An 81,102-nucleotide genomic window follows, 5' to 3' on the forward strand; every position below is an offset into this window, starting at 1 on the left:
TAAACCCCGAGGAAGCTAAAGCTGTGGGTGGCTTGTGGAAAATGATGGGATTAACACATCTTTATAGCGCAGTTTGGTTTCGCTTGTTGCTGGGTCTATTGTGTATCAATCTCATTGTGTGCAGTTTGCAGCGGCTTAAGGGTATTTATCATCGGACGTTTAAGCTAAAACCGCCGACTACTCTTGCGCAGGTACCACAAAAAATCAAACTTGCGGTTAAGGGAGAGTCTGCGCAACTTAAAGAATCCGTCCAAGAGGTTTTGAAGCGAAATGGGTATTATTCTACAGTTAGCGACCAGTCAGATTATTGGAGTTTTATTGCCATAAAACGCCGCTTGGGTAGCTGGGGATCCTTGATCACCCATCTTTCCTTTGTAGTTTTAGTCATTGGTGCTTTAATAGGATCTCTTTTAGGATTTAAAGGATTCTTTATGGAGGGGTCTGGAAATACCATTCCGATTCAACGAATTGAGATCTCCAAAGGTAAGGTTTCCGAAACCTTTAGTGTGCGTATAAATTCTGCAGAGGATCGATTTTTGCCCAGTGGTGAACGGGATAATTGGTATACAGACATGAGTATTTTAGAAAACGGAAAAGAAGTAGCGAGAAAGACATTGTCAGTGAATGACCCGTTTAAGTATAAGGGAGTTACCTTTTATCAAGCCAGTTTTGCCAACGGCGCTAGTTTTACAGTGGAAATGAAAGGGCAAAAGATTCCGGTTGTCTTACGTGATCAGGGACAAAGTTACTTTCAGGCTCCAGGGACTGAGCTTTATCTCGTAACAGCGATTAAGTCGGTTTCTTCAAAGAAAGTCGACGTTCTTTACCAAATATACAAAGGTAACGAGGAGAAACCGGTCCAGACCGGACAACTCACGAAAGGGCAATCGATCGATGTTCAGGGAACCTATCATTTAACCTTTAATGACTTAGCTGGATTTACTGGGTTACAAGTCAAGAAGGATCCCGGTGTTGCTCTTATATGGTTGGGATGCGGATTGTTACTTGCTGGATTATTACTCGCTTTTTACTGGCAGCCCATTGTGATTTCTGGAATACTACAATCAGTAAACGAGAAACAAGGAACCCTAACCGTGGGTGTGTTATCAGGAAAAATGGTAGCTAGTAACCACGAAATTTTAGAACAATTTGCAAGTTCTATCTCGAAACCGCTAAAAACAAATGAAAATGACAAGGAGGATAAATAATGTTAGAAAGCCTTGAAATCGCCATGTTTTATATTTTGCTTATGTCTATCATCTTATGTACGCTGTCATACTTCATTTGGTTAGGCGGCGTCAAAAAAGAACTCATAGGACAACTTGCAACCTACCTTGTTATTGTTGCCATAATCGCCTCCAGCATTGCCATTATCCTCAGAATGGTCATTTCGGGGAATCCGCCACTTACCAATGGCTATGAATTTCTTTTGACCTTCGTTTGGGGGATATTAGTTGTCTATCTGTATGCTGAGTATCGCTATAAAATAAGGGCCCTTGGCGCATTTGTCATGCCCATTGCTTTCTTACTATTGATGTTTATTATTATGACGATGGGGCCAGAGGAACGAGTTGCACAAACGATTCCTCCGGCACTTAAGAGCCAGTGGCTTACCTTTCACGTAGTAACGGCAATCTTTTCCTACGGCGCTTTTGCCCTATCCTTCGGGTTAGGCATTATGTATCTAATGAAACTGAGTAATGAAGGCACCCATAAAATGTCTAATTCTCGGGGAATTGTCTCGCGTTTTCCAGCCTTAGATAAACTAGATGAGCTTGAGTATAAAGTCATCGCATTTGCCTTTCCGCTTTTGACCCTCTGCATTATTACGGGCGCAATCTGGGCAAATTATGCTTGGGGCACTTATTGGTCATGGGACCCTAAAGAGACCTGGTCTTTGATTACCTGGATCATTTATGCAGCATACTTGCATGCTCGGTTGATGTACGGATGGAAAGGAAAAAGGGCAGCCTGGTTGGCGATCTTTGGCTTTGCTGCTGTGTTGTTTACTTTCTTTGGGGTCAACTACTTCTTATCAGGACTTCATTCATATGCTTCGTAGAGATTATTTACCTGCTTACGGAACATTAATTTCCATCTTTTAAAATGTTTTAGGTATTCGGCAGGGAAAATGTCATAATAGAACGAATTGAAATAGGGAGAAAAGTAGAGAAGGTGACTTAGTTTATGTCGCAATATTATCCAATATTTATTAATTTAAAGGCCCTGTCTGTTTTAGTCGTCGGAGGAGGGAATATAGCTTTACGCAAAGTTCAAACCCTTTTGCATCATGGGGCCTTGGTGAGAATTGTCTCCCCACGTCTTGTTCCGGAGCTTAGGGAACTGATCGATGAGAAAACATGTTTTTGGGTAGAAAAGGAATATTCCACTGAAGATATTCAAGACGCAATGCTTGTCTTTTCATGCACTGAAATAGAGGAAGTTAATGCTCAAGTGTCCTATGATGCTAAAGCTCATTTTCGGCCAGTCAATGTCGTGGATGAACCTGAAAAATGCAGCTTCATTGTTCCTTCTATTATGGAACGGGGAGATCTGAAAATTGCAGTTTCGACAGGGGGAAGCAGCCCTATCGTTGCACGGCAAGTTCGTAGTGAGTTGGAAGCGTTGTATGGCAATGAGATGGCAGACTATCTCACCTTGCTTAAAAGTTGGCGAACTAAAGCCAAGAAGGACTTGCCACCAGAAAAGAGAAGTATATTTTGGGATCGCGCTACGGACGGAGAAGTGAGGAAACTCATTAAAGCTCAGCGATTAACCGAGGCGGAAGGAGTGATTGAAACGTGTTTCCTGTCGCTATTGGGTTAAATCATCGCAGCGCACCAGTAGAAATTAGAGAAAGAATGAGTTTTCATCCTTCTCAAATGAAAGAGGCCCTCAAGAAACTTAAAAGTTATCCTGGATTAGAAGGGGTTCTAATACTCAGCACCTGTAATCGTACAGAAATTTATGCAGCAACGACGGAGGTCGAATTAGGAATTGTTTCTATTAAAAAGTTCTTGGCCAGTCAACATGGGATCGAGGAGAAGGACTTTATCGAGTACTCATATGTCCACACCTTATATGATGCTGTACGACACTTATTTCGAGTTACTTCCGGATTAGATTCAATGGTCCGGGGAGAGACTCAAATCATAGGACAGGTTGCCAGTGCTTATGAACAGGCTAATGAAGCGGCTGTCACGAATAAAGCAATTAATGTATTCTTCCAGACTGCCTTAGCTGTTGGAAAACGGATACGAACGGAAACGTTGATAGACCAGCACCCGGTCTCGATCAGTTACACAGCGGTAGAGCTTGCCAAGCAACATTTTGGAGAACTCGAAGGTAAGGGGATTTTAATCATGGGGGCTGGAGAGATGAGCACTTTGACTGCAAAAAACCTTGTTGCAGCGGGAGCCTCTACTGTTTTAGTCTCTAATAGGTCCTATGAAAAAGCTGTCAACCTGGCTCAAGAGATTTCTGGGCGTGCCGTACGTTTTGACGATATGGATCAGTATTTGGAAGAAGTCGATATCGTGATTTCTGCCACAGCCGCTAAACATTTTGTCTTGTTACCTCAACGTATACAAGAAGTCATGACTAAACGAAAGGAACGTCCCCTGCTGCTGATTGACATTGCGGTACCCCGTGATATCCATCCGGAAGTCGGAGACATTCCCTTAGTGACACTATTTGATATAGATGACCTACGAGGAGTTATTGATCGCCATCATCAGGAGCGTGAAATAGCGGCTCTTAATGCAGAGAAAATTATAGATGAAGAAATGGGACACTTCCTCAAATGGCATAATTCATTGTTTGTCGTTCCGACGATCGTGGCACTGCAGCAAAAAGGACAGAAAATCAAAGAATTACAACTTGAGCGTGCGTTTGAACGCCTAAGTGGTTTAACACCAAAACAGGAAAAGATCATCCGATCTATGGCTAATTCTATCGTCAACCATCTCTTGCACGTGCCTATCACAAATCTAAAAGAGTATGCTTCGACGAGCCAAGGTCATCTCTATACAGAAATCTTACAAAACCTTTTTGATTTGGATGTTGAGGAAGAAGAAAAACGACCCGCTAAAACACCACATCATCATCAACATCTGGGACAGGCGCACCATGGGAGGGCAGAAGCAGAATGAAGACCATCAGGATTGGAACTCGTGACAGTCAATTAGCGGTGTGGCAAGCCAACTGGGTTAAAAGCGAATTAGAAAAGTTTTACCCTGAGCTTCAATTTGAGCTCGTTCCTATGAAAACCAAAGGGGATAAGATATTGGATGTTCCCCTTTCTAAAATTGGGGACAAAGGATTATTTACTAAGGAATTGGAACAGGGACTGTTGAATGATGAACTTGACATGGCAGTTCATAGCCTCAAGGATATGCCAACCAAGTTGCCAGACGGGTTAACCATTAGCGCGTTTTGTGTTCGTGAGGAACCGAGAGACGTATTTTTAAGTAAGAATGGAATCCCTCTTGAGGAATTGCCCCTTGGGGCAATGATTGGGACAAGTAGTTTACGGCGCAAGGCTCAGCTCAAATACTTTCGTCCAGATCTTCAGTTTATGGATCTGCGTGGAAATCTCCAAACCCGTTGGGAGAAATTACAGGAATCTGAGATGGATGGGATTGTCCTAGCAGCGGCTGGTGTGAAACGGTTAGGCTGGGAAGACCGAATCACCCAAATTCTTCCGGAAGAAATGATGCTTTCAGCGGTCGGTCAAGGGTCAGTTGCGATTGAGATTGTGGAGAGGCGCTCTGAGATTCAGGAGTTACTGTCTCCACTTAATCATAATGCCACGGAACAAGCAGTTCGTGCAGAAAGGGCTTTAATGCGCAAACTTGAAGGCGGTTGTCAAGTCCCTATTGGAGCCTTAGCTCAAGTTGTAGAGGGACAAATCGTTCTTAGAGGAATGGTAGCGAGCTTAGATGGAGTTCGCTTAATTAAAGCAGAAGCCAAAGGCATTGACCCCGAAACGGTGGGCATAGAGGTCGCCAATCGATTGGTTGACCAAGGGGCTTTAACTATACTTGCGGAAATTCGATAGTTGGACTTGTGTGACACAGCGCTCGGTGCTTACGACGCAGAGCAAACTAACCGTACAAGCTCCTACTATGAAGGAGCGGGGTTCATCCTTCGGCGATAGTATTATATAAAAGAACCCGCCTACGGCGATAATAATCCTACGCCGGTAGGTATCGTTTGGAGATAGCGGCTTCGGCGATACTCTCCACCGGAGACTATCGTACTGGAGACTATCGTGCCAAACTCGCCATCCGACGACCATGGATGGTCTAGTGTCACCGGAGCCAAGACTCGAACAGGACGTTCGAGATTAGAGCATCGCCATGGATGGCAAGATGCCGTGATGGCGGGAGGGGACCTTGGCTCGGTTGGCGGCAGTGCACATCCCTATGCACTGCCCCGTGTCTGGGGTCGGTCGCTTGAACGGAAGTTTGCTATTCTGCTTACGTAAAGACGTCGCGCTTGTGTGACACTGCGTCCCGGGCTTGGAATGGGAGAACGATTGGTGCAAGTTTACGGTGTGAGTTTGGGCTGTTCTTGAATTCCTTTGTAGCAGGAATATCGCTATTTAAAGATATTGTAATTAACTATATAATGAACTAAGTTATGTAACATGCTGGGATAGGAGTGTTCGGTTTGAGTAAGGGATATGTATTTTTAGTCGGAGCAGGTCCGGGAGATCCGAAGTTGATAACCCTTAAAGGGTCAGAATGTATTGCTAAGGCAGATGTCTTAGTCTATGATCGCTTAGCTTCGCGGCGCCTTTTAACGTTAGCCCGCCCGGATTGTGAACTTATTTATGTAGGGAAATCTCCAGATCGCCACACCCTTAGACAAGAAGAAATTAATCAAGTCCTTGTCGATAAAGGCCTTGAAGGAAAAATAGTGACTCGCCTAAAAGGTGGAGATCCTTTTGTTTTTGGTCGAGGAGGCGAGGAAGCAGAAGCGTTACTCAAGGTAGGCATTGAATTTGAAGTGGTACCGGGGATCACTTCCGCGATTGCTGTTCCGGCCTACGCTGGTATCCCAGTAACGCATCGAGATTTAACAACCTCATTTGCGGTCATCACAGGACATGAAGATCCAACCAAAAATGAAACAACCATTCACTGGGACCACCTCGCACAATCGCACGGAACCCTCGTTTTTCTGATGGGCATGCAGAATCTCCCCATGATTTCTCAAAAACTAATGGAAAACGGCAAAAAGCCAACGACTCCAGTGGGAATTATCCAATGGGGCACTCGCCCAGAGCAACGTACGTTGGTGGGGCAACTTGATACCATTGCAACAGAAGTTATAGAACAGGGCTTTACGAACCCTTCGATCATTATTGTCGGCGAAGTCGTAACATTGCGGGAAAAACTCCAGTGGTTTGAAAAGAAACCACTGTTTGGACAACGGATCATTGTGACTCGGGCACGCCACCAGGCGAGCGAGCTATCTCGGGCGATTGAAGATTTGGGGGGAGAAGCTTGGGAATTTCCTATGATTGAAATTGCCCCTCCCTCGGACAATTCGTTTTTGCTAAAAGCCTTAGACAATCTTAAAGAGTTTCAATGGCTCATCTTTACCAGTGTAAACGGGGTTGAAGCCTTTTTTGCCGAGCTTAAGCGGCAAGAACGAGATGTTCGGGATCTGGTGGGCCTTGAAATCGTTGTCATCGGTCCTGCTACGAAAGTGGCTATTGAACAAAGAGGACTACGTGCTGCTTATGTACCGGAAGAGTTCCGCGCCGAGAAAATTGTTGAAGGTTTGTCGGGCCGTATATCCTCCGGTCAAAGAGTATTACTGGCAAGGGCTGAAGAGGCAAGAGAAATTTTGCCAGAATCCCTCAAGGCCATGGGTGCTGATGTCTGGGATGTGCCGGTTTATAAGACGGTCATTGGCGGAGCAAACCGTGATGAGTTAAAAAGCTTGCTAGGAGATAAAGCGATTCATTCAGTCACCTTTACAAGTTCTTCGACAGTGCGTAACTTTTTAACCCTAATCGATGGAGATGTCTCCTTACTGGACAATGTTTCGCTCTATTCTATCGGACCGATCACAAGTGCAACTGCTCAAGAACTAGGTCTCACTATTTTCAAGGAAGCAGCTCATTATACTATCAGTGGATTGGTAGAAACATTACTGGAGGGAACTAAAACATGATCAGCGTAACAAAGCTTTTATTTGATACAGAGTATTTCGGAGACTCTCTGCGTTATAACAAAGACTCTCACGGTGCTCGTAACGGTACAACCAATCTTTCTGGGCCAGTTGTCGTTTGGAATTCGACCAAGACTTGTAACTTAAAATGTGCTCATTGTTATATGGAATCTGATGCTCAAAAATACGAGGGAGAAATGACCACTGAAGAAGCTAAGCGCTTTATTGATGACCTGGCTGAATTCAAATCTCCCGTTCTACTTTTCTCTGGAGGAGAGCCTTTAATCCGTCCCGACTTTTTCGAACTTGCCGAGTATACAATTTCCAAAGGACTTAGGGCAACACTCTCTACCAACGGTACGCTGATAACACCGGAAGTAGCACGGCGCATTAAAGACATTGGAATCTCCTATGTTGGGATCTCATTGGATGGGCTGGCAGATGTTAATGACAAGTTCCGAGGAAAAGAAGGTGCCTTTAAGGCGGCAATGCAAGGAATTCAAAACTGTGTCGCCGTGGACCAACGGGTAGGTCTTCGTTTTACAATTAATCATCACAATATTAAAGAACTAGACAAGATCTTTGACTTCATTGAAGAGGAGAATATTGATCGCGTTTGCTTTTACCATCTGGTCTATTCGGGCCGTGGGAACCAAATGATTGCAGAAGATGTGACGCCGGAAGAATCCCGTCAGGCGATGGATACGATTATTCGCCGAACTCGAGACTTCGAAGCCCGCGGCCTGAAAAAAGAAATTCTTACCGTCGATAACCATTGCGATGGAGTATATATGTACATCCAAGCATTAAAAGAAGATCCAGCTAGGGCTGAAAGAATCAAGAATCTAATTGGTTATAACGGTGGAAATCGTTCAGGGATTGCCTTCGGCGAAGTTGACCCACTGGGGTACGTTCATCCTGACCAGTTCACCCAGCATATCTCATTTGGTAATGTCCGCGAACGCAAAATTGCAGAGATCTGGACAGATGTGACCCATCCTATCTTATCAGGACTGAAGGACCGTAAAGCCCTACTCAAAGGACGCTGCGCGGCTTGTCAATACCTCGACATGTGTAACGGTAATTTCCGGACCCGTGCCGAAGCCACCACCGGAGACTTCTGGGAATCCGACCCAGCATGCTACTTGACGGACGAAGAAATCGGCTTGAAATAAGATGAAAATTACCTCAGGAGAGGACTTGAAAGTAAGTGGTGCAAGTTAAGAACCGTTCCCAGCTTGCACACTGAATCCCGCGTCGTTCCAATTCCCCGTCGACCCGAGCCAGAGGAAGTTTCTTGGCTTAGAGAGCACGATTAGTGGAATTGCGTCAGTGAGCGCAGTCGATCAGGCGTTAAGAACCGCAACTGTTCACATGCAGAAAGCCCAGAAGTTTTGCGGTTTAGCCTGAGCGACAAGCGAATAGCAATGGAACACGATAGTCTCCAGTGGAGAGTATCGCCGAAGCCGAGATCCATAAAGGAATACCTATCGGCGTAGGATGTGCGAACGTGCCAAGAAACTTCCTCCTCCCCACAGTATTTAAACTACAGGAGGTTCAAACCATGGAACTTAAAAGGCGCCCCCGCCGTTTACGGGCCAATGAAACCATTCGAAACATGGTACGGGAAAACCATGTCAGAGTTGAGGACTTAATATACCCTATGTTTGTTATGCCGGGTGAGAAAAAAAAGGTGGAGATTTCCTCCATGCCAGGTGTTTATAACTTTTCACTCGATGAATTCGTGATAGCACTTCAAGAGGTTGTGGACCTAGGAATCCCAGCTGTCTTGCTCTTCGGAATTCCAGAGAGCAAGGATGATGTGGGGTCAGGCGCTTACCATGAACACGGGATTGTTCAAGAGGCTGTACGTTTAGCCAAAAAGCATTACCCCGAACTCTACGTGATTACAGATGTCTGCCTGTGCGAATATACGGATCACGGGCATTGCGGCTTAATTGAAAATGGGCAGGTCCTGAACGATCCAACCCTTAACCTGCTTGCTCAGGCCGCTCTTTCCCATGCCCAGGCTGGTGCAGACATGGTTGCCCCGTCGGATATGATGGATGGGCGAGTTGCTGCAATCAGGGAAGGGTTAGATAAAGAAGGATTCTCTCATATTCCTATTATGGCTTATTCCGCGAAGTTTGCCTCCGGTTTTTACGGACCTTTTCGGGAAGCGGCAGGATCAACCCCTCAGTTTGGAGATCGTCGAACCTATCAGATGGATCCTGCCAATGGCAATGAGGCCATGCGGGAGACGGAGTTAGATATTGAAGAGGGTGCCGACCTGATTATTGTAAAGCCCGCCATGGCTTATGGAGATATTATCTATCGTACCAAAGAGAAATGCGGAGTGCCTGTTGCTGCGTATAATGTCAGCGGTGAATACGCCATGGTAAAAGCAGCCTCAGCGAAGGGCTGGATTGACGAGAAACGTATTGTCATGGAGGCTCTGATCAGTATGAAGCGTGCAGGAGCAGATTTGTTGATTACCTATCATGCCTTAGACGTTGCAAATTGGCTTAGGGAGGGGGGAAATGTATGATCGTTTCTTGGAATACCACGAATGCCTGTAATATGTATTGTGACCATTGTTACCGTGATGCTGGATGCCAAGCAGAAGACGAACTCAATACCGCCCAAGCAAAGACCTTGCTTGAGCAAATTGCCAAAGCTGGTTTTAAGATTATGATTTTTAGCGGCGGAGAGCCTCTGATGAGGACGGATATCGTAGAATTAGTGGCTTACGCAACGTCACTGGGGTTACGCCCTGTCTTTGGCACGAACGGCACTCTAATAACCCTAGAATTGGCTCAGCAACTAAAAGAGGCTGGTGCTATGGGTATGGGTATTTCCTTAGACTCTCTAGACAAGCAAAAACATGATGAATTCCGCAAATTTCCCGGGGCGTGGGATGGTGCGGTTCGAGGAATGAAAATTTGTAAAGAAGTTGGCCTCCCGTTCCAAATTCACACGACGATCATGGATTGGAATGCCCATGAAGTGGAAGCAATTACGGATTTTGCGGTCGAATTGGGTGCCGTAGCCCACCATTTCTTTTTCCTAGTTCCCACAGGTCGAGCGGTTTCGATTGAGGAAGAGACCTTAAAGGCGGAGGCCTATGAGGAAATTCTAACCCGAATTATGAAAAAGCAGCAAACCGTCGATATCGAACTAAAGCCAACCTGTGCCCCACAGTTTATGCGGATCGCTAAACAAATGGGTGTGGATATGCGCTTTAGTCGTGGTTGTTTAGCTGGAACACACTATTGCATCATCGGACCCAAAGGTCAAGTCCAACCTTGTGCTTATTTAAATATCCCGTTAGGGGATGTTCGAGAGACAACCTTTGATGAAATTTGGCGTAACCATGAAGTTTTTAATACTCTGCGTACACTTGATTATAAAGGCGGTTGCGGTTCCTGCGGGTTTAAGCGCGCCTGTGGTGGTTGCCGGGCAAGAGCTGCGTACTATAACGAAGGGGATTACATGGCGGAGGAACCGTGGTGCTTATACCACGGGAGGAAGGGGATTTAGTATGGATTCAATGGATCGTGCCTTGTTGAATGCCATCCAAGACCGTTTCCCGATCGCCGTTCATCCCTACCAGATCCTTGGCGAATTGGTAGGGACGACTGAGGAGGATGCTTTTAAACGAATTCAACGTCTGCGGCAGGAAGGAATCATTCGTCGTTTAGGTGGGGTATTCGATTCTCGCAGTTTAGGGTACTATAGTACCTTATGTGCAGCGAAGGTTCCAGTAGAGAAGATTCCCATCTTGGCAAAATTCCTAGAGGGGCTTCCAGGAGTGACGCACAACTATATTCGTAACCACGAGTATAATGTCTGGTTTACACTCATCGCCCGTTCTCAGGCTATCGCCGAAAGTATACTTCAAACTATTCGCGAAGTCTCTGGAGTACCTGACGTGTTTAGCCTTCCAGCCATTCGATTGTTCAAAATCAATGTTAATTTTGATTTTGACTTATCTGACGAGGAATCGTCGCCTGAAGAAGGTATAGATGTTTTCGGAGATGCTGATATACGCAGTGCACAAAAAGAAAATGTATCTCCTTATGACTTAACCAACGAAGACATCGCCCTGATTCGAGTGCTCCAAGGGAATCTGCCAGATTCCCCGACTCCCTTCACTGTCCTGGCTGAAAACCTCCAGTGGCCTGTAGAAAAGGTCATTGCTTGTGCCAATCGTCTATTAAATGCCGAAGTTACTCGCCGTTTCGGTGCTGTGCTGCGACATCAGAAAGCAGGTTTCGTGGCCAATGCCATGGGGGTTTGGCAGGTTAATCCTGAACAGGCGGATGAGGTTGGTGAAATTATGGCACGCTTCAAGGAAGTTAGCCATTGCTACCAAAGACCAACCTTGCCCGATTGGCCATACAACCTCTTTACTATGATCCATGGACGAACTGTTGAGGATTGCGGAGAAGTTATGAGGAAGATTTCTCTGGCAACCGGGGTCAAGACGTATTCTATGCTTTTTAGTACAGCGGAATTAAAAAAGAGCAGTATGCAATATTTTCTAGAAGAAGAGATGAACTAGAAAGGGGACATTCACATGAGTTTTGTGGATGAAAAAAGCCACCAAGCATTTCTACGGGCCCAGAAGGTTATTCCAGGGGGCGTGAATTCACCAGTAAGGGCCTTTAAATCCGTAGGGCGTGATCCGGTATTCATAGACCGGGGTGCAGGCGCACATATTTGGGATATCGATGGCAATCGTTATCTTGACTTCGTCGGGTCTTGGGGTCCGCTGATCGTCGGGCATGCCCACCCGAAGGTGGTAGAGGCCATCAAACGTGTGGCAGAGCGAGGAACGAGCTATGGTGCTCCTACCGAGGTCGAAAGCGAATTATCTGAAGAAGTTCTGAGGGCTTTTCCATCTATGGAGATGGTACGCATGGTTAACTCTGGAACGGAAGCCACGATGAGTGCTTTGCGTTTAGCACGTGGCGTTACAGGCAGAACTAAAATCGTCAAATTTGAAGGATGTTATCATGGGCACTCCGACCAGCTCTTGATTAAGGCGGGAAGCGGAGCTCTGACCTTTGGGGTTCCAACCTCACCAGGAGTACCAGCTCAAATCGCGGCCACCACAATTTCCGCTCGTTTTAATGACCTTCAAGGGTTAAAAGAGATTTTCCAGAGTGAAGGGGAAGAGATCGCAGCTGTGATTCTCGAACCTGTCACAGGAAATATGGGTGTGGTCTTACCCGAAGAAGGATTCTTACAAGGCCTTCGCCAATTAACGAAAGAGTACGGAGCGTTACTGATCTTTGACGAAGTGATGACTGGTTTTAGGGTTAGTTATGGTGGAGCACAGGCCTATTTTGGGATTGATCCGGATTTAACTTGCCTAGGTAAAGTGATCGGCGGCGGACTCCCAGTTGGAGCTTACGGCGGGAAACGCCGTTTTATGGAACAAATTTCTCCTAGTGGCCCAATCTATCAAGCAGGAACCCTTTCGGGTAATCCGTTAGCGATGAACGCCGGATTAGCGACCTTAAGGCTGTTACAACAACCGGGAACCTACGAAGCCTTAACAAGTAAAACAACCCGACTGGCTGAAGGTTTGAAACAGCTCGCCCAAGAGGCCGGACTTCCCCTTTGGGTGAATACCATCGGGGCCATGTTTTCCCCTTTCTTTACAGACGTTCCAGTCAAGGATTTTGCTAGCGCCTGCACATCAGATGTCGAGGGTTTTGCCAAGTACTTCCGCGGAATGTTGGAACATGGCATTTACTTAGCCCCCAGTCAATTTGAAGCCGTCTTTTTATCCACGGCACATACAGAATCGGACATTGACCAAACACTAGAACAAGCCCGAACAGTGCTTAAAACACTCTAGCGAATTCGAGGTTCGAAGCTCGATGTTCGATGTTCGATGTTCGAATTTGTATGTTTTCTTATAAAAACAAGTTAGTAATGTTTTAGAATTGTGTAGGATTGCTCAAAGAAGTGAAAGACTCTGTGGATTAAAAAGGGGTGCTTACCCAGATGGAACGCAAACGCATCATAAGAACACTTATCTCGTTCAGCTTATTGGCAGCTTTGGTAGCGATACTTTATATTTCGCAGACTAGGGATTCTTCAAATCCGCATGCCTCAATTCCACAAGATACCTGGATCCATGGACCCAAAGGGCATGGCTACGCTGTCTTAAACAACCAACAGCCTTGGAAACAATGTTATACCTGTCATGAAAAGAAAGGGCTTGGTGGCGAGTCATATTGTCAGAGCTGTCATGATCAAGCAGGACTAACTCAAGACGTGATACCTAAAAAGCCTGAGTAAAACCGGGCCAAATCATTAAAGTCAAGTAGGCCTCCTTGTTAATACTAAGTTAACAAGGAGGTTAGTTTTATGTAGGATCAATTTTAGAGGTTATTTTCCCAGGGGTAATTGCAAAGATCTATACAGAAACTGTTCACCGGATAAAACATTAAATATGTTCTCTCAGTACTCACCATGTAAGAATTATTGGAATAATATGGTGTGTGAGGATGGGGCTGGGAGGTAATCGGTTTGGAAGCTGAGGAACGGCTTGCTTATATTAAGCGATTAGAAGAATTGCGGGATTCCAAAGTCTTAGTCTATTTTTCTTATACACCACTTGATGACACAATTTTAGTCCCTCTCTATAAACAACTAGAGGAAATCGGTCATACTCAAAGAATTGACCTAATTCTGCATAGTTATGGAGGGTCCGTGGATACTCCTTATAAGGTTGTCATGCTAATCCGTGAGTTTTGCGAAGAGTTCGCTGTGATAGTTCCGTTTGTTGCAAAATCAGCGGCTTCAATGCTTGTCCTTGGAGCAGATGAAGTCGTTATGGGACCTATCTCCGAACTTGGACCGATTGATCCTCTTGTCAAACATCCAGTTTATAAGGATGTGTTGATACCGGTTCAGGCGGTTTGGCATTGTCTGGATTATTTAAAACGGTCTATCAGCAACTGTGCTGATTTGGAAGTGGCAGCTTTACTTGTGACGCCACTGTTAAACATGCTTGATCCTTTGCTCATTGGAGACTATGAAAAAACCATCAAGGCATCCCGGCAATATGCGGAAACTTTATTATCACGCTATATGTTGAAAGATCTTCCAGAACAAGTTCAGAAAGTAACTCAAGCATTAACTGAGGGATACTTTTCGCATGGATATCCAATCGGTCGTCGGGAGGCCAAAGACCTGGGATTAAACGTAACTGAAGCACAAGGCGAACTTTGGGAAATCATCTGGAAATTGTATCTTGGATATGAACAACTTTTCCAGGAAAAAGAAAGTAAGCACCTTTACTAAACAAAGGTTAATAGATGATCATAAGCCTATTCAGAGACATGTGTATCATTTGTCAGATCTAGAAAGTTTCCATTAAAAAGATGTTGCGTGTTGTCCTGCAATACGATAGGATAAACATAGACAGATTTGCTAATTCTATAAAGTATACATTATTTTATGGAATTGGTTGTTAATGATGGAGGTGGACAATTTTGCTAACAACGTTTGGATTAATTACACCTATGACGGCAGGTATTGTTCTTGTCCTTGCTTTAGTAATTTTCGGACCAGGAAAGTTGCCGGAATTAGGAAAAGCACTGGGTAAAGGGATCAAAGAATTCAAATCTTCCAGTGAGGGAGATAAAACCGAAGACATAAAAGAAGTTAAATCAGAAAAGTGAGAGATATACAAAGACGGAGCTATTTAGCTCCGTCTTTGTATTAAGACTATATTAGAGGATATACTTTTTAATCAATTCCGAGACACCCACTTCTATAAGTGGGAGTTCCTTATTCTGCTTCGGTGGGGGTAGAGTCCCCCACCGAAGTCTCGATGTTTAGCTTTAGCTGAACGAGTTCACTATCAAACCTGTAACGAATTAAACTTGTCCTTAACTTTTTGAACGTCTTGAGCTTGAGCATCACTGGTAGGATACCAACCTTTTTGATTCATCAAATTATAAATATTTTCATGAATACTATGTTCTTCATTGAGGATATCTTTAAGGTTTTGCCTTAAATTAGAGCAGGTTGATTCAGTGATAAAAGTATTTATCGTGGAAGTATGGTGTTTCTCGGACGTAAGCAGGTCAGTTACAATTTCTTGTTCCGTTAAGATAGATTGCATTGTCATATATAATCCCTTCCTTTCAAAATTATTGGTGTGAATTTAGATAATTAAGCAAGGTATCATAATGCTTTCGATGTTGCCCAGAAATGTTTGATAGTTGTGAACTTATTGCTTGGTCTTGAACCGATTGTGCGGCTTGGGCAAACTTATGCACAAGTAGTGCCTCCGCCCCGATTTGGTCGTTTAAGATGGCTAAATTCTTCGCAGTTAACTCAGATTTTGAATTATTCATGCTAATTCTCCTTTCAGTCTATTTAACATATATAGAATTGCCGGAATGAGGATATAGTATGTATGGATGTTTTTTGAAAGGGATTGAAGGATGCCTAATTTAAACCATAGAACCATTAGTCCAGTAACGTTGATTTATCAGTATGTCTCGAAGGTTTTTCCCTTGGTCAAACATGAACTTGAAGGTTGGCAACGTTTAGCCGCTCAGTTACCTGATGCCCGCTTGAGTAGGCAAGCAACGGAGAGTATCCGCACCAAAGCATTTCATTGCCAAGGAGGAAGTATTTATGCACTTTACCCTGGCGTGGATTTGGAAGCCACTATTCAATTCATTGTTGCTTATCAAACCATGAGTGATTATCTTGATAATTTAGTCGACAGCCTTGAGATTCAAGATGAAAAAGCATTTGCTCAACTGCACTTAGCCATGCATGAAGCCTTAAACCCACAAGCAGCTCCATCAGATTACTACGAGTATTATCCTTATCGAGAAGATGGAGGGTATCTAGTACGGTTGGTTACAACCTGTCAGAATAGCCTAAAAGGCCTTCCCTCCTATGACATAGTTCAAGAGGAAGGGATAGGCCTCGCTAAGCTTTACTCGTGCTTACAGACCTATAAACACTTAGCGATTGAAGAACGAGAATCGAAAATGTTAGCCTGGATCAGGCCAAACTTATTGAGCGATTCGAAGATAACAGCCTGGGAATTTGCTGCGGCATCAGGGTCGACCCTAGGGATTTTCTGTCTATATGCTGCCGCTTTCGATCCGCAATTATCAGTAACCCAAGGAAAGGAAATAAAGCAAGCCTACTTTCCATGGATTTGCGGTCTTCACATATTAATGGACTATTTTATCGATCTGCGCGAAGATAAAGAGACGAATCAATTGAATTTTGTAGCTTATTATGAACATAACGAAATGCTCCAGGAGCGGCTGCAACTCTTTGTTAATAATTCCTTTACTCAAGCGGAAAAGCTTGAGTATCCAAAGTTTCACCGCATCGTTGTTCAAGGCCTCTTAGCCATGTATCTGTCTGATGAAAAAGGCAGCGACAGAGAAATACGGTCCATAAGTAAACAACTAATCAAGGATAGTGGATGGGAAGTAAATCTGCTCTTCGGGTTATGCCGTCTTTTAAGAAAAGGGAAGGCATTATAGTATAAGGCAAGGAACCCTTTGGCTTGAAGCAGTGAACGGAGACCTGCAGCTTGGGCATAACAAGAGAGAGCCCTCCAATGGTTAGAATAACTCATCCAACCATTGGAGGGCATTTCTGTAAGCATAAGCGAGCAAAAATTATGTTTGACGGCCTAAAATGGAATCGGCCAATTCAGTTAAGGTTGATTTATAGGGACTTAAGGGGATTGTAGTAAGGCAAGCTTTAGCATGATCGATACATTGGGTAGCAGTCGCCTGAGCCTGTTCTAGACATCCAGTACGAATAAGAGCTTCCTTAATACTTTGAGTGCCTTGTGCAGATACTTTACGAGTACTCAGAATTTCTTTGAGCCAATTCCCATAGATAGGATTATCTAAAAGATAAAGCAAGGGAAGCGTTACGTTTCCATTCATGATATCCGCTCCAACCGGTTTGCCTAGGGAACTTGAATCTCCACTAATATCCAGGATGTCATCAGTTATCTGATAGGCATAGCCAAGGTTTAGTCCGTAGTCTCTCATTAAGACAATTTCTGCTGAATCAGCACCAGCCAGGTAGGCGCCGGACTGACAACAAGCTGCCAAAAGAATGCCCGTTTTATTGGCGATGCGATTAAAATAGTGTTGTATTCCTGCTAGACTTGAGAATTGATCATTCGCTTGATTAACTTCTCCGTGACACATGGCTTGAATTGCTTCGACAAGGTAAGTCATACTGTTTAGTAGTCGGTGAGTCGTTAGAATATTAAAGGCTTCAGCAAAGAGGTAATCTCCGGTAAGTATTGCTGCATGGTTTCCATATAAAGAATTTACGGTTGGCTTCCCACGTCGAGTAGCAGATTCATCAATTACATCGTCATGAATCAAAGAAGCCATGTGAATGAGTTCTGCCGCAACAGCTGCTTGGATCATCGCTGGATTTAAGGGAGCAAAACACAGACCACTATAAAGGGTAAGGAGCGGGCGGATCCGTTTGCCTCCAGAATGCAATAAGCTAACGCAGGTTTCTTTAATTAAGCCATCGGCTTTTTCGAGCACGATCTGTAGCTGATCCTCCACGAAGAGCAATTCCGTATACGGTTGCATGGGGATTAATGGGTCCGGGTTGGTATAAAGTTGTTGAATACTCATAACATCGCCTCTGTCCTCTATCAAAAATTAGTTTAGCTTTAATATTATGTCGTAAAGAACATGATTGGATACCTATGGTTAGAAAAGTTTTCCAACCCAATCTACAATATATGCGAGTAATAATAGTTCTATAGGGAAATCTATAATGTTGGAAGGAATCTCAAATGAGACTTAAAACTAACATAGAGGAGGCAATAAGTAATGAGTAATGAAAATAACAAGGAGCATGCTTCCCAACTAAACCGCCAGCCTTGGGAGCCTGCAGGGGTAGTGAGCGTTGTGAATGATGATAGTACACCTAAGTATGGCAAAGATGGGCGCAAAAACGCTAAGGGAGGAATGCTTTCATTAGAGGTGGATGAAGTATTTCATAATAAGCAGATTATGGAAGGGAGCCAAGATCAATTCCACACTAAATGATTAAACGAAAACCCAGCTCGTGACCAACAACAGGGCACGAGCCGGGTTTTCCATAGGATTCTTTATCAGGACCTAGATAATCTATGAGGTGATCGTGAATGACTAAATATAGCGTATGGAAGGACCTAATCAAACCAACTATCTATGCCTACCTGCTGGCGTGTGCTATCCCAGGTGGGATTGCAGGAGTTTATTGGCTATATAGTAAGTACTTTTAATTTATGAAGAGAAGAGCTTAGAGTTACAGACTGGCTTTTGATACTGGCAGTTCCTGCTTTCTTAACTTAAATATCAACGTCAATATTCCAATCGAAGACATTGTTAAGATTCCACTGATTAAAAAGGCATTTTCCGCGCCAAGCCTACCAGCTACAAAGCCAGCAAACATATTTCCTATGGGGGTTGAACCAGCAAATACTAAAGAATAGACGCTCATTACTCGACCACGATACTCGTCTTTGGAGGTGATTTGCAGAGTTGAGTTGGCATTTGTAGTAAACCATATAGTAGCTACGCCTGCTAAAAGCAAAAGAATTGCAGTGTAATAATATGTTTTGGTGAAGCTAATTAAAATAAACATGATCGAGACCATCAGAGTACTAAAAATAAGAATCTTAGAATGGGGACCAATTTTACTCTTCATGGACACCATTATAGCCCCTAATAATGATCCGACCCCAAGAGTTGACATCAATAAACCATAGACCTGTTCCCTTTGATGAAGCACATCCTTTGTGAATACCGGAAGAAGGATATTAAAGTTAAAGACGAATAAACCGATGACTAGAACCATGAGGATTGTCCGAAGCAAAGAGGGTTCTTGCGAGATATAGCTTAATCCGTCCTTGATTTCCTTTAACATGGTGTTAGAGGCTTTTTTTCTAACATAAGGACTCACCTTGATCTTAAGTAAGCTAATTAGGACTGCTATATAGCTTACTCCGTTTAGGAAAAAGCACCAACCCGCGCCAAAAGACGCCATAATTAAAGCGCCGATTGCCGGACCAATGATTCTTGCCAGATTAAACGTTGCAGAATTCAAGGCGATCGCACTCAGCAAATCGTGTTTGCCAGCCATTTCAAATGTAAAGGCTTGTCGAGTAGGTAGATCGATCGTATTACAACAACCTAAAATAAAGGCTAGCAGTAGAATATATTCATACTTCACAGTGTGTGTGAAAACCAGTAACGAGAGAGTAAAGGCTAAAATCATCGAAATAAGCTGTGTCAATAGGAGTATAGTTCGCTTCGGATAGTTGTCAATAATTACACCAGCAAATAAAGAAAAGAACGTGATTGGTAAAAATTGGGTAGCTCCCAATAGCCCTAAAAGTAAGGGTGAGCCGGTAAGAGAATAGACAAGCCAGGTCTGCCCGATGTTTTGCATCCAGGTACCAATCAAGGAGACGCATTGACCAAGCCAATATATTCGAAAGTTATCATGAGTTAAGGCGGGAAAACGGAGCCTAACCACGTCGTTAAGATAGGTAATAATATTCATTAGATAACACCTTTTTTCATTGAGGTTAAGTGATTATGTCTCAGTGTTATTATACCTATTAAGTATATCACAATCTTAAGACCCCCTTACAGAAGAGGATTTAAGAAACTATCTCGAACTTGATTATAGGATTTGGTTAAAAGATATCTAATTGAGAAAAATTTAATTAAGTGTATTGCAATATCTAATGATGAAAAGCAGCTTTTTTTATTATATATATATTTGAATTTTCAGACATTATCTGGAGTGATATCATAAACGTCGCTTATATTGCACCTTCTTGAGAATGTTGTATTTATTAAATCACATATAAATACAATGCAACCTTATTGTACCATACTAAAATTTAATAGATGCCATATTGACGTTCTATGCTCATGATGATAACCTTCAATTATAGATAATAAGAAAGCTCTCATTTTCTGTAGTTGCTATGTAGGGTGTAGAAAATTAAACCTATGTAATTATAATATAGAGCGCCGCCCATGTGTTTCGATTCATTAATTGATGATGAATAGGAGGTTTACTAAATGGAGAGTATCTTAGCAGGACTCATTAAATTTCGAACTCAAGATTACGAAGAACATAAAAATTTGTTTTGTAGACTGAAGAATCGCCAGGAACCCCATACCTTATTTATTGCATGTTCAGATTCAAGGGTAGTTCCTGAATTAATTACCAAATCCCTACCTGGAGAATTATTCGTAGTCAGAAATATCGCGAATATTATTCCTAAATATCATCAAGTACCCGAGGATTTAATGGTTTCAGCAACAACTGCCGCCATAGAATATGCGGTCCAGGTGCTAAAAGTAAAAAGTATCATTGTCTGTGGTCACTCAAATTGTGGCGGATGCGCATCTATTTATCTACCAGATACAGTGCTTGATAATATTCCTAATGTTAAGAAGTGGTTAGAGCTAGCTGAAAATGTTAAGACAAGGGTATTAGACGAGCTGGATAGTAAAGATGATCAAATGAAGAGGGAATGGCTTACAGAGCAGATGAACATTGTTGAACAGATAAAGCATTTGTTAACATATCCCTTTATTGTCGAAAAATTTAACAAGAAAGAGCTTGATATTGTAGGTATGTACTATACGATTGAAACAGGAGAAGTCTTTATTTACAATGCTGTAAAAGGATTATTTGAACTAGTAAACTAGAATTTAGCCTTAAATTTAAGTTCATAAAATTTATAGTTAAAATATTAAGAAGCCATTACCTTTCAGTAATGGCTTCTTAATATTTTTGCCTAACAGTATAGGGTTAGTTTAAGGACTTAACATACTCAGCAACAGCTGTTGATTGCATCTCTTCCCAAGTTTGAAATTGAGTAGTTTGCTTTACAAATGCATCAAACTTCTCATCGAGAAGAGCCATAAATTCTTCTAAGCTGTTCACATTGAATTCTCCGCAGACGAGCAGCTCGCTAAAATTAGCAAATTGAGTGTGCTTTGCCATAAAAGAAGGTGTAAACAGATCTTTAAAGCTTACCATAGTAACAGGCTTTTCATTCTCATTGGCACGTTTTTCAAGGTTTTCGGCTAAGCTTTCTAAGTCGGATTTCGTCAGGTCAGACATATATTCACCACCTTTCCGTGACGTTCTGGCACAGCGCAAGTTTGCAGTTGTCAATTATGAGGGGCATAATAAGTTTGCTTGAGCACCAAAACTATTATATTACAAAGTCAGATATAGTAAAGAAAAAAATCAACAAAGTCGAAAACAAAGAAGCGGTGGCTAGTGCCGCCGCTTCTTGAAATAGATAATGCAAATAGCCTCGATCAAGGTAGGCTATCGTAGTGCTTATTCAGAGTCCTTCTTGAACGATTGTTCTTCATTCCAAAACGTACCACCAGGACTAAATGCCTCAGTGCTAAGTATTTCCAATTCTCCTTCACGAAGCGCAGTGTTAAAGAATTGCTCAATGGTAATACCCAATTTTAAACATACATGATTAAACCGTTTACGTTCTTCATCCGTGACTGGAATCACAAGATATTGAGTCTTCAAAATTAAATCACCTCAGATAGATAATTCGCTAAATCTAACGAAAAACCTTCAACAGGGCATGAGTATTTTTAATGGAAACACACCTCTAAAATAGAGACCAATTTTTCAGACACGTCAGTAAGTCTCCCTTTTCCTCGTGTTCATGACAGTTGCAAATTGTGAATTTAATAAATTTTTACATGGTTACCCTTGAATATTTACAACTTGTTGCCGTAAAGCTCCTAGTTTCAACTATGGGGATATAAGGCAATTCTAACATTTTGTTGTATTATATACATACGTTTAGTATAATATTGAGTATGGAAGTAAAATACAAATCTAACAACAACATTGTCTACTCATGCAAGTACCATGTGGTTTGGTGTCCAAAATACCGCAGGAAAGTTTTGGTCGGTCAAATTGAAGTTCGCTTAAAGGAGTTGATAAGGGAGATATGCGAAGAACTTCAGTCTGAGCTAATAGAACTGGAGATTATGCCTGACCACGTGCATCTTCTAATTGAAGTAGATCCTCAATTCGGGGTTCATAAGGTGATCAAAGCGATCAAAGGAAAAACGTCGAGAATACTTAGAAAGGAATTCAAAGAACTCACCACTAAATTGCCAACCTTATGGACTAATTCCTATTTTATTTCTACCGTTGGTGGTGCGCCGTTAGCTATTGTGAAGCAGTATATCGAAAGTCAGAAGGTTTCTGAAAGGAGGTAGCAATCGTTGCATAAAGCCTTTAAATTTAGACTGTATCCCAATAAGGAACAGGAAGTTCTGATTGCTAAATCCATAGGTTGTAATCGCTTTGTGTTTAATCACTTCTTGGCTGAACGAAAGTGGTTTTGGGAAGAGGAAAAGCGAACTCTTGGATTTAATCAGTGTTGCTTAAACCTAACACAACTCAAGAAAGAACTTCCTTGGCTGAAAGAAATTGATTCGACATCACTTCAAGCGACACTAAAGGACTTAGACTTTGCCTATCAGAGATTTTTTAAAGAGAAACTAGGCTTTCCTAGATTCAAGTCTAAAAAGAATCCGGTTCAATCCTACACCAGTAAAAATAATGGTACAGCGATCAAGGTAATTGGCAACACAATACAGCTGCCTAAACTTGGTCTCGTCAAATTTGCTAAGTCGAGAGAGGTTGCAGGGCAGATCATTAATGCTACAATTCGTCGTAATCCAGCGAGAAAATACTTTGTATCGATCCTAGTGGATACTCCAATAGTTCACCTTCCTGAAGTTAAGCAGATGGTCGGAATTGACTTAGGTGTTAAAGACTTTGCCATATTATCCACTGGAGAAAAAGTAGCGAATCCTAAACACTATCGGCAGGAAGAACTACGTTTATCACGACTTCAGAAGTCCCTTTCCCGAAAGAAGAAAGGGGGTAGTAATCGTCATAAAGTGAGAAACAAAGTAGCTATACTCCATGAGAAAATAGCTAATCGGCGGAATGACTTCCTACAGAAACTATCCACTAAGGTAATTAGTGAGAATCAAATTATTTCCTTAGAGGATTTAAGCGTAGGGAATATGATTAAAAATCACAAATTAGCGAAATCTATAGCCGACGTTTCGTGGGCTAAGTTTAGATCAATGCTAGAATACAAGGCAACTTGGTATGGCAGAACGATTGTTGTCATAGGCATGTCATTTCCATCAAGTCAACTTTGTTCTTGCTGTGGATATCGAAATAGAGACGTTAAGGATCTAAATTTGAGAGTATGGTTGTGTCCTAATTGCCAGACGGAGCACGATAGAGATATTAATGCTTCGCACAACATACTAGCAGAAGGACTTAGATTGTTAGCTGTATGAGATGCAACTAACTAATTGCAGGACATGCAAGGATAGCTTGGTTAATAAACTGTCAATAGACGGTCTTTCCCAAGAATCCCCTAGATTTATCGATGGGGAGTGTCAATGTTTATTGTTTACTGATGTTTATCTCATCATGCGAAACACCGTTTTTAGTACTTCGTCCACTACCTCCGTGTCTCCAGTTTCTAACCGTTCTCTGACGCAGAGATTTCATGTGTTTTATTTCTTTGACCAGCCCGTTCATTCACTCACCACCATTTTGAGTATAGTATAGGGGGCTACCCTATATTCTTAAGTTTAAAAAAAGCAACCACAATGGGTAAACTCATAAAATTGGTTCCCTGTACTTAGTATGACTCTAGAAATTCATCATCGCACTCCCAGAACTTGTAACACCACTTCCGTTGGTCATCATGTTTCCTCCAGATTGAGTCATAAATTGGTTCATTCTATCAAGATTATCTTGTCCCATGTGGGCTTTAACATTCGGGTCTGAATTCATTAGATCTTGCTATTTATAAAAGAATCAGGATGGATGAACCGGTTGCAAATGGCAACTCCAACAGTTTGCCTTTACAGCAGCATAATTATGGCATGAAACACAGAATTGATCAGACGTACTTGATACAGGGTCATGATGACAGTTCAAGCACGTTTGAAGACTAATATCGAATGACTTTCCTTGACTATTAATATATTCCGTTTTGCCTTCGCGCACGGCTTCATCTCTCCATTGTTTTAGCAGTTTCATATGATTTGCCCTCATATATTCTGTTGACTCGATACACTGATAGAATGGTAGAAAAAGCCTACAAGGATAACCAATGGCAGGATATTGGAGTCCTTGGCAAAAGCAAAAAAGCCTGCAACTATAGCGTACAACCGTTTAAAGAAGAATTTGAGAAGACGGATTTACGAGTCATCGTGGTAAAGAGTTCAGCTGGGGATTCCCGATATGACAACAAAATAGAGCGACAGCGCCACATCCTGGAGACAGCCATTGAAGAGGTGTCGAAAAAGACCTTTGCCTGTGAAGCGGATGCCGTCGCGGAATGGGAACGATTTACCAAAAAACACAGTAAGCTAGCCTATGTATGTCAGGGCGTATTTGAAGAGACAAAAATACTAAAACGCAGACCGGGCAGACCTTCGTTGAAAGTGCAAGTTCCAAATGAATATAAATCCACATGGAAAATCAATATCAGCATCGCAGGACTTGATGAGGAAAAGGCTAAAACACTCAAACAATCGGAAGAATGTTTCGTGCTGGTCTCCAATGTCCCTGTTGAGGAAGCCACCGATAAGGATATTGTGGCCTATTACAAGGATCAGATGGTGGTTGAGATTGATTTCAGATACTACAAGGAACCCTGCCTTGCCTCAGTTATCTTTTTAAAGCATCCTCATCGAGTGAGAGCATTGATGATGCTACTGAATGTATCCTTGTTAATACGGGCGCTCATTCAATATAAATTGAGAAAAGGACGCAAAGAATGGACGGGTGAACTCCCCAAAATTGGCTATAACGGGGCAAAGCTTCAGGATTCTCCTACCTTTGCTTTCTTACAGTATGCTTTAGAGGGAATGTACTTTATTAAAATGGGACATGAAGAATATACTTGTTATCTTGATGATAGCTCAAGTACACTCAGGGGCATGACGCTATTGAAGATAATGGGTATGGAACCTAAGGATTTAATGGAATAAATTAACTATTTATTTTCCTCGGAATGTCAGCGGAATGTGGGTCGCTATGCATTTTTTCGTTTTAATCTATATTAAAAGCATCTACCTTCATCCAGCAGATGCCCTTTAGTATAAGTGTTATGATAAATATTTTTATCTTGGTAGATTATTATCTAACCTTCTTACTGATTCTAAGAACTCATACCTAGGCAAAGCCCTTTTCTTTTTTTTCATTTCTATCCATATGCTTGTACCTTCTTGCTCAGTAATAATGCCTTGCTTCAAAGAAGTATAAAGAATGTTATCCGTACAAATATATGGAGGCTCTTCAGTTTTGACATAAGGTAAAATGTCTTTCAAATTGTTGCTTGCTAGTGTTCCGCTAAGTTCCTTAGCTAATACAATGGCAGCAGCTTCTCCTGGATCAATTTGCATTTGATTTTCAGGAGAAATCAATCTTAAGTATTCATTAAAAGATTCACTATCTATCCTTAAATCAACAATTTCAATTTCTTTTTTATTAACTTCGTCATACAAAATCCTATATATATAGTTGACTTTTCTAATTTCATTGCAAACAACAGTTGGAACAATAATCTACCTTGGAAAAATAGTCTTTATATCCACTCTATTGACCCATAGAAAAGATGATATACAATCATTATCAAAAACAATCGGAGATTTCACAGCATATTTTCCTCCTCATTATCTTCATCCGATCCAAATAATGAGGATTCATAACCTCCGTCAAGTAAGATTTGTTCATATTTACCAAATGATATTTTTTTCTCTTCAAGCAGCTCGTTCGCAAGCTCTGCATAATTAGAAAAAATTTCTCGCCCTTTGCCTGAAGTAGTTTTGTAAATATCTGTAGAGTATCCAAGCCTTTTAGCTTGTCCAATTATTCCTGCTTCCATTTCGATTAATGAATCTTCATCTGTGATATTTAGTTTTTTATTTATCTCCCTTATCCTATTCAAAGTGAACTTATGACTTATCATAAAATGATTTTCAAGAAAAACCAAGTCGCTTATATTCAATTCTCTTCTTACAACTCTTTTTCCCAAGTAATATTCCAATGCAGCATCAGGCATCAAAAAGTGTGATGCAAATATATTAGCTTCTTTTTCCACTTCATATTCGTCATCATATTTTAATATAGGGCATATTTTATAAGTCATGCCTCTATTAAATTTATAATGATAGTATTCATGTGCTGCTGCAAATCTTTGATGTCCTAAAGTATTTTTATTATTAATTACTATAACGCATATATCCTCTTTCCTTAAAAAAAAGCCTGAGATATCTCCTTTCATCTCTGTTAGTATTATCGAAACATTTTCTTTATCTCTCAAAATTTTGAAAATATCGACCTGTTCATACGAACTTAAGCTTAAGCTGTTCCTTGCATCTAGCGCCTTATTAATGACGGTGGCATAATCATAATTATTACGCTTAGCCACTATCAAATCCCCCCCGCTCTAATTTTCATATCATGCAAGTTATTAATAAATTGCCTTGCCCATAAAACAACTTTCATATCTTCATCGTTAATTTCTCCAGCTTTAAAAGCCAAAGAAATATCATTTTCATCTCTGGTGAAATCTTCCTTTACGAAATATTCTACGGAATATCCATATAATTGTGCAAGACCGTTCAAGTCAGCCAATCCAATTTTACGCTTGCCATTTTCGTAGTAACTCAACTGCGTGGGATTTATGCCAATATATTCGCTAACTTGTTTTTGCGTAAGACCAAGTTTATCTCTAACATCTTGAAGCTTTTGACCTATATCAATATTGTTTACCATCTTAACCCCTCCATTAACATATACGTTAAGTTCTTACTTCTATCATACTAATATTATAACACATACGTTAATAATATAAGCAACATCTTTGATTTTATTTTCTGTCAAAACTTCTTACTCATCCTAACCTCAACCGTAACCTTACTCGATGATAGACTGGCATACCTTCGGCAACTGCAGACACAACCTCAAGTTTTCCGGCATGGATCATTTCTTCTATGCGGAATGCGACCCAGTAATCACCAATTCCAAGTTGATATTTACCAAGCACCCGCCCGATAACCATTACTTCCTGAAATTCCTCACCTTCTGCTGCGATTTCACGAAGGATAAAGCCATCATAGAGGGTTTCCTGTGCACTGATCAACTGTCCATTCAGCGTGGCCCGCAAAGGTGCGTTCTCCCTTTGAAGCTCCTGCCAATGAGATGCACAGCTTTGTTCAAATACCTGTAGTACAGGCTTTTGCAAGGCAAGATACCGATGCCATTCTCCGGGAGCAACTTCACCCCAGCCGCTTTTCTGCACGATATTTCCCTTTTCGTCAGCTTCCCATTCTGGGAGCTTGACAATAGAAACCTGTCTGCTATGCACTTTCCACTGATTCAACTGCCCCATGAACCAATAGAGTCCACACATTTCATCAGGCTGATTGCTGTACCATACTCGAAGGGATTCTCCCAATGTTACGCGTTTCCGAACCTTTTTCAGATCTTCATTTACCCGTTTAAGTATTTCCTGAGCCGCCTGACACCCCTCGTCATTCGGATAAACGCTGTATATGTGTTCCAATGTCTGTTTCCGCTTGATACCGGGCTGATTCTCCGAAATATCTCCAACGCTCAGCACCAAATTGAATCCATAGATGTCTGATGTATTTCCACTCAAAGGGGTAGCGCTCTCCCACGCCAAGCGTGCCTTTTCTTCTGCTTCTTGTTGAGCAACTTCAACTTCCTCTTTGGTTGGCTTGCTTCCATCCGTGTGACTAACGATAACACCAATACACCCACCTTGATATTTCCCCTCGCCATAGTGCTGTGCCACTTTAAGACTTCCACAAGCACTATCGCTGAATACTATTTCAATCATATTATCCTCCTCTCAAATCCAGGTTTGCTTATATGTCGGATTATATAAATACCCATCACTTGAATAAATTCTGGGTAACTTCGCATTTTTTGCCTAATCTGCAGTATTCACCTTTCACTGGTAATAGGATAGCACTACCGCTAACGCGGTGGTTCCGTAGTGACCTGATGTTGAACTTACTCTGTTAATAATAAGTCGAATAATTCGCTAGACAAAATGATTATGAATTCATTCTCAAACAACGTTCGCATCGACACGCGGCTGTTTACGTATGTTAAATAATTGGCATAAATTGCTTTCACCTAGAATTCAACATTTTTCCTGAATATTCCTGCAACAGTGTTGATCAAATTCGCCACCGGTGACGAATTTGGATTCCGTCACTGTCGGGGGAGGCAAGCAGTTTCGTCCTATACTCTTGGAAGAGCTGCATCAACCTGTCGGCCCTTCGCTAACCGATTCCTTCAACCACTTGCCCATTCCCCATGGGCACTGTAACCTCCAGACAAGCAGCTCATAAAATAAACTGACAACCTGAGTTGTTTTTAAAAGCAATTTTCTGCAAAGTTTTATAAAATTCCGGGTAAGATAATCTCCAAGGATACCCACCGGCGTAGGCTGAGTATTTCGAGCCCCTCCCGAAAGAAAACACTTGACGGTCGAAGGAGACATGAGTAATGACCCAAAAGAACACTGCGGCCCGTCGGATATCTATTCACCTTGTTTTCAAAGCCCCTTCCATTATTGCAGTGAGGGTCTTGAAGCTTGGATAAACTTGAAGTTTTAATGAAGGGAGACCAACTATGAGCGAACTAATCGACAATCAAAGACAGCGCAGAGAGACCTTAAAGCAGATTATTCTTGATATCCACCAGAACAAAAATCCTCAAGAACTTAAAGAAAGGTTCCGAGAGCTTTTATCCGATGTAGGTGCCACGGAAATAGCTGCTCTGGAACAAGAGTTAATCCAAGAAGGGTTACCCGCTGAGGAAATAAAGAGTCTCTGTGATATCCACGTCTCCGTATTTCAAGACAGTCTTGACAAACAACCCAAGTCCCAAGAACTTGGGGGGCACCCTGTTCATACCTTTCGCAAAGAAAACCAGGCCATTACACAGGTGGTTCAAGGGATTCGCCCTATCCTTGAGGAGATTCTACAAAATAATACAGACCTTAACTTGGCTGCAAAACTCAAGGACTGGCAATCTTTACATAACCAATTACTAGAGATTGAGAAGCACTTTAGCCGCAAGGAGAACATCCTCTTTGCCTATTTAGAAAAGCATGGGGTAAGTGGTCCTCCCAAAGTGATGTGGGCTATTCAAGATGACATACGGGCCCAGCTTAAACAAATCTCTCCAGGACTATCCAACCCACAGGTCGATATAAATTCCCTCACTAAACTCATCCAAGCCACAGCGCTCCCTGTCCTCCAAGCGATTGAGGATCTAATTTACAAAGAGGAAAACATCATGTTTCCTATGAGTATGGATACTTTAACTGAGGGGGAATGGGCCGCTGTTGCCGAGCAGAGTAGTGAAATCGGCTATACTTTAGTGGAGCCTGATCATGCTTGGATTCCTAGCGCACCACCCGAGCCACCCGTTGATCCAGGGGCCTTTTCAACAAATCAGCACGCTGGAAAAAACGGATTCCAAGCGCTCCTTCCCTTTGAGACCGGTGCCTTAACACTTGAGCAGATCAGCCTGATCTTCAACCATCTCCCCGTTGATATTACGTTTGTTGACGATAGAGATCTAGTTCGTTACTTCTCTTACGGCAGAGAACGCATATTCCAACGCAGTAAGGCCATTATCGGACGCAACGTAAAAGACTGTCATCCACCGGATAGTGTTCATATTGTCACTAAAATAGTTGGTGATTTTAAAAGTGGCAAACGAGATTCAGCCGAGTTCTGGATCCACATGAACGAACAATATGTCTATATTCAATATTTCGCCTTGCGTGATGCTGACGGAACCTATCGTGGCACCATCGAAGTGACCCAAGATGTACAAAAAATACAAGCCCTCCAAGGGGAAAAACGTATTTATTCTGAGGGATAGAGTATAAGCTATCTAATAGATGCATTTAGTCAATGAGCCCCCTTTACTGTTTTGTAAAGGGAGCTTATGAGTTGGATAAAGATTTCTATCAAACAATTTCTGAAGGGGCAAGTCCTGAAGTAGCCTGAGCCTGCTCAGTTTTACTGACATAGTGATGACCCAACACGGATTTTTGTGGCAGAAAATCATACGTTCTCAACGCCCCAGTCACAACAAAGAGCACCAGCCCGAAGGGTAAGAGTGCCACGGCATACTCCACCAAGGTCGGCGAATAGTCCCAAGTACTGACAAAAATAGGCAGGCCTTCTTGAAACTGCCCTAAGGCTATGGGGTAGGCCCAACTTTCTATGCCCGCCCCTGGAATGGCTAAGGTCAGTGGAATAGCATTAAAGGCAGGGAACATCAACATCATACGGTGAGCGAAGACCCCTATGAAGAGGAGAAGGCTTCCGATCATCAGTGATCTGAAACTGCCTTTTCCCCTTTTAGTGAAGAAGAAAATCATGGTAAAGGCAGGCAGCAGTATCTCTGTCGCGTAAAGAAGCCCATAGTGACCAAAAACAAGGGAGAGAATTTCTCTGGCTTCTGGGTTCCCCGACCACCCATGGACGAGTAGGTCAATCCCGACGAAGAAGAAGTGCACAATCAATGCCCCCGCTATGATGTGGGCCATGGTTTGGAAGGCCTCTTCATGCTGATAAAACTTTTCTTTTCCCACGGCGAGCAGAGAAATTACCAGGACTAGAGCGGTTCCGGAGGCGACTGCCACAGAAACAAAGTCCGGCGGCAACACTGCTGTATTCCACCACCCTCGTGAGCTCTGTGTGGCAAAGATCAAAGCCGTCACAGTGTGAATCAAGATGGCCACCGGTAATCCGACGAGAGCGACACCTTTGGACCATTTTTTAGAGAGCGCTTCAACCTCTTCTTGGGAGAGACTTTTTGTCCAGCCGTTAAAAAATCCTCGCCCTTCTTTTCGCCAATCCGGTAAAAGTTGAACATAGACACTTAAGAAGGTAATGACAAGGTAGGCGGCGATGACAACGACGTCCCAAACCAGTGGGGAGCTAAAATTGGGATGAATAAAGATCTTCCAAACCCGCTCCACCCGACCCATATCAGGCAAAATCATGGCCCCAGCGCCTAAAATACTGGCAAAGGCTGAGAGAGAGGCTATGCGGGTGAAGGGCTCAAGTTTCTCAAGATTGAAGAGATAGACTGAGGAGGAAACAATCAAGCCGCCTGCAGCAACCCCTACAAAAAACGCAAAGGTCGCAATATAAAGTCCCCAGCTAAAGGAATTGCGCATATTAGTCACGCTTAAACCATTCTGCATTTGATATCCCCAGGCAGCTAAACTAATCAAGACTAAAGTGATTGCTAAGCCCAACAGGGCATTACTTTTTTTCACATTACCCACCTCCTAGCGTATCTGCGACCTTGGCGCCAGATAGAAGACTTTGGGCGAAGTGCCCAGTTCTTCTTTCAGGCGATAGGTCGGCCGTTTTCCAATAAGTTTACTGACTTCAGATTTTGGATCATCGAGGTCTCCAAAGATGCGCACTTTGCCCGGACAACCTCGAGTACAGGCTGGTTCTTCTCCACTAGAGGTGTATTGCACACAGAAGGTACATTTTTCAGCGACACCAACTGGCCGATCAGGAGTGAAAACTAACCTTCCATCCTTATCCCGGAAATCAACAGGGTAGCCATACTCATACCCTTCCTGATACCCAACTCGGTCCTTAACCTGCTTAGGGTCTTCCCAGTTGAATTGGCGAACCCCATAGGGACAGGCTGCTATGCAATATCGACAACCAATACAGCGTTCAAAGTCAATCAATACCACGCCCCGTTCATCGGTATAGGTGGCTCCGGTAGGACAAACCTTTTGGCAAGCAGGATTGTCGCACATTTGACAGGATACCGGCAGAAAATCCATTTGCAAAGCTCCAGCTTTGCCAACGGCAGCTTGATGAAAGGTACTTCCTGGGGTAAATACTCTATTCCACCACGTCCCAGGCGGCTGGGCGTTATGAGATTTGCAGACTACCGCACAAGAACGGCAACCAATGCAACGATCAAGGTCAATCACCATCCCTAGTCTCATTGAACATCAACCACCTTTCTTACATCACAGAGGCATTCGTTCCAGGCTGTGTTTGGGGACCACATCCCAGGAACAAAGTAAATTTCATGGGTTGGTTTAATAAAGGGATAGGTTAAGGAGTTATATGACTCTCCTTTCAAATAGCGACTCCACCAACCTTGCTCAAAGACCGCCTGCTTGAGACCAACCCCCGGATCAATGATTGCGTAAGCCGAGACTTTACCACGATCATTGAAGATTTCCACGAGATCCCCTTCCTTGATGCCCTTTGCTTGGCCATCCTCGGGACTGAGCCACACTCTCGGCTTTCCTTCCTGAAGTTCGTTCATCCAGATATTATTGGAATGCGTGGAATGCACTCGGTAGATGGCATTTCGGGTAACATAGCTAAATTGGTACTTTTCTTTGGCGAGGGGATTTAAGGCATACTCGCTTTCCTCAAAGGGTGGCTTATGTACCGGAAGCGCCTCGCCCACCTGAAGCATGATATCTTCATCTTTGTATAGTTCGATCCGTCCACTCTTCACAAACTGAGCCGTTTGTTCAAGTTTGGCTGGTAGGCTAAGGGGGGGAAAAGGCTTTTTATGTTGGACTTGCTCATAGAAAGGAATTTGCCGACTTCCTGGGACCTCAGACTTTAAGCGTACCGGACCTTTTTTTAATTGTTCGAGGGTAATACCCTCTACCTCAGGTCCTCCGGTTTTGAGCAAAAGCTCGATGACTTTCTCTGCTGCCCCTTGCGGATCAAGCTCGGGATAAAAGTACTTTTCAAAATTTGGGTTCAGTCTCTTCGCCAGTTCCCGAATAATCCAAAACTCCGGTTTGCCCTCATAAAGTGGTTTTACAGCTTGTTGCTGCAGTTGTAAGTAAGGATGCACTGGCGTGGCCACCAGATCAGTTTTTTCATACCAAGATACTGCAGGTAGGACGGCATGACTATATTGACAGGATGTGGTCATTTGGAAATCCGTGGTCACGACAAATTCCAAATCTTCACTTTCCACCATTTCACGGAGTTTATTAGCCATGTTATGCTGGTCAAAGGGATTACCCCAACCCACGACCAGTGCTTTAATCCCATTTTTGGGCCAAGGGGCTTTCATAGTCTTGGTCGGGCCATTGAGGACGTAAAGAAAGGGGAGCCAGTTTTGCTTCTTACCTTCCGGAACCCACCACTCTGCAACTCTAAAACGAATCCGGTACTGACCGGCATAGGTGGAAATCCCTGCTCCGGGTTTACCGATATTCCCCGTCAAAATTGGCAGCATGGCTAACGCTCGACCCTTCAGGTCACCGTGATACCACTGATAATTACCAGCACCATAGATCACATGGAGTGGTTTGTTCTCCACCATTTCTCGAGCAATGCGGACAAGATCTTCTTTAGGTATGCCCGCCAGTTTCTCGACGGCCTCGGTCGTGTATTGGCTAAGGCTTTCTTTAAGGAGCTGGAAGGCAGGTTTGGCTTTGACGATCTCACCCGTTTTAAGGGTCACCTCCACAATCCCTTCGATCATGATATCTGTGGGCAGATCGAGTTTTTCCGGATGAACCGCTATTAACTGACCATTATAAGCAACATAGGATTCCCTGTAGGCTGGTATATCAGCAGGCTTGACGAGATCTTGAACCTCCTGTGCTTTAAGTCGTTTGCCATTATCCACGCGCACGAGAAGCGGCAGGTCTGTAAAGGTTTTGATAAAATCTGCATCGTAAATCTTCTCTTCAATTAAGACCCTGGCTAAACCTAAGGCAACTGCTGCATCACTGCTCGTATTAATGGGAAACCATTCATCCGCTTTTGCTGCGGTGGGGCTAAAGTTAGGATCAAAAACCAGGATCTTAGCACCTCGATTTCTAGCTTCCAGCAAAAAATGGGCATCCGGAATTCGAGTTGCCAAGATATTAGAACCAAAGATCATGACATAGCGGGAATTCGTCCATTCCCGTGGTTCGAGTTCTTCACTTTGGACCCCGAAGGTCATGGGCCAAAACATCGGCAAATCCCCATTTTGGTCATAAGCATGATGCATAGTCCAGCCTGCTAAGGTCGCTAACCTGCTGACCGCTCCTTTTTGGACATATCCGGTTCCACCCACCTGAAAGAGCACCCCGATAGACTCCGGGCCATACTTATCAGCAATTTCTTTTAAACGCCCTGCTGTATAATCTAAAGTCTCAGTCCAGGAAGCTTCTTTAAAATCTCCAGAACCTGGCTTACCTTTTAAAATGAGGGGGGTTTTCAAGCGGTCCGGACCATAGATAAGGTTTGTCATGGACAGCCCTTTAAGGCAACCGCGAGGATTGTACTCTTGTTCTGGATAGTCAGCGGCTTGAATAATTGACTTAATCTGGTCGTCCTCTACAAGGGCCTTCATCCCGCACGCCCCTGTACAGTTCGGCGAACAGGTCGTGCGAACATAATTTAGCTGCGCATCAACTTGCTCAGGTGTGGCTATCGCTTGATGAATAAATGAGGCCGTACCTGCGGTCCCTACGAAAACACCAGTAGCCGCAGATACTTTAAGAAATTGTCGACGCGAAAGCTTCAGGTTCTTTCTTTGCACTTACGAGCACCTCCACTTGATTGTTCAATTTATAACTAATATGCTATGTAGTCGGTTCTTACCCTCAATTAGATCACAATTTGGTTGGTAATTCCGTGAACGCTGTCACACTTAAGATGTGATTCGATTAAGGAATGCTTACTGTTCAAGTGGAGCCGAGGAAATATAATGCATTCAATTACCCTAAAGAATTAACATATAGAAAAAGAGACTCAAACCCTAACAAGCGAGGTTTAAGTCTCTTCTCTTCCTATACTACTTATACAACGTTAGTAAAAACCGCAGTAGCTCTGCCAGAACCAAGATCCGTCCTTTTGAAAACAGATTGGAGCCCTAAAACATATCCTTTTTCATTAAAAAAATGACCCCTCCAAAACAAAGAACAACCGACATACCGACAACAATCCCAAAACCATAGTCTGATGTCTGAAAAGGAATTTTAACGTTCATACCGAAAAAGCTGGCTAGCATCGTCGGAAGGGCTAAAATAATCGTTATAGATGCCAAAAACTTCATAACCATGTTTAAATTATTGGAAATAATGGAAGCAAAAGCATCCATCATACTACTCGAAATGTTACTATAGGTTTCTGCCATCTCGACTGCCTGTTTATTTTCTATGATGACATCTTCGAGCAAATCCTGGTCTTCTTCATATACCTTCAGGACCTTCGTTCTCAACATCTTGTCCATGACTTTTTCATTAGATTTCAAGGAAGTCGTAAAATAGACAAGACTTTTTTGAAGGTTCAGCAACCTGATTAATTCCTTATTTTTCATTGATTTGTGAAGTGCCAACTCAATTTCGTTCGTCTTCTTTTCAATTTCTCTAAGTAAGGTTAAATATAAGGAGGCACTTTTATAGAGGATTTGAAATAAAAACCTTGTCTTTTTATGGGTTTCCATTCCACGAACTTTTCCATTTGCAAAATCCTTAAGGACATCGACTTCTTGTAAGCACACGGTTACAAGATGATTTTCGGTCAATATGATTCCGAGAGGGATTGTTTCGTAGATAACCGTCGCGTCTTGGATTATTGGTACATTAATAATAACTAAAATTTGATTATTCTCAGTTTCAATTCGGGGTCGCTCTTCATCGTCTAAAACATCTTTTATAAAATAATCTTCGATTCCTATGGCTTTAGTAATAAGAGTTATTTCTTCTTCAGTAGGGTTTATCAAATTTATCCAGGAGCCCTTTTCTTCGGGTTTTTCAGTTCTAACGATAGTATTGTTGATAGTATTATACACTGCTAACATTTGCTGCCCTCCACTTCGGAACTTCGGAACTTCGGAACTATGGAACTATGGAACTTGAAACCAGTCTTGTTGTATAAATGACCTTTTGATTTTCGCCTTGAAAGCTAGCATACCCTTTTGGCATTACCTTAATATCTAAATCAGCAAACTACTTATCTAGTGTTACCCTTAACAATGGTTCCTTTACAGTATCATATATTTTTACAAAAATAATGGAACTTAATAATTATTATGCTAAGGTTCGTGAACCGCAGGAATATCTCCTGATTAGGCGAATTAAAGTAAGAGTAGTTGAAGAGAGTAAGAGGACAGAGAGATGTGGGGTTTAGAAAAAAGAGATTTTATTTTGTTCTTATTAGCTAGTGCTGTGATCGGGGTTACACAAAGCATTGATATTTCATTTTTTAATAACTTTCTGAGTGATAATTATCATTTGACAATTTCACAACGGACATTCCTAGAAATTCCTCGGGAATTCCCAGGCTTTGCAGTTGTTTTTATGACAGGACTTTTGTTTGCTTTTGGAGACGTTCGGACCGCTGCTATAGCAAACCTACTCGGTGGATTAGGGTCCCTCGGTCTGGCATTCTGGTCACCCGAATATCTCCCTATGATTGGCTGGCTAACAGTATATAGTATGGGGCAACATTTGTTTATGCCAATGGCCAATAGTATCGGGATGAATTTAGCATCCGAAGGCCAAATGGGGAAAAGATTGGGTCAGATCAATTCTGTGAACACGGCTGTCTTTCTAGCCACAAGCTTGGCCACAGCCCTTTTATTTAGATATATTAAAATTGACTATCACTTGGCCTTCTCTATTTCGGCAGGAGCCTTCTTCCTGTCAGCCGTACTGATCTTAATGATGAAACCACACTCGGGTAAGAGAATAGGTAAACGCTTTGTGCTCCGCAAAGAATATAAGGTTTTCTATGGATTAAGTATCCTTTTTGGCGCCAGGAAACAGATCTTCATCACCTTTGGGCCGTGGGTCCTTATTAAAGTCTTTAGCCAGGACGTTGCCACGTTTGCCATTTTAAGCTTCATCATCGCCGGCCTGGGAATTTTTTTTAAACCGTTTATCGGATACCTGATTGATAGTGTAGGAGAACGATTCGTCTTGGCGGGAGAATCAGTATCTTTAATCTTTGTCTGTCTCGGTTATGCTTTTACTGAAGGCTTACTAGAAACTATGGGTCTAGGAAAAATTACTCTCTACGTCGTCTGTGGACTGTTTGTTCTCGATCAAATGCTAGTGTCCGTGAGCATGGCCAGAGCCACCTATGTTAAGAGAATAGCCTTAAATTCTGAAGATGTTTCTCCAACCTTATCCATGGGCATAACTCTTGATCACATAGTCTCAATGTTTGTGCCTTTTCTAGGTGGGTTTATCTGGACTGTTCTAGGCTATGAATATGTATTTGTGATCGGAGCTGCTATTGCTGCACTCAATCTACTCTTGACGACTAGGATGAAGCCGTTTAGCCAATTACCAAATAAGGATTCTGCCGTATAAAATTAACGTTACAACTCAAAAATAAATGCTACTATCCGTTACCTTTACAAAAAATCAACGACAGGCGATGCCTGTCGTTGATTTTTTTAACTAGTTCCAAACAATCTTCCGGGATTTTCAATCAAGAGTATATCAATCTGTTCCTCTGTAATACCGGCCTTTCGTAGTACTGGAAGGACATTTTCAAAAATATTCGTAGGGTGCCAATGGGCTAACATTTGCTGTACAATTTCGGGCAAAATCAGGGGTCTGCCTAACCAATAGTTCACAGTGTCCTGAGACAATAATAGTTGCCCTCCATACCCCGTTCCCAACAGACCAATCAGCATTGTCTCGCGAACCGAATCTAAGGGTGCTCCGACGATTCCCTCGATACCGAAGCGATCAAAGCCCAAGAAAACACCTGTTTTCAAGACGCTGACGTGGTCGGCTACATTGGTATTTCCACACATATGACCGATTACGATTCGACGGGGATCAGCGCCTGCGGAAATCAGCAACTCTGCTTGTTCAGCTCCCATGGTCCCTTCCTGAGTGTGCGTGATGATGGTAACTCCAGTTTCCCTCTGCACCTTGGCTGCCGCCCGAAAAAAAACTTTCTCATAATCGGTAATGACATCTTTACTGGATGCTAATTTAATGACCCCAGCTTTTACACCCGTTTTCCCGATCCCTTCCGTAATTTCTCGTAAGTACATCTCATGAACTTCGGCTTCCATATCACCTAACCCTGCTCGAAATTTAAAGTAGGCTGGTGCAGATTCTCCCTCGTAGTAGTAGCCGCTCGAACAGATGATTTGTAGCCCTGTCTTTTCTGAAATTTCTCTTAACAGCTCCGGGTTTCGGCCACATTCATTGGTCGTGGCGTCGACTACAGTTTTTACCCCGTGAGTCATAAGTTTTTCCGCCACATTAATACCAACCCGCAGGGCTGCTCCCCGGTCAAATTCACCCATTGTGGTATCCCCTTGGAAACCGGGATAGCCGAAGACAAAATGCTCATGGAACAAGGTTTTTCCAAGTCTGTCGGCGCTTACCGGCCCTAACACCGTATTTACTGTCACTGTCCCTCCACCCTCCAAAATAATTTTCAAATGCCTCAAAATGTGATCAGTCCGCCAAGGTTACACCCCTTGATACTTCCCTTTCTTCTTCCTGTAACTTGCGCCAGAGAAGTTTACCGCTGGCCGACATTGGAAGACTCTCCACAAATTGTACGATGCGCGGATATTTATAGGCAGACATCATACCCTTAGCCCACTCGATAATATCTTGTTCAGTAACGTTTCCTCGTTGCGCTTCATGCAAGATAACATAAGCTTTTACGGTTTCTCCTCGTTTTGCGTCGGGCACGCCAATCACACAGGCTTGTCGAATCGCTGGGTGTTTGAACATAGTTGACTCCACTTCAGAAGGCCAGACTTTAAACCCGGCAGCGTTGATCATTCGTTTTACTCGATCAACAATAAAGAAATATCCGTCCTCATCATATTTTGCAATATCACCAGTACGGAAAAATCGTTTCTCACCGATGGTAATAAAGCCTTCCTCAGTCTCTTCTGGGCGGTTCCAATACCCTTTCATCACCTGAGGCCCGTTCACGACCACTTCGCCTTGTTCCCCAAGTCCTAACTCCTGCAGGGTCTCGAGGTCAATAATCCTTGCATCCACATCAAAGGATGGAATCCCCAGACATTGCAACTTCGGGCGGTCCGGCGGATTGAAGTGGGTTTGAGAAATTGTCTCACTTAAACCATACCCTTCTGCATATCTCACGCCCAGTAGTTGGAACAACTTTTCCCCAACTGCTTCTGGCAAGGGGGCGCCACCACCACCCACGAACGCCAGAGATTTCACATTATAGTTCATCAGGTTAGGATTGGCCAGAAAATCTACCACCATGGTGGCTATGTTTACCCAGTGAGTACATCCGTACCCTTCGACCAAAGCAGCGGCAACTTCCCTGTTCCAACGGGTCAACAACACCATCGTTCCACCTGCAAAAATTGGTGCATTCATACTATGTTGCATTCCAGTCACATGAAATAATGGTAAAGTCGTCAAAGTAATCGTATTGGCCGTCATTGAGGTCCATGCAGATGCGCCAACAGTGTTAGCATTAACTGACCTATGGGAGTGAACACACCCTTTTGGTCTGCCAGTGGTCCCTGATGTGTAAGGCAAAACCGCCATATCCTGCTCAGATACAGTCAACGGGCCTGGTTTCAAACCAGAGTTGATAGCCTCCTGCCAATAAATTGTCTGGGGATTCTCGAAGTCATGGCGTGGGGCACCAACTTCATCAGGAATTGCCAAGTCGAACTCGGGCGACGCATAATCACTGTAGGCAGCAACAATAACGTGCTGTAAGAGAGTGCTCATTTGCAATGGAGCAAGGCGCTCATAGAGTTCCTGTCCGGTAATGGCCACGGTTGCCTCACAATCGTTGATATAAAATGACAGTTTCATCCGTAACATTCATAGGGCTCATGGGTACCACTACGGCGTTTGCCCGCAAAATGGCATAATAGGCAATCACATATTGGGGTGAATTTTGCATAAAGAGCAGAACGCGATCGTTTTGGACAACCCCTAGCTTGCTTTGTAAAAAGCCTGCTAAGGAATCCACTTCAGCTTGAAATTGCCGATAAGCAACAGTGCCGCCATAATAGTGGATAGCGGCTTTATCAGGATACCTCCGAGCTGAGACTGCAAGATTATCATATAAACTGGTCTTCGGCACAGGTAAACTATGTGCTAGACGTTTAGGCCAAAATTCTAAATGTCTTGTTCTTGACATAATGCTTCCACTACCTTTTGAATTATATTCTTAAAAGCTACTAAGTCTTATAACAGCCGGCGCAGCACTTTGCCCGCGCCGGTAGCTGGCAGGGACTCCCGAAACTCAACATAACGCGGAGACTTGTAGGTCGTCATTTTTTGTTTGGCCCAGTCCATTATGTCCTGAGCGGAAATTTGGGTACCCTGCTCAGGTTTCAGCACAACGTAGGCCTTGACTACTTCGCCTTTCTGAGCATCGGGTACTCCAGTCACCGCTACTTGGGCAATTGCTTCATGCCGGATCAGCATGGCTTCCACTTCCTCCGGAAAAACACTGTAACCTGATACCTTGATCATTTCTTTGAACCGTCCACTGAAGATCAAATAGCCATCTTCGTCCAACCACCCCATATCTCCAGTGTATACCCAACCATCACGAAGAGTCTGGGTTGTGGCCTCTGGTCTATTCCAATAACCCCGGAAAACACCTGGATTGGTGATAACTATTTCGCCCATCTCGCTGACCGGCATTTCCTTACCCGTATCTGGGTCAATAATACGAATCACCGTCTCGTAGTTCGGGATCCCTTGAGTTCCCCACTTTACGGCAGTCGAGGGCATAAAGGTATCCGCTGTGTGAGTTTCACTGAGTCCATAAGCCGCTTCGTAGATCTCACACCCGACCGTAAACTTAGCCCACGCCTCCGAAATCTCTTGAGTTAGGATAATTCCAAAGCTGGTAGCTCTACTAGTTCTTAAGGAGGAAATATCATATTGTCCGGCATTGGGTACCTGCATGACTGCGAGATTCATAGGCACCACACTATACCACCACGTACATTTGTAGCGTTCAATGGCCTGCAGAACTGCGAGCGGATCAAACCGATACAAAAGCACCATGCTGGCGTTGGCATAAATTGGGCAATTGAGCCCCAACAACATCCCCGCGATATGGTAAAGGGGCATCACGGTAAGTAAGACATCCTCCGCCCCAATTTTGCTGCTTTGGGCTACTGCAGCTGTCTTAAAGAGAGCGTTCTCATAACTAAGCAGGGCTCCCTTCGGTTGACCGGTCGTACCGGAAGTATAGACCATGAGACCAATGTCCTTCATATTGAAGTCCACGGAAGAAACAGAACTTTCCAGATCCCTGATCACCGAGATCATGTCGTGAACACCCGGAATGAAGGGTTTCGGTTTGCCTATCTCTGCTGGAACATTGAGTGTAGGCTCAGTCGGCAGAAAATCCCCGTAATTCGTGAGAATAACCTGCTCAATTTGTGTCTTTGACTGAACCTTCATTACGATATCGTAGAGGCCGTCCGCTGCCACGATCACTTTCGCTTCCATATCGTTGAGTTGGCTCTCCAATTCCCACTCCTTAAACAAAGGACTGCACGGCCCCACGACCGCTCCGATTTTTTGGATTCCATAATGCGCAATAAAATATTGGGGACTATTGGTGAGAAAAAGCGCTACGTGATCTCCTTTCTTAACCCCGGAGACCGACAAGAAAGTTGCAAACCGCTCGCTGAGATCGTTTAGTTCACGATAGGTGATCTCTCGTCCATACCAGATGATCGCGATCTTCTCTGGATTCAAGTTGGCATTGTCCCGCAAGTACTCGTGCAAGGGCTTTTGCCCTTGCTGATAAGAGAGCTCCGGGAGTAAATCTTGAGGCCAACTTTTACGCTTTCGATCGTTCATCTAACTACCTCCTCGAAATTTTGCCTCCCTAACCATGACCCTAATGTGAGAGGCCCCGTAGGGAAACACCTACGGGGTATTTTTACTTACTTACTTACTTACTTACTTACTTACTTATAAATTATCCAACTTATAAGAGCATAGTTATTTGCACCTTGAACATTTACCTGACTCAGGATTCCGTAGTGGCAGCCGTTTGGAGTTTTGCTTTTTCCTCTTCAACTAGCTGACGGCGCAAAACTTTTCCAACGATCGTTCTAGGCAATTCATTCCTGAACTCCACAAGGCGTGGTACCTTAAATGCAGCCAACTTGGTCCGGCAAAAAGCAATTAATTCTTGGTCTGAAGCCTCTGTATTGGGTTGCAGGACAATGAATGCCTTAACCGTCTCGCCGCGGTAAGCGTCGGGCACCCCTGCTACAACAACTTCCTTAACTTTTGGATGTTCATACAATACTTCCTCAATATCACGAGGATAAACATTGAAACCGCCTGCGATAATTATGTCTTTCTTGCGATCAATTATATAGAAGTAACCTTCTTCGTCCATTCTGCCTATATCGCCGGTATGCAACCAGCCGTTCCGTAAGGTTTCAGCCGTCGCTTCTGGCTTTTCCCAGTACCCAAGCATCACTTGAGGACCTCGGACGCATAATTCTCCTATTTCGCCCACGGGGAGCTCTCTGTCACCAGTCTCCAAATCCATAATTGCGCAATCAGTGTCAGGGAAGGGGAAACCTATGGAACCGGCGCGTGTAGGGCGATCGAGCGGGTTGCAATGCGTTATCGGGGAAGCCTCAGACAAACCATACCCTTCAACTAAATTTCCTTTGCCTTGCGTCACTTCGCTGAATTTCTGAGCAACCTCTAAGGGCAGTGGGGCTGAGCCACTAGTGCAAACTTTGATTGCAGCTAAGCTTTCACTGTATTCTGCGATGCGGGGATGGCTGTTAAGAGCCATAAACATGGTTGGTGCACCAGGGAAGAGAGTCGGCTTATAGGCACGAATTGTTTCCAACACTTGATCAACGTCAAAGCGGGGCAAAATAATCTGAGTTGCAGCGATGCACAAAGCATTATTGAGGCAGTCAGTCATGCCATAGACATGGAATACCGGCAATATGGTGAGAATGCGTTCCTTTCCATATTCCATGTTAACCGACCATTCAAGAACTTGGAGGGTATTACATATTAGATTACGGTGAGTGAGCATAACCCCTTTGGAGACACCCGTCGTGCCACCAGTATACTGCAAGACTGCCAGATCTTCGGCGGAATTAATGGGTACTTCAGGTAGAGCAGCCTCACACTTGATTAGATCGTCGTATGAATAAATTCCAGGTGCTGACTTGACCGGTGCAAGAAAGTTAAAAACGATGACCCTTTGTAAAGACGTATCCTGCAGCACATTCTTTACCCGAGGATACATCATTTCAAAGACAATGATCGTGGTTGCCCCAGAATCATTCATTTGGTGTGCAATTTCTGGTTCAACGTACATGGGGTTTGTTTGGACGACAATTGCGCCTAATTTGAGCAAAGCAATGAAAGCTATTTCCCATTGGGGGCAATTCGGGCCCATTAGCCCCACCCGTTCCCCCTTGATGATACCTAAACCAGCTAAAGCAGTCGCAAAACGGTTGACCTGATCCCCGAACTGTCTATAAGTAACCGTATGCCCTCCAAAAATCATGGCAGGGCTATCTGGCATTTTGGCGACTGTCTCATCAAACATTTGACCTAGCGACTTATCGGGGTAATCAATGTGGTACCTAACATTGCTTGGATAGCTTTTCAACCATAGTTTCTCATTTTCCGTCATCCGATTGCCTCCTCTTTTTACTACTTAATTATTTGGTTTAAGTAAAGTCAAACTGTTCTCTAATTTCATTAACTCGCTAGTGCTTAGATTTATATTTTATTTTCTATTATAAATTTTCTGAATATTATATGCCTAAAAAGTTCCCCTCCTCTTGGTTATGTGGTTACACTCAAGTCTACCTATATTATCTTGTCTTTTTCACTGGAAAGTAAATTTGCACCTCGTTTCTTTTTAACTATTCTAATAACTCTCCTTTAGATCTAAATGCAATATTTATGCCACTAAAATGTATAACAAAAACCCTCTTAAATAACAAATCAGCGATTAGAGAGAGTACTAAACGTGTACGGAATTGATACAAATATTTACAATTCTGTGTTAGAAAGCATACACTTCAAAAATTCAGTACCCGTTCTATCATAAAAGCCCGCTTGATTACCTTCGCTTTTTCATCCACTTCAGAGGCTCCCACTTCAATAAGTGGGAGTCTCCATCCCTCAAACACCCTAATACCTGTCCATAAGTAGTGCCGAAAACGCACATATTCACTATAATCGCACTCGGCCCCTTTTTGCGCTAACACCTTTACAATTTATCCATATTAAGGAGGACATCCATATATGGGTATAGACTTTCTAATTGTCGTTCTTCGGTTGACTGGCATAGTCAAAAAAGCCCTTGCCCGTTTTTCTGCCTAAGTGGCCCGCGCTGACCAATTGACGCAATAAACCAGGAGTTCGGTATTTAGTATCACCCGTATCTCGAAACAAAGTTTCTCCTACCATTAAAACCACGTCTAGACCGCAAACATCTGCTAAAGCAAGAGGACCGATCGGGTGATGACCAGCCAGTTTCATGACTTTATCAATATCTTCAGCAGTTGCCAATCCTTCTTGCAGCACAAAGATAGCCTCGTTGATCATGGGATTCATAATTCTATTGAACACAAACAAGGGACTATCCTTGACTTTAATCACCGTTTTCCCCAAGCTAATCAAGAGTTTTTCCGTCTCAAGCAAAGTAGCTTCAGAAGTGTGATAACCTTGTACTACCTCTACCGGTTCCATGCGAGGGGGTGGAATAAAAAAGTGTGTACCAATTACCCTATCCTGCCTGTTAGTAGCTGAAGCTAATTCAGTAATACTAAGCCCCGATGTGTTAGTCGCCAAAATCGTTTCTGGTGGACAAAAACCGTCCAGTTCTTTGAACAAACCCTTTTTAACCTCCAATTTTTCAATGACAGATTCAATAATGTAGTCCGAGGATCCGAGCATAGCTAAACTAGTGGTTGTTTTAATACGCTGTAGACACTGGTTAGCAGTCTCTGAAGTAATCTTACCTTTTTGCACTTGCTGGATTATATTTTTCTGGATGCTGGCAAGACCGCGCTGTACTAACTCTTCATTCAAATCCCACAAAGCAACTTGGTAACCTGCTTGGGCTGCCACCTGGGCAATACCCGCTCCCATGGTGCCGGATCCCACTATCCCAATCTGGCTAATTTTTTTGGACTCAAAATCTGTTTCATAAGACAACTCATCCCACTCCTCAAATTCAATTACGACTTGTAGTAAAAAGAAAGAACCGGAAGAGAGTATACCTTTCACCTATGCTTCATTTCTTTTTTAGGGTCGCATGGCATGTTGGTAGGGGCCTAACTGTTGTGGCAAAAGGGCATAAGCATCCCTTACCCATTCGCAAAGAAGTGGACGAGTTTCGCGTGGGTCAATAATCTCCTCGATACCAAAAGCTTCTGCAGTACGTAAAGGTGACCGGATGGGTTCCATACTATCCATAATTTCCTTAAGAAGAGCCTCGGGATTCGAACTAGCTTCTAACTCCCGACGATAGGCTGCTTGCACTCCTCCTTCTAAAGGTAGGGAACCCCAGTCACCCGACGGCCAAGCGTAACGTAAATGAAGAGCATGCCCATTGATCATACCTGCTCCGCCAACACCGAAAACTCGTCTTAAAATAATTTCGATCACAGGTACTGTAGCTTGGTAGATGGCTGCTATTGCCCGAGCACCCCGACGAATAGTACCCCTCTTTTCCGCGTTTAGACCTATATCCATTCCCGGTTGATCCACTAAATTGACAATGGGTAAATGAAACGTTTGGCATAGATCTACGAAACGTTCTAATTTATCCGCTCCTTTGTCGGTAAGCCCTCCACCCCGGATAAAGGGGTCTGGGGCGATAACGCCCACCGGATGACCCTCTAATCGTGCCAGCATAGTAACTGTGCCAGCACCGAAAAAACGTCCCATTTCGAATAAGGATTCTCGGTCGAAAATCATCGGTAGCAGTTCTCGGATTTTATAAGGACGTCTTCTATTTCGCGGGATTACTGAAAGTAATTTTTCCTCTCTACGCTGAGAATCGTCGTTTGACACCGCAACGGGTGGAGAATGCCATACATTGGACGGCAAATAGGAAAGAAACGTTTTAATTTGCTGGAAAGCCTCCTGTTCTGATTCAACCACATTATCGACAACCCCACTGGCTCTGTGAACCTGCACTCCTCCCAGTTCCTCTTTAGATAAAATTTCCCCAGTCCCGTATCTGACAACAGGCGGACCAGCCACCATAATTTGAGAATTATTCTCAGCCATTACCGAAAAATGGGCGGTTACGACTCTCGCTGCACCCAACCCCGCTACTGATCCGAGACAAGCAGCTACCACAGGAATACAACCTAGATTAGCGACCACCAAGTCCCAGGCTGGGTTGACTGGTACATAAGTGTAGCCTTCATTGGACAGGAACTTGACGCTCCCTCCACCTCCAGTGCCATCTACCAAACGAATGATGGGTATCTTAAGGTCATGGGCCATTCGCTCAGCATACTCCTGCTTTCCTCGCACTGAACCATCTGCAGCGCCACCGCGTACGGTAAAATCATCTCCTCCAACAACAACTTTACGCCCATCAATACGTCCCGTTCCAAGGACAAAATTGGCTGGAACGAAATCGATCATCTTGCCTTCCTCGTAAGTAGCTTTTCCTGCTAAAGCCCCTGTTTCGTGAAACGTACCTAGATCGAGGAGTAGCTCAATTCTCTCTCGGACCGTTAACTTACCTTGCGCCCGGTGCTTAGCGACCCGCTCTTCTCCTCCCATTAGTTTGGCTAAATCTTCCCGTCTGTGCAATTCATCAACCTCAGGTTGCCAATTCATTTCATAACCCCCTTCGAACTCTTTTCTAATACGTCAGGAAATGTCTATCATACCCGACTCAAGCCGGTGTGCTCTTATGGAATGCTTAGACCATACAATCCCATCTCCGCAGCCTTATCGAGCAAAATATAATCCTAATAATCGTGGATGTATACTAAAAGGCCTCGTCGAACGAGGCCTCTTAGTATTTTTCAACTTCTTTAATGTTTATTGCTTTTTTGCCATATGTTTAACTTTTGTGCTTCGCGGATTAACTCCTCACAACTCTACAACAATTCGTACACGCCGGCAGCTCCCATGCCGCCACCGATGCACATGGTAACCATGCCGTATTTCTTCTTTTGTTTTGTCAATTCATGTAATAAAGTTGCTGTGAGCTTAGCTCCGGTACAACCGAGTGGATGTCCAAAAGCAATGGCCCCGCCGTTAGGATTCACTTTTGCCGGGTCTATGTCCAGCGTCTTAATGATCGCCAGCGACTGTGAGGCAAAAGCTTCATTTAGCTCGAATAAGTCGATTTGATCTAGGGTCAACCCAACTTGCTTTAAAACTTTGGGGATGGCCTTAATCGGACCAATGCCCATCAGTTCGGGTTCGACACCAGCGACAGCAAATCCACGCCAAACGGCTATTGGTTTCAAACCTAGAGCCTTGACTTTTTGTTCAGACATAAGAAGGGTGATTGCTGCACCGTCACTGGTCTGGGACGAGTTCCCTGCCGTGACCGAGCCCCCATTCAAGAAGGCTGGCCTGAGTTTAGCCAACGATTCCATCGTGGTTTCTGGACGAATCCCCTCATCTTTATTGAACCATTTTTCACCCGGTTTTCCCCAAGTGGGTAAAGGAATTGAAACAATCTCGTCATCAAAGCGTCCTCTGCTTTGGGCAGCAAAAGCTTTCTGATGGCTTTGTACCGCGAAAGCATCTTGCTGTTCACGCGTGACCTCATATTTTTTTGCTACGTTTTCAGCAGTTATGCCCATCGATATATAGACTTCTGGAGCATTCGCCAACATAAAGGGATTCGGAGCCGGTTTATTCCCAACCATCGGGACCATGGACATGCTCTCTGCTCCGCCACCGATCATCACATCTGCTTCACCTAAGCGAATCCGATCTGCAGCCATGGAAATCGCCTGAAGCCCTGACGAACAAAAGCGATTAATAGTTACACCTGTAACGTCAAGCGGGAGACCAGCGCGCATGGCCATAATTCTGGCCATATTCATCCCTTGCTCTGCCTCTGGAAACGAACAACCAATAACGCAGTCATCAATCTCTTCCGTTTTAAGAGCAGGAACATTTTTGAGAATATCCTGTATAACATAAGCCCCTAAATCATCTGGACGAACCTGTGCCAAGCTCCCTTTAACCGCTTTACCAATGGCCGTCCGCTTGGCCTGTACAATGTACGCTTCTTGCATGCTTTTCCCCCCTAATTCCGTAATGGCTTGCCTTTGGCGAGCATATGGCGGATGCGATCCTGTGTTTTCGCTTCCCCGAGTAAGCTAATAAAGACTTCTCGTTCAAGATCTAAGAGATATTGCTCGTCCACGAGCATTCCAGCCGGACGATCCCCACCGGTAATGGCATAAGCCAGTTTATTGCCAAGCTGCTGATCATACTCTGAGATATAATGTCCTTTGCGCATGCCATACATTGCCAGTTCCAAGGTGCCGCGAACACCGGAACCCGCTATTTTGACCTTCGTTGGCAAGTTAGGTCTGAAGTTACGAGCCAAGTCGATGACCCGTGCCTTAGCATCCATAATGATATGCTCCGGATTCATGCTATAGCGATCATGGTCACGCAAGAAGCCAAGCTGACGAGCTTTTTCCGCACTCGTCGAGACTTGGGCCATGGCAATCACTTCAAAACGTTTAGCAAAGAAGTAATCTGGAGCAACTTGTACGCCCGGCAGGATTCCTTCCATCGCCCGAACAGCCAATTCCTTAGTCCCACCACCAGCAGGAATTAAGCCAACACCGAGTTCAACGAGCCCCATGTAGGTTTCCGAAGAGGCCTGAATAGCATGAGTGTGTAGACAAATTTCCGCTCCACCGCCGAGGGTCATTCCGAAAGGAGCCGCTACGACAGGTTTCTTAGCGAATTTCAGGGCCATCGTTGCATTCTGTAATTCACGCACCCCAAGATCAAGATCAGTCCAGTTTCCTTTTTCGGCTGCCTGGAGAATAAGTATGAGGTTAGCACCCACGCAGAAATTCTTTCCTTGATTGCCGATCACAAGTCCTAGGTAATTTTTCTCCACTTCTTCCAACGACTTATTGATCATCTCCACAACATCTGCGTTGATGGAATTGTTCGGAGAGTGAAATTCTAAACAGGCCACATTGTCGCCAAGATCCACCAGGCTTGCACCAGCATTGCCCAAGATCACCTTGCCACCCTTATGGGCTTGTTTCAACGAGAATGAGTATGGGCTGACTGTTTTTTGATGATAGGTTCCAGCATTATAAAAAGCGGTCTGTCCAGCCTCAGTCTTCTGATAGAAACTTTCGTACCCTTTTGCGAGTAATTCTTCCACGAGCGGGGGCAGTGTGCCGCCTTCCGCGACAATACGATCTGCTGTAGCTTTGACTCCAAGTGCATCCCATAGTTCAAACGGACCCATCTCCCAATTGTAACCCCACCGCATGCCTTCGTCGATTCCGGTGATATCGTCTGCTATATCTTTGACTATAGTAGCAGCATAAAGCAGAGTCGGTTTTAAAACATTCCAAGCAAACTCTGCCCCAATATCATCTCCGTCAACTAAGGTGCGAAGTTTCTCGGGCAGACTTCTTGCAGCTTTTGCTTTTTCTAGAGAAGCAAAGTTCACACTTTTTTGTGGACCATAGGTCATGGTTTGAATATCTAATACTTCAATGACTTTACCTTTAGGACCTTTGGATTTCTTGTAAAACCCTTGGTTGGTTTTATCTCCCAACCAGCCATTATTCAGCATAGTAAATATAAACTCTGGTAAAACAAAGTTATCTTTTTCCGCAGGCACCCCATTGGCTACGTTATTGTTTGAATGGATAAAGGTATCCAATCCGACGAGATCTATCGTACGAAACGATGCACTCTTCGGACGTCCCATGACAGGTCCCGTCAAGGCATCCACTTCATCAACGGTTAACCCTGTTCGGAGCATTTCCTTAAGTAACACAGGAGAGCCGATGGCGCCAATCCGGTTCGCAATAAAATTGGGCGTATCTTTGGCCATGACAACCCCTTTGCCCAAGACTCGCTCTCCGAATTCGCATAGGAATGTAATGACATCCTGGTCGGTATTGGGACCGGGGATAATTTCTAAGAGTTTCATGTAGCGTGGGGGATTAAAAAAGTGCGTCCCCAGGAAATACCGAGTAAAACTCTCCGGGAGCCCCTCTACCATAGATTTCAAAGAGATTCCCGAAGTATTAGAAGTGACAATCGTACCTGGGCGGACCTGAGCAGCAACTTTTTTGAAGAGATCCATCTTGATATCGAGACGTTCTACTACAACCTCAATCACCCAATCCACTTCGCTTAAGCGACCTAAATCATCACTTAGGTTTCCCACCTCAATTCGCTCAGCAAACTCTGGGACTAAAAATGGGGCAGGATTCATTTTTAACATGTTGGTCTTATTCTGTTCCGCAAGGCTATTTCGAACCTTACGGTCCTCGAGGGTTAATCCGGCTGCTTCTTCTTTAGCCGTTAGTTTTGAAGGGACAATATCCAACAACAGGCTTGGAATTCCGGCATTGGCCAAATGTGCAGCAATGGTACTCCCCATCACGCCAGACCCTATTACCGCTACTTTATGAATCTGCATTTATATCCTCCTCTCGTTTCTGTTGGGCGGCACATCATTTTATCTCTTTCGGTTTTTCCTTTAACAGAAATGCGCCTTCAAACAAACTAAACATTAGCTCTACTCAACGGACCAGTCAGCGAGCTTGAAACCCTCATTCTCTTTATACCGATCAAACAAATAGTGACGGAAGCGCACATACTCGTTATAATCGCACTCGATCCCCTCTTTAGCCAAGACTTCAACGAATTTTTTCAGATCAGGCGGACATCCCCAAAGCGGAATAGCCTTTTTTACATTGACATTATTCTTATTTAAGTGACAGGCGCACTTGCCAAAGAGTACGGAATTGTCAAAACCAGTGGCAGCGATCTGCTGCTTTCCGCTTACTACCTCGACATTCGGGAAAGGCTTCCCTTTAAAAGCAGATGAGAGAAGGATCAACATGGGGTTATATTGTACCGAACAACCCGTGCACAGACTACTATCATACTTACGAATCGCCAGCCCGGTGATGCCACGCTTCTCAAACCCAGCCGGACCGGTGTCTTCTTCCGACCACTCCCAATCATAGGTTACAAATTCCTGATGATCCGCAACACTCTCCCCTCTAAGTTCGTAATCTGCCAGTTCCATACTGTACCCGTGGCGCTTGGCATAATTGGTCAGATAAGCCACCTCTTTCGCCGGATAACCGAGGATTTCCGCCCCCACAAGGTCGCAGGCAAAAGGATCACGAGAAGCTATCAGCAGGTCTTTTCTAAATGCTTTTCCAGTAGGCCCAGGGCCTTTTTCCAGGGTATAAAGACCATCGATAATCGTCAAAGCCACTGGCAGCTTTTCAATGATGCGGGGAAAAGTAAGGCTAAGCTCCTCGTCACCCACACCATGGCAAGACTGTTTAGATTTCTTATTGAGACATCCTTTAAGGTTTTTGATGCCTAAAGAGACTTTAGCCTGGTTATGGGTTTTTAACACTGGGACATTGATGATCTTGTCCGCTTCCAAGGCCTGCTTTGCAATTTCCAGCCTAAACCCGTCGCCATAATCCGTGGGAATAAACTCTCCTTGGTTAAAATCCACTAGTTTGACCCCGTAGCGCTCCTGCAGTTTCATATATCCCAACGCTTCGTAAACAGCATCCCATTGAGGGTTTAACATAGGAAGGGCGCCTTCACCAATCGTTAAATCTCTGAAACCATGTTCGGCTAGGATGCGAACCAGGGCCTTTATAACGACACTGGTGGTCACTACGCCATAGGGAGGAAATGGCAAGTCAAAATCCCAACTGACAATGTTCGGCTTAATCAGGATTCGGTCATTAATATTCAGCCCTGCTAGCCCATCGCTCAATTTTAGACTCTCCTGAAGAGACTCGTAGATATCTGTCACTTTTACGATTGATACGGATGCTCTTGCCATTTGAAACTCCCCTCCATTCTTTGTATCGTTCATCACTCGTAGGAATAAAAACCTTTTTTCGTCTTCTTACCCCATTCTCCTTTGGCAAACTTCTCAACGATTAACGGTGAGGGTTTGTCTTTAGGGTCGCGAGTTTCTTGGTAGCGTTCCATGACGATATAGTAGGAAAGATCAATACCAGTGAAATCCATCAAACGGAACGGTCCCATGGGATGGCCCAAAGCATTGGTAACCGCCATGTCAATCTCTTCAGGGGTAGCAATCCCCATGTCCGCTAGAAATAGTGCCTCACCATGCAGCGCTGCCAAGATTCGATTGATTAGGAAACCATAGATTTCTTTCTTAAGCCAGGCACCACTCTTACCCAGTTTTCCGCACAAATCCATGGTTACTTGTGCGGTTTCCGTGGAAGTATGCGGTCCCTGCACAACTTCAACCAGTTTCATGACTAAGGCAGGATTGAAGAAATGCATGTTGCATACTTTATCTGGCCGTTTCGTAGCATCGGCGATCTTCGAACTGACAATAAAGGAACTATTAGTAGCCAAAATGGCATGGGGAGGAGCAATTCTGTCCAAGTCTGCAAAGAGCTTTCGTTTTATGTCAATTTTTTCAACTGCCGCCTCAATCACAAAATCAGCGTCTCCAGCCGCCTCTTCAAGGTTTGGGGTAAAAGAAATATTAGTTATGGCCAGATCTGCCTGTTCCTGTGTCAATTTCCCTTTGGCGACCCGCTCCGGCAAATAAGTGCGTGCAAAGCCTTCAGCTTTGCTCAGCATCTCTCCGCTAATGTCGGTACAACTGACCTGATAACCGGCTAGGGCAGCACACAAAGCAATTTGATGACCCATGTTGCCTGCCCCAATTACACAAATCTTTTTGATGTCATCAATTTTCAATTAAGACACCCCCTTGTCATTAATTAATTATTCTGCGTCATTTCATCCCCCTAGACCCAACACCCAACCGGCATCTATATAGTGATCACCAAGTTTTCCGGTATCTCCAAGATCTGGTCAATCTGCTTGCCTCTCATCAATTGCACCCAGTCCTCTTAGAAAGCCGCTTCTGGTATATCGATGGCCGAAGTATCAGCTTCTTTAATAATCCGCACTGTCGCGACTACATCAGGCACTATATTGAACACATAAAATTTAGCGCTCTGTATTTTGCCGTTATAGAAGTCTTGGTCATCATTTCCTTGACCCAGTTTTTCTAGGGCAACTAAAGCTTGTTGCATCAGTAAGCAGCCGCCATAGAGTTCGGCTGTGATCCGCAAAATTCTTGTACTATACAGCGGTACCAGTCTGATATCTTCCTTAAAGTAGCCTAAGACTGTACCCAAGAGTTCTTGGTATGCTAATAATGCTTTACCCAGCACCTCGAACTCACGGGCAAAGTTGGCATGATTCTGGTTAGCCTGTACGAATGCAGCCATCTCCATCAGCCATTCTTTGAAGACAGTGCCTTTATCGAGACTCCACTTACGACCCACAAGGTCCATCGACTGTATAAAATTGGTGCCTTCCCAGATGGAGTAAATCTTGACATCCCTTGCTTGACGCGCTACTGGATATTCCTCGGTAAACCCGTAGCCTCCTAAGACTTGAATGGCCTCCGTAATCATCAGCCATCCTTGATCCGAACAATAAGCCTTGACCAAAGGAGTGATGACTTCAATCGAGCGTTTGGCTGCGTTGATATCAGCGGGGTCATCCCCGAACTGAATTAAGTCTAAATAGTAGTAGCCCTTAAAAATCATGGCACGCATAGCTTCCAAGGTGGCCTTCTGCGTTAGCAGCATACGACGGACATCTTCATGTTGGATGATGGGTACCCGACTCCCTTTAGGATTATTAATAGGTCGACCCTGAATGCGCTCCTTGGCGTAATGAACTGCATTGTTATACGCCACCGTCGCTACGGCCAGAGCACTGTGTCCGGTATCCATCCGCGATCCATTAATCATCATAAACATTTGAGACATGCCCTGTCCGATCCCTTTTTCATCCGGTGCGCTGCCTAACAGGATGCCGCGACACTGGCCCTCTTCTCCAAAGCTAAGCACTGCAGTGGACGAACCCTTGAGGCCCAGTTTGTGTTCAATCCCAACAGTTGAGACATCGTTTGGTTCTCCTAAGCTACCATCCTCATTAACCCAGATCTTTGGCACAATGAATAACGACAAGCCTTTAGTACCAGGAGCCGCCCCATCAACACGGGCTAGAACCAAGTGAATGATGTTTTCAGTGAGATCGTGATCTCCTCCAGTAATAAAGCATTTTGTCCCTTTAACCTTATAAATTAGTGGGTTATCTGTGGGGTAGGCCTTGGAAGTCATATCCCCCACATCGGAACCACCACCGGGTTCGGTTAGGCACATAGTACCTTCCCAAATGCCCTCGAACATTTTCGGGGTATAGAGGGCAATTTGCTCAGGAGATCCGAAGGCCTTGATCACGGAGGCTATACCACCGCACAACCCAATATAGGGGGACATGGCCGGGTTGGCTCCGATAATATATTCTCGGACAGCTTCATTTAGAATCTCAGGTAACGCACCCTCTCCGTCCACGTCACTGTTGCTTGCACCCCACCCGTTTTCTTGAATAAATTTAAAGGCCTTGTGGAAAGATGGTGGAACTGTAACTTTTCCATCCTTAAAGATCGCTCCAATCGTGTCACCATCATCATTGGTGGGAGCGACGATGTCTCTGCATACTTTTAAGGACTGATCAAGAATTCCATCGACATCCTCAATAGAGAGATAATCCTGAAAACGCTTTAAGCCTAGAATTTTCTTTCCATCCAGCCACTCTTTGATAATAAATTTGTGATCCCTGTTGTTATAAATAAAGTTACTAGCCAAGTACACTCATCCTTTCACTTCAACAATTCACATATCACCATCTTCGAGACAACACATATTCGTTCCAATTTGATTCCAGCTACGAATGCCGCCAGATCCTTTTTTGCTTTCAGCCATACTGACCTATAACTGCAATTGTTCCATAATTTTGCTTATTTTTTCTTTGGATTGCGTGCCATTCCAGCGATAGCACGAACGATATCCTTCTTGGAATCCATGTCATACTGGGAGGTGATAGCAATCTGTTCCATAATTGGTGATCCACCGCCATGGTACGCCCCATATTGTGTAGGACCTGAAAAGCTGGAGAGACCGAAATCTGTAAAGTTCAACCAGAACTTAATTTGATCTTCGATGGGAATCTTCGGATTTCGTTTAATGTACTTTTCTAGCAAATCTTTGGTGTCAGGGTTTATAAGGTCATTTTCATAAGGGAAGGTGGCGGGCATGCCCCCAGCGATATTGCATAGGATCTCTTGCTCGTGGAACACAGCCTCTCCGGTCAAGCACCTCCCGACATTGGCATAGATTGAGTTCGGGATATAGCTGCCAGGGCCATACTTCATAACGCCCATACCAGGCATGTAAACTTCGGGCTTGCCGAGGGCGGATGCTGTGTAGCCCGCTGCGTATCCTAGTTCACCGGTCATGATCAGCTTGGACTGCATCTCACGCACGTGTGGGGTATTCTCAATGCCATTAATTTCCGCAGCCAGAGCACTCAGACCGATTACATAGTCGAGCATGGCAGGCTTGCAGCCAGAGTAGGAATGACGGTGGAACAGAGCAAACAATAAAGCGGCAATACCACCATGCTGAATTTCTCCACAAAGGAACACTCGTTCCCAGGGAACGAAGCAGTCCTCAAATATGATATAAGAGTCGGTATAACCGTATTCAATTCCCCTTTGATAGTGCTCACGCTTGCGGACATTGTGTATATGAACTACCTGCTTTACACCTTCATAGTCTGAAGGAATTGCGAAGCATAATGCATACGCTTCTTCGCCTTTTTTAAGGGCTCGGTTAGGCACCACCAAGATCTCGTCAGAGATCGAGGCTTCAGAAATATGGACCTTGGAGCCACGGACGATGATACCATCGCTCCGCTCTTCCACTACGTGCACATACATGTCAGGGTCTTCCTGCTCGGCTGGCCGCTTCAAGCGCTCGCCCTTAACGTCGGTCTGCGCACAGCTTGCTACGAGATCCTCTCTCTGGAATCGCTCAAGCCACTTAAGCCAGTTATCATGGTAGGCAGTTTTGGCCTTAGGGGACTTCTGCGCCTCATAAGAAACCGCGTTGATCGCGTTGGCAGCATCAATACCCATGCATCGTTGGATGCACTGCCCGACCTTGTTACACATGAAACGAGTCATGTCTTGCTTCTTGTGCAAGTCTTCTACGTTTTGGTGAATGTGGTTGAAACGGTTAATGATTTCTCCAGTGATATGGGATGTCGCCGTGCAAAGATCCTTGCTGGCGGGATCCCAGGCCGCGTCAAAGGTCAAGCCCATGACGTTAATAGTACCTTCTTGACGCTCATCTAGCCTCTCCATCTTCTGTCCATTACAGTAGAGGTTGTTGTTCATCTTACCTAATCTCTCAATATACTGTGCTCTAGTTCTCATACTCCATCTCCTTTTGTTTAATAACCCTATTTTCCCTGGAATTTCGGTGAACGTTTTTCTAAAAAAGCCCTCATACCCTCTTTTTGATCTTCAGTAGCAAAAAGAAGACTAAAGCATTTATGCTCGTATTCCAGGCCTGCCTCCAAATCCATCCTTAACCCTTCATTCACTGCCGATTTGGCCAAACGTAAGGCTACCACGCCCCGATCAGCATATTTTTTTGCTATTTTTTTGGCTTCTTCAAATAACTGATCAGCAGGCACCACTTTATTCACAAGACCTATGCGTAAGGCCTCTTCTGCATTTATAAAATCCCCGCTAAAAATCAATTCTTTTGCCCGACCAGCACCGATCAGACGAGGTAGACGCTGTGTTCCTCCGCCGCCAGGCAAAATACCCAGTTTTATTTCTGGCAAACCGAATTGGGCATTATCAGCTGCGATGCGTACATCCGTAACCAGAGTTAGTTCACACCCACCGCCCAAGGCGAACCCAGCGATTGCAGCAATGACTGGCTTAGGCATGTTTTCAATTAGGTGGAAAGCTCGGTGTGAGGGATTATCGCTGGTCGTCACATCCACAGCGCTCGCTGAGGCCATTTGACTGATGTCCGCCCCTGCCGCGAATACTTTCTCACCACCCGTGATGATCACTACCCTCACTGATTGATCCGCAGCCAGTTCTTCGGCCGCTTCCGCCAACTCATTAAAAACCTGATCATTCAGCGCGTTAAGCACTTTGGGACGATTCAAGGTAAGCGTAGCTACTCCTTCTTCGATTTCTACAATTATTGTTTCGTAAGCCATTCGTACGACCTCCTAGTTAGCTTTTTTTGCTTGCCTCATACAACACTTGGTACTCCAAACGTACTCCTTTTTACGATCTTCAGAAATCTCTTAATCTTGTATTTGCAATAATTGTGCCAACCCAGTAAAAAACATAAAAACCCTCCAGGCAAACAAATTTGCTCGCTGGAGGGTTCTGTACATGTATGGAATTAGATACAAACCACGATACTTATTCGTATTTTAGTGCGTAAAGCATACAAATGACAGTGAACTCGTTCAGCTAAAGCTGAACATCGAGACTTCGGTGGGGGACTCTACCCCCACCGAAGCAAAATAAGGAACACCCACTTATAGAAGTGGGTGTCTTTGAATTAATTAATATCCTTGTTAGCTTATCCGATGACTAACTGCCGCGACAGTTGGGCTACTATTATTCAATACCATACCGATGTAACTTATCATAAAACACCCGTCTAGAAAATCCCAATGCTTTCATGGCTTTAGTCCGGTTATTGTTATAAGTGTCCAAGGCTGATAGAATCAGTTCCTTTTCCACCCTAGCGACAATCTCCTTTACAGCGTAAGGTTTATCCTTAAATCTTACCTGATTATCATTAGTGGGAATTATATAAGCAGGTAAGTGTTGAATTTCAATGGACATGCTGCTACACACTATGCTTGCATGTTCTAGTACATTTTGTAATTCCCGAATGTTCCCGGGCCAGTTATACTCCTGAAAAACCCTTGCTACTTGGGAAGAAAGTGTCAACTCATGACCAACTTCTCGTGAGAACTGAACAAGAAATGTTTTAGCCAGTACCAATATGTCATCTTTGCGCTCGCGTAAAGGGGTCAGATTGAGAGGAACGATATTTAACCGATAGTACAAATCACGCCGGAAGGTGCCTTTTTCGATCATGCTTTCTAAATCTCGGTTAGTAGCTGCGATCACTCGTATATCGACCTTGACAGTCTTTGTCCCGCCTACCCGTTCAAACTCCTTTTCTTGCAAGACTCGTAATAATTTAGCTTGCATGGTGAGGCTCATATCTCCGATTTCATCCAGAAAAATAGTACCGCTATGGGCTAATTCAAACTTACCAAGCTTGCCTCCCTTTTTAGCCCCCGTAAAAGCACCGTCTTCATACCCGAACAATTCACTTTCCAGCAAATTCTCAGGTATGGCGGCACAATTCACCTTAATCATGGGCATATCCTTACGTCGACTACTATAATGAATGGCCCTGGCTAATACTTCTTTGCCAACACCACTTTCACCGAGGATCAACACTGTACTATTTGTACGCGCTACCTTAGCTGCTAGCACTAGAGTTTCCTTCAATTGGCTGTTTTGTCCCACATATTCCTTGAAAGACAGAGGCAGTTGTTCCCATTGCTCTAACTGCTCTTTCAAATAGTCAGCAACTCCCTTTGTTTGCTGCAACTCACGGTTTAGTTCAACAACTTCAGTTATGTTCTTAAAAATAGAAATACAGCCAATCTTTTTTTTGCCATTATATAAAAGAAATACACTTCCTATCACATTTATACCTAGGGAATCCAAATAGTCTTCGCCTTTTTGGGAGTTTCCAGTACGAAGTACGTTGATTGCCGCGGCTTTAGGTTCTATTTTGTCCAGCCTGCGTCCTAACACTTTCGCTACGGGCACCCCTAAAATCCTTGCATAGGCCTCGTTCGCATATACAATAGTCGTATCGGTATCTATTACCAGTACCACATCATGAATGTTGTTCAGGATTTCGAATAATAGTTCTCGATCCCAGCGAGGAAAATCGCTGGTTGTGACCGCATGTGTAGCACTCATGCTTATCCCCCATTTACTCTATCTTATGTAAACATTATACAAGAGCAAAGCAATTGAAGTAAAGCAAAATCCCTAATATTTCAAATATTCTTAATCTTCTATAATTAATTTAAAAATCTAGACGAGTACCTTTCTTAAGATTTCTCTCCTGATTTATGAAAGGGAGATTTTCGAAGAAAATAATACTATCATTGCGGACGATCCCTAACTTGGTGTTCTTGTATATACAAAACCATACAATCAAGTTGAATCCCCCTTAATCTAAATACCTTTTTCTAAGGTATTCAGATTAAGGGGGATTGACGATGAAATCCTTGTTAAAAACCAGTTTTAGCATTTAATCGTTATATGGGCCAAACCCGACATGACTCTCTCCTTTTTCTCGTTAAAGGCCTCTAAATCACACACTAAAGTGTTTTCCGAGCACACTCTGATAGAACCGGAACAAGTAATCTTATCACCTGGACGGACAACTTCTTCGAAACGCACATTAAGCTTAGCGATCCAACCCTCTTGGCCGATCCAATCAGTGAGCATCGCTGCCATTTGAGCCATAGTTAGCATGCCCTGAGCAATCACGCCTTTTAGACCAGCCTGGCGCGCATAGTTGTCATCAAGGTGAATAGGATTAAAATCTCCTGAAGCCTCGGCGTACTGACGAATTTGCATGTTGCTAGGAACCCACTCTCGGACAGGAAGTTGATCAAATACCTGATAATTCAGCAGATTCTTCATTTGTTTCCCCCTTTGCCGGGGCGATCAATGTGGAACTACTGGAAAACACCAAATCGCCAGCTAAATCTTTACCAGTGGTTTCAATTACCAAAAATGTTATCTTTCCCTGCTTGCCTATGCGTTCATAGACATCCTGAACACGCCGCTTATACATAAAGCTGTCCCCTACCAAGAGCGGGCGATGGTAGGTGATTTTTTGTTCTCCATGGATCATGCCGGGAAGCAATTCAAACCCTGGAATGTTAGCCTGGATCAAAGTTCCAACATATGTCGCCGGCACCCGATCGTCAAACGGAATCCCTATGGCCTCGGCAAACCTATGCACTTCCTCGAGCTTAGTTTTTAATAGGACAGATTCACTCTCCCGGCCAATTAATTCTTTCCAAATCATAGGCATCCGCCCTCCTCTTTAAGCAGATCGATCTTACTATTGAGACCTAGCTTCTGCCTAAGTGCAGCGAGTTTCATCTGGGCAACTTCTAAACGAGGATCAAGAACATTAGCCACCATATACTCGTTTAAAGCTTCATGCAGGTGACCAGCACGTTCATTAAAAATGCCCTCCCCCAAATGCCTCATGGCTAGGCTCTCATGATCCATATCATCCTGGTTATGTCCGATGTGCATATCGATTAGCCTCCTTGCAACAGGCGAAAGGAAAGTTCACATAACCCACTACCGTCAAAATCCTTGCTATAGTCCATATGCAAATTAGTTCCCGCCCTTTCTGCAGCCACTTCATTGGCTGCCAAGCAGAATGTATGGCAATTGTTTATCCCTTTTTCGGCACACATTTTGCCAAGACTGCAGTTAAAACTACGTACTTTCAGGGCGTTGGTAGTTGCTTCAGTGACTGTCCAGGCATCTCGTGGGCGTAGGGTTAATATACCAAGTTCAACATAGCGTTGGAAGACATGGGGAAACCGAATTCCGGTTTGCTGAGCAACACGTTCTATCATGTCGGCAGTTCTATCCCGGAAGGTCTCAGAATCTGCCTCCCTAATTAAAATGCTCATAAACCTCCTTCCCTGTTCTGCCAAAAAATCCTCGGTGGTTTCTCCATCCGTACTGAACAGACTTTTAAGCGGAAATTCTTGAATGACAGTATAGATTAGTTCCTTGGGTAGATCATACACATAATCTTGGCCAGGTTTTATCTTCAACCGACGGTCGGCTGCTACTTCAGTGCTGGGATTTCCTTTGACTTTTTGCAAGACCTTAAAATCCAAAGCCATACTTAACTCCCCTTCATTTTTGTAATTGTCCACAAATCCTTTAAAATGTTAGGAATTGCGCTCTTTTAATTGGACTGCCCTTTCCTCTCTGAACTTCTGCGCTAACTGCTCGCGGGGCACAAAATTAAGTTGAATCGCATCAGTAGGACAAACCTTAACACAGTCACCACAACCGGAACACTTGTCGAAATAGCGTCCTACAATCCGATATTCACTGGGATCGCTCTCTCTTCCCTTCCAGACCTTCGTGGGGCCGCACACGAAAACAACCGATGGACACACACTTAAACACTTGCAACAGTTCAAAGGATCTTTACATAAATTATAGTCAAAGCTAATTTGAGCAATCATTTGGTTACCCCCTTTACCAGTTCTCAGCTAATCCAGGCATACTTTGCCTGTCTATTAATTCAATTGCCGCACTTGGGCAAGCCGTCACACAAAGTCCGCAGCCAAAACATTGATCTAGATCAATATAGGCTTTGCTCGTATAGACCTCCAGATTAAGCGCCTTAAACTGACAGCGACCCAAACAACTTTTACATCCTGTGCATTTCTCTCGATCTACCTTGGCCACCGTATGCCCTTTTAACAAAAATTTAAAGTCATAGTCAATCCGGTTACGTACCGCGACACACCCGGGATACTCGCATTGGCACAGTCCCCCGATATAAGGCGTACCAAATACATCAACCGTCTGGACGCGCCCTTCTTTGTGGTTCATTATGGCCCATTCTTTAGCCTCCTCTGGGGTGACAAACTCTACCCCACCATGATACGTCTCAGGCCAACGTTCCCACTTGTACATACCGGGGCCGATGCCCATACACGTAAAATTTTCTTCATCAGGCATACCCCTTTGCACTCGACGACAGCCGCACGTCATTTTAGCTAAGGGATAGGCTATGTCCAAAATCTGTAAATACTCATCTAACGTGACAACCTGTCCGAAATGAGTTTGGTAGGCATGCTCTAAGGCATCTCGTTTAATTTCGTCTTCCCATTCTTGGTCCCCACTGATGCGAGCTTTTACTAACTCTGCTACCACTCCCGCACCCATTCCCGCTGCCTGTGGATCAGCATCTGCACCCGCAGCTTCTTTGCCTTCTTTGCGCACTTTATAAAGGCGCCGAGCATAGTTTTCCGGATTGAGATACCATTTCTCCCCGTTACCATATTTTTCACATACCCAACACATTCTGTGATACCTCCTTATTCTTTGCCTGAAAACATCCATTTCCAATTGAGCTTAACCAGTGGACTTTCCGTCCATTTTCACTTCCTTATGCGAACAATGCTAGATACCGCTCCTATCCATCACCTCCACCACTAATAGATCAAACTACGTTTTTCCCTCAAGAAATTGGATTCTGAATATATCGCCCCAAAGTTGACGTTAACTTTATCCATATCAAATGAGCCCGCTGGAAGTAACTACACATGTATGGAATCAGATACAAAACCGCCATTCCTTAACTGTATTTCTGTGCGCAAAGCATACACGTGATAGTTTACAATCATTGAGGCGCTTTGCATGTTTTCACTTATCTGATATTTTGGTAACTTCCTTTTTTTTAGCATAGAAGCTCACCTTGGCATGCCGTACTCTATAATGATTTTAGAGATAATCTCGCGTTGAAACCGAAACCTTTAACGAATCAGGCCTTCGTTTCTAAATGTATTTGCAATTTTTATGCCAGCCGCCTCTTATTATCCCCGCTTTGGAAGAACGAGAAAGACATTTCAACCCCGTTGTATGCTTAATGGCCAAGAAAAAAGCGCTCCTTCAACAGAGTCAAAGAGAGCGCCAGAATCTGAAAAGGGCTCGTTATTAATCTAACTTACCCTTTTATATCTTCTTGAGCAGGGGCTGGAGCACCAGCAAGCTTACCCAGCACCTTGACAATCCCATAAATACCAGCAATAAAACAAGCCCCACCAATCAGTTCAATTCCTATCCACTGGTTCACATTGGTGCAATTACTATGCCATATTGTTATTCAGTTTTATAACTTTTCTATATATCTATAATAAACTGAAAATTCTTTATAAAATTGTATTTTAGATTAATAATGTAATGATTTAATTAATACCCCCATTCTGAGTGATATTCCATTATGTCTCAATTGGATACGCAAGTGTACATTAACCATACAGTCCTATTGACTCCCCAGTGACTAACATTGTTTAATGGGTAACACCCTTGTGAAGCTTAAATTTTGATAAAAAGCTTGGTAAGTGAACTCGTTCAACTAAAGTTGAACATCGAGACTTCGGTGACGTAAGTCTCCAGTGGAGACTTACGCCGAAGGGGCTGAACCCTTGAAAATACTTTCACGCTGTAGTATGGAAAAAATAAACATATAGACACCCTCTGCACGAGGGTGTCTATATGTTTATTTTAACTATTTTTCCACAATAATGCTCATTTTGACTTGGTTAAACGTGGTAAATCCCAAAACTCCTTCTTGAGCGGGACTTCATAAGTAATCTTCGTATATTGTTCCTTGTCATAGGTTTGACCTCTGAGAAGGTCTACCAAAAAACGTTCACCATTAATTTTATTTTCTATGACAACCATGCGACTAGGATTGCTCTGTGGTCTTTCCAAAATAAATTCTCCTTATCTAACTCAAAGTTGGATTAGCTTAAGATTTATACTCTCTGTACAATTCGATGAATACTAAGCGATTCCTTCTTATGCACTGAAATTCGCAGGCAGATCATACAGTAATACATCCACTATATCATTGCCCATCTGAAAATAATATATAACATAGTCACTACCCAATTAGGATTCCCAATCACAAAGCGTTCGTTTATTTAGTCGGGTAATTTCGCAAGTAATTTTTTGTTTCCAACAATAACTAAGACATCCCGTTCCTCAATCACTGTATTTGCCCCTGGAGCAACAATAATATCGTCCTCATTCCTTTTGATTGCTATCACATTGATTCCATAAACTGCTCTTAAGTCTAATTCTCCGAGTGATTTATTGACAAATTGGGCAGAAGCAACGATTTCAAAAATGCTAAACTTCGGTGACAATTCGATATAATCCATGACATTAGAGGTTACTAAGTTGTGGGCTAGGCGAATTCCCATATCCTGTTCTGGATAAATAACTTTGTCTGCTCCGATTTTTTCTAAGACCTTCCCGTGTTGAGAGGACTGAGCTTTAGCGACAACATAGGGAGTTCCCATTTCTTTAAGCATAAGAGTGATCAGTATATTCGCTTCAAGGTCATCCCCCATAGCGACAACTGCTACATCTAAATTCCTTACTCCTAAAGCCCGGAGCGTCTCCTCCTCACGTGCATCGGCCTGAACAGCCTGGGTTACATCATTCATGACGGAATGAACAGCACTTTCGTTTTTATCAATGGCTAAGACATCATGACCCAACTCGCTGATGGTTATAGCCACACTTTTTCCGAATCGCCCTAAACCAATAACCACAAATTGTTTGCGCACTAATTTATCCCCCTATCCAATCATAATTCGTTCTTCTGGATATTTAATCTGCCCCACTCTCCCGACAAAATCGTTGAAATGATGGCTATTTTGCCGACTAGGGAAAGACGGGGAGTAACAGACATGCCTAAACTAGATTATTATATCATAAACTCGATGCCGGACATGACACAAAGAAGCTGGTTCAAATCTTAATTTATTTATCCAAAGGTAAATATGTAATCGTTCGATCTATCTATTTCCACAATCGCTTAATTTTATCTCTACATAATCAATTCTAAGGCACCCGCTTTAAAAAATGGGTGTTCCTTATTTTGCTCCATTGACTACATTACAAGAATGAAAAAGCAGTCTGAATAGCAATACTAAGCATCTCCAAAAGTTTAGAAATAAAACAACCCTACCTTCAAACCTTGAAAGTAGGGTTGCTTTAATAGGATAAGTTAACATTAGTCTTCATCTTTTTAGAAAAAATGGATTACAAACGTACTGATAAAATGACAAAACAGTGGTTATACTTTATTTTGTAGATACAATTATCCATAACAATTAATTAAAGAGGTGTTGTTTATAATGTTTAATGACAAGATTTTGACATGTAGGGACTGCGGCCAGGAATTTGTCTTTTCGGCCTCTGAACAAGAATTTTACGCTGAAAAGGGATTTACCAACGAACCTGGAAGGTGCGCAGAATGCCGCGCTGCTAAAAAAGCACAGACTCGAAATTCTGGCGGCGGATATAACAATAACCGTCAAGATCGCGAAATGTTCCCCGCTACATGCGCGACATGTGGTGTAGAAACAACCGTACCTTTCCGCCCAACGGGTGATAGACCAGTTTATTGTCGGGACTGCTTCCAACCCGCTCCACGCAATAATTGGTAACCCCCCCTTAAAACACCGACCTCCCCATCTTATGGATGAGGGGGTTTTATTTTCTATTCAGCACAGGAAAAAATGTTGAGGTATTCACCATAACCTTCTTGTTCTAGTTCTTCTTTAGGAATAAACCTTAGAGCAGCAGAATTAATGCAGTATCGCAAGCCAGTAGGAATTGGACCATCCTTAAAAACATGTCCGAGGTGAGCCTCCGACTTTGTACAAACAACTTCAGTCCGACTCATAAAATGACTCCGATCATGCCTTTCTTGAATATTTCCCGGTAAAAGAGGTTTTGAAAAACTTGGCCATCCACAACCAGCATCGAATTTGTCCTGTGAACTGAAAAGAGGCTCTCCAGATATTAGATCGACGTAAATACCTTCTCTTTCATTATCCCAATACTCATTCTTAAAGGCTGGTTCGGTACCGCGTTCTTGTGTTACTTGGTATTGGATCTCAGTTAATTTAGACCTTAGAAGCTCTTTCTCTTTTTTTCTCTTTTTTCGGTTATTTCTCTCATTATAGTCCTTTTGAATAGCGCTTTCTTCTTTTTCCATATCCCAGTATACTTTAAGAAAATCATCCCGCCCTGATCCTTGACGGTACGCACCGTATCTTAAAGGAAATTTACTATGATACCTTTGATGGTATTCCTCTGCAGGATAAAAAGTTGCAGCGGGTAATATTTTAGTGACAATAGGATCCTTAAATCTAGCGCTTTTTTCGAGGATCTCCTTAGATTTTAGTGCTTGTAGGCTCTGCTCCTCATTATGATAAAAAATTACTGTTTGGTAAGCTTCACCTTGATCTAAAAATTGTCCAACAGGGTCTGTCGGGTCAATCTGACGCCAGTAAATTTTTAACAGTTCGGTGTACGGAACCAAAACCGGATCAAAAGTGACCTCCACTGCCTCAAAATGTCCAGTCTTTTTAGAGCAAACATCCTCATAGGTTGGATTCTCCAAATTTCCCCCAGTATATCCTGACACCACTTTAATAACCCCAGGCAATTCCTCAAACGGTTTCACCATACACCAGAAACAGCCTCCCGCAAAGGTAGCAAGTTGGTATCCGTTATTATCCACGTTCTTCCCTCATTCTCTCGATTTAGTGCACTCATGGCAGTTACTCTAACACTAATTTTTACCCGATTTATGAAGTTCTACGTACCTACATGATAATTTTCTTCTCCATTATCTGTTATTAGAAAAGGTTCTGTCATGATCATTTTATTACTAATAATATATATATTACACCATAAATAGATTCCATATATTATTATCTGAAATAAAAGATAATTATACTGCCACTGTGGGAAATGTTTACTTTACATTCTTAATATTTATGAGATAATTAAGACAATTAATGAATGGTAATTCATATTACTATTTATAAAGAGAGGTGTGAGAGTTATGTCCCTATTATTCAATCCGCAAAACTATGACAGCCCACAGGCAGATCGGCAATCTAGGGAAGTTATGGAAAAAACCATCCAATTCTTCGAGGACAAAGGTCTGGCAAGCATCAAAGAAGATGATCAAGCAAACCGCTGGTATACTGATTTCTTGAAATTCATCAAAGCAGAACGTATTTTTTCTACCTTGTTAACCCCTTCGGGATACGGTGCCCCGGACTCAAGGTTTGATCTGAGCCGCGTCTGTGAATTTAATGAAATTACCGCCTTTTATTCCTTAGCATATCAATACGCCTACCAGGTTAGCGTTCTCGGACTTGGCCCTATTTGGATGGGAGATAATGAGAAGGTCAAACACATAACTGCCCAAAAGTTGATCGACGGGGGGATTTTTGCTTTTGGTTTGTCCGAAAAAGCCCACGGTGCTGACCTTTACAGCAATGAAATGGCCTTGTCCCCAACCGACGATGGCAACTATCTAGCTAACGGCGGAAAATACTATATCGGCAACGCCAATGTAGCCGCCCTAGTTTCCACCTTCGCACGTTATAAAGATTCCAAGGATTATGTCTTTTTCGTTGTTGACAGCCAACATCGCAACTATAAATTAATTAAAAAAATCTCCACCTCTGGGGTCCGTCCAGCTTATGTAGGAGATTATGACCTTATTGATTACCCCATAACGTCTGACGAAATTCTTTCTAGTGGCCCTTTAGCTTGGGATTCAGCTCTTTCCACCATCAACATAGGGAAATTTCAATTGGGTTTTGCGTCCATCGGAATTTCTACTCATGCCTATTACGAAGCTCTGAATCATGCTTCAAATCGAGAATTATATGGTAAAAAAGTCACAGATTTTCCCCATATCCAGAAGATCTTTACTGAATCCTATGCTCGACTGATTGCCATGAAACTGTATGCTCTGAGAAGTTTAGATTATTTTCGTTCTGCTTCTGACGATGATCGGCGCTATTTGCTTTTTAACCCCATTCAAAAAATGAAAGTAACAACCCAAGGCATGAAAATTATCGAAATGCTTCTCGATGCTATTGCTGCTAAAGGGTTTGAACAGGACACATATTTCGAGACCGCCATTCGTGACATAGGCATGATCCCCCGCTTGGAAGGAACGACCCATGTTAATATTGCCCTCGTCATTAAATTCATGAACAACTATTTCTTTAGTCCCGCAGAGTTCCCAGTAATCCCTAAGCGTGATGACCCTGCTGACGATAGTTACCTTTTCCGTCAGAAAGCGGGAAAACTCGCCTCTGTCCGGTTCCCTGACTATTGCCTAGCCTATGAAGGACTTCAAGTCCCCAATGTAGCAGTCTTCAAAGAACAAATCGAACTCTTCCGTTCCTTCATAGAACAAGCCCGTCCGAATCCTGAACAACTCAAGAATATTGATTATATGCTCGCGCTAGGTGAAATGTTTACCTTGATCGTATATGCTCAGCTGATTCTCGAGAATTCCAAAATCCATTCCATCTCTCCGGCTTTGCTCGATGAGATCTTTAACTTCCTCGTTCGGGACTTCGCTCAATTTGCTTTAACTCAACTTTCCAATTACAGTAATTCTGAGCAACAAGAAGAATTCCTAAAATCTATGCTGAAAAAGCCCATCCTGAACCCTGTAACTGTCCAGTCCCTATGGGAAAATGAAGTGAAGCCTTTACAAGGCACCTATCAAAACACTTAACCTTAGCACTATAATCGCGACCTCTAAGCACCTTTGGATTTACTTCCAAAGGTGCGTTCTTTACTATACTTTACTATACTTTACTATACTTTACTATACTTTACTATACTTTACTATACTTCACTATACTTTACTATACTATACTTTACTATACTTTACTTTACTTTACTTTACTTTACTTTACTTTACTTTACTTTACTTTACTTTACTTTACTTTACAAATCCGTTGGGATGGTTCTTATGCCAATTCCAAGCAGATTGAATAATCTGACCTAAACTATTAAATTCTGGCTTCCACCCCAACTCTTCCTGAGCCCTTATTGAAGAGGCAACCAAAATCGCAGGATCTCCTACACGACGAGGGGCTATTTGCATAGGGATTGAATGTCCCGTAATTTCCCTAGCCTTTTCTAAAACCTCTCTCACTGAAAAGCCCTCTCCGTTGCCAAGGTTATAAGCAGCACTTCCCTCAGTTTGCCTAAGTTTTTGCAAAGCAAGCCAATGAGCATTTGCCAAATCTGTTACATGAATATAGTCTCGAATACACGTTCCATCAGCTGTTGGATAATCATCGCCGTATATCGCCAGATCTTTTCTCTGGCCTCCTGCCACTTGCAGAATAATTGGGATCAAGTGACTTTCCGGTCGATGATCTTCTCCAATATGCCCATCTATATGTGCTCCTGCAGCATTAAAATAACGCAAGGCGACACTCTGTGTTCCATAGGCTTGTTCACACCATCTTAACATTGTTTCAATGGCGAGTTTGGTCTCACCATAGGGATTCGTCGGCTCTTTTCGATCCGTCTCTCGGATTGGAATATTTTCTGGTTCTCCATAGGTTGCAGCTGTCGAAGAAAAGACAATCTTCCGCACCCCATATTTCACCATACACACTAGCAATCTCTGAGCAGTAATTAAATTGTTATCGTAGTATTTAAGGGGTTCTTGTACACTCTCTCCAACTAAAGAATCCGCCGCGAAATGGATGACCGCCTCAATGTCGTGATTTATGAATACCCTTTCGAGCAACTCCGTATCCCGAATATCCCCTTGGTAAAAGGTCTCAGTGAGAACTGCTTCACGATGACCTTTTTGCAGATTGTCTAATACAATAACCTCTTCACCCTTGGCCATAAATTCAGCCACAGTATGACTGCCTATATAGCCTGCTCCCCCAGTAACCAAAACCGCCATAATTTCTACCTCCTGAACATTTCCGGTCCCACCCTGATAACTTGTTGATTTTGATAAAACCGCACTTTACCTTGAGTTAACTGATGTCTAAGTGATACTTGCCTCTATCATTAGAATAGCACAACTATTTTACCCTTCGTAAATTGCTTTGTTTCTTTACCTTCGACAAAGGATATACTTTAGCTGCTTTCGTTTTCTGTTTCCCTTGTGTCTTCTGACGTTGATATCTTGACCCATAACCAAATAACAATACAACTCCTAAGGCAATAACTAACACCAAATAACCCATATTCACGCACCCTCCGTCCACTTAATCATTAACTGCCTTAAAAGACTTTCTCATCTCTATCCTACGCCATTGATAGTTAAAGTATCATCATCTTTAATAAATCATAGACGAAAAACACCCTGAGGAGATTTTATCCCAAGGGTGCTCAGATTACTACTCAAACTGAATAGCTGCTCCCACTGTGCCTGGACCAGTGTGAACACCAATCACGGATCCCACCTGAGTAAAAACAGTCGTTGGAAGCTGAAAGGCATTTTCTAAAGCTTCCATTAAGTATGTTCCTGCCTGTTGTGCAGCGCCGTGAGCCACTGCCAAGCGAATAGCTTTTCTTCCCTTTGTCAAATCCTGAAAAGCCTGGACTACAGTATCTAAGGCCTTCTTCTGACTGTGAGCTTTTCCCGAGTTGTGGTATACTCCATCGTCTCCAACCCTAATAATAGGTTTAATATTCAAGAGCGACCCCATAAAACCTTGAACCCTTCCAATTCGGCCTCCTTTTTGCAAGTATTCCAAGGTATTCAGTGTGAAAAGGGTTTCTATGTTCTCTCTTACCTTCACAAGGTTATTAAGAATCCTAACAATGTCCTGACCCTCTTTAATATTCCTAGCGGCCTCCATAATCATCAAACCCGCACCTAAACTAATGGTTTTGGAGTCGACGAGATGGATCTTTTCTTTAAACTTTTCTTTGGCCAGATAGGCCGCATTGAACGTACCGCTAAGGGCCGATGATATGTGAATAGATATTACTTCATGATACTCTTCGAGCAACTTACTGTATAAAGTACCGAACTCCTCGGGTGTAGGCTGTGACGTTTGGGGAAGTATTGTGTCCTCTTTTAAACGCCGATAGAATTCTTCACTCGTCAGTTCTTCGTCAGAATATTCCTGCTCTCCGAACCTTACTTTCAGAGGGATTATATGAATATCACACTCTTCAATAATTTCTGCGGTTAAGTCCGCAGTGCTATCAGTTACTAAGGCAATCCTTTTCATATAAAACCCTCCGATTTATTAAATATTTGTGATGTTATGAGGTTCAGTGACCTTCGTCGATACGGACATTTCTCATTTGTATACTTTGGATAATAACGATCGATTTTGCTTTACTTCAAACATTGACATGTTTACGATGTTAGTCCTTCGATATAATTATACAAGTTCGGTGAAAGCTTTTAAAATCCTTTTGTAAAATAAAATAAATAAAGACACAAAGCTGGAAGTTTAATTTCCAGCTTTGTGCTTGAATCTTAAGAGGGGGATTTATTGGACACTAGCCTTTTTTAGGTTCATACCCTTGTGCTAATGTTTCATCATAATAATTGAAAACTTTGTCTTGTAACGTACCGACGCAATCTGGGCAGACACAATAACAGACCTTTTCAGATAGACCATCCTCAGTAGGAGCATAGGAACAAAAAGCAAAAACATCTGTTTCTTTACCACACATTTCACAGGTCTCGCAAGGAACTTCAGGAGTCAGTTTTTTTTCGATATAATCAGCACAAATCGGGCATGTACAGTAACAGACTTGTTTTTCTCCTTCCGTAGTATGCTGAACCTTACAGAAAGAGAACACATTCTCAGTAGAGCCGCAATAAATGCATTCTGTGCAAGAAACGTCCTCATTCTTAATCATGATCATACCTCCTATGACTTTTGAATTGGTCTTGACTCAAGTGACTTATATATACTATTCTATTTAAGCCATGAAATCACTTAAGTTTTTTAACTTTTTTAAATATTTTGAATATTACAAGATATTGTTTTTAATAAAGCAAAAGCTTGGTCGATACTGATTGTGCCATCACCATTAATAAGACAACAGCGCGAGGGAGCTAACCAAGCACGGTCGAAAATTAAATCGTCATCCAGGCCATGCTGATTAAGAAACTTCCATAATTCGTGCAGTCGAGCAGTTAAAGATTCCGCTGTCTCCGAATTTAATTCACTGGTTAAGGTGGGAATAATTCCCCACGATATTATTTTGCCCCGTCTCAAAAACTCTTTTACTTCATCAATATAACGCACAAAAATGTGACCCCAGCTAAAAGCATCCACTGAAAGGATATCAATATCCGCGTTGAGAAGAAAGGCCCAGTCTGGGTTACCACATAAATGAATACCCTTAGGTCCCGGCAGTTTTGACAAGAAAGCTCGATACTCTACTTGAGCGACTTCAGAAGTATAAGCACTTAGAGAGTTGAAGATCATTTCTAATCCTGGTTCATCCAACCAGACAAAGGGGTTAGGATGAACCTTTTTTAATTGATGATATTGCCAACTGATCTTATGACCAAGAAAATCGTAAAGAATTTCTCGAACAAAATCATTATAAATCATTGGCTTTCGTTCTTCATCGCATATTTTTAGACCAAAACTAATCGGACCAACCGTCTGTCCGTGGACCATTTTATATGCGGACAAGTCCTGCTCTAAAAATCCACTAAAAGCTGCAGAAGATTCCTCAGACAGGGCAAAGTGATCAGGGATAACGCTAGCCTCGAGGTATTCATCCAGTTCCTCCGCAAAGCGTTCGTGAGAGAAATGAAGACTTTGCTTTTCTTCATCAACCTTGATCCCCGGGAAATGCTCGGCAAATTGAGCATACATATCTTCTTTGAATCGAAAGCGTGGTAATTGAGGCCAAAAAGGAATATCTAAGCTAAGCGCTAATTTCTGAGCCTCTTGTAAATTTGTATGGGGCAAAATGCCCATGGCGGTTGTTAAAGCTTTACCTGGAAGCACTTATTACAGCCTCCTTCCTTACTAGTCTGAATAGTTTTATATTTCTTATTTTGATTATACCAATCCCTAATCAAACTTTTCGTGATTTGGCGCACACAAACTACAAATCAATGCGTTTGTTGATCCTCAGCCGTTTCTAATCACAATATCCCTTATGTCGTAATTTTATAATATGCTCCTTCAAAATAGTTTCTAAATCTATACCGTATTGTTCTTCGAGGACAAACATCATTGTGACGGCTGTCTGAGCCACGTCGACTAATTCTCGGGCCACCATCTGCATGGCCTCTTCTTCTTCGAAGCGCTGTTGCTCTCCACTAAGTCCCCTAAATTTGCCGATTGCTTGAGCTAACTCACCGGATTCCTCCATGATCTTCAAAGCTGTACCTTCCAAAGAAGGACTTAAGCGGTTTAAGCGTGGAAGAGTTACTGTTTTGGAAATCATTACTTTTTCGCTTAACGTTCTATCTGTGGTCATATTCGACTGCCTCCCAATTATTACAAAAATAAATGATGTGGAGCTTATTATAGTGCTTAAATGGTCTGATTGTAAACTGTATCCATTGCAATATTTAACCATTATATACCCAAGAAGGCCGTTTGCACTATTTGCAAACGGCCTTCTTCGTACTTCATACCTCATCAGGGCTTTAATTATTCAAAGCGGCATCTTGAAACGTCAGCTTGAATCACTCGAATAAATGACAAGCGACCCAGTGGTTGGGCGAAACTTCTTTGAGTACAGGTTCCTGGAGTTTGCACTGGTCCAGCTCCTTAAAGCAACGGGAACAGAAGCGACAGCCAGCGGGCGGGTTAATCGGGCTGGGCACATCACCCTTTAAAATAATGCGTTCCTTTTTCTTCTCCGGATTGATGATCGGGATTGCGGAAAGTAGCGCCTGGGTGTATGGGTGCAAGGGGTTGCCGTAAAGCTCCCGTTTCGAGGTGATTTCTACCATCTTGCCCAGATACATCACCCCTACCCGATCGCTGATATGCTTGACCACGTTCAAACCGTGGGCGATAAACAAGTAGGTCAGCCCGAATTCCTCTTTTAAATCAACCAGTAGATTTAAGACCTGGGCCTGAATGGAAACATCCAGAGCGGAAACCGCTTCATCACAGACGATCAGTTTTGGTTCCACTGCAAGAGCGCGGGCAATCCCCACACGCTGCCTCTGACCGCCGGAAAATTCGTGGGGATAGCGGTTGCGTTGGTGCTGTGCCAGACCAACACAGTTTAAAAGATAGATGACCCGTTCTTCCACTTTATTGGCGGGAAGCAATTGATTGATGATCATCGGTTCTGCAATGATGTCTCCCACCGTCATTCTGGGGTTTAAAGAGGCGTAAGGGTCCTGAAAAATCATCTGAATATCCTTGCAATAGGAACGGCGCTGCTTATCATCCAGGGCAGTTAATTCTTTACCCTCAAAAAATAGTTTGCCGTGGGTGGGACTGTGAAGATTGACGAGGATTTTACCCAAGGTTGTTTTTCCACAACCGGATTCGCCGACCAGACCAAAAGCTTCCCCTTTGTCAATTCTAAAGGAAACCTTGTCAACCGCTTTTAACACGGAAATCGGCTTGCCAAACAAACTGGTATCGAGGATAAAATGCTTGGATAGGTTTTGTATTTCCATCAATACTTCATTCATTTTGCGCTCGCTCCTTCCTTGACTTCGTCATATAAAAAGCAACGCACCTTATGTCCGTCAATCTCTTGCAATTCCGGCATTTCTTGGGTGCAGCGTTCTAGGCAGCGGTCGCAGCGGTCGGAAAAGGGACAACCATGCGGCATACGTAAGGGATTGGGCACCATGCCCTTAATCATATATAAGCGTTTATCGCTGTCGTCATCAATCTGAGGTATAGATTGTAGCAAGCCCACGGTGTAAGGGTGCATCGGACTGGCAAACAGGCTCTTCACATCGGCTTCCTCCACAATTTTACCGCAGTACATTACGATGACGCGGTCGGCCGCTTCAGAAACGACGCCCAAATCATGGGTGATGAGCAGGACCGCCATACCGAACTTCTCCCGCATCCGATAGAGCAGTTCCAAAATCTGGGCCTGAATCGTCACGTCCAGTGCTGTGGTCGGTTCGTCGGCGATCAGCAGGTCTGGCCCACAGGAAAGCGCCATGGCGGTCATGACCCTCTGACGCATGCCGCCGCTCATCTGGTGGGGATAATCGTTGGCCCGTTCAGCTGGAGAGGGTATGCCCACCGTATTCAGCATTTCAATGGTGCGTGCCAGTGCTTCTTGCTTAGAAACCTTCATATGGGTCATCAGGCTTTCCATGATCTGGTCTTTAATGCGCCAAACCGGATTCAGCGAAGTCATCGGTTCCTGAAAAATCATAGAAATCTTGTTGCCACGGATCTGTTGCAATTCCTTTTGACTCATTTTGTTCAAATCCTGGGAGTTGAACAAAATTTCTCCCCCTGCAATCCTGCCGGGTTTCTGTAAAAGTCCCATAATTGAAAGGGATGTCACGCTTTTTCCAGAGCCAGATTCGCCGACAATAGCTAGAATTTCACCCTTATCTATGGTAAAACTGATGTCATCGACTGCACGAACAGTACCACGTTTCAGTTTAAATTCCGTACTTAAATTTTTTACTTCCAGCAACATCCTATTCACCGCCCTTATTTTATTCTGGATTTGGGATCAAGCGCATCCCGCAGCCCGTCGCCCAACAGGTTAAAGGCCAACACGGTTGTAGTGATGGCAATCCCGGGAAAAATCAGGGTGTAGGGTGCGTTGAAAATAAAGCCCCTTGCTCTACCCAGCATATCGCCCCACTCGGCGAAGGGCGGCTGAACACCCAGACCCAAAAAGCCAAGGGCCGCGGTATCCAGAACAGCGGTGGAAATACCCAGGGTGGCTCTAACGACAATCAAGGAAACAATATTCGGCAAAATATGCTTCATAATAATCCGGCTATCACTGCTGCCGATGACCTTAGCCGCTTGAACGTAATCATTTTCTTTGACGGATAAAATACTGGCACGCACGATACGAGCATATTCTGGAATGGACACCAGACCGATGGCGATGACCGCTTTGTCAATGCCCTTCCCCAAGACTGCCATAAAGGCGATGGCCAATAAAATAGACGGGATGGCTAGCATCATATCCATCACTCGCATGATGATCGCATCCGTCCTTCCACCGCGGTACCCCGCGAGGGCCCCCAACAGAACGCCAGTAGAAAGCGAGATGGCAACCGCAGCAACACCCACAAACAGGGATATCTTTGTCCCATCAAGGATTCTGCTGAATATGTCCCTACCCAATTGGTCCGTTCCAAACCAATGCTCAGCGTTCGGCCAGATAAAGCTTTTGGTCATGTCGGAGTGATTGGGATCATAAGGTAAAATCTGTTTTCCCATCAGCCCGCTCACCCAGACGGATAGGGCAATCAGCACCAGAAAGCCGATGATAAAGAGACCGACGACAGCGGCCTTGTTCTGCCTGAGCGTTTCCCACATTTCTTTCAGCTGCGATTCCGGTTTTTCCACGTATTCTGCAGCCTGTATCAGATTTTCATCTGCCTTTGAACTATATTTTTTCCCCATACAAGCTACCCCTTTGCTTTCGAATATTTAATACGCGGATCCAGGAACGCGTAGATCACATCAACCAGTAAATTTACCATCACAAATATGAAAGCAATCAGCAAAACAACACCCTGCACCACAGGAAAGTCGGACTTTAGGATGCAGGCCACGGTATAGGCACCGATCCCGGGCCAGGAGAACACCGTTTCCGTCAGCACAGCGCCGCCGAGAAGGCTGCCCAGCTGCAAGCCGATGACTGTGACAATGGGAATCAGTCCGTTGCGCAGCGCGTGTTTGCGGATCACCCTGCCCTCCGAAATTCCTTTCGACCTCGCGGTACGGATGTAATCCTGCTGTAAAGTATCCAACATGCTGGAACGAGTCATCCTAGTAATGATGGCCATGGAATACATAGCCAGGGCAGTGGCCGGCAACACTAAATGCTGCAAGGCATCTTTAAAAGCGTCCATATTGCCTTCAACCAGGCTATCGATCAGATAAAAACCAGTAAAGGCCGCAGGCTGCAGCAACGGGTCGATCCTTCCGTTGGAGGGAAGCCAGTGCAGCGTGCCTGAAAAGAAAATAATTAGCAAAATACCAAGCCAGAAGATCGGCATGGAAACGCCGATCAGGGCGATCAGCATACCGGCATTATCGAAAATGGAGTTCTTTTTTACCGCGGAAATAACGCCAATCAGAATACCAAAAAGCGAAGCGAGCAGAATGGCAACCACCGCCAGCTCAATCGTGGCCGGAAAGCGGGCAAAAATCTCTTTAGTAACAGGCATCTTGGTATAGTAGGAGGTACCAAGATCACCGGTTAGCGCGCCCGTAATAAAATGGAAATATTGCAGATAAACCGGATCGTTTAGTCCGTTGACCTGCCGCCACGCCTCTACGGCCTGCTGAGTTGCATGCTGGCCCAAAACGATCGGAGCCGGATCAGGGGAAAAGACACGCATAATCAGAAAGACGATAATGGAAACACCAATTAGCACGGGAATCAGCATTAAGATTCGCTTAAGGATATAATTGAGCATCGGCAACAACCTTTCAACGTTAGGTACTTAGCAGTGGCGAGAAGTTCCTCCTAGCTACACAATTATCTGTGTATGGTGGATTTTTCCTTTGACTAGGAAAAAAACAAAACCGGGAACCGGTATTAACCGGTTCTCGGCAGTCTAAAGTTAAGGAATACTTAGCAAAGGTTTATTTCTTTGATACACCGGCTAAAGGTGTGATACCGGTCATATGGAAATAGAAATCCGAGATATTGGGTCTGAAGGCACAAAGTGTTTGAGCGTGGGAAATTGGGAGCCATGCAGCGTCGGCAGCGGCGACCTTTTCCATTTGGGTGTAAACTGCATTGCGCTCAGCTCCAGCAGGAGTTTCCAAGCCCTTAGCAATTAATTTGTTGAATTCGGCATTTTTGTAGCGTGCAATGTTCATGGTAGGATCTTCGTGAGATAACAGATACATAAAGTTATCTGGATCTCCGTTGTCCCCAATCCAGCCGTAGAAGGCGATATCATAATCACCTGCTTTTATTTTTTCCTTATAAGTTGTCCAGTCAAAGGAATCAATAGTAGCGGTAACCCCTACTTTAGAAAGGTAGCCTTGAATAGCTTCGGCCAGGGTCTGCCCGGTAGCGGCATTATATGGTCTCGGATTGGTATAAGCAATCATGTGTACCTTAGTCAATCCAGCAGCTTTGATGGCCTTGGCAGCAGCCTCAGCATCATAGGCAACTTGAGCGATGCTCTTGTCATAACCTTCCATAAAGGTTGGCAAAACGGAAGTGGCAGGTTCGGAGTAACCCTGATACAGGCTCTTTACCAATTCCGGAACATTAATAGATTGAGAAACGGCTGCACGGACCTTTGCGTCATTAAAAGGAGCTTTGGAAGTGTTGTAGGCCATGTAATTGACGTTCATACCCGGGGCCTGAAAGATTTTGTTGCCTGCATCCGTGATTTGCTTAACCACAGTGGCATCAATACCATCGATCATATCAGCCTCGCCATTGTTCAGGGCAACTACACGTGCAGAGTTGTCTTTAATGAATTTGAAGATAACATTCTTAGTGAGGGCCTTGGTTCCCCAGTATTCATCATTGCGGACTAAAACAATGTTTTCGTCCTTAGCCCACTTTACAAACTTGTACGGTCCTGTACCGACCGGTGCCTGGTTTACATTGTTTTTACTGTCCGTTAAAGCCTTAGGGCTTACAATCGGTGCACTCATGACCATAGCCAGATTGGCGAGGAAAGGAGTACTAGGTGCAGTCAAATTGACTTTAACGGTCTTTTTATCCACAACCTGGACATCTTTCACGGAACCATAAACAAAGGATCCGTAAGCCATATCAGCCGTAACTTGTGGAGGTATCTGGCGGTCGATGTTAACCTTCACGGCGTTCGCATCAAAATCAGTACCGTCATGGAACTTTACGCCCTCTTGCAGGTGGAAAGTATATGTAAGACCGTCCGGGCTCACATCCCAGCTTTTAGCTAGAGAGGGCTCTACCTTGGTGGAATCCTTGTTATACTTTAAAAGCCCATCATAGATATTGATCATTACCTTAGCTGACTCGCCGTCGTCGACCAGGGCTGGATCAAGCCCTCTAGGTTCTGCGCCTTGTGCATAAATCAGGGTATCGCTGGCCTGTGGTTTGGTATCACTAGCCTTGGGTGGGGTGTCGCTACTTGCCTTGGTGCCGCATCCAGTAAGGATGACTGCCGCTGTCAGAGCAAGAGCCATAAATTTTTTCATTCTTCTCATTTTCTTCCTCCTATTTTTTCTTCGATTGGAAATTATTGCATATTTTCTGCAATTTATAATACCAACCCTTAACCATATTGCCTAATTATAGCAAAAGGATTAGACCAACTAAAGAAATAAAAAAGAGAAAAAGTACAATAGATTATTAAATCCAACAATATCGATTTTTTGGTCTTCCTATTTTTTGATAACTAGGAATTGACCGCACCTTGCCATTTTGAACAAGATACGTAAGATATCTATAAACTGTAGGAACGGCTAACGATAATTCTTTCGAAATCTCCTCCACTGTGGAAGGTTGCTTACAAGCCGAGAGATGTCGTTCAATATAGGACAGAGTCGTTTCGCTAATTCCTTTGGTTACAAACACTTCGTATTGCATTTTTGAGGTTACTTGAACAGTCTTTGTCATATCCAACAACCGCTTATGCAATTGAACGCGAGCAATCAAATCCGGCGCTTTGACAGGTTTAAGTGCGAAATCAGTGGCTCCTGCATCCAGAAAACGATCGGCAATTTCCTGCCTTTCGTCTACGGTGAGTACAAGAATAGGTATTTGCTGATTCTGTTCCCGAATCAGGCGAACCGTTTCTATACCATCAATTTCAGGCATATGATAATCCACTAAAATGATATCCGCTCCATGGTCTAGGAACCCTTTAATTCCCTCTCTTCCATTAGGATAGGCTATGGGATCCCATCCAGCAAACGTAAATATTTCACTTAACGTATAGCGCAGGGACTGATCATCATCCATAATTATAATTCTCATTGGCTTTCTCCCAGTGGCAAGGTTATCCAAACCTTCGTCCCCTGCCCTACTTCACTTTTTATATTAACGGACCCTTCGTGTCCTTCTGCAACTTTTCGTACAAAAGCTAAGCCAACCCCAGGATGGTTTTTCGTGCTGTATCCGGTCTTCCAGATTCTTTTTACATCATTTGCCGAAATACCGTATCCGTTGTCTTCTACCTCTAGTTCTACTACGTTTTTTAAAGTTATGGCGCGTAAAACTACCCTTCCGTTCTCCCGCTCCTGAATGGCATCCAACGCGTTATCAATTAAATTTATGATTGCTCGAGTCAACCTAATTTTATTAATGTAAAGACTTGATTGAGGTTCTCCCTCTAATTCAATATCCACCGCTGAATTCGTCCCGCTTAGACGACTAGCTCGAATATAATCGATTAGTTCTTTAAGCTCACACCAGTTCTTTCGATCCTCATACAAAATTTCTGAAACCATTTTGCTCATTGAATTAATAGAACCATAGATAGTTTGACAGTATTCTCGCATCTTAGGATCCGGCCATCGTAGCTCCATCAATGAAACCAGTCCCTCGATTGTAGCAAGCGGAGTTTTAAGGTCGTGGACAAGATGGAGAACTTCACGTCCTGAACGAGATTCATTGGCTTCAAGTTGGGCACGGTGTAGGTCTTGCGAAATAGCCCATTTCTCCATATATAAAATCAAATAAATCCATAAAGTAATAGCACTTGCTACGAAGATAAAAAACAACACATTCGCATAAAGTG

77 protein-coding genes and 1 pseudogene are annotated in these 81,102 nt (G+C 43.5%); 25 read left to right on the forward strand and 53 right to left on the reverse strand.

Annotated elements, in window-relative coordinates; all coding sequences use genetic code 11:
- From JL57_RS00415 to JL57_RS00480, 15 genes are all read left to right on the forward strand, one after another.
- Positions 1 to 1,208, forward strand: a 1,208-nt coding sequence (locus JL57_RS00415) for a cytochrome c biogenesis protein ResB (RefSeq protein ID WP_034140077.1), incomplete at its 5' end; no start/stop codon positions are given.
- Complete coding sequence (gene ccsB / locus JL57_RS00420; RefSeq protein WP_034140078.1) at positions 1,208 to 2,062, forward strand: c-type cytochrome biogenesis protein CcsB; 855 nt, start codon at positions 1,208 to 1,210, stop codon at positions 2,060 to 2,062. The genes JL57_RS00415 and ccsB, both read left to right, overlap by 1 nt.
- Before the next feature lie 125 nt (positions 2,063 to 2,187).
- Positions 2,188 to 2,826, forward strand: coding sequence for a bifunctional precorrin-2 dehydrogenase/sirohydrochlorin ferrochelatase (locus JL57_RS00425; RefSeq protein WP_034140079.1), 639 nt, complete (start codon positions 2,188 to 2,190; stop codon positions 2,824 to 2,826).
- Positions 2,802 to 4,151: a glutamyl-tRNA reductase gene (gene hemA, locus JL57_RS00430; RefSeq protein ID WP_034140080.1), complete on the forward strand. Its 1,350-nt coding sequence runs from the start codon at positions 2,802 to 2,804 to the stop codon at positions 4,149 to 4,151. The genes JL57_RS00425 and hemA overlap by 25 nt, the downstream gene beginning before the upstream one ends.
- On the forward strand, positions 4,148 to 5,059 hold the full coding sequence (gene hemC, locus JL57_RS00435; protein ID WP_034140081.1) for a hydroxymethylbilane synthase: 912 nt from the start codon (positions 4,148 to 4,150) through the stop codon (positions 5,057 to 5,059). Before hemA ends, hemC begins: the two co-directional genes overlap by 4 nt.
- Before the next feature lie 213 nt (positions 5,060 to 5,272).
- Complete coding sequence (locus tag JL57_RS33160) at positions 5,273 to 5,488, forward strand: hypothetical protein (RefSeq protein ID WP_291299538.1); 216 nt, start codon at positions 5,273 to 5,275, stop codon at positions 5,486 to 5,488.
- 185 nt (positions 5,489 to 5,673) lie between these two features.
- On the forward strand, positions 5,674 to 7,188 hold the full coding sequence (gene cobA / locus JL57_RS00440) for a uroporphyrinogen-III C-methyltransferase (RefSeq protein WP_034140082.1): 1,515 nt from the start codon (positions 5,674 to 5,676) through the stop codon (positions 7,186 to 7,188).
- Positions 7,185 to 8,360: a putative heme d1 biosynthesis radical SAM protein NirJ1 gene (gene nirJ1, locus JL57_RS00445; RefSeq protein WP_034140083.1), complete on the forward strand. Its 1,176-nt coding sequence runs from the start codon at positions 7,185 to 7,187 to the stop codon at positions 8,358 to 8,360. Before cobA ends, nirJ1 begins: the two co-directional genes overlap by 4 nt.
- Before the next feature lie 389 nt (positions 8,361 to 8,749).
- On the forward strand, positions 8,750 to 9,733 hold the full coding sequence (hemB, locus tag JL57_RS00450; protein WP_034140084.1) for a porphobilinogen synthase: 984 nt from the start codon (positions 8,750 to 8,752) through the stop codon (positions 9,731 to 9,733).
- Positions 9,730 to 10,725 carry a putative heme d1 biosynthesis radical SAM protein NirJ2 gene (nirJ2, locus tag JL57_RS00455; RefSeq protein ID WP_034140085.1) on the forward strand — a complete coding sequence of 332 codons (996 nt, stop codon included), beginning with the start codon at positions 9,730 to 9,732 and terminating at the stop codon, positions 10,723 to 10,725. The genes hemB and nirJ2 overlap by 4 nt, the downstream gene beginning before the upstream one ends.
- Before the next feature lies 1 nt (position 10,726).
- Positions 10,727 to 11,749, forward strand: a complete 1,023-nt coding sequence (locus tag JL57_RS00460) for an AsnC family transcriptional regulator (RefSeq protein WP_034140086.1) — start codon at positions 10,727 to 10,729, stop codon at positions 11,747 to 11,749.
- A gap of 15 nt (positions 11,750 to 11,764) precedes the next feature.
- On the forward strand, positions 11,765 to 13,054 hold the full coding sequence (gene hemL / locus JL57_RS00465) for a glutamate-1-semialdehyde 2,1-aminomutase (RefSeq protein ID WP_034140087.1): 1,290 nt from the start codon (positions 11,765 to 11,767) through the stop codon (positions 13,052 to 13,054).
- Between the two features lie 149 nt (positions 13,055 to 13,203).
- Entirely contained in the window at positions 13,204 to 13,500 is a 297-nt protein-coding gene (locus tag JL57_RS00470; protein ID WP_034140088.1) for a hypothetical protein, read from the forward strand.
- Positions 13,501 to 13,731: 231 nt separating this feature from the next.
- Positions 13,732 to 14,508 (forward strand): SDH family Clp fold serine proteinase, encoded by a 777-nt coding sequence (locus JL57_RS00475; protein WP_034140089.1) that lies wholly within the window; start codon positions 13,732 to 13,734, stop codon positions 14,506 to 14,508.
- Between the two features lie 191 nt (positions 14,509 to 14,699).
- Positions 14,700 to 14,888 (forward strand): twin-arginine translocase TatA/TatE family subunit, encoded by a 189-nt coding sequence (locus JL57_RS00480; RefSeq protein WP_034140090.1) that lies wholly within the window; start codon positions 14,700 to 14,702, stop codon positions 14,886 to 14,888.
- Positions 14,889 to 15,070: 182 nt separating this feature from the next.
- On the opposite strand, the gene JL57_RS00485 is transcribed toward JL57_RS00480, so the two are convergent.
- Together JL57_RS00485 and JL57_RS00490 are read right to left on the reverse strand one after the other, a co-directional pair.
- Positions 15,071 to 15,340, reverse strand: a complete 270-nt coding sequence (locus JL57_RS00485) for a spore coat protein (protein ID WP_034140091.1) — start codon at positions 15,338 to 15,340, stop codon at positions 15,071 to 15,073.
- Positions 15,341 to 15,362: 22 nt separating this feature from the next.
- Positions 15,363 to 15,569 carry a hypothetical protein gene (locus JL57_RS00490; protein WP_034140092.1) on the reverse strand — a complete coding sequence of 69 codons (207 nt, stop codon included), beginning with the start codon at positions 15,567 to 15,569 and terminating at the stop codon, positions 15,363 to 15,365.
- A gap of 90 nt (positions 15,570 to 15,659) precedes the next feature.
- On the opposite strand from JL57_RS00490, the gene JL57_RS00495 reads away from it, so the two are divergent.
- Complete coding sequence (locus tag JL57_RS00495) at positions 15,660 to 16,730, forward strand: tetraprenyl-beta-curcumene synthase family protein (RefSeq protein WP_034140093.1); 1,071 nt, start codon at positions 15,660 to 15,662, stop codon at positions 16,728 to 16,730.
- 138 nt (positions 16,731 to 16,868) lie between these two features.
- On the opposite strand, the gene JL57_RS00500 is transcribed toward JL57_RS00495, so the two are convergent.
- Positions 16,869 to 17,861, reverse strand: coding sequence for a polyprenyl synthetase family protein (locus tag JL57_RS00500; protein WP_034140094.1), 993 nt, complete (start codon positions 17,859 to 17,861; stop codon positions 16,869 to 16,871).
- 201 nt (positions 17,862 to 18,062) lie between these two features.
- Between JL57_RS00500 and JL57_RS00505 the strand changes: the two genes are divergently transcribed.
- Entirely contained in the window at positions 18,063 to 18,281 is a 219-nt protein-coding gene (locus tag JL57_RS00505) for a hypothetical protein (protein WP_034140095.1), read from the forward strand.
- Between the two features lie 241 nt (positions 18,282 to 18,522).
- Here JL57_RS00505 and JL57_RS00510 read toward each other — a convergent pair whose 3' ends face one another.
- Positions 18,523 to 19,782, reverse strand: a complete 1,260-nt coding sequence (locus JL57_RS00510; protein WP_034140096.1) for an MFS transporter — start codon at positions 19,780 to 19,782, stop codon at positions 18,523 to 18,525.
- A gap of 530 nt (positions 19,783 to 20,312) precedes the next feature.
- Here JL57_RS00510 and JL57_RS00515 point away from each other — a divergent pair.
- On the forward strand, positions 20,313 to 20,948 hold the full coding sequence (locus JL57_RS00515; RefSeq protein ID WP_034140097.1) for a carbonic anhydrase: 636 nt from the start codon (positions 20,313 to 20,315) through the stop codon (positions 20,946 to 20,948).
- 103 nt (positions 20,949 to 21,051) lie between these two features.
- Here the strand turns inward: JL57_RS00515 and JL57_RS00520 are convergent, their stop codons facing one another.
- Both JL57_RS00520 and JL57_RS00525 read right to left on the reverse strand, forming a co-directional pair.
- Positions 21,052 to 21,366: a hypothetical protein gene (locus JL57_RS00520; RefSeq protein WP_034140098.1), complete on the reverse strand. Its 315-nt coding sequence runs from the start codon at positions 21,364 to 21,366 to the stop codon at positions 21,052 to 21,054.
- Positions 21,367 to 21,591: 225 nt separating this feature from the next.
- Positions 21,592 to 21,798: a hypothetical protein gene (locus JL57_RS00525; RefSeq protein WP_034140099.1), complete on the reverse strand. Its 207-nt coding sequence runs from the start codon at positions 21,796 to 21,798 to the stop codon at positions 21,592 to 21,594.
- A 299-nt stretch (positions 21,799 to 22,097) separates the two neighbouring features.
- On the opposite strand from JL57_RS00525, the gene tnpA reads away from it, so the two are divergent.
- Both tnpA and tnpB read left to right on the forward strand, forming a co-directional pair.
- On the forward strand, positions 22,098 to 22,505 hold the full coding sequence (gene tnpA / locus JL57_RS00530; RefSeq protein ID WP_034140141.1) for an IS200/IS605 family transposase: 408 nt from the start codon (positions 22,098 to 22,100) through the stop codon (positions 22,503 to 22,505).
- 6 nt (positions 22,506 to 22,511) lie between these two features.
- On the forward strand, positions 22,512 to 23,609 hold the full coding sequence (gene tnpB, locus JL57_RS00535; protein ID WP_034140100.1) for an IS200/IS605 family element RNA-guided endonuclease TnpB: 1,098 nt from the start codon (positions 22,512 to 22,514) through the stop codon (positions 23,607 to 23,609).
- Positions 23,610 to 23,718: 109 nt separating this feature from the next.
- On the opposite strand, the gene JL57_RS33165 is transcribed toward tnpB, so the two are convergent.
- Together JL57_RS33165 and dsrJ are read right to left on the reverse strand one after the other, a co-directional pair.
- Positions 23,719 to 23,856, reverse strand: coding sequence for a hypothetical protein (locus JL57_RS33165; protein WP_291299539.1), 138 nt, complete (start codon positions 23,854 to 23,856; stop codon positions 23,719 to 23,721).
- A gap of 282 nt (positions 23,857 to 24,138) precedes the next feature.
- Positions 24,139 to 24,402 (reverse strand): annotated as a pseudogene (gene dsrJ / locus JL57_RS33170) (sulfate reduction electron transfer complex DsrMKJOP subunit DsrJ); the annotation flags it as partial.
- On the opposite strand from dsrJ, the gene JL57_RS00540 reads away from it, so the two are divergent.
- A complete protein-coding gene (locus JL57_RS00540) occupies positions 24,369 to 25,319 on the forward strand; it encodes a hypothetical protein (protein ID WP_034140101.1) in 951 nt (316 codons plus the stop codon). The pseudogene dsrJ and the gene JL57_RS00540 sit on opposite strands and share 34 nt — an antisense overlap.
- Positions 25,320 to 25,451: 132 nt before the next feature.
- Here the strand turns inward: JL57_RS00540 and JL57_RS00545 are convergent, their stop codons facing one another.
- From JL57_RS00545 to JL57_RS00560, 4 genes are all read right to left on the reverse strand, one after another.
- Positions 25,452 to 25,835 (reverse strand): hypothetical protein, encoded by a 384-nt coding sequence (locus JL57_RS00545; protein WP_291299540.1) that lies wholly within the window; start codon positions 25,833 to 25,835, stop codon positions 25,452 to 25,454.
- A gap of 146 nt (positions 25,836 to 25,981) precedes the next feature.
- Positions 25,982 to 26,761, reverse strand: coding sequence for an ImmA/IrrE family metallo-endopeptidase (locus tag JL57_RS00550; RefSeq protein ID WP_291299541.1), 780 nt, complete (start codon positions 26,759 to 26,761; stop codon positions 25,982 to 25,984).
- Between the two features lie 2 nt (positions 26,762 to 26,763).
- Positions 26,764 to 27,108: a helix-turn-helix domain-containing protein gene (locus tag JL57_RS00555; RefSeq protein WP_034140102.1), complete on the reverse strand. Its 345-nt coding sequence runs from the start codon at positions 27,106 to 27,108 to the stop codon at positions 26,764 to 26,766.
- Between the two features lie 118 nt (positions 27,109 to 27,226).
- Positions 27,227 to 28,195 (reverse strand): DUF3658 domain-containing protein, encoded by a 969-nt coding sequence (locus JL57_RS00560; RefSeq protein ID WP_034140103.1) that lies wholly within the window; start codon positions 28,193 to 28,195, stop codon positions 27,227 to 27,229.
- An 803-nt stretch (positions 28,196 to 28,998) separates the two neighbouring features.
- On the opposite strand from JL57_RS00560, the gene JL57_RS00565 reads away from it, so the two are divergent.
- On the forward strand, positions 28,999 to 30,261 hold the full coding sequence (locus JL57_RS00565) for a DUF438 domain-containing protein (protein WP_034140104.1): 1,263 nt from the start codon (positions 28,999 to 29,001) through the stop codon (positions 30,259 to 30,261).
- Between the two features lie 88 nt (positions 30,262 to 30,349).
- On the opposite strand, the gene nrfD is transcribed toward JL57_RS00565, so the two are convergent.
- The 4 genes from nrfD to JL57_RS00585 all read right to left on the reverse strand — a co-directional run bounded on the left by nrfD (position 30,350) and on the right by JL57_RS00585 (position 36,201).
- Complete coding sequence (gene nrfD / locus JL57_RS00570) at positions 30,350 to 31,672, reverse strand: NrfD/PsrC family molybdoenzyme membrane anchor subunit (RefSeq protein WP_291299542.1); 1,323 nt, start codon at positions 31,670 to 31,672, stop codon at positions 30,350 to 30,352.
- Between the two features lie 12 nt (positions 31,673 to 31,684).
- On the reverse strand, positions 31,685 to 32,371 hold the full coding sequence (locus tag JL57_RS00575) for a 4Fe-4S dicluster domain-containing protein (protein WP_034140105.1): 687 nt from the start codon (positions 32,369 to 32,371) through the stop codon (positions 31,685 to 31,687).
- Positions 32,368 to 34,938, reverse strand: a complete 2,571-nt coding sequence (locus JL57_RS00580) for a molybdopterin-dependent oxidoreductase (RefSeq protein ID WP_034140106.1) — start codon at positions 34,936 to 34,938, stop codon at positions 32,368 to 32,370. The genes JL57_RS00575 and JL57_RS00580 overlap by 4 nt, the downstream gene beginning before the upstream one ends.
- A 333-nt stretch (positions 34,939 to 35,271) precedes the next feature.
- Entirely contained in the window at positions 35,272 to 36,201 is a 930-nt protein-coding gene (locus tag JL57_RS00585) for a magnesium transporter CorA family protein (protein ID WP_034140107.1), read from the reverse strand.
- Positions 36,202 to 36,517: 316 nt separating this feature from the next.
- Between JL57_RS00585 and JL57_RS00590 the strand changes: the two genes are divergently transcribed.
- Positions 36,518 to 37,717: an MFS transporter gene (locus tag JL57_RS00590; protein ID WP_034140108.1), complete on the forward strand. Its 1,200-nt coding sequence runs from the start codon at positions 36,518 to 36,520 to the stop codon at positions 37,715 to 37,717.
- Positions 37,718 to 37,803: 86 nt separating this feature from the next.
- Here JL57_RS00590 and JL57_RS00595 read toward each other — a convergent pair whose 3' ends face one another.
- From JL57_RS00595 to JL57_RS00705, 24 genes are all read right to left on the reverse strand, one after another.
- Positions 37,804 to 38,781 (reverse strand): phosphotriesterase, encoded by a 978-nt coding sequence (locus tag JL57_RS00595; RefSeq protein WP_034140144.1) that lies wholly within the window; start codon positions 38,779 to 38,781, stop codon positions 37,804 to 37,806.
- Between the two features lie 46 nt (positions 38,782 to 38,827).
- Positions 38,828 to 40,195, reverse strand: a complete 1,368-nt coding sequence (locus JL57_RS00600) for an AMP-binding protein (protein WP_291299543.1) — start codon at positions 40,193 to 40,195, stop codon at positions 38,828 to 38,830.
- On the reverse strand, positions 40,155 to 40,517 hold the full coding sequence (locus tag JL57_RS33175; RefSeq protein ID WP_291299544.1) for an AMP-binding protein: 363 nt from the start codon (positions 40,515 to 40,517) through the stop codon (positions 40,155 to 40,157). Before JL57_RS33175 ends, JL57_RS00600 begins: the two co-directional genes overlap by 41 nt.
- 47 nt (positions 40,518 to 40,564) lie before the next feature.
- Positions 40,565 to 42,205 carry an AMP-binding protein gene (locus JL57_RS00605; protein ID WP_291299545.1) on the reverse strand — a complete coding sequence of 547 codons (1,641 nt, stop codon included), beginning with the start codon at positions 42,203 to 42,205 and terminating at the stop codon, positions 40,565 to 40,567.
- A 172-nt stretch (positions 42,206 to 42,377) separates the two neighbouring features.
- Positions 42,378 to 44,027 carry a long-chain fatty acid--CoA ligase gene (locus JL57_RS00610; RefSeq protein WP_034140109.1) on the reverse strand — a complete coding sequence of 550 codons (1,650 nt, stop codon included), beginning with the start codon at positions 44,025 to 44,027 and terminating at the stop codon, positions 42,378 to 42,380.
- 635 nt (positions 44,028 to 44,662) lie between these two features.
- On the reverse strand, positions 44,663 to 45,562 hold the full coding sequence (locus tag JL57_RS00620) for a 3-hydroxyacyl-CoA dehydrogenase family protein (protein WP_291299546.1): 900 nt from the start codon (positions 45,560 to 45,562) through the stop codon (positions 44,663 to 44,665).
- A 90-nt stretch (positions 45,563 to 45,652) separates the two neighbouring features.
- Positions 45,653 to 47,206 carry an acyl-CoA carboxylase subunit beta gene (locus JL57_RS00625; RefSeq protein ID WP_034140111.1) on the reverse strand — a complete coding sequence of 518 codons (1,554 nt, stop codon included), beginning with the start codon at positions 47,204 to 47,206 and terminating at the stop codon, positions 45,653 to 45,655.
- Positions 47,207 to 47,472: 266 nt separating this feature from the next.
- Entirely contained in the window at positions 47,473 to 48,630 is a 1,158-nt protein-coding gene (locus JL57_RS00630; protein ID WP_034140112.1) for an acetyl-CoA C-acyltransferase, read from the reverse strand.
- An 11-nt stretch (positions 48,631 to 48,641) separates the two neighbouring features.
- Positions 48,642 to 51,029: a 3-hydroxyacyl-CoA dehydrogenase/enoyl-CoA hydratase family protein gene (locus JL57_RS00635; protein WP_034140113.1), complete on the reverse strand. Its 2,388-nt coding sequence runs from the start codon at positions 51,027 to 51,029 to the stop codon at positions 48,642 to 48,644.
- A gap of 99 nt (positions 51,030 to 51,128) precedes the next feature.
- The gene (locus JL57_RS00640; RefSeq protein WP_034140114.1) at positions 51,129 to 52,430 is read right to left on the reverse strand and encodes a DUF362 domain-containing protein; all 1,302 of its coding nucleotides are present in this window, start codon (positions 52,428 to 52,430) and stop codon (positions 51,129 to 51,131) included.
- Positions 52,431 to 52,462: 32 nt separating this feature from the next.
- Complete coding sequence (locus JL57_RS00645) at positions 52,463 to 53,329, reverse strand: 3-hydroxyacyl-CoA dehydrogenase family protein (protein WP_034140115.1); 867 nt, start codon at positions 53,327 to 53,329, stop codon at positions 52,463 to 52,465.
- Positions 53,330 to 53,484: 155 nt separating this feature from the next.
- Positions 53,485 to 55,299, reverse strand: coding sequence for an acyl-CoA dehydrogenase (locus JL57_RS00650; RefSeq protein ID WP_034140116.1), 1,815 nt, complete (start codon positions 55,297 to 55,299; stop codon positions 53,485 to 53,487).
- Positions 55,300 to 55,451: 152 nt separating this feature from the next.
- Positions 55,452 to 56,930 carry a 4-hydroxyphenylacetate 3-hydroxylase family protein gene (locus JL57_RS00655; protein WP_034140117.1) on the reverse strand — a complete coding sequence of 493 codons (1,479 nt, stop codon included), beginning with the start codon at positions 56,928 to 56,930 and terminating at the stop codon, positions 55,452 to 55,454.
- Between the two features lie 26 nt (positions 56,931 to 56,956).
- Positions 56,957 to 57,736 carry an enoyl-CoA hydratase/isomerase family protein gene (locus tag JL57_RS00660; RefSeq protein ID WP_034140118.1) on the reverse strand — a complete coding sequence of 260 codons (780 nt, stop codon included), beginning with the start codon at positions 57,734 to 57,736 and terminating at the stop codon, positions 56,957 to 56,959.
- Positions 57,737 to 58,148: 412 nt separating this feature from the next.
- The gene (locus JL57_RS00665) at positions 58,149 to 59,543 is read right to left on the reverse strand and encodes a sigma-54-dependent Fis family transcriptional regulator (RefSeq protein WP_034140119.1); all 1,395 of its coding nucleotides are present in this window, start codon (positions 59,541 to 59,543) and stop codon (positions 58,149 to 58,151) included.
- Between the two features lie 330 nt (positions 59,544 to 59,873).
- Positions 59,874 to 60,278: a MaoC/PaaZ C-terminal domain-containing protein gene (locus JL57_RS00670; RefSeq protein ID WP_034140120.1), complete on the reverse strand. Its 405-nt coding sequence runs from the start codon at positions 60,276 to 60,278 to the stop codon at positions 59,874 to 59,876.
- Entirely contained in the window at positions 60,247 to 60,669 is a 423-nt protein-coding gene (locus JL57_RS00675; RefSeq protein WP_034140121.1) for a MaoC family dehydratase N-terminal domain-containing protein, read from the reverse strand. The genes JL57_RS00670 and JL57_RS00675 overlap by 32 nt, the downstream gene beginning before the upstream one ends.
- Complete coding sequence (locus JL57_RS00680) at positions 60,666 to 60,905, reverse strand: hypothetical protein (RefSeq protein WP_045691352.1); 240 nt, start codon at positions 60,903 to 60,905, stop codon at positions 60,666 to 60,668. The genes JL57_RS00675 and JL57_RS00680 overlap by 4 nt, the downstream gene beginning before the upstream one ends.
- Positions 60,906 to 60,910: 5 nt before the next feature.
- Positions 60,911 to 61,513: a hypothetical protein gene (locus tag JL57_RS00685; RefSeq protein ID WP_034140122.1), complete on the reverse strand. Its 603-nt coding sequence runs from the start codon at positions 61,511 to 61,513 to the stop codon at positions 60,911 to 60,913.
- 48 nt (positions 61,514 to 61,561) lie between these two features.
- A complete protein-coding gene (locus tag JL57_RS00690; RefSeq protein WP_034140123.1) occupies positions 61,562 to 61,864 on the reverse strand; it encodes a 4Fe-4S binding protein in 303 nt (100 codons plus the stop codon).
- Between the two features lie 13 nt (positions 61,865 to 61,877).
- Entirely contained in the window at positions 61,878 to 62,711 is an 834-nt protein-coding gene (locus tag JL57_RS00695; protein WP_034140124.1) for a 4Fe-4S binding protein, read from the reverse strand.
- A gap of 643 nt (positions 62,712 to 63,354) precedes the next feature.
- Positions 63,355 to 63,483, reverse strand: coding sequence for a hypothetical protein (locus JL57_RS33180; protein ID WP_291299547.1), 129 nt, complete (start codon positions 63,481 to 63,483; stop codon positions 63,355 to 63,357).
- 455 nt (positions 63,484 to 63,938) lie between these two features.
- The gene (locus JL57_RS00700) at positions 63,939 to 64,124 is read right to left on the reverse strand and encodes a hypothetical protein (RefSeq protein ID WP_034140125.1); all 186 of its coding nucleotides are present in this window, start codon (positions 64,122 to 64,124) and stop codon (positions 63,939 to 63,941) included.
- Positions 64,125 to 64,336: 212 nt separating this feature from the next.
- Positions 64,337 to 64,987, reverse strand: a complete 651-nt coding sequence (locus JL57_RS00705; protein WP_034140126.1) for a TrkA family potassium uptake protein — start codon at positions 64,985 to 64,987, stop codon at positions 64,337 to 64,339.
- Positions 64,988 to 65,560: 573 nt separating this feature from the next.
- Here JL57_RS00705 and JL57_RS00710 point away from each other — a divergent pair.
- The gene (locus JL57_RS00710; protein ID WP_034140127.1) at positions 65,561 to 65,872 is read left to right on the forward strand and encodes a zinc-ribbon domain containing protein; all 312 of its coding nucleotides are present in this window, start codon (positions 65,561 to 65,563) and stop codon (positions 65,870 to 65,872) included.
- A gap of 53 nt (positions 65,873 to 65,925) precedes the next feature.
- Here JL57_RS00710 and msrB read toward each other — a convergent pair whose 3' ends face one another.
- On the reverse strand, positions 65,926 to 66,954 hold the full coding sequence (msrB, locus tag JL57_RS00715) for a peptide-methionine (R)-S-oxide reductase MsrB (RefSeq protein WP_034140128.1): 1,029 nt from the start codon (positions 66,952 to 66,954) through the stop codon (positions 65,926 to 65,928).
- Between the two features lie 327 nt (positions 66,955 to 67,281).
- On the opposite strand from msrB, the gene JL57_RS00720 reads away from it, so the two are divergent.
- Positions 67,282 to 68,985, forward strand: coding sequence for an acyl-CoA dehydrogenase (locus JL57_RS00720; protein ID WP_034140129.1), 1,704 nt, complete (start codon positions 67,282 to 67,284; stop codon positions 68,983 to 68,985).
- A gap of 210 nt (positions 68,986 to 69,195) precedes the next feature.
- Here JL57_RS00720 and galE read toward each other — a convergent pair whose 3' ends face one another.
- The 12 genes from galE to JL57_RS00780 form a co-directional block, all read right to left on the reverse strand.
- The gene (gene galE, locus JL57_RS00725; RefSeq protein ID WP_034140130.1) at positions 69,196 to 70,182 is read right to left on the reverse strand and encodes a UDP-glucose 4-epimerase GalE; all 987 of its coding nucleotides are present in this window, start codon (positions 70,180 to 70,182) and stop codon (positions 69,196 to 69,198) included.
- 442 nt (positions 70,183 to 70,624) lie between these two features.
- On the reverse strand, positions 70,625 to 71,467 hold the full coding sequence (locus tag JL57_RS00730; RefSeq protein WP_034140131.1) for a DegV family protein: 843 nt from the start codon (positions 71,465 to 71,467) through the stop codon (positions 70,625 to 70,627).
- 277 nt (positions 71,468 to 71,744) lie between these two features.
- On the reverse strand, positions 71,745 to 72,110 hold the full coding sequence (locus JL57_RS00735) for a hypothetical protein (RefSeq protein ID WP_034140132.1): 366 nt from the start codon (positions 72,108 to 72,110) through the stop codon (positions 71,745 to 71,747).
- A 98-nt stretch (positions 72,111 to 72,208) separates the two neighbouring features.
- Positions 72,209 to 73,219, reverse strand: a complete 1,011-nt coding sequence (locus JL57_RS00740; protein WP_034140133.1) for a hypothetical protein — start codon at positions 73,217 to 73,219, stop codon at positions 72,209 to 72,211.
- A 136-nt stretch (positions 73,220 to 73,355) separates the two neighbouring features.
- Positions 73,356 to 73,697: a MazG-like family protein gene (locus JL57_RS00745; protein ID WP_034140134.1), complete on the reverse strand. Its 342-nt coding sequence runs from the start codon at positions 73,695 to 73,697 to the stop codon at positions 73,356 to 73,358.
- Positions 73,698 to 73,908: 211 nt separating this feature from the next.
- Complete coding sequence (locus tag JL57_RS00750) at positions 73,909 to 74,877, reverse strand: ABC transporter ATP-binding protein (protein WP_034140135.1); 969 nt, start codon at positions 74,875 to 74,877, stop codon at positions 73,909 to 73,911.
- The gene (locus JL57_RS00755) at positions 74,874 to 75,857 is read right to left on the reverse strand and encodes an ABC transporter ATP-binding protein (protein WP_034140136.1); all 984 of its coding nucleotides are present in this window, start codon (positions 75,855 to 75,857) and stop codon (positions 74,874 to 74,876) included. The genes JL57_RS00750 and JL57_RS00755 overlap by 4 nt, the downstream gene beginning before the upstream one ends.
- A 14-nt stretch (positions 75,858 to 75,871) precedes the next feature.
- Entirely contained in the window at positions 75,872 to 76,804 is a 933-nt protein-coding gene (locus JL57_RS00760; protein ID WP_034140137.1) for an ABC transporter permease, read from the reverse strand.
- A 5-nt stretch (positions 76,805 to 76,809) separates the two neighbouring features.
- The gene (locus JL57_RS00765; protein WP_034140138.1) at positions 76,810 to 77,826 is read right to left on the reverse strand and encodes an ABC transporter permease; all 1,017 of its coding nucleotides are present in this window, start codon (positions 77,824 to 77,826) and stop codon (positions 76,810 to 76,812) included.
- 169 nt (positions 77,827 to 77,995) lie between these two features.
- Entirely contained in the window at positions 77,996 to 79,567 is a 1,572-nt protein-coding gene (locus JL57_RS00770; protein WP_034140139.1) for an ABC transporter substrate-binding protein, read from the reverse strand.
- A gap of 145 nt (positions 79,568 to 79,712) precedes the next feature.
- Entirely contained in the window at positions 79,713 to 80,339 is a 627-nt protein-coding gene (locus JL57_RS00775; protein WP_034140140.1) for a response regulator, read from the reverse strand.
- A partial coding sequence (locus tag JL57_RS00780; RefSeq protein ID WP_034140148.1) for a sensor histidine kinase KdpD occupies positions 80,336 to 81,102 on the reverse strand: 767 nt, incomplete at its 5' end. The genes JL57_RS00775 and JL57_RS00780, both read right to left, overlap by 4 nt.

This window comes from Desulfosporosinus sp. BICA1-9 (assembly GCF_000802135.1).

Coding starts and splice junctions, on each gene's coding strand:
- galE (WP_034140130.1), bottom strand. CDS start 70,182: ATGGCGGTTTTGGTTACTGGGGGAGCAGGCTATATAGGCAGTCATACT.
- JL57_RS00690 (WP_034140123.1), bottom strand. CDS start 61,864: ATGATTGCTCAAATTAGCTTTGACTATAATTTATGTAAAGATCCTTTG.
- tnpA (WP_034140141.1), top strand. CDS start 22,098: ATGGAAGTAAAATACAAATCTAACAACAACATTGTCTACTCATGCAAG.
- JL57_RS33165 (WP_291299539.1), bottom strand. CDS start 23,856: ATGAACGGGCTGGTCAAAGAAATAAAACACATGAAATCTCTGCGTCAG.
- JL57_RS00765 (WP_034140138.1), bottom strand. CDS start 77,826: ATGCTCAATTATATCCTTAAGCGAATCTTAATGCTGATTCCCGTGCTA.
- JL57_RS00640 (WP_034140114.1), bottom strand. CDS start 52,430: ATGGCAAGAGCATCCGTATCAATCGTAAAAGTGACAGATATCTACGAG.
- JL57_RS00495 (WP_034140093.1), top strand. CDS start 15,660: ATGCCTAATTTAAACCATAGAACCATTAGTCCAGTAACGTTGATTTAT.
- JL57_RS00590 (WP_034140108.1), top strand. CDS start 36,518: ATGTGGGGTTTAGAAAAAAGAGATTTTATTTTGTTCTTATTAGCTAGT.
- JL57_RS00770 (WP_034140139.1), bottom strand. CDS start 79,567: ATGAGAAGAATGAAAAAATTTATGGCTCTTGCTCTGACAGCGGCAGTC.
- JL57_RS33175 (WP_291299544.1), bottom strand. CDS start 40,517: ATGTCAAGAACAAGACATTTAGAATTTTGGCCTAAACGTCTAGCACAT.
- hemC (WP_034140081.1), top strand. CDS start 4,148: ATGAAGACCATCAGGATTGGAACTCGTGACAGTCAATTAGCGGTGTGG.
- JL57_RS00600 (WP_291299543.1), bottom strand. CDS start 40,195: ATGTTACGGATGAAACTGTCATTTTATATCAACGATTGTGAGGCAACC.
- JL57_RS00625 (WP_034140111.1), bottom strand. CDS start 47,206: ATGAATTGGCAACCTGAGGTTGATGAATTGCACAGACGGGAAGATTTA.
- JL57_RS00585 (WP_034140107.1), bottom strand. CDS start 36,201: ATGTTAGCAGTGTATAATACTATCAACAATACTATCGTTAGAACTGAA.
- JL57_RS00605 (WP_291299545.1), bottom strand. CDS start 42,205: ATGAACGATCGAAAGCGTAAAAGTTGGCCTCAAGATTTACTCCCGGAG.
- JL57_RS00745 (WP_034140134.1), bottom strand. CDS start 73,697: ATGACCACAGATAGAACGTTAAGCGAAAAAGTAATGATTTCCAAAACA.
- JL57_RS00670 (WP_034140120.1), bottom strand. CDS start 60,278: ATGAAGAATCTGCTGAATTATCAGGTATTTGATCAACTTCCTGTCCGA.
- JL57_RS00575 (WP_034140105.1), bottom strand. CDS start 32,371: ATGAGACTAGGGATGGTGATTGACCTTGATCGTTGCATTGGTTGCCGT.
- JL57_RS00490 (WP_034140092.1), bottom strand. CDS start 15,569: ATGAATAATTCAAAATCTGAGTTAACTGCGAAGAATTTAGCCATCTTA.
- JL57_RS00635 (WP_034140113.1), bottom strand. CDS start 51,029: ATGCAGATTCATAAAGTAGCGGTAATAGGGTCTGGCGTGATGGGGAGT.
- hemL (WP_034140087.1), top strand. CDS start 11,765: ATGAGTTTTGTGGATGAAAAAAGCCACCAAGCATTTCTACGGGCCCAG.
- JL57_RS00560 (WP_034140103.1), bottom strand. CDS start 28,195: ATGATTGAAATAGTATTCAGCGATAGTGCTTGTGGAAGTCTTAAAGTG.
- JL57_RS00660 (WP_034140118.1), bottom strand. CDS start 57,736: ATGGCTTACGAAACAATAATTGTAGAAATCGAAGAAGGAGTAGCTACG.
- JL57_RS00730 (WP_034140131.1), bottom strand. CDS start 71,467: ATGAAAAGGATTGCCTTAGTAACTGATAGCACTGCGGACTTAACCGCA.
- hemB (WP_034140084.1), top strand. CDS start 8,750: ATGGAACTTAAAAGGCGCCCCCGCCGTTTACGGGCCAATGAAACCATT.
- JL57_RS00720 (WP_034140129.1), top strand. CDS start 67,282: ATGTCCCTATTATTCAATCCGCAAAACTATGACAGCCCACAGGCAGAT.
- JL57_RS00680 (WP_045691352.1), bottom strand. CDS start 60,905: ATGCACATCGGACATAACCAGGATGATATGGATCATGAGAGCCTAGCC.
- JL57_RS00515 (WP_034140097.1), top strand. CDS start 20,313: ATGGAGAGTATCTTAGCAGGACTCATTAAATTTCGAACTCAAGATTAC.
- JL57_RS00695 (WP_034140124.1), bottom strand. CDS start 62,711: ATGTGTTGGGTATGTGAAAAATATGGTAACGGGGAGAAATGGTATCTC.
- nirJ2 (WP_034140085.1), top strand. CDS start 9,730: ATGATCGTTTCTTGGAATACCACGAATGCCTGTAATATGTATTGTGAC.
- JL57_RS00750 (WP_034140135.1), bottom strand. CDS start 74,877: ATGAATGAAGTATTGATGGAAATACAAAACCTATCCAAGCATTTTATC.
- JL57_RS00630 (WP_034140112.1), bottom strand. CDS start 48,630: ATGCAAGAAGCGTACATTGTACAGGCCAAGCGGACGGCCATTGGTAAA.
- JL57_RS00460 (WP_034140086.1), top strand. CDS start 10,727: ATGGATTCAATGGATCGTGCCTTGTTGAATGCCATCCAAGACCGTTTC.
- JL57_RS00755 (WP_034140136.1), bottom strand. CDS start 75,857: ATGTTGCTGGAAGTAAAAAATTTAAGTACGGAATTTAAACTGAAACGT.
- JL57_RS00470 (WP_034140088.1), top strand. CDS start 13,204: ATGGAACGCAAACGCATCATAAGAACACTTATCTCGTTCAGCTTATTG.
- JL57_RS00665 (WP_034140119.1), bottom strand. CDS start 59,543: ATGAGTGCTACACATGCGGTCACAACCAGCGATTTTCCTCGCTGGGAT.
- JL57_RS00425 (WP_034140079.1), top strand. CDS start 2,188: ATGTCGCAATATTATCCAATATTTATTAATTTAAAGGCCCTGTCTGTT.
- JL57_RS00610 (WP_034140109.1), bottom strand. CDS start 44,027: ATGACGGAAAATGAGAAACTATGGTTGAAAAGCTATCCAAGCAATGTT.
- JL57_RS00565 (WP_034140104.1), top strand. CDS start 28,999: ATGAGCGAACTAATCGACAATCAAAGACAGCGCAGAGAGACCTTAAAG.
- nirJ1 (WP_034140083.1), top strand. CDS start 7,185: ATGATCAGCGTAACAAAGCTTTTATTTGATACAGAGTATTTCGGAGAC.
- JL57_RS00735 (WP_034140132.1), bottom strand. CDS start 72,110: ATGATTAAGAATGAGGACGTTTCTTGCACAGAATGCATTTATTGCGGC.
- JL57_RS00675 (WP_034140121.1), bottom strand. CDS start 60,669: ATGATTTGGAAAGAATTAATTGGCCGGGAGAGTGAATCTGTCCTATTA.
- JL57_RS00655 (WP_034140117.1), bottom strand. CDS start 56,930: ATGAGAACTAGAGCACAGTATATTGAGAGATTAGGTAAGATGAACAAC.
- JL57_RS00510 (WP_034140096.1), bottom strand. CDS start 19,782: ATGAATATTATTACCTATCTTAACGACGTGGTTAGGCTCCGTTTTCCC.
- JL57_RS00505 (WP_034140095.1), top strand. CDS start 18,063: ATGAGTAATGAAAATAACAAGGAGCATGCTTCCCAACTAAACCGCCAG.
- JL57_RS00775 (WP_034140140.1), bottom strand. CDS start 80,339: ATGAGAATTATAATTATGGATGATGATCAGTCCCTGCGCTATACGTTA.
- JL57_RS00555 (WP_034140102.1), bottom strand. CDS start 27,108: ATGGTAAACAATATTGATATAGGTCAAAAGCTTCAAGATGTTAGAGAT.
- JL57_RS00500 (WP_034140094.1), bottom strand. CDS start 17,861: ATGAGTATTCAACAACTTTATACCAACCCGGACCCATTAATCCCCATG.
- JL57_RS00520 (WP_034140098.1), bottom strand. CDS start 21,366: ATGTCTGACCTGACGAAATCCGACTTAGAAAGCTTAGCCGAAAACCTT.
- JL57_RS00685 (WP_034140122.1), bottom strand. CDS start 61,513: ATGGCTTTGGATTTTAAGGTCTTGCAAAAAGTCAAAGGAAATCCCAGC.
- JL57_RS00710 (WP_034140127.1), top strand. CDS start 65,561: ATGTTTAATGACAAGATTTTGACATGTAGGGACTGCGGCCAGGAATTT.
- JL57_RS00485 (WP_034140091.1), bottom strand. CDS start 15,340: ATGACAATGCAATCTATCTTAACGGAACAAGAAATTGTAACTGACCTG.
- JL57_RS00760 (WP_034140137.1), bottom strand. CDS start 76,804: ATGGGGAAAAAATATAGTTCAAAGGCAGATGAAAATCTGATACAGGCT.
- ccsB (WP_034140078.1), top strand. CDS start 1,208: ATGTTAGAAAGCCTTGAAATCGCCATGTTTTATATTTTGCTTATGTCT.